Source organism: Rothia sp. 27098_8_27, assembly GCF_041432805.1.
GTDB lineage: Bacteria > Actinomycetota > Actinomycetes > Actinomycetales > Micrococcaceae > Rothia > Rothia mucilaginosa.
Window position 1 is genome coordinate 1 of the sequence record NZ_JAPWAJ010000007.1, and the last position, 115343, is coordinate 115343.

Annotated in this window: 97 protein-coding genes, 5 tRNA genes, 1 pseudogene and 1 riboswitch (1 of these 104 running past the window's edge); of the genes and pseudogenes, 30 read left to right on the plus strand and 73 right to left on the minus strand. The window is 59.1% G+C overall.

The genetic code is table 11. The annotated features are described in order from the left end of the window. Positions 1-39: 39 nt before the first annotated feature. Positions 40-1923 (minus strand): S8 family peptidase, encoded by a 1884-nt coding sequence (locus O3675_RS07810; protein ID WP_371571879.1) that lies wholly within the window; start codon positions 1921-1923, stop codon positions 40-42. A 617-nt stretch (positions 1924-2540) separates the two neighbouring features. Between O3675_RS07810 and O3675_RS07815 the strand changes: the two genes are divergently transcribed. After that, positions 2541-4250: a S8 family peptidase gene (locus tag O3675_RS07815; protein WP_371571881.1), complete on the plus strand. Its 1710-nt coding sequence runs from the start codon at positions 2541-2543 to the stop codon at positions 4248-4250. 218 nt (positions 4251-4468) lie between these two features. Here the strand turns inward: O3675_RS07815 and O3675_RS07820 are convergent, their stop codons facing one another. The 11 genes and pseudogenes from O3675_RS07820 to clpB all read right to left on the minus strand — a co-directional run bounded on the left by O3675_RS07820 (position 4469) and on the right by clpB (position 17733). Further along, positions 4469-4825 (minus strand): hypothetical protein, encoded by a 357-nt coding sequence (locus tag O3675_RS07820; protein WP_371571994.1) that lies wholly within the window; start codon positions 4823-4825, stop codon positions 4469-4471. Positions 4826-4895: 70 nt separating this feature from the next. Next, positions 4896-5129 (minus strand): annotated as a pseudogene (locus tag O3675_RS07825) (glycosyltransferase family 2 protein); the annotation flags it as partial. Further along, positions 5126-6196, minus strand: a complete 1071-nt coding sequence (locus O3675_RS07830) for a phosphodiester glycosidase family protein (protein ID WP_303937555.1) — start codon at positions 6194-6196, stop codon at positions 5126-5128. The gene O3675_RS07830 and the pseudogene O3675_RS07825, both read right to left, overlap by 4 nt. Before the next feature lie 319 nt (positions 6197-6515). Next, positions 6516-6725, minus strand: a complete 210-nt coding sequence (locus tag O3675_RS07835) for a DUF3073 domain-containing protein (RefSeq protein ID WP_005504588.1) — start codon at positions 6723-6725, stop codon at positions 6516-6518. A gap of 459 nt (positions 6726-7184) precedes the next feature. Beyond that, the gene (locus O3675_RS07840; RefSeq protein WP_371571883.1) at positions 7185-8903 is read right to left on the minus strand and encodes a carbohydrate-binding domain-containing protein; all 1719 of its coding nucleotides are present in this window, start codon (positions 8901-8903) and stop codon (positions 7185-7187) included. A gap of 248 nt (positions 8904-9151) precedes the next feature. After that, positions 9152-10072 carry a polyphosphate polymerase domain-containing protein gene (locus O3675_RS07845; RefSeq protein WP_371571885.1) on the minus strand — a complete coding sequence of 307 codons (921 nt, stop codon included), beginning with the start codon at positions 10070-10072 and terminating at the stop codon, positions 9152-9154. A 119-nt stretch (positions 10073-10191) separates the two neighbouring features. Further along, the gene (locus O3675_RS07850) at positions 10192-10920 is read right to left on the minus strand and encodes a DUF4956 domain-containing protein (RefSeq protein ID WP_371571887.1); all 729 of its coding nucleotides are present in this window, start codon (positions 10918-10920) and stop codon (positions 10192-10194) included. A gap of 314 nt (positions 10921-11234) precedes the next feature. Continuing rightward, positions 11235-12296: an excalibur calcium-binding domain-containing protein gene (locus O3675_RS07855; RefSeq protein ID WP_044145723.1), complete on the minus strand. Its 1062-nt coding sequence runs from the start codon at positions 12294-12296 to the stop codon at positions 11235-11237. A 315-nt stretch (positions 12297-12611) separates the two neighbouring features. Then, positions 12612-13835 (minus strand): excalibur calcium-binding domain-containing protein, encoded by a 1224-nt coding sequence (locus tag O3675_RS07860; RefSeq protein WP_371571888.1) that lies wholly within the window; start codon positions 13833-13835, stop codon positions 12612-12614. Between the two features lie 161 nt (positions 13836-13996). Beyond that, positions 13997-14965 carry a Sir2 family NAD-dependent protein deacetylase gene (locus O3675_RS07865; RefSeq protein ID WP_371571889.1) on the minus strand — a complete coding sequence of 323 codons (969 nt, stop codon included), beginning with the start codon at positions 14963-14965 and terminating at the stop codon, positions 13997-13999. A gap of 158 nt (positions 14966-15123) precedes the next feature. Then, positions 15124-17733, minus strand: a complete 2610-nt coding sequence (clpB, locus tag O3675_RS07870; protein WP_371571891.1) for an ATP-dependent chaperone ClpB — start codon at positions 17731-17733, stop codon at positions 15124-15126. Positions 17734-17998: 265 nt separating this feature from the next. Between clpB and O3675_RS07875 the strand changes: the two genes are divergently transcribed. The 4 genes from O3675_RS07875 (at position 17999) to O3675_RS07890 (ending at position 21720) form a co-directional block, all read left to right on the plus strand. Further along, positions 17999-18682, plus strand: a complete 684-nt coding sequence (locus tag O3675_RS07875; RefSeq protein WP_371571893.1) for an NAD(P)-dependent oxidoreductase — start codon at positions 17999-18001, stop codon at positions 18680-18682. 18 nt (positions 18683-18700) lie between these two features. Next, positions 18701-19357, plus strand: coding sequence for an HAD family phosphatase (locus tag O3675_RS07880; RefSeq protein ID WP_049340938.1), 657 nt, complete (start codon positions 18701-18703; stop codon positions 19355-19357). Positions 19358-19670: 313 nt separating this feature from the next. Further along, complete coding sequence (dps, locus tag O3675_RS07885) at positions 19671-20168, plus strand: DNA starvation/stationary phase protection protein Dps (RefSeq protein ID WP_314928851.1); 498 nt, start codon at positions 19671-19673, stop codon at positions 20166-20168. Between the two features lie 373 nt (positions 20169-20541). Beyond that, positions 20542-21720 (plus strand): VIT1/CCC1 family protein, encoded by a 1179-nt coding sequence (locus tag O3675_RS07890; protein ID WP_371571895.1) that lies wholly within the window; start codon positions 20542-20544, stop codon positions 21718-21720. A gap of 160 nt (positions 21721-21880) precedes the next feature. Here O3675_RS07890 and O3675_RS07895 read toward each other — a convergent pair whose 3' ends face one another. The 4 genes from O3675_RS07895 to O3675_RS07910 form a co-directional block, all read right to left on the minus strand. After that, positions 21881-22807: an amino acid oxidase gene (locus O3675_RS07895; protein WP_371571897.1), complete on the minus strand. Its 927-nt coding sequence runs from the start codon at positions 22805-22807 to the stop codon at positions 21881-21883. Positions 22808-23048: 241 nt separating this feature from the next. Further along, entirely contained in the window at positions 23049-23966 is a 918-nt protein-coding gene (gene sucD / locus O3675_RS07900; protein ID WP_005504562.1) for a succinate--CoA ligase subunit alpha, read from the minus strand. 29 nt (positions 23967-23995) lie between these two features. Next, positions 23996-25162: an ADP-forming succinate--CoA ligase subunit beta gene (gene sucC / locus O3675_RS07905; RefSeq protein WP_005504561.1), complete on the minus strand. Its 1167-nt coding sequence runs from the start codon at positions 25160-25162 to the stop codon at positions 23996-23998. Positions 25163-25623: 461 nt separating this feature from the next. Then, the gene (locus O3675_RS07910; RefSeq protein ID WP_371571899.1) at positions 25624-28596 is read right to left on the minus strand and encodes a UvrD-helicase domain-containing protein; all 2973 of its coding nucleotides are present in this window, start codon (positions 28594-28596) and stop codon (positions 25624-25626) included. 144 nt (positions 28597-28740) lie between these two features. Here O3675_RS07910 and O3675_RS07915 point away from each other — a divergent pair, with 144 nt between their 5' ends. Continuing rightward, on the plus strand, positions 28741-29601 hold the full coding sequence (locus O3675_RS07915; protein WP_371571901.1) for a VOC family protein: 861 nt from the start codon (positions 28741-28743) through the stop codon (positions 29599-29601). 110 nt (positions 29602-29711) lie between these two features. Here O3675_RS07915 and O3675_RS07920 read toward each other — a convergent pair. Beyond that, positions 29712-29784: transfer RNA gene (locus tag O3675_RS07920), tRNA-Arg, on the minus strand. Between the two features lie 119 nt (positions 29785-29903). On the opposite strand from O3675_RS07920, the gene O3675_RS07925 reads away from it, so the two are divergent. Then, positions 29904-30932: a DUF4031 domain-containing protein gene (locus O3675_RS07925; protein ID WP_371571903.1), complete on the plus strand. Its 1029-nt coding sequence runs from the start codon at positions 29904-29906 to the stop codon at positions 30930-30932. A 168-nt stretch (positions 30933-31100) separates the two neighbouring features. Here the strand turns inward: O3675_RS07925 and O3675_RS07930 are convergent, their stop codons facing one another. The 3 genes from O3675_RS07930 to O3675_RS07940 form a co-directional block, all read right to left on the minus strand. After that, the gene (locus O3675_RS07930; RefSeq protein ID WP_070677667.1) at positions 31101-31790 is read right to left on the minus strand and encodes a C40 family peptidase; all 690 of its coding nucleotides are present in this window, start codon (positions 31788-31790) and stop codon (positions 31101-31103) included. Next, positions 31791-31950: riboswitch (cyclic di-AMP (ydaO/yuaA leader) on the minus strand. A 607-nt stretch (positions 31951-32557) separates the two neighbouring features. Continuing rightward, a complete protein-coding gene (locus tag O3675_RS07935) occupies positions 32558-33262 on the minus strand; it encodes a metal-dependent transcriptional regulator (protein WP_005504532.1) in 705 nt (234 codons plus the stop codon). 209 nt (positions 33263-33471) lie between these two features. Beyond that, positions 33472-34236, minus strand: a complete 765-nt coding sequence (locus tag O3675_RS07940; protein ID WP_371571905.1) for a DUF3027 domain-containing protein — start codon at positions 34234-34236, stop codon at positions 33472-33474. 141 nt (positions 34237-34377) lie between these two features. Here O3675_RS07940 and O3675_RS07945 point away from each other — a divergent pair, with 141 nt between their 5' ends. The 4 genes from O3675_RS07945 to O3675_RS07960 all read left to right on the plus strand — a co-directional run bounded on the left by O3675_RS07945 (position 34378) and on the right by O3675_RS07960 (position 37556). Continuing rightward, positions 34378-34650, plus strand: a complete 273-nt coding sequence (locus O3675_RS07945) for a hypothetical protein (protein WP_005504529.1) — start codon at positions 34378-34380, stop codon at positions 34648-34650. Between the two features lie 74 nt (positions 34651-34724). Next, entirely contained in the window at positions 34725-35429 is a 705-nt protein-coding gene (locus O3675_RS07950) for a response regulator transcription factor (protein ID WP_371571907.1), read from the plus strand. 1 nt (position 35430) lies between these two features. Continuing rightward, a complete protein-coding gene (locus O3675_RS07955; protein ID WP_371571909.1) occupies positions 35431-36930 on the plus strand; it encodes an ATP-binding protein in 1500 nt (499 codons plus the stop codon). Between the two features lie 335 nt (positions 36931-37265). Beyond that, entirely contained in the window at positions 37266-37556 is a 291-nt protein-coding gene (locus O3675_RS07960; protein WP_005504526.1) for a WXG100 family type VII secretion target, read from the plus strand. 246 nt (positions 37557-37802) lie between these two features. On the opposite strand, the gene O3675_RS07965 is transcribed toward O3675_RS07960, so the two are convergent. Beyond that, on the minus strand, positions 37803-39146 hold the full coding sequence (locus O3675_RS07965; protein WP_371571911.1) for an RNase H family protein: 1344 nt from the start codon (positions 39144-39146) through the stop codon (positions 37803-37805). Positions 39147-39321: 175 nt separating this feature from the next. Here O3675_RS07965 and O3675_RS07970 point away from each other — a divergent pair, with 175 nt between their 5' ends. Next, positions 39322-40335 (plus strand): 4'-phosphopantetheinyl transferase superfamily protein, encoded by a 1014-nt coding sequence (locus O3675_RS07970; RefSeq protein ID WP_371571913.1) that lies wholly within the window; start codon positions 39322-39324, stop codon positions 40333-40335. Positions 40336-40455: 120 nt separating this feature from the next. Here the strand turns inward: O3675_RS07970 and O3675_RS07975 are convergent, their stop codons facing one another. The 4 genes from O3675_RS07975 to O3675_RS07990 all read right to left on the minus strand — a co-directional run bounded on the left by O3675_RS07975 (position 40456) and on the right by O3675_RS07990 (position 44786). Beyond that, positions 40456-41559, minus strand: coding sequence for an isochorismate synthase MenF (locus tag O3675_RS07975; protein ID WP_371571915.1), 1104 nt, complete (start codon positions 41557-41559; stop codon positions 40456-40458). Positions 41560-41622: 63 nt separating this feature from the next. Continuing rightward, a complete protein-coding gene (locus O3675_RS07980) occupies positions 41623-42390 on the minus strand; it encodes an SDR family oxidoreductase (protein ID WP_371571916.1) in 768 nt (255 codons plus the stop codon). Beyond that, positions 42387-43070 (minus strand): isochorismatase family protein, encoded by a 684-nt coding sequence (locus O3675_RS07985; RefSeq protein WP_314706385.1) that lies wholly within the window; start codon positions 43068-43070, stop codon positions 42387-42389. The genes O3675_RS07980 and O3675_RS07985 overlap by 4 nt, the downstream gene beginning before the upstream one ends. 306 nt (positions 43071-43376) lie before the next feature. Further along, positions 43377-44786 carry an FAD-dependent oxidoreductase gene (locus O3675_RS07990; protein WP_371571918.1) on the minus strand — a complete coding sequence of 470 codons (1410 nt, stop codon included), beginning with the start codon at positions 44784-44786 and terminating at the stop codon, positions 43377-43379. A gap of 245 nt (positions 44787-45031) precedes the next feature. Between O3675_RS07990 and O3675_RS07995 the strand changes: the two genes are divergently transcribed. From O3675_RS07995 to O3675_RS08005, 3 genes are all read left to right on the plus strand, one after another. Then, entirely contained in the window at positions 45032-45544 is a 513-nt protein-coding gene (locus O3675_RS07995; protein ID WP_371571920.1) for a DinB family protein, read from the plus strand. A 453-nt stretch (positions 45545-45997) separates the two neighbouring features. Then, on the plus strand, positions 45998-46858 hold the full coding sequence (locus O3675_RS08000) for a hypothetical protein (RefSeq protein WP_371571922.1): 861 nt from the start codon (positions 45998-46000) through the stop codon (positions 46856-46858). Between the two features lie 79 nt (positions 46859-46937). Beyond that, positions 46938-48395 (plus strand): Eco57I restriction-modification methylase domain-containing protein, encoded by a 1458-nt coding sequence (locus O3675_RS08005; RefSeq protein WP_371571924.1) that lies wholly within the window; start codon positions 46938-46940, stop codon positions 48393-48395. Between the two features lie 268 nt (positions 48396-48663). Here O3675_RS08005 and rlmC read toward each other — a convergent pair whose 3' ends face one another. The 4 genes from rlmC to O3675_RS08025 form a co-directional block, all read right to left on the minus strand. Beyond that, positions 48664-49797: a 23S rRNA (uracil(747)-C(5))-methyltransferase RlmC gene (rlmC, locus tag O3675_RS08010; protein ID WP_371571993.1), complete on the minus strand. Its 1134-nt coding sequence runs from the start codon at positions 49795-49797 to the stop codon at positions 48664-48666. A gap of 208 nt (positions 49798-50005) precedes the next feature. Then, positions 50006-51628 carry a chaperonin GroEL gene (gene groL / locus O3675_RS08015; RefSeq protein WP_049346117.1) on the minus strand — a complete coding sequence of 541 codons (1623 nt, stop codon included), beginning with the start codon at positions 51626-51628 and terminating at the stop codon, positions 50006-50008. A gap of 372 nt (positions 51629-52000) precedes the next feature. Then, on the minus strand, positions 52001-52573 hold the full coding sequence (locus O3675_RS08020; RefSeq protein ID WP_371571925.1) for a LytR C-terminal domain-containing protein: 573 nt from the start codon (positions 52571-52573) through the stop codon (positions 52001-52003). Between the two features lie 261 nt (positions 52574-52834). Next, positions 52835-53140 carry a DUF3263 domain-containing protein gene (locus tag O3675_RS08025; RefSeq protein WP_371571927.1) on the minus strand — a complete coding sequence of 102 codons (306 nt, stop codon included), beginning with the start codon at positions 53138-53140 and terminating at the stop codon, positions 52835-52837. A gap of 169 nt (positions 53141-53309) precedes the next feature. Here O3675_RS08025 and O3675_RS08030 point away from each other — a divergent pair, with 169 nt between their 5' ends. Next, on the plus strand, positions 53310-53981 hold the full coding sequence (locus O3675_RS08030; RefSeq protein ID WP_371571929.1) for a uracil-DNA glycosylase: 672 nt from the start codon (positions 53310-53312) through the stop codon (positions 53979-53981). Between the two features lie 138 nt (positions 53982-54119). Here O3675_RS08030 and O3675_RS08035 read toward each other — a convergent pair whose 3' ends face one another. From O3675_RS08035 to O3675_RS08070, 8 genes are all read right to left on the minus strand, one after another. Continuing rightward, on the minus strand, positions 54120-56264 hold the full coding sequence (locus O3675_RS08035) for a threonine/serine exporter ThrE family protein (protein ID WP_049338389.1): 2145 nt from the start codon (positions 56262-56264) through the stop codon (positions 54120-54122). Positions 56265-56679: 415 nt separating this feature from the next. Next, on the minus strand, positions 56680-56958 hold the full coding sequence (locus O3675_RS08040) for an HPr family phosphocarrier protein (protein ID WP_005504506.1): 279 nt from the start codon (positions 56956-56958) through the stop codon (positions 56680-56682). 233 nt (positions 56959-57191) lie between these two features. Continuing rightward, positions 57192-58886 carry a phosphoenolpyruvate--protein phosphotransferase gene (ptsP, locus tag O3675_RS08045; RefSeq protein ID WP_005504505.1) on the minus strand — a complete coding sequence of 565 codons (1695 nt, stop codon included), beginning with the start codon at positions 58884-58886 and terminating at the stop codon, positions 57192-57194. Between the two features lie 100 nt (positions 58887-58986). Continuing rightward, positions 58987-60996, minus strand: coding sequence for a fructose-specific PTS transporter subunit EIIC (locus O3675_RS08050; RefSeq protein ID WP_371571930.1), 2010 nt, complete (start codon positions 60994-60996; stop codon positions 58987-58989). A gap of 190 nt (positions 60997-61186) precedes the next feature. Next, positions 61187-62137 carry a 1-phosphofructokinase family hexose kinase gene (locus O3675_RS08055; protein WP_371571932.1) on the minus strand — a complete coding sequence of 317 codons (951 nt, stop codon included), beginning with the start codon at positions 62135-62137 and terminating at the stop codon, positions 61187-61189. Then, entirely contained in the window at positions 62137-62928 is a 792-nt protein-coding gene (locus O3675_RS08060; protein WP_005504500.1) for a DeoR/GlpR family DNA-binding transcription regulator, read from the minus strand. The genes O3675_RS08055 and O3675_RS08060 overlap by 1 nt, the downstream gene beginning before the upstream one ends. Before the next feature lie 421 nt (positions 62929-63349). Beyond that, complete coding sequence (locus O3675_RS08065) at positions 63350-63784, minus strand: VanZ family protein (RefSeq protein WP_005508166.1); 435 nt, start codon at positions 63782-63784, stop codon at positions 63350-63352. Positions 63785-63803: 19 nt separating this feature from the next. Further along, complete coding sequence (locus O3675_RS08070; RefSeq protein ID WP_371571934.1) at positions 63804-65093, minus strand: histidine phosphatase family protein; 1290 nt, start codon at positions 65091-65093, stop codon at positions 63804-63806. A gap of 228 nt (positions 65094-65321) precedes the next feature. On the opposite strand from O3675_RS08070, the gene O3675_RS08075 reads away from it, so the two are divergent. The 3 genes from O3675_RS08075 to O3675_RS08085 all read left to right on the plus strand — a co-directional run bounded on the left by O3675_RS08075 (position 65322) and on the right by O3675_RS08085 (position 68693). Further along, positions 65322-66320 (plus strand): ABC transporter ATP-binding protein, encoded by a 999-nt coding sequence (locus tag O3675_RS08075; RefSeq protein ID WP_314075011.1) that lies wholly within the window; start codon positions 65322-65324, stop codon positions 66318-66320. Beyond that, positions 66320-67738 carry an FtsX-like permease family protein gene (locus O3675_RS08080; protein ID WP_005508160.1) on the plus strand — a complete coding sequence of 473 codons (1419 nt, stop codon included), beginning with the start codon at positions 66320-66322 and terminating at the stop codon, positions 67736-67738. The genes O3675_RS08075 and O3675_RS08080 overlap by 1 nt, the downstream gene beginning before the upstream one ends. A gap of 190 nt (positions 67739-67928) precedes the next feature. After that, positions 67929-68693 (plus strand): HAD family hydrolase, encoded by a 765-nt coding sequence (locus tag O3675_RS08085; RefSeq protein WP_371571936.1) that lies wholly within the window; start codon positions 67929-67931, stop codon positions 68691-68693. Positions 68694-68847: 154 nt separating this feature from the next. Here the strand turns inward: O3675_RS08085 and O3675_RS08090 are convergent, their stop codons facing one another. From O3675_RS08090 to O3675_RS08105, 4 genes are all read right to left on the minus strand, one after another. Then, on the minus strand, positions 68848-69543 hold the full coding sequence (locus O3675_RS08090; RefSeq protein WP_012902834.1) for a methionine ABC transporter permease: 696 nt from the start codon (positions 69541-69543) through the stop codon (positions 68848-68850). After that, positions 69544-70599, minus strand: a complete 1056-nt coding sequence (locus O3675_RS08095; RefSeq protein ID WP_105360608.1) for a methionine ABC transporter ATP-binding protein — start codon at positions 70597-70599, stop codon at positions 69544-69546. 146 nt (positions 70600-70745) lie between these two features. Beyond that, on the minus strand, positions 70746-71624 hold the full coding sequence (locus O3675_RS08100) for a MetQ/NlpA family ABC transporter substrate-binding protein (RefSeq protein ID WP_070634948.1): 879 nt from the start codon (positions 71622-71624) through the stop codon (positions 70746-70748). 316 nt (positions 71625-71940) lie between these two features. Further along, on the minus strand, positions 71941-73707 hold the full coding sequence (locus tag O3675_RS08105) for a long-chain-fatty-acid--CoA ligase (RefSeq protein WP_371571939.1): 1767 nt from the start codon (positions 73705-73707) through the stop codon (positions 71941-71943). Positions 73708-73854: 147 nt separating this feature from the next. Here O3675_RS08105 and O3675_RS08110 point away from each other — a divergent pair, with 147 nt between their 5' ends. The 3 genes from O3675_RS08110 to O3675_RS08120 are packed head-to-tail and all read left to right on the plus strand — an operon-like array spanning position 73855 to position 75818. Further along, a complete protein-coding gene (locus O3675_RS08110; protein ID WP_005504480.1) occupies positions 73855-74004 on the plus strand; it encodes a hypothetical protein in 150 nt (49 codons plus the stop codon). Then, positions 74004-74666, plus strand: coding sequence for a sugar O-acetyltransferase (locus tag O3675_RS08115; protein WP_304274171.1), 663 nt, complete (start codon positions 74004-74006; stop codon positions 74664-74666). Before O3675_RS08110 ends, O3675_RS08115 begins: the two co-directional genes overlap by 1 nt. A gap of 33 nt (positions 74667-74699) precedes the next feature. Continuing rightward, complete coding sequence (locus tag O3675_RS08120; RefSeq protein WP_371571941.1) at positions 74700-75818, plus strand: hypothetical protein; 1119 nt, start codon at positions 74700-74702, stop codon at positions 75816-75818. 139 nt (positions 75819-75957) lie between these two features. On the opposite strand, the gene O3675_RS08125 is transcribed toward O3675_RS08120, so the two are convergent. The 6 genes from O3675_RS08125 to O3675_RS08150 all read right to left on the minus strand — a co-directional run bounded on the left by O3675_RS08125 (position 75958) and on the right by O3675_RS08150 (position 84327). After that, positions 75958-77433: a dihydrolipoamide acetyltransferase family protein gene (locus O3675_RS08125; RefSeq protein ID WP_371571943.1), complete on the minus strand. Its 1476-nt coding sequence runs from the start codon at positions 77431-77433 to the stop codon at positions 75958-75960. 99 nt (positions 77434-77532) lie between these two features. Then, a complete protein-coding gene (locus O3675_RS08130; RefSeq protein WP_070677686.1) occupies positions 77533-78519 on the minus strand; it encodes an alpha-ketoacid dehydrogenase subunit beta in 987 nt (328 codons plus the stop codon). Between the two features lie 2 nt (positions 78520-78521). After that, positions 78522-79688 (minus strand): thiamine pyrophosphate-dependent enzyme, encoded by a 1167-nt coding sequence (locus tag O3675_RS08135; protein WP_371571944.1) that lies wholly within the window; start codon positions 79686-79688, stop codon positions 78522-78524. 402 nt (positions 79689-80090) lie between these two features. Beyond that, positions 80091-81218 carry a histidinol-phosphate transaminase gene (locus O3675_RS08140; RefSeq protein ID WP_371571946.1) on the minus strand — a complete coding sequence of 376 codons (1128 nt, stop codon included), beginning with the start codon at positions 81216-81218 and terminating at the stop codon, positions 80091-80093. Positions 81219-81461: 243 nt separating this feature from the next. After that, positions 81462-83714, minus strand: a complete 2253-nt coding sequence (locus tag O3675_RS08145; RefSeq protein ID WP_371571948.1) for an extensin — start codon at positions 83712-83714, stop codon at positions 81462-81464. Positions 83715-83733: 19 nt separating this feature from the next. Beyond that, entirely contained in the window at positions 83734-84327 is a 594-nt protein-coding gene (locus O3675_RS08150; RefSeq protein ID WP_371571949.1) for an ABC transporter substrate-binding protein, read from the minus strand. A gap of 291 nt (positions 84328-84618) precedes the next feature. Here O3675_RS08150 and purB point away from each other — a divergent pair, with 291 nt between their 5' ends. After that, the gene (gene purB / locus O3675_RS08155) at positions 84619-86052 is read left to right on the plus strand and encodes an adenylosuccinate lyase (RefSeq protein WP_371571951.1); all 1434 of its coding nucleotides are present in this window, start codon (positions 84619-84621) and stop codon (positions 86050-86052) included. A 104-nt stretch (positions 86053-86156) separates the two neighbouring features. Here purB and O3675_RS08160 read toward each other — a convergent pair whose 3' ends face one another. Then, complete coding sequence (locus O3675_RS08160; protein WP_371571953.1) at positions 86157-87038, minus strand: di- and tripeptidase; 882 nt, start codon at positions 87036-87038, stop codon at positions 86157-86159. A 273-nt stretch (positions 87039-87311) separates the two neighbouring features. Here O3675_RS08160 and O3675_RS08165 point away from each other — a divergent pair, with 273 nt between their 5' ends. Both O3675_RS08165 and O3675_RS08170 read left to right on the plus strand, forming a co-directional pair. After that, entirely contained in the window at positions 87312-88373 is a 1062-nt protein-coding gene (locus tag O3675_RS08165) for a DMT family transporter (protein ID WP_303987928.1), read from the plus strand. Positions 88374-88712: 339 nt separating this feature from the next. After that, a complete protein-coding gene (locus tag O3675_RS08170) occupies positions 88713-88949 on the plus strand; it encodes a hypothetical protein (RefSeq protein ID WP_371571955.1) in 237 nt (78 codons plus the stop codon). Positions 88950-89060: 111 nt separating this feature from the next. Here O3675_RS08170 and O3675_RS08175 read toward each other — a convergent pair whose 3' ends face one another. Both O3675_RS08175 and O3675_RS08180 read right to left on the minus strand, forming a co-directional pair. After that, a complete protein-coding gene (locus O3675_RS08175) occupies positions 89061-89849 on the minus strand; it encodes a spermidine synthase (RefSeq protein ID WP_371571956.1) in 789 nt (262 codons plus the stop codon). After that, a complete protein-coding gene (locus O3675_RS08180) occupies positions 89849-90631 on the minus strand; it encodes a DsbA family protein (RefSeq protein ID WP_371571958.1) in 783 nt (260 codons plus the stop codon). The genes O3675_RS08175 and O3675_RS08180 overlap by 1 nt, the downstream gene beginning before the upstream one ends. Positions 90632-90923: 292 nt before the next feature. On the opposite strand from O3675_RS08180, the gene O3675_RS08185 reads away from it, so the two are divergent. Together O3675_RS08185 and O3675_RS08190 are read left to right on the plus strand one after the other, a co-directional pair. Then, positions 90924-90998, plus strand: a tRNA-Thr gene (locus O3675_RS08185). A gap of 107 nt (positions 90999-91105) precedes the next feature. Next, complete coding sequence (locus O3675_RS08190; protein WP_049327025.1) at positions 91106-91372, plus strand: hypothetical protein; 267 nt, start codon at positions 91106-91108, stop codon at positions 91370-91372. A gap of 111 nt (positions 91373-91483) precedes the next feature. Here the strand turns inward: O3675_RS08190 and O3675_RS08195 are convergent, their stop codons facing one another. From O3675_RS08195 to O3675_RS08205, 3 genes are all read right to left on the minus strand, one after another. Continuing rightward, a complete protein-coding gene (locus O3675_RS08195) occupies positions 91484-92359 on the minus strand; it encodes a CoA ester lyase (RefSeq protein WP_044150069.1) in 876 nt (291 codons plus the stop codon). Positions 92360-92577: 218 nt separating this feature from the next. Beyond that, entirely contained in the window at positions 92578-93117 is a 540-nt protein-coding gene (locus O3675_RS08200) for a dehydrogenase (RefSeq protein WP_371571960.1), read from the minus strand. A 250-nt stretch (positions 93118-93367) separates the two neighbouring features. Next, complete coding sequence (locus tag O3675_RS08205) at positions 93368-94378, minus strand: NAD(P)H-quinone oxidoreductase (RefSeq protein WP_371571962.1); 1011 nt, start codon at positions 94376-94378, stop codon at positions 93368-93370. A 125-nt stretch (positions 94379-94503) separates the two neighbouring features. On the opposite strand from O3675_RS08205, the gene O3675_RS08210 reads away from it, so the two are divergent. Continuing rightward, positions 94504-94591 (plus strand) — tRNA-Ser (locus O3675_RS08210). A 102-nt stretch (positions 94592-94693) separates the two neighbouring features. On the opposite strand, the gene O3675_RS08215 is transcribed toward O3675_RS08210, so the two are convergent. The 5 genes from O3675_RS08215 to O3675_RS08235 form a co-directional block, all read right to left on the minus strand. Then, complete coding sequence (locus O3675_RS08215; RefSeq protein WP_049357367.1) at positions 94694-95137, minus strand: hypothetical protein; 444 nt, start codon at positions 95135-95137, stop codon at positions 94694-94696. 39 nt (positions 95138-95176) lie between these two features. Further along, positions 95177-95647 (minus strand): hypothetical protein, encoded by a 471-nt coding sequence (locus O3675_RS08220; RefSeq protein WP_371571964.1) that lies wholly within the window; start codon positions 95645-95647, stop codon positions 95177-95179. A 182-nt stretch (positions 95648-95829) separates the two neighbouring features. Next, on the minus strand, positions 95830-96459 hold the full coding sequence (locus O3675_RS08225) for a DUF4190 domain-containing protein (protein ID WP_371571966.1): 630 nt from the start codon (positions 96457-96459) through the stop codon (positions 95830-95832). Positions 96460-96661: 202 nt separating this feature from the next. Then, positions 96662-97159 carry a hypothetical protein gene (locus O3675_RS08230; protein WP_049337779.1) on the minus strand — a complete coding sequence of 166 codons (498 nt, stop codon included), beginning with the start codon at positions 97157-97159 and terminating at the stop codon, positions 96662-96664. A 209-nt stretch (positions 97160-97368) separates the two neighbouring features. Next, positions 97369-97716 carry a DUF4190 domain-containing protein gene (locus O3675_RS08235; protein WP_049337778.1) on the minus strand — a complete coding sequence of 116 codons (348 nt, stop codon included), beginning with the start codon at positions 97714-97716 and terminating at the stop codon, positions 97369-97371. 253 nt (positions 97717-97969) lie between these two features. Here O3675_RS08235 and O3675_RS08240 point away from each other — a divergent pair. Beyond that, positions 97970-98061, plus strand: a tRNA-Ser gene (locus O3675_RS08240). 93 nt (positions 98062-98154) lie between these two features. Here the strand turns inward: O3675_RS08240 and O3675_RS08245 are convergent. From O3675_RS08245 to O3675_RS08285, 9 genes are all read right to left on the minus strand, one after another. Continuing rightward, positions 98155-98700 (minus strand): histidine phosphatase family protein, encoded by a 546-nt coding sequence (locus tag O3675_RS08245; RefSeq protein WP_012902807.1) that lies wholly within the window; start codon positions 98698-98700, stop codon positions 98155-98157. Positions 98701-98851: 151 nt separating this feature from the next. Continuing rightward, positions 98852-99604, minus strand: coding sequence for a winged helix-turn-helix domain-containing protein (locus O3675_RS08250; protein WP_005504418.1), 753 nt, complete (start codon positions 99602-99604; stop codon positions 98852-98854). A 577-nt stretch (positions 99605-100181) separates the two neighbouring features. Next, positions 100182-100820, minus strand: coding sequence for a uracil phosphoribosyltransferase (gene upp, locus O3675_RS08255; RefSeq protein WP_005507583.1), 639 nt, complete (start codon positions 100818-100820; stop codon positions 100182-100184). A gap of 171 nt (positions 100821-100991) precedes the next feature. Continuing rightward, positions 100992-101078: transfer RNA gene (locus O3675_RS08260), tRNA-Ser, on the minus strand. Between the two features lie 155 nt (positions 101079-101233). After that, positions 101234-101854: a TetR/AcrR family transcriptional regulator gene (locus O3675_RS08265; protein WP_005504416.1), complete on the minus strand. Its 621-nt coding sequence runs from the start codon at positions 101852-101854 to the stop codon at positions 101234-101236. Positions 101855-101934: 80 nt separating this feature from the next. Further along, complete coding sequence (locus tag O3675_RS08270) at positions 101935-104541, minus strand: YhgE/Pip family protein (RefSeq protein ID WP_371571969.1); 2607 nt, start codon at positions 104539-104541, stop codon at positions 101935-101937. Positions 104542-104543: 2 nt separating this feature from the next. Next, positions 104544-105353 (minus strand): multidrug ABC transporter ATPase, encoded by an 810-nt coding sequence (locus tag O3675_RS08275; RefSeq protein WP_371571970.1) that lies wholly within the window; start codon positions 105351-105353, stop codon positions 104544-104546. Between the two features lie 385 nt (positions 105354-105738). Next, the gene (locus tag O3675_RS08280; protein WP_371571972.1) at positions 105739-106266 is read right to left on the minus strand and encodes a nucleoside deaminase; all 528 of its coding nucleotides are present in this window, start codon (positions 106264-106266) and stop codon (positions 105739-105741) included. A 41-nt stretch (positions 106267-106307) separates the two neighbouring features. After that, complete coding sequence (locus O3675_RS08285) at positions 106308-108497, minus strand: RecQ family ATP-dependent DNA helicase (protein WP_371571974.1); 2190 nt, start codon at positions 108495-108497, stop codon at positions 106308-106310. A 338-nt stretch (positions 108498-108835) separates the two neighbouring features. On the opposite strand from O3675_RS08285, the gene O3675_RS08290 reads away from it, so the two are divergent. After that, positions 108836-109492: a DedA family protein gene (locus O3675_RS08290; RefSeq protein ID WP_044150059.1), complete on the plus strand. Its 657-nt coding sequence runs from the start codon at positions 108836-108838 to the stop codon at positions 109490-109492. 122 nt (positions 109493-109614) lie between these two features. Here the strand turns inward: O3675_RS08290 and O3675_RS08295 are convergent, their stop codons facing one another. From O3675_RS08295 to O3675_RS08320, 6 genes are all read right to left on the minus strand, one after another. After that, positions 109615-110445, minus strand: coding sequence for a hypothetical protein (locus O3675_RS08295; protein ID WP_371571976.1), 831 nt, complete (start codon positions 110443-110445; stop codon positions 109615-109617). Between the two features lie 202 nt (positions 110446-110647). Further along, the gene (locus O3675_RS08300) at positions 110648-111466 is read right to left on the minus strand and encodes a multidrug ABC transporter permease (protein ID WP_314928613.1); all 819 of its coding nucleotides are present in this window, start codon (positions 111464-111466) and stop codon (positions 110648-110650) included. 94 nt (positions 111467-111560) lie between these two features. After that, positions 111561-113069 (minus strand): ABC transporter permease, encoded by a 1509-nt coding sequence (locus O3675_RS08305; RefSeq protein ID WP_371571977.1) that lies wholly within the window; start codon positions 113067-113069, stop codon positions 111561-111563. Positions 113070-113363: 294 nt separating this feature from the next. After that, positions 113364-113957 carry a multidrug DMT transporter permease gene (locus tag O3675_RS08310; RefSeq protein WP_044141787.1) on the minus strand — a complete coding sequence of 198 codons (594 nt, stop codon included), beginning with the start codon at positions 113955-113957 and terminating at the stop codon, positions 113364-113366. A gap of 110 nt (positions 113958-114067) precedes the next feature. Next, positions 114068-114871 carry an organic solvent tolerance protein OstA gene (locus O3675_RS08315; protein ID WP_371571979.1) on the minus strand — a complete coding sequence of 268 codons (804 nt, stop codon included), beginning with the start codon at positions 114869-114871 and terminating at the stop codon, positions 114068-114070. Positions 114872-115063: 192 nt separating this feature from the next. Then, positions 115064-115343, minus strand: the 3' portion of a protein-coding gene (locus O3675_RS08320) for a hypothetical protein (RefSeq protein WP_049354016.1). 452 nt of this gene lie beyond the right edge of the window; 280 of the gene's 732 nt are visible here — the last part of the coding sequence; its start codon lies off the right edge, out of view — the gene reads right to left on this strand; the stop codon is at positions 115064-115066.

Genomic DNA, 115343 nt, shown 5'->3' on the forward strand with positions numbered 1-115343 from the left:
AAATCATCGGGGGCTTTTCGTATCTAAAAAGAGTTTCGACTAGCGGTGATTACCGGAAGCGAAACCCAAGTAACCACTGCTCGGGTAGGTGTTCGCAGAAGAACCGTACCAGGAGCGGTAACGCGGAGTGTGACCGTGACGCGGACGCGACGGGTACGAGGGGCGAGTCACCGGGCGGGACGGGCGGGTCACCGGACGGTTAGTCTTCGGAGCCGGGGTCGCCTTAGGCGCGGGAGCCTGCTGACGCTTAGCGTCCTCTTCAGCCTTCTTGCGGGCCGCTTCCTCGGCCGCCTTCTTACGTGCGGCCTCCTCCTCAGCCTTCTTACGTGCCGCCTCAGCTGCGGCGGCATCCGCAGCCTCACGGTCGGAACGGACCTGCTGAACCGCGCGCGCCGCATTCACAATGCCGGAACCGCACGCAGACTGGTCGCACTCAACACCCTGAGAGGTGGACTGCAGAACCTTCTTCGCCTGAGCGTAGGTCAGCTTCGGATCAACCGACTTCATGAGCGCCACAATACCGGCAACATGCGGTGCCGCCATGGAAGTGCCCTGGTACTCGGCGTAGTCAGCCTTACCGGGAGCGGTCTTGCCAGCGTTCAGGGTGGAGAGGATTCCGCCACCCCAGTAGCGGCGGTCGCCACCGGGGGCACTCACGTCCACGCGGGAGCCGTAGTTAGAGAAGTAGGAGCGCTTGCCGTTCTTATCGGTCGCGCCCACGGTGATGACGTCCTCGCAGTTGCCGGGGCTGGACTTCGACGCGTCAAAGTTATTGTTACCCGCAGCGACAACCACGCTGGAGCCGCGCTTATTCGCCTGGGCAATCGCCTGGCGGTACGGGGTGGTGCAGGTGCCCTCGCTACCGATGGACATGTTAATGACCTGGGCGGGGTTCTGGTTTGCGGGAACGCCGCGCACGCTACCACCGGCAGCCCAAATAATGCCGTCGGTGATGTCCGAGTCGAAGCCACCGCAGGCGCCCAGAACGCGCACGGGCACGATCTTCGCTTCGGGTGCCACGCCGGCAATGCCCTCGTTGTTATTCGCGATAGCGGCAATAGTGCCCGCCACGTGGGTGCCGTGCCAGTCGGAGGCGGTCGCCTTCGAACCGGTGAAGCACTGGTTATCTACGGTCCAGTTGCCGGCGTCGGTCGGGTCGGAGTCGCGGCCGTCGCCGTCATTGGAGAACGCCGATTCGGCAATGAAGTCGTAGCCGGGCAGCACGTTAGCGTCCAGGTCCGGGTGGGCGGTAATGCCGGAGTCCAGCACCGCCACGGTCACGCCCTTGCCGCGGGTGGTGCCCCACGCCTCCAGCGCGGAGATGCCCTTCTCGCCGGTGAGGGACCACATGCGGTTCATCTTCGGGTCGTTAATCTTGACGGGCTCAGAGGTGGTGTCCACGGTGGCGTAGCGGCGCATATCGGGCGACACGGAGGCAACCTTGGAGTTCGCGCTCAGAGCGTTCATGTACTGCTGCGCCTGGGCGGGGGTGAGCTCCGCGGAGGTGGTGACCACGCTGGCGTCCAGCGCGGTGGAGCGGACGTAGCTGGTCTTAATGTTCAGCAGCTCGTCGATGCTCTGCACGTCGGAGGTGATGCCCGCGTAGAGTGCGTCGCTCCAGGTTGCCTGCTGGGTGCCGGCGGCGGCGGACCAGTCAATCTGGTCTGCGGTGGCGTCGGTGGAGGCGGCGTTCTTCGCGTCCTCGGTGTAGGTGATGATGAAGCGGTTGTACGCCACCGGCGCGGACTGGGTAGTCTGGGCAGTGTTAGAAGCGTGTGCGGCGGTAGATGCCTGGGTAGCCTGTGCGGTGGGTACCGCCACGGCGGGGATCACGCTTGCCGAGAGCAGGCAGGTTGCGGTGACGAAGCTCAGCAGGGAACGCTGTGAGGAGCGCGCCTGCGAGGGGCGAGCAATGCGAAGCATGGACGTCCTTGAGGTGAGTGGTACCGGGTACGCACGGTTCGGCGCAGCGTTGCCGATTCGCGTTGAGGGCGCAGAGTGATGTGTGTGCTCGGTACGAGTGAATACGGAAGAGTGAGGTGTGGGTGCATAGTGCGGTTGTGAAGTAGCTTCACAATGTGCATGCACGGGTACGCACCGTGAGATACTCTAGCACCCTTTTGGGGGTTACTTTATGAATAAAATAACCTTTGTGATGCAGGTCATTTTATGCACAGATGAGTAAAACTTAAATCACTACTTTAAGTCGTGAGAATATTCCGACTAGGCATTTCTTTATCTGCATTTACATGAAAGAAAAATCTCATTATCTGCGACACATTACAGAGTTTTTGCCGCTAAACACATGGAAAAAGGTGCTAGGATAGCGATATCTCACCACATAAACTACTTCCGAAGAACTCCTCCACGGGGTTTAGAGAAAAATACACATCAATGCAGTGATGTGCATTTTCTTTTTCTATTCGCTCCTCACAAGCAAATATGCAAAAGAATGTAAATATTTTCTCAAAAGTGCATTTATGTGGGTGGATGACCAACCCACTTGCCGCTTCCGGCACTCACATACGCAAAGGACCCCGATGTCTTTTACCACTCACCCCTCAGCGCGCGGTGTCGCACGCACCGCACTGAGCCTGGGTACTGCAGCAACACTCGTCGCAACCCTGGGCGCCCCTGCATCCTTCGCGGCCCCCGCCAAGGCTAACGGAGCCGAGCGCGCCAAGGCGCACACCACCATTTCCTCCCTCAGCTCCGAGCAGCAGAAGGCAGGCTTCAACCGATTCGTTATCACCTACACCGATAGCGCGCTGAACGCCGGCGGCATCAACTGGGCAAGCCCCGCAGGCACCCAGGTCGCCACTTGGAACGACGCCCTCTACCAGGGTCTCACCTCCGAGGTAAAGAGCGTCGACGACCTCTTCAAAATCAAAACCAACTACGTACGCACCACCGCCCAGAAGGCAACCGTGGTAACTCTCTCCTCCAAGCTCACCGCAGAGCAGGCAGAGAAGTACATGGCAGCGCTGAGCTCTAACCCCTCCGTCGCGTCGGTTGAGCCCGACCTGCTGCGCCGCTCCAACGCACGCACCCGTACCGCCGCAAACTCCAAGGTCGCTCAGGTAGCCCAGGCGTCGAACCAGGTTGTGGCACCGAACGACACCCTCTACCCGCAGCAGTGGAACCTGCACGGCACCAAGGGTCTGGCTACCCCCGAAGCATGGAAGACCACCCAGGGTGCCGGCGTGACCGTTGCTGTGATTGACTCCGGCATCGTCAAGCACCCCGACCTGGACGCTAACGTCCTGCCCGGCTACGACTTCATCACCGAGCCCTCCATTGCCCGTGACGGCAACGGCCGCGACTCCGACCCGACCGACCAGGGCAACTGGGAAGAAGCGGGCGTCTGCGACGCTGATTCCGAGGCAAGCGAGTCGAACTGGCACGGCACCCACGTTGCCGGCTCCATCGCCGCAATTATGAACAATAAGCGCGGCATCGTCGGCGTGGCCCCCTCCACCAAGATCCTGCCCGTGCGTGCCCTGGGCATGTGCGGTGGCTACGACTCCGACATTGCGGATGCAATGGTTTGGGCAGCCGGCGGCACCGTTGAGGGCGTTCCCGCGAACTCCAACCCCGCCAAGATCATTAACCTCTCCCTCGGTGGCGAAGGCACCTGCCCTGCAACCTACTCCAAGGCTATTGCTGAGGTGAACAAGCGCGGCGCGATTCTCGTTGTCGCAGCTGGTAACGACGGTCAGGACGCTTCCAAGGTCGCTCCGGCTAACTGCGGCGGTTCGATCGTGGTGGGCGCTACCGACCAGGAGGGTAAGCGCAGCGACTTCTCCAACTACGGCAAGATTGTTGATGTGAGCGCCCCCGGCAGCAACATCATGTCCACCGTGGATCTGGGTACCACCGTGTCCACCGGCGCAGGCTACACCGAGTACGACGGCACCTCCATGGCAGCACCCCAGGTTGCTGGCGTGATTGCTCTAATGAAGTCCGTGGATCCCTCGCTGAACGCTGAGCGTGCAAAGCAGATTCTGAAGCAGAGCTCCAAGCCGCTCACCTGCGATGTGAACGGTTGCGGTTCCGGCATTGTGAACGCCGCGAGCGCACTGGCTATGGTGCAGGGCAAGAAGGACCCGAACCCGCAGGCAAAGCCCTGGCCGAAGCGTGCACCCAAGCACCCGACCCGTGCGGCACGTGTTGGTTACGTGACTAACCCGGCTGTTAACCACAACCCGCCGTTCCTGATTACTGCTCACGGCCTGATTCCCGGTCAGTAATCGGCATGTTGCCAGCTCGGAAGCCGGTGAGCCATTAGGCTTCTGAAGGATGCCACATACAAAAAGCCCCCGTTGAGTTTTCTCAGCGGGGGCTTTTCGTGAACAGAACGCTGCGGCTTTTGATGCTGCAGCATGCTTCTCCCACCCACCCTCACGACTGACAGGTGGGAGAAATCTTTGGGCACGCCCCTAACGAGCTGGACGCTAGGGTAGACGAGCTAGGGGCGTACCTGGGAGGCACGCACACCGGTACGGATACCGGCAGCCTCCATGCGAGTGGACTCGTAGCTCACCGCGCGCAAGCCGGAAGAGGCGGCGATTGCCTGAGTCTTTTCTCGCGTATTTTCCTGACGCTGGGTGGGTAGAAAAACCCAGCGGCGCTGGACCGCGAAGCTGATCGGGATCAGAATCAGTTCGGTCAGGATCTTGGCGACCAGCAGGGACGCACCCAGGCCGGTCAAAGCTTCCATCAGAGCCGCGTTGGCTGCGAGGATGCCCACCGCCAGCACGGTGTACCGTACCAGCGAGGAGGATGCTCCTCTGCCCTGCCGCCGCGGCGGTTTCGGTGCGCACACCCACACGGAAGATGTCCCGAGGTAGGTGCTGGCCGTCCGCGTCGGCGGTGACGATGACCTCGCCGGGGCGGTTTGCTTTCGCCCAGGCGATGCCGGTGCGCAGTGCCGCACCCTTGCCTTTGTTGGCGGGGTGGGTCTGCACGGTCACGCTGTCGATGCGCAGTTCGGTAAAGATGGGTGCGTAGGTGCTGCCGGATCCGTCGTCAATCACGAGGATTTCGGCGTCCGGGTCCTGTGCGTGCAGGGCCCGGGCAAGGCGGACCAGTGATTGGTCCGGCTTATAGGCGGGTATCAGGATAATCACGATGCGCTCCCTGCAATGTAGAGGATGTCGCTGGTGCCACGTTCCTTGGTGCCACCCTGCGGGCGGTTGACCAGCTTGTTGTTGAAGACCATGGCGGAGGAGCCACCACCGTCCAGGTTGTAGGCGCTCACGCAGCCGAGGTCCTTGAACATTTGGGCGAACTCGGGCATGGTCACGCCACGCGAGTAGTTGGTGGAGCGGCCGTCGACCACGATGAAGACCAGGTGGTTGGTGCCGAGCACGCCCACACCGGTTCGCGGCTGGTTGCCCTGGATGGAGTGGTTACCGAAGTTGGTGTCCACCTCGACGCTGTCGATGCCGTCGACAACCGCGGAGTCCTTGACCAGTGCGGGGCCGAAGGAGAGGGTGTTCCATACGCCCTCGTTGACGAGGGTCTGGGCGTTGGTTGCGGTTTCGTCGTAGAGCTTGACGGAGCCGTCGCGGTAGAAGGCGAGGCCTTCACGTGCGCCGGAGTCACGGTAGACAACACCGTTTCGGATCACGATGCCGGTGGTACGGAAGCCGTAGTAGTCGCCGTTAATCGCCCAGATGCCGTTGTGTTCGGAGGCAATGTTCGAGGGGGTGTCGATGATGTTCTGGCCGAACTTGTTGTTGGCGAAGGCGCTTCGCAGCAGGGTTGCGTTGTCGAGCTTGATGTCTGCTACGAAGGAGACGACCGCGTCCGAGCCGCTGCCGGTGGTGTTGGAGGTGATGGTGATTGAGCCTTCGTTAGCGGTGAGGCTCTGGCCGTTGACCTTCACGCCGGTCAGTTCGGTGGGATCTGCGGTGGCTGAGCCGGAGGCGCTTGCGTTTGCCTGAGCTGCTGCCGCCTCGTAGGCGGTGGTGTCTTCGATTTCGGTGTGCTCTGCCAGGTAGCGGTTGTATGCCCAGCCTGCGCCGCCGCCGACTACTGCGAGTGCGCCGAGGCTGCCGCCGATGAAAATTCGACGGGTGAGCTTCTTCTTAGCTAGCTTCTGCTCTGCAGCGGTTTGCGCTGCGTTAGCTTGTTCTGCTGCGGTCTGGGTTGCCTGGTCAATGTTCTGAGTCATGTTCTGTTCGTTGTTCATGTCTCTAGAATGCCGGGCTATTCTCTGCGCCAGGCATGACTAAGCTGTGCAGAAGCTATGTATGCTTATTCATTTCAGGCTTTTTTATTACTGCCCAGGCTTTATTACCAGATAGCACTATGCATATCTATGTATAAACATGTGTACTGGCTGTGTGTACCAAGCAGTTGAGCACCCACCGCATCCCCGCTCCCCCACGCACACGTAGCCACTCGAAGGCACGAAAAAACCGGCTGAGCACCCCGTGCGGGGCCTCAAGCCGGTTCATCATCTATGAAATACGCTCGGTCGATATGCACCGAATCATTCCGCGTATTCTTTATGCCTCATCCTCGTAGGACGCGTACTTTTCTGCGTATGCCGAGTAGTCGTCCTCGTCGTCATAGCGACGGCGGGACGAATCGGAGGACTTCGTTTTCTTCGCGCTGCTGAGCTCGCGCTCGAGTGCGCTGTAGTCGGTCTCGGGGCTGAAGTACTTCATCTCCCGAGCCTGCCTAGTTGCTTTAGCCTTCTGACGGCCGCGCCCCATGGCGTGACCCCCTCTTTCATCCTGTCCGAGGCGAACAGCACGCGCGGCGCCTCGCTCTCGGATCGTTCAACAGTCTTTACTACACTATAGAGTACCCTGTTTCAGCCCTGAATGTCTCGCTCAGCGGCACCTATTTTGCGTATCATGACACTTCTTCGCACCGGAACAACCGTTTTATTTTGCACCCGCGGCGAGCACAGCGTAGCGTCCACCCCACCGCGAGCACCTAAACCCCGCTCTTTGCCCATACTCCAGATTCCACAACACCCCAGCCGCCACACTCCCTATATAACACGTAGCCCCGCACCGGATATATCACTACATCCGATGCGGGGCGAGTGTCTCTGCCTCCGGCTCACTCACAAGACCGGATTCAGAGAGGGTACCGTGCAGGTCATGACATCCCGCACGGGGTCTAAGGGAGAGCCCCCTACCGCTGAGCCTGCGGCGAAGGAGCTGCTAGCTTGCGGTAAAGGAGCCCAGCGAGGTGGCGTTAGAAGCCAGGGTGGTGCTGGAGGCATCCACGCTATCGGTGGTGGTGTACACGGTGTAGCTCTCGCCCTTGGTGATCTTGGAGCTGGAGACCAGGACCAGTGCGGTGCTGGAGTTAGTCACCTTGTAGTTCGCCACCACGTTACCGGAGGAGTCGGTCACCTGTACGGTGGTGCCGGCGCTCAGGTTCGATACGTTGCTGATCTTCACGTAGCCGCTGGTGGAGTTGGTCGAGGGTGCCTCGAACATGTCACCGGAGTTACCCGCGGTCACGGTCGTGCCGTTGAGCAGCAGGTCGCCGTTGGTGTCCAGGGATGCGTTACCGCCGGTGAAGGGACCGTTCACGATTAGGGTGCCACCGGAGAGGGTTGCCGTACCGTTGGAGTCGATGCCGTCGCCGTTCGCGTTCACGGTGACGGTACCGCCGGTGATGTTGATGGTTGCATCGACGACCTCGAAGGTGCCGCCACCACCACCCATGCCGCCACCTGCGCCACCACCAGCCGGGGGCTGACCCATAGTGCCCGAGGGAGCCTGACCGCCACCTGCAGGTGCCTGACCTGCGCTACCGCTGGGCGCCTGGGGTGCAGAGTTCTGGCCACCCTGCGCGCTCTGCTTAGTCGAGGTTGCAGTAGTCGACTCAGTACCGGTCGAACTAGTGCTGGTCGAGTCGGTGGTAGTCGTAGTGCTGTACGAGGCGTTGATACCGTCATCGGAGCTGGTCACGTTCACGGTGCCGTCCAGGATGTTGATGTACTGCGCCTCAATACCCTCGTTCGCCTGGGTAATATTTAGGGTACCGCCGGAGATTTCAAGCACGCGCTCAGCCTTGAAACCGTCATCACCTGCAGAGATGTTCACGGTACCGCCGCTCAGGCGTACCCAGCCGCGGTTGCCGTCGGTGTCGTTAGTTGCCTTGATGCCGTCCTTGGTTGCGGTCACGGTGATGGCGCCGTCCAGGATATCGACGTAGTCCTTACCCTTAATGCCGGTGTTTGCCGCGTTCACTTCCAGGGTGCCGGAGGCAATGACCAGGCCATCAGAGGTGTGGATACCTTCTTCGTACTTACCTTCAACCTTCAGGGTGCCTTCGCCCGCCAGGGTCAGGTCGCTCTTCGAGTAGATAGCTGCGTCAGGGCTGCCGCTGGCGGTATCCGAGTAGGAGGAACCGTCAGAGACGGTGTTGGTGGTACCCGAGGCGGTGTAGATAACGACCTCGTCCGCCTCAACAACGTTGATAGCTGCACCGGTGGAATTGGTGATAGTCGCGTTGTTCAGGATCAGGCGGACCATGTCACTGTCGGCTGCCTCAACCTTAATCTGGCCCTCGTAGGTGCCGGTGAGCTTGTAGTTGCCCGCCTTGGTGATGGTGATGACGCCGTCGCTGACGGTCACGCCGTCAGTCGCGGTCGGGTTAGAAAGATCGATAGTAACTTCGCTGGAGGAATCCCAGGTGACGTCCTTTGCGGAGTAGTGGGTGTCCTCGGCGAGCTTCGCTCCGCTCTTCACGTCGGTGGAGAAGGAGTCTGCCACCTTCGACGTGGTGCCCGAAGTGCTCGAAGCGGAGGCACTGATTGCACTCGATGCGCTGGCATTCGATGCCGAGTTTGCCGAGCAGCCGGTCAACGCCAAGGCTGCCAGGAGGGTAATGGAGGTTGCGCTCTTAATCATATTGCTCTTTTTCACGGGTTTTCCTTTGTGTTTGGGTGACCACTCGCGTAGAGCCAGCGCCACAGGGGTAAGACGTATGTGAAATGTGAATATGTGTAAGAGCGGTTATTGCCTGTGTGGGGCGAATAAAGCCGATGTTGTGCTTGGTGCGGGGGGGAATATAGATGAGGGGCTGGGGGTGCGGGTAAGGTAGGTGCACTACCCTACCCGCGCATCCCAGATTGCTGCTTTAGCCAGATTGCCGTTTTAGCCGGATTGCCGTTTTAGGCGGTTGCGAAACGCTCGGTCAGCAGCTTCTGGTAATCCTCTTCGGTCATATCGCCCACGTTCAGGCGGGTGCCATCGACCGGTTCCAGGTGCATCCAGTTCTTCAGGGTTTCTTCCCACTTGTTGCTTGCCAGCTGCGGGTTCAGCGCCGCCATACCGGTTGCAAACTTGGAAATCTTCGCGGGGGTGATGCCCGCATCCCAGAGGTGCTGGTCTGCCACGGAGGGCTCCACGCCGGACTTGGTTTCGATGATGACCGCGTTCGGCAGGCCGTAGGTGGTGCCGACCAGGTTGCCGTGGAAGTTGCGGTAGTTCACGCCCGCCATGAGGATGTTCTCGGACATGGGGGTCCAGGTCAGGGCGTTATCTACGGTCATACGGGAGGCGACCGGGTTCTTCTCGCTCTGCGGCAGGAAGACCGTGGTACGGCGGTAGCCGGTGGTCAGGACCGCCTCCAGCTTGTGCACGGGACCGGCGAGAATATCGCCGAGTGCTGCGGTGATGTACTCGTGGCCTTCCGCGGTGAGCGTATCGCGGTTCTCGAAGGTGTACGGGATACGCTTCTTGACGGTCATATCCTGCTCACCGTCGGTCTTGACCTCCAGGAAGGTCAGCTCCGAGTCCAGGTAGCTACGGGTACGGATCTTGAAGGTGTCCTCGCGGCTGTAGGCTGCCGAGTGGTAGCTCTGCATCTGCGGGGTGTCGAAGTAGACCGAGTCGTAGGCGAAGTCGCGCTGGCCATCGATTTCCATGACGGAGGCGTCTGCGTCGAGCGTGGAGAGTACCTTGGCGGCGGTTTCTGCGTCGACAATGTACTTGCGGTCCATACGGGTCTGCATGGCTGCCTTCTCGTTCATGGCTTCGAGGCTGATGCTCTTCCACTCTGCGGGGATGATGTTTGCGGCTGCGTTAGTCATGGGTCTTCGTCCTTCTGGGGTGCCGCCCCTGCGTGCTGTGCGCTGGGGGGCGGCGTGTCGTGGGTATCGGAGATGTTTGTGCAGTTGGAGTGAATCGGAGGCTTTTGTACCGGCTGGTTTTACTTGCCCACCAGGGTACGCTGGAGCGGAACCATCCGGGTGTCCAGGGTGGTGTGCGCCTCGGTGGTGGATGCTACCGGCTGGCGGGTTGCGGTCATCTGCGATGCTACCGGCTGAGCCGCAATCGGTGCTGCGTTAGCCGGTGCCGCCTCCACTGCCGCGGGGGTGCCGCCCTCGGTGGTTTCCTTGGGCTGGTAGGTGACGGTGGCGCGGGTCAGGTTGTTCACCATGTCCAGCTCGGTGATCTTCGCCGAGGTGACGGTGTAACCCAGGCGAGCGCTCAGGTATGCCTTGAGCTCTTCCTCGTCGCTGATCGCACGATCGGCGGTAACGGTCTGAGTCTGATCGGTAGAGACCGGGGCGCTGCGCGAGTCGAGAATCGCGATGAGGCCGACCAGGGTAGCCATGAGGCCGAAGGCGATGTACGCCGGGCTAATGTTCACACCTGCGATCATGCCGACCGAGAGGGCTACGAAGTAGTAACCCACCTCGCGCTGGCTCAGGGCGGTGGAACGCAATCGGATAATCGACAGGACACCGAAGAGGCCCATACCCATAGCGGATGCGTTCGATCCGGCGGATACCAGCGCCACCGAGACGGTGAAGATGCCGGCGTTGATGACCGCGTAGGAAATCATCAGTTCGCGGTTGCGGTGCCGCACCATGTAGAGGGTGCAGAGAGCTGCGATGGCTATGGCATCGGCAATCGCCATGGTCAGAATAGTCATTGGGTGCTCCAGGTATCGTGTCGCGATGTTCGCTTAGCTCTAGCTGTCTGTTCTTCAGCTTCGGGCTGTGCGTTCTTTGTAGTATCTAGATTCCCGTGCAAGCCTGTGTTTACCCTGTGCTGCCCTTAACTTAGAGATAAGTGTTATATGTCTCTAATAAATACCCTTATCGTGGCGCTATTCAATCGTAATTTTTTCTCTTTTCTCGCGTCCTTGACGGAGCATCCCACAGCTTCAAAAAGCACAAAAAATGGGCTCCCTCCGATATGGAGGGAGCCCATAAAAGCAGCTAAAAACTTAGCGACTAGGCGTTATTATGCCTTCTTGCGCATGCGGGTTGCCACGATGGTCGCGCCACCAGCACCCAGAGCAATCAGACCCAGACCAGCAGCGGTCATCACATCGGATGCACCGGTCTTAGCCAGGGAAGAAGAGCTCTTAGAGGATGCGTTCGAGGAACCGGAGTCCAGGTTGTCGTTCGAGCCGGAGCTCAGCGAAACACTGTCAGACTTCTTGGAGTTCTCGTAGTTCGGCTGCTCTTCGCAACCCACACCATTGTTATTGGCATCAAACTTCTCACGGAAGTCCGGGTCATCCTTAGAGATAGAGGTACCGCGGTCTGCCCACACGTCAGCGCAGTTCTGGTACTTGTAGGCCTTCTCGTCCTTTGCGGAGGAGTCGGAAGCCTGGTCAGACTTCTGCTCTTCAGCAGGTGCGGAGGTCTCTTCAGCAGGCTTGGTTTCCTTAGCGTCCTCAACTGCGGGTGCGGAGGTCTCGTCAGCAGGCTTGGGAGCCTCAGTGGTCGGGTCCTGGGTGGGAGCCGGGGTCGAGTCCTCGGAAGGAGCCGGAGTCGGATCCTCAGAGGGAGCCGGAGTCGGGTCCTGAGAAGGAGCGGGGGTCGGGTCCTCGCTAGGTGCGGGAGCGGGCTGCTCTGCAACCTTAATGGTCACGGTAGCTGCCTTACCGCCGCGGGGAACGTCACCGTCCTTCAGGGAGCCGGACAGCAGGTAAATGTCAACGGAAACGCTGCCGTGCAGCTCTTCCTGCCAGGGGATGGTAACGGAGAAGTTGCCAGCCGCGTCAGCGTGGATTTCCAGGTAGTCCTGGCCATTAATCTTGACGGCACCCTTGTTCAGCTTCAGTGCCAGGACGGAACCGGAGGTGCCGTCAGCGGTCTTGAAGCCCTCGCCGCCAATGTTCAGACCCTGACCCTCAACCCATACATCGGGGGCGATGAACTGTGCAGAGTCTGCGTAGGTGTGGACAACCTGAGGCGCACCTTCAACAGCGAAGGTCGCGGGGACGGAAGTAGCAACGAGGCCACAGCCGATGAGGGCGGTGGCACCAATGCGTGCGATGTTGTTTCGAATATTCATGCCACCCATTCTAACGAGCGAAGCTTGGGATACCGGCTCCCAAGACGCTAATTTGCCATGACCTGACTCACAAAACATATTTTTCTTGAAGGTTTATTGAAGGCATGGTTGAACTATATAAGCCTTTTGCACCGCCGTGCACACCTAAACTCTCAACCCGACGTTGAAGAAACTAACAGGTACATACCCCATCCCATCAGCACAACCCAATAGCAAAAACCACCCCGTTAAACGCGAAAATCCCCTCCGCCCGAACGCTCGAAAGCATTCAGGAGAGGGGACTCTCACGCACCGCACCGGGCGGCGGCAATAGTTTTAGGAGTTCTTGCGGTTGCGCACAGCGGTCACGCCAGCAACACCCAGGCCCAGAGCCACCAGGCCCAGACCAGCAATGGTGAAGGCGTTAGAAGCACCGGTGTTAGCCAGGGAAGAGCGCTGAGCACGGCTCGAAGTGTAGCTGCTCGAAGAGGAGGAGTCGCCGCCCAGGTTATCCAGACCACCAGAGTTGCGGGACGAAGAACCCGAGGAGCTGTTGGAGGAGGAACCGTCGGTCACCTCACTGTTAATGACCTCGCAGCCCCAATCATTCTTGTCGTTGTCGAACTTCTGGCGGAAGTCCGGGTGGCTCTTGTGAATGGGTGCCAGGCCAGCAGCCGCAACCTCTGCGCAGTTCGCGAAGCGAGTGCTCTCAGCCGAAGCGGTCACCTGCTCGGTAGCGGAGGTGGAATCACCCAGCTGGTCCTTCGCCTCGTTCGCAATGGCTGCGTTCTGATCAGCAGTTGCCGAAGCGGAGGGGGTCGCAGAAGCAGTTGCCGAAGCGGAGGGGGTCGCCACCACAGAAGCCGATGCGGTAGCCGAGGGGCTCACCGAAGCGGTGGCGGAAGCCTTATCATCGGCGCGGTCCTTAATCTTTGCATCCACGGAGGCAACAACCTCATCAGCGGCAGTAGCCGAAGCAGAAGCCGAGGGGGTAGCAGAGGGAGCTACAGATGCGGAGGGGGTAGCTACGACAGAAGCGCTCGCGGTTGCCGAAGCAGTTGCCGAAGCGGAAGCGCTCGCAGATGCGGTAGCGGAGGGGGTTGCTTCCTGAACGGAGCGAGCCTCAATCTTCACGGTCGCAGCCTTACCGCCACGGGAGGTGTCGTTGTCCTTCAGGGAGCCGGAGAGCAGGTAGACGTCCACGGAGATGCGATCGTCCAGGTCGTTCTGCCAGGGAATGGAGACGGAGAAGTTGCCCTTCTCGTCAGCCTGAACTTCCAGGTAGTCCTTGCCGTCAATCTTGACGGAGCCCTTGTTCAGCTTAATGGCGATAACGGAACCGGAGGTGCCGTCCTGAGTCAGAAAGCCCTCACCGGTAATCTTCAGGGTTTCGCCCTTGTACCAGACCTCAGAAATGTGGGAAGCAGCCTTGTCAGAGTAAACGTGGGTGACGGACTCTTCACCGTTCTGAGCGAAAGTTGCGGGAATTGCGGTGACCGCCAGACCGCAACCGATCAGGGCGGTGGCACCGAAGCGAGTGATAGTGTGTCGAATGTCCATCCCATCATTTTATCCCCGCGTGGTGGGTGTATCCGCCTGTCCAGGGGCTATTTGCAATGACTTGCAACACAAAATAGCACTTTCATGCACTAAATCACCGGTCTGTGCACGCGCGGCAAAATTCGCCGGGTGCTAGCGCTACCTAGTCGTGCCAGCACCACCTAGTCATCAATCTCGTCGAGCATGAGTTCCAGAGCCTCACCCACGCCGCTGCGCCACAGGTAGGTTGCTTTCGCATCCGCACGACCCGGGCCGCCATTGATGACAGCGACCGGCTTGCCGGCGCGCAGAGCCTCCAGCACAATCTTGTAGCTGCTCATAACCGCCACCGAGGAGCCCACCACCAGTAGCGCCGAGCACTCGGCGAGCATGGCGTCCTTACGTGCCTTACGTTCGGCGGGTACGGACTCGCCAAAGTACACCACATCCGGCTTGAGGCGGGTCGAACCGCAGGCGATGCAGGGCACCATCTGAAAATCGCGGATATAGCGCTCGTCCAGCTCCACGTCACCGTCAGGGTTCACACGCAGGTCTTCGTCTTCAAGGCGCGCCAGGTAGCCGGGGTTCGCCGCGTCCAGGCGCGCATCCAGGCTTTCGCGGCCCTCATCCTGCCCGCAGTCCAGGCACACAATACGGGAGAGGTCACCGTGCAGTGCCAGCAGGCTGGAGCTTCCAGCGCGGGCGTGCAGCCCATCCACGTTCTGCGTAATCACGCCGCTCACGGCACCCAGCTGTTCCAGCTCGGCGAGCGCATAGTGGGCGCGGTTCGGTTCGGCGCGGCGCATGCGGCGCCAACCCACGTAGGAGCGCGCCCAGTAGCGTTGGCGGGCGGCGTCATCGTAGCGGAATTCCTGGTAGGTCATGGGGCGGTGGTCGTGCAGGGAACCGCCCGGTCCGCGGTAGTCGGGGATGCCGGATTCGGTACTCACGCCCGCGCCGGTGAGCACGAGAACCTTACCCGCCTTGAGTAGCTCGGCAATACCCGCGGAGGCGTATTCTTCGTCGTGCGGGGTGGCGTTCTCAGAGACAACGCGCTGAATCGAGCGGATTGCGGCACGGTGCACGGAGGCGATTTCTTCGCGCTGCTCACCGGCGGCGGCGAAGTTCTGGTGGTCAGTCCAGCGGTCCATTCTTCTCCTCAATGCTCTGTGTACTAGTGCGGTTCAGCGCGGTTCTAACGCGTTAAACGGCTGTGGGGCACCCCCTTTCGAGGGTACCCCACAGCCTATTTCGTATGGTTTCGAATGTGCAAACTCAGCCACGGGCTAAGTCCGCCCAGCAGACCGGTTTAGTTCTCAGCCTTCTGCTCACGCTCGGAGGTCACCGACAGACCGTCGCTGGCAACGTCCGGGTTCACATCCACGGTCACGGTGTCGCCGTCGTGGATTGCACCGGAGAGGATGCCTCGAGCCAGGCGGTCGCCAATCTCGCGCTGTACCAGGCGGCGCAGCGGGCGGGCACCGAATGCCGGGTCGTAGCCGGTCTTACCCAGCCACTCCAGGGCGGCGGGGGTGACGTTCAGGGTGAGGCGGCGGTCCTCCAGACGCTTAGCAATGCTCTTGATCTGCAGGCCCACAATCTGGCCCAGGTTCTCAGCCGACAGGGGCTGGAACATGATGATGTCGTCCAGTCGGTTGAGGAACTCGGGGCGGAATGCCTGGTGGACAACCTCCAGCGCCTTCTCGGAGCGCTCCTCGAAGGGCAGGTCCTGGTTGACCAGGTACTGCGAACCGAGGTTCGAGGTCAGAATCAGGATGACGTTGCGGAAGTCCACGGTGCGGCCCTGACCGTCGGTCAGGCGGCCGTCATCGAGTACCTGCAGCAGGATGTCGAAGACCTCGGGGTGTGCCTTCTCAACCTCGTCGAGCAGGACCACCGAGTAGGGGCGACGGCGTACAGCCTCGGTCAGCTGACCGCCCTCTTCGTGGCCGACGTATCCGGGAGGGGCACCGACCAGGCGAGAAACGGTGTGCTTCTCGGAGTACTCGCTCATGTCGATACGTACCAGGGCACGCTCGTCATCGAACTGGAACTCAGCCAGTGCCTTAGCCAGCTCGGTCTTACCGACACCGGTCGGGCCCAGGAACAGGAAGGAACCAATCGGGCGGTCCGGGTCGGAGATACCGGCGCGGGCGCGGCGCACAGCGTCAGAGACAGCGACCACTGCGGCTTCCTGACCAATCAGGCGGGCACCGATGCGCTTCTCCATTTCGAGCAGCTTCTCAGACTCACCCTGCATCATGCGACCTGCGGGAATGCCGGTCCAGGAGGAAATCACCTCGGCAATATCGTCCGCGGTGACCTCTTCGGAGACCATGGATTCGTTCTTGGCGGTGTCCTCGGCGCGCTGTGCTTCTTCCAGCTCAGCCTGCTTTGCGGGAATCTCACCGTACAGCAGGCGGGATGCCTCAGCGAGGTTGCCTTCACGCTGTGCTACCTCGGCGCGGGAGCGCAGCTCGTCAATCTCAGTCTTGAGGTCACCCACACGGTTCAGGCTAGCCTTCTCGGCCTCCCAACGAGCGTTGAGGGCGTCGAGCTGTTCTTTCTTGTCAGCCATGTCCTTGCGCAGCGCCTCCAGACGCTCAACCGATGCGGGATCGGTCTCGTCGGCAAGCGCCAGTTCCTCCATGGTGAGGCGGTCCACGGCGCGGCGCAACTGGTCGATTTCCTCCGGTGCGGAGTCAATTTCCATGCGCAGGCGGGATGCTGCCTCGTCAATCAGGTCAATTGCCTTGTCCGGCAGCTGACGGGAGGGAATGTAACGGTTAGACAGGGTTGCTGCGGCAACCAGCGCGGAGTCAGCAATCTGCACCTTGTGGTGTGCCTCGTAGCGTTCCTTCAGACCGCGCAGAATACCGATGGTGTCCTCGACGCTGGGCTCGCCCACGTACACCTGCTGGAAGCGACGCTCCAGTGCGGGGTCCTTCTCGATGTTCTCGCGGTACTCGTCCAGGGTGGTGGCACCGATCAGGCGCAACTCACCACGGGCGAGCATGGGCTTGAGCATGTTGCCTGCGTCCATGGAACCTTCGGATGCGCCAGCACCGACAACGGTGTGAATCTCGTCGATGAAGGTCACAATCTGACCCTCGGACTTCTTGATTTCTTCGAGGACTGCCTTCAGGCGTTCCTCGAATTCACCGCGGTACTTTGCGCCTGCGACCATGGAGCCCAGGTCCAGGCTAATCAGGGTCTTGCCGCGCAGGGATTCGGGCACGTCGCCGGAAACCATGCGCTGTGCCAGGCCTTCCACGACGGCGGTCTTACCGACGCCGGGCTCACCAATCAGCACGGGGTTGTTCTTGGTGCGGCGGGAAAGCACCTGCACCACGCGGCGAATCTCGGAGTCACGGCCGATGACCGGGTCAAGCTTGCCTGCGCGAGCAATGGCGGTCAGGTCGGTGCCGTACTTTTCGAGTGCCTGGAAGGTGCCTTCGGGGTCGGGGGTGTCCACGGTGCGGTCTCCTCGGACGTTGGGGATGGTCTGTGCGATGAGCTCTGCGGTAGCGCCGAGCTTGTGCATTGCGGTTGCGGTGCTATCGGTTCCGCTGGCAATGCCCAGCAGAATCATTTCGGTAGAAACGTAGGTATCTCCGAAGCCCTGGGCGCGGGTCTGTGCCGCCTGCAGAGCGGAAAGCGCGGCACGGCTGAGGGAGGCATTCTGCACGGAGGCACCGGATGCCTTGGGCAGCTTCTTGATTTCGGCGGATGCCGCCTCGGAGATAGCGTCCACATCCAGGCCAGCAGCCTTGAGGACTGCTACGGCGACGCCTTCGCGCTGGTCCATGAGGGCCTTGAGGATGTGCGCGGTTTCAATAGTGGGGTTACCGGCGGTTTGAGCATTAGTATTTGCCGCCGAGATGACTTCTTGACTCTTGGTGGTGAACTTGTTGTCCATGATGTTCCTTTCGCATTTCGAGGGGCTTATCCTATGCGCCCCTGCATTACATAACTTGAGTCTACTCCACTCAATTATGTTTCGCAAGCCTCCTGCAAAAAAATTTTCATATTTTTCACCCCACCTCACACCCCTGACCCCCAAACAAAAGCCCCAGACAAAAGCCCCAGTCAAAACCGCATTGTTATACTGACCGGACTGGGTACTTGCGAGGCTGGGCGCTTGCGGGCTCCCGCAACAATCACAGTCACGAATGGGGACCCACATGAAAATACTGGTTCTAGGTGCAACCGGCCGCACCGGTTACCTCTTCACCCGCAAAGCCCTAGAGGAGGGGCACACCGTCACCGCCTACGTGCGCAACCCCGACAAGGCGCTAACACTTTTGGGGGCGCACCAAAATCTCACTATCGTTCCGGGAGCCCTGAACGATGCCGAGCAGCTCGCCGCAGCATCCTCCGGGCAGGACGTCATGGTGAGCGTCCTGGGGCAGAAAGCCACGGTGCGAGAGTTTCTCTCCTCCACGTTCATGCAGGAGCGTCTGCCCCTCATCATGGAGGCGGTCACGGGCGCAGGCGTAAAGCATTGCGTTCTGATGAGCGCCTACGGTGTGGGCGATACGGTACGGACCGCGTCCCTGCCCATGCGCCTGGTATGCAAGGTCATCATGCGCGGCATTTTTACCGACAAGGTTAAGGCGGACGCCCTGGTTGCCGAATATCAGCCGTATATTTCGCATGCACATCCGGGCAGGCTGACCGACAAGCCAGGTAAGGGCGGGGTGAAGGTGTTTGATATGGCGAGCGTCGAGCGAACTCCGGGCATTCCGACGATTGCCCGTGAAGACGTCGCCGATGCGCTGCTCACTATCGCCAAGAACCCCCAGAACGCGGGCACAGATTTTTTGGTGACGATTGGGGACGTTGCCCTACGCTCGCGCCAGAAATAAACCGGTAGGCTTAATGACATGACGACTACGAACACCTTCCCCGCCGCCATTCTCTTCGACCACGACGGAACCCTCGTCGATACCGAACCCGTATGGGCTGCCGCAAAGGTTGCTCTCACCGCAGAATTTGGCGGCACCTGGACCGAGCAGGACACCCTCGACTGCCTGGGCCTATCCATGCAGTTCACCCTGGATCGCCTGCGCGAGCGCGGCGTGAACCTGCCGGACGAGGAGATTAACGATCGACTGGTGGCGAAGGTGCGCGAGGCCCTGGCGCAGCAGCCGGTCGAGTTCCTTCCTGGCATTGAGCGTTTCCTCTCGGAGGTTCACGATGCACAGATTCCGGCCGCCATCGTCACAAACGCAACCACCTCCGTGGCTCGCCGCACCGCAAACGCGGCACCCGAGGGCACGTTCTCGGTGGTTATTGGCAACGATGAGACCACCAACCCCAAGCCGGACCCGCAGCCCTATCTTTTGGCGGCGGAGCGTCTTGGTGTTGATCCGACTCAGTGCGTGGCTCTTGAGGACTCCCCGTCGGGCGTGCGCAGTGCGACCGCGGCGGGTATGCGTGTCATTGTTGTGCCGGGCGAGCTGGAGGTTCCGGCGGAGCTGGGCACCGCGCGCCTCAAGCATGAGGAGCTGACTCTGGAGGCGGTTCGCGCGCTGGCGTAGCCGCGTAGTTTGCAGACTGAAAGCTCTACAGAGAACTGAATACACTTCACCGTAAAGGGTGGGATGCACAAGATGAGATATCGCGCATCCCACCCTTTGTGCGCGCCTGGGCGGTGAGCCGTGGGGGGGTGAGCAGGGGCTTTTGGGCGGGGGCTTTTAAGGTTGGCGCGACACATAGATGACAATTTATTACGAATTACTCAAAATAACCTTGACAGCGGTTCCTTAAAATGATTTACTCATAATAACGATTCGGCGGGGCACGCAAACCCCACCGAACCACAAACATCACAGCATCATGAAGGAGACCATCATGGCATTCGCAAACTACACCGCACCCGGCCTGACCCTCGAAGAAGGCAAGGGTATTTCCGAGGTTCTCCAGGCACGTCTGCACGACCTGAACGACCTGCACCTGCTGCTGAAGCACGCTCACTGGAACGTGACCGGCCCCGGCTTCATCGCCGTTCACGAAATGATTGACCCCCAGGTCGACACCGTCCGCGAGTTCGTCGACGCCATCGCAGAGCGTATGGCAACCCTGGGCGCAATCCCCAACGGCCTGGCTGGCGCACTGGTCGCACAGCGCACCGTCGAGGACTACCCCGTCGGCCGCGCACGCGTTGCTGACCACCTGCACGCCCTGAACGACGTGTACACCCGTGTGATCAAGGATCACCGCAAGGCAATTGCTTTTGCCGGTGAGTCCGACCCCGTCACCGAGGATCTGCTGATTGGCCAGACCGCCGAGCTGGAGAAGTTCCAGTGGTTCATCCGCGCGTTCCTGGAAAACGGCGAAGGCAACATCTAAGCCGCAACCATCTACGTTGTAGCCTCTAAACTGCAGCCTACCTATGGCGGCACGTCATGTAGGCGTTAGCTTTTAGAGTCACAAGCCGGGCGGGTGCGCTCTCCTTATGGAGGGTGCACCCGCCCGGCTTTTTATGCTCGAAGCTGCCCCGCTTCTTCCCGGCACTTTTACCTTTCCCGCCCCTTGAATCCTCGCCCGTGCGGTATCACAAAGTACGTTGAGGCGAACATGATTATCGGGTTAGGCCGTCCTAGATTTTCTGTTCGGAGTGCTCTACAGTGGTTCACTGATCAACTCAGAACACACAGATCGAACGCATGATTGCGCGCCCGGGAGATACCCGGCGCGACCCGCATCCGGCGGAAAGAGAGATATGAGCACGCACGCCCCGAACGAGCACGGCGAAGAAACCGAGAAGCTTCAGCCGGAAAACGCCGCTACCGAAGCTTCGCAGGCCACCCGCCATAGCGCCGTCACCTCCCCCTCCCCCACGCAGATTAAGCGTTGGCGCCGCTACCTGGCTGATGAAGAGTCGGAGGCACGCATCTACCGCTACCTGGCTCGCCGCGCCGAGGGCACCGACCGCGAGATCCTTTTACAGGTTGCTGAGGCAGAGAAGCGTCACCAGCAGCATTGGCGTGACATGCTCGGCGAACACGCGGATGTTCACGTGCGCCCGTCCATGCAGTCTCTGGTGCTGCAGTTCTTGGCAAAGAACTTCGGTTCGGTATTCATTCTGGCGATGGCGCAGCGCGCCGAGTCCCGCTCCCCCTACGCTGAAGATCCGGACGCCACCGAGGAAATGGCGGCTGACGAGGCAATTCACGAGGAAATTATCCGTGCCCTGGCGACCAGTGGCAGGGAGAAGCTTTCGGGTAATTTCCGTGCGGCAGTCTTTGGCGCTAACGACGGTTTGGTGTCGAACCTGGCGTTGACTATGGGTATTACCGCCTCGGGCGCGTCCAGCTCGATGGTTCTGCTCTCGGGTATTGCTGGCCTACTGGCGGGTGCGCTGTCGATGGCGGCGGGTGAGTTTGTGTCTGTGCGTTCTCAGCGTGAACTGCTGGATGCCTCCCAGCCGACCCAGGTGACCCTGCGTGTTGCGCACGATTTGGATTTGGACTCGAACGAGTTGGAGCTCATTTACCGTGCCCGCGGCATGGAGCCGGAAGCCGCGCATCACCGTGCGATGGAGCGTTTCGGCTACATGGATTGTGACTGCGATCCGTCGCTGTCTCACCGCGAGGATGAGGATCGTGAGGAGAATGTGGCTTTGGGTACCGATATTGGTGCCGCCGCTGCTTCGTTCGCGTTCTTCGCTTCGGGTGCACTGGTTCCGATTCTGCCCTATATCTTTGGCTTGTCGGGTGTGTTCGCGATGGTGCTGTCTCTGCTGTTTGTGGGTGCGGCGCTGGGATTCACCGGCGGCGTGGTGGGTCTGCTTTCGGGCGCTTCCCCGCTCAAGCGCGGTATTCGCCAGATTCTAATTGGCTTTGGTGCGGCGTTCGTGACCTATCTGCTGGGTCTGGCGTTCGGCACGACGGTCGGCTAATTCCAATTCCTAAATACGCTTTAGACAAGCCTATATAGCCATTACGGAATGCACTTCACTCTCCCATGAGTACTGCATCCTGGGCATAGAAAACCCCGGCGGGTGAATCATCCGCCGGGGGTTTTCTATATGCTCTTAGCCCGTATGAGGGGTTGATCTATTACGGGTGAATCTCCGCGGTGGTGGCCTGACCGGAAACGCTCTCCGAGCCGGTTGCGCCGTTGCCGGAGTAGGTCAGGTTAGCGACCTGCACGCTGGACGTCTGCTTGTACGAAACCCAGCCGTCGTTTGCCGGGAAGCGCAGCTGCGCCGGCATGAAGTTAGTCTGGCTGTAGTACTTGGTGCCGGACTGCTTCATGGTGTACGCCTTGCTGGTGGTGTAGACGATACGACCCTTGAAGGTGTAGGTGCCGTCGGAGTTCTGGGTGATGGTCGGTACTTCTGCGGTCCAGGTGCCAGCGGTCTGTGCGACGGACAGGTACTTTGCCTGGCCTGCGGAGGCTACCAGTTCGGTGGTCTTACCGGTCAGCTTGCGACCGGAGGGGGCCCATGCCTGGCCGTTGATCTTACCGAACTTAAGGAGCGACTGTGCGCTGGCGGCGACGGTGTACTCAACCTCGGTCACGAAGGTTGCGCCAGCTGCGAGGGTGACGCTGCTGCCGGGGATGTAGCCGGTGCCGGTTGCGGTGTCCTTGGTCGGTACGGACCACCAGAAGCCGCTGGAGGACATGTAGGCGCCGTTTGCGCCGGTCTGGGAGTTGGTGACGGGGGTGAACTTACCTTCGCCGTTGACGTAGGTTGCGCTCTTGGGCTTGGAGGTTGCGTCGTCCCAGTTGATGTCGGAGTCGGGGGTGCCGGAGGCAGTGAAGTGCGCCTCGGGGGTTGCCGGGTTGATAGTGCCGGTGTTGTTGGAGGATGCGTAGCCGACGTAGCCGCCGTTGTTCTGCACGCTGACGTACACGCCGTACTGCACGCCGGGGGTTTCCTCGGATGCTGCGTATGCGGGTACTGCTGCGGAGGCTGCGACGACGGGTGCGGACCAGACGCCTGCCTTGGCGACAGCGCGGCGAGAGATAGGCTGGGTCATGAGTGTGGTGATCTCCTGTGAGTGGTGGTGTTTCTTGAAACCTGGTTAGAGAATCATTCTGACTAGGCTCGATGTCCTCAAGTATACAAAGGTTATGGTCGTACTTACATCTTTTTGTGGCATCGTGTGCACAAGCTTACTTTCTAGTGCAATATTTGCGGGTGCTAGCGCTAGAGGGGCGTTAAAAGCGCAGATGCCGGCAGTCTTTCGACTACCGGCATCTGCCGCAATTTTATGCTGTTTACTTCGCTGCGAAGATTTCGCGCATCAGGTTTGCAGCCTCGGAGGGGGTCTTACCGACCTTCACGCCTGCTGCTTCCAGAGCTTCCTTCTTCGCCTGAGCGGTACCGGAGGAACCGGAGACAATAGCGCCTGCGTGGCCCATGGTCTTACCCTCAGGAGCGGTGAAGCCTGCAATGTAACCAACGACGGGCTTGGTTACGTTTGCCTTGATGTACTCTGCAGCACGCTCCTCAGCGTCACCACCGATCTCACCAATCATGACGATTGCTTCGGTCTCGGGGTCAGCTTCGAAAGCTTCCAGAGCGTCGATGTGGGTGGTGCCGATGATGGGGTCGCCACCAATACCGATAGCGGTGGTGAAACCAATGTCAGACAGTTCGTACATCAGCTGGTAGGTCAGAGTACCGGACTTGGAGACCAGACCGATCTTGCCCTTGCCGGTGATGTTCGCCGGGATAATACCGACCAGGCACTCCTCGGGGGAGATGATGCCGGGGCAGTTGGGGCCGATGATGCGGGTAATCTGCTTGCCATTCTCGTCCACGGATGCCTTAGCAGCTGCCCAGAACTCTGCGGAGTCCTGAACCGGAACGCCCTCGGTGATGACGACGACGAGGCCGATCTTAGCCTCGATAGCCTCGAGAACTGCTGCCTTGGTGAAGGCCGGGGGAACGAAGACGATGGAGACGTTCGCGCCGGTCTTCTCCATAGCCTCAGCTACAGAACCGAACACGTTCAGCTCGATGTCGGAGCCGTCCTTCGCCTTGTGGGTGACGGTGGTGCCAGCCTTGCGAGCGTTCACGCCGCCCACAATGTTGGTGCCTGCTGCGAGCATGCGTGCGGTGTGCTTGGTACCCTCGCCACCGGTGATGCCCTGAACGATGACCTTGGAGTCCTTGTTCACAAAGATAGACATATTACTTCCTTGAAATCCTTTGCTGGCGATTACGCCTTGTGAGCGAGCTCTGCTGCCTTGTCAGCGCCGGAGTCCATGGTCTCAGCCAGAACAACCAGCGGGTGGTTCGCCTCGGAGAGGATGCGGCGACCCTCAGCAACGTTGTTGCCGTCCAGGCGCACAACCAGGGGCTTGGTTGCTGCGTCGCCCAGAATCTCCAGAGCCTTCACAATGCCGTCTGCCACTGCGTCACATGCGGTGATGCCGCCGAAGACGTTCACGAAAACGCTCTTGACCTGCTCGTCACCCAGAATGATTTCCAGGCCAGCAGCCATAACCTCAGCGGACGCGCCGCCACCAATATCAAGGAAGTTTGCGGGCTTGACGTTGCCGTGGTTCTCACCAGCGTATGCAACGACGTCCAGGGTGGACATAACCAGACCTGCACCGTTACCAACGATGCCGACCTCGCCGTCCAGCTTCACGTAGTTCAGGTCGAACTGCTTTGCCTTAGCTTCCAGCGGGTTCTCAGCGGACTTATCCACGAGAGCCTCGTGCTCGGGCTGGCGGAATTCTGCGTTGTCGTCCAGGGAAACCTTGCCGTCCAGGGCGAGAATGGTGCCCTCGGGGGTCAGAACGAGGGGGTTAACCTCAACCAGGGTTGCGTCTTCCTTGGTGTAGACTTCGCCCAGCTTAACGAGAACGGGAACAACCTTCTCCTGCAGTTCTGCAGAGAAACCTGCTGCCTTAGCAATTTCCTCAGCCTTAGCCTGGTCCAGGCCGACCAGCGGGTCAACCTCGATCTTTGCCAGTGCCTCGGGGCGCTCAGCAGCGAGCTGCTCAATTTCCATACCGCCTTCTACCGAGCACATTGCCAGATAGGAGCGGTTTGCACGGTCCAGCAGGAGGGAGAAGTAGTATTCTTCGGCGATGTCTGCGCCGTCAGCGACCAGCACGCGGTGAACGGTGTGGCCCTTGATGTCCATGCCGAGAATTGCCTTAGCGTGCTCGTAAGCTTCTTCGGGGGACTTTGCGAGCTTAACGCCGCCAGCCTTACCGCGGCCGCCGGTCTTAACCTGAGCCTTAATGACGGTCAGGCCGCCAATTTCCTCAGCTGCTGCCTTTGCTTCTTCAGGGGTGGTCGCAACAATGCCCTTGAGCACGGGTACACCGTGCTTTGCGAAGAGCTCGCGCGCCTGGTATTCGAAAAGGTCCACAGGTGTCCTTCTTCTTCGAAGTGGTGCCGAGTACTGGTGCACTCGGCCTGGTCTCATTAGAGGAGGTTCCCCCGTGTGGTCCGTACGGTGCGATAGGGGTCTCTCGCACCCGGCGCACACGCATCATTGACGCGGGGAATTTCTCTCGTCTCTACTCTATCGGATTCGGCGTGAGCTCGCACTCACAGAGCCCCAAATCTGAGATTTTAGCGACTCAGCTCACAAATATTTTGGGTACATTCCACCCAAAGGCTGTGCACCGGGTAACTAACCCGAACTCACGCTCCCCGATCCGCCGCGAAATACCGGCGAAAATGCGGCGTTTACCGCCGTGCTCTGCAAAGCCCCGGCCACCTTCTCAGCAGGCGGACAACACGCCCGGTACAGCACACAAAAGAGGGGCGGGCCCCTTCAGGTACCCGCCCCTCCATCGGCGTTGTCAGGTTCGCACGCCTGACGCGTTAGCTCACCTTCTCCAGCGGCGCGTAACGCAGCAGCAGACGCTTCTCTTCCGAACCAAAACGGACCTTCGCCACGGTCTTATCGCCGCTACCCTCAACGGCGAGCACGCGGCCCTCACCAAACTTGGTGTGGCGCACGGTATCGCCAACCGCCAGAGTCGGAATTTCCTTGCTCTGGTGCACGCGGGAACGGTTTGTCACCTTCGAGGTGGCCGCCGCCAGCCCGTAGCTTGCCGAACCGTTAATATCCGCCGTGGACGGCTCGGAGCGGCGTGCGGGGCGGGATTCGTAGGGGTCGTATGAGCCGCGCGAGCCACCGGAACTGTACCCGCTCGAGCCATAGCCGCCCGAGTAGCCGCCAGAACCGTAGCCGGAACGAGAACCGCCCGAATAGCCGCCACCGTACGAGTTACCGTAGGAGCTACCGCCATAGGAACCGCCGCCGCGAGCGCCATACGCACCCATACCGGAGGCGCCAAAACCCGAGAAACCGGCGGTGCGCTTCCACTCAATCAGCTCTTCCGGGATTTCCTCCAGGAAGGGCGAGGGCGGGTTGAACTGGCTCTTACCCCACATGGTGCGGGTTTCCGAGCGGGTCAGGTACAGGCGCTCCATGGCGCGGGTCAGACCCACGTACGCCAGGCGGCGTTCCTCGCTCATTTCCTTCTCATCGGTCAGGGCACGCTGATGCGGGAACAGGCCGTGCTCCATGCCGGTCAGGAACACCACGGGGAACTCCAGGCCCTTGGCGGTGTGTAGGGTCATGAGGGTGACCATGCCCTGTGCCTTTGCCTCAGCGGCTTCAGCGGCAATCTGGGCGGCGGAGGCGTTCTCGCCCTCCGCACTGGCGGGGCGGTTCGGGATCGAGTCGGCATCGGCGACCAGAGCCACGTGTTCGAGGAACTGCTCCAGGTCGGCACCGGGGTTCTCGGTCTCGAACTCGACCATGGCGTCAAGCAGCTCGGAAAGGTTTTCCACGCGCGATTCGTCCTGAATGTCCTTAGAGGCGCGCAGAGCCGCCAGGTACCCGGTCTGCTCCAGGACCGCTTCCAGGCAGGTTGCGGCGGGTTCGGTGCGGGCAATCTGCGCCAGGTCGTCCATGAGGCGCACGAACTCGGCGTACTTCTTGACCGCGGCGGCACCCAGGCCGGGGATGTCGGCTGCCTGGCGTGCGGCGGCGTAGAAGGAGATGCGGTTCGCACTCGCGTACTCCGCCACCACGGACTCAGATTTGGCACCGATACCGCGCTTGGGTTCGTTGAGGATGCGGCGCACGTTCACGTCGTCATCGGGGTTGCTCAGGGCGCGCAGGTACGCCAGGGCGTCCTTGATTTCCTTACGCTCGTAGAAGCGGGTACCACCGACCACGCGGTAGGGCAGGCCGGCACGCATGAGCATGTCCTCGAGGGTTCGGGACTGCGCGTTGGTGCGGTAGAAGATTGCGACGTCACCGGGCTGCACGCCGTGCTCATCGGCAAGGCGGTCAATTTCGCGGGTGATGTAGCGCGCCTCGGCGTGTTCGGATTCGGCAACGTAACCGATGATCTTCGCACCCGCGCCGGAGGCGGTCCACAGCTTCTTGGGGCGACGGTCGGGGTTGCGTTCAATGACCGCATTCGCCGCAGAGAGGATGTTCTGCGTGGAACGGTAGTTCTGCTCCAGCAGAATCGTGTGGGCGTTCGGGTAGTCCTTCTCGAAGTCCGTAATATTGCGAATATCCGCGCCACGGAAGGCGTAGATGGACTGGTCGGAGTCACCCACCACGGTCAGCTCGGCAGGGGGCACGGCATCCGGGTAGGGGCCGCGGTCAGCCGGTGCCTTCGTGTGGGCGCCGACCAGTTCACGCACCAGCTGGTACTGGGCGTGGTTGGTGTCCTGGTACTCGTCCACGAGGATGTGGCGGAACTTGCGGCGGTAGTAGTTCGCGATTTCGGGGAACTTCTTGAGCAAGAAGACGGTGCGGCCAATCAGGTCGTCAAAGTCGAGGGAGTTGGCGGCGCGCAGACGCTGCGTGTATACGGTGTAAATCTGCGAGATGGTCTTCTCGTACGGGTTATCGCTCGCCACGCGGGATGCGTACGCTTCGGCGCTGACCAGCTCGTTCTTCAGCGCGGAGATGCGGTTACCCACGGCCTTGGCGGTGAACTTCTTGGTGTCCAGGTTGAGCTCTTTAATAATCAGGCTCAGCAGGCGCTGCGAGTCGGTCGAATCATAAATGGTGAAGGTGGACTTCAGACCCAGGGCGGCGGCCTCACGGCGCAGCACGCGCACGCAGAAGCTGTGGAAAGTAGAAATCCACATGTGCTTGGCGCGCGGGCCGATCAGCGCCTCAATACGTTCACGCATTTCGGCGGCAGCCTTGTTGGTGAAGGTGATGGCGAGAATCTGGCCGGGGGTCGCGCGGTGGGTTGCGAGCAGGTAGGCGATGCGGTGGGTGAGCACGCGGGTCTTGCCGGAGCCGGCGCCCGCGACGATGAGCAGGGGCGAGCCGGAGTGCAGCACGGCTTCTTCCTGGCGTTCGTTGAGTCCGGCGGTGAGGGAGGTAGGGTCCACGGAGTTGAGGCTGTGGGCGCGTTCGCCGTAGGGGTCGGCGGGGTCGAAGTCCTCACCGTAGCCGCCGACTCGGTAGGCGGGCGGCATGAAGTCGCCGAGCGGGTCTGCGGCGGTGAAGGCTGCGGGTGCGCCGGGTTCAGGAACGGGCGCGCTGGTAGCAGGGGCACCGTAGGCGGGCATGCCGGTGGGCAGGGCGGCGGGTACGTCCTGGGCGGGTGCCTCCATCATCGGGGCCTCCATCACTGCGGCGTCCATGGCAGGGGCGTAGTAATCGTCCTCGGCAGGGGGTACGTCGTAGTAGGGGTCGAAGGGCGGCTCGTCATCCGCTACCGGTGCTGCGGGGGTGACGAGTTCGGCGGCGAACAGGCCGTCCTGTTCGGTGAAGGGCTGCTTCTGCTGTTCGGGCTTGTCGCTCATCATCTACCTCGCTGCCTAGAATACACGTTCGATATTCCATGCTACCGCATTTGCTCCGCGGCTCCCACCCGTTCGGTCAATCAGCCTCACAACCTATATCGGCAACGGCACACCGGTGGCGCAGAATAGTCATGCTAGGATGACCGCATGACCCAGACCTTACCTCCGAGCCTCTCAATAGCGCTATGGTGCAATGGTTCAGCCGATGAAGCCGCACAGTTCTATACCAGGGTTTTTCGCGATGCTTCCATCATGGAGCAGGTGCCCGGACTTACGACGGCTCTAAGCATCCACGGCTTCCAGCTCTCGCTCATTAATGGTGATGACCGGCATGTCCCGAACCAGTCCATCAGTTGCATCCTAAACTTTGACCCGCTCCTCTTTGGTGGTGAGGCGCAAGCGCGAGCATACCTCGATGAACTCTACGAAGAGCTAAGTACCGGCGGTGTGCTGATGGAACTGGGTGAGTATCCTTTCTCCCCACGCTACGCCTGGGTGCGTGATCGTTTCGGTATGACCTGGCAGCTGATGCTTACCAACCCTGCAGGAGACCCGCGGCCCTTCGTCGTGCCTTCTTTCATGTTTGGCGGCACGAATCACGGCAATGCAGAGGAAGCCACCAACCGTTGGATTTCCATGTTTGAGGATGCCCGCCGCGGCACCCTGTACCACTATCCGGAAGGTAGCCCCTTTGAGGCAGATGCGGTCATGTTTACCGACTTCAACCTGCACGGCACCTGGATGGCGGCTGCTGATTCCGGTACTTTCCACGATTTCACATTCACGCCGGGGGTTTCGGTAGTTCTTTCGTGCCGTACTCAGGAGGAGATTGATTACTATTGGGAGCAGCTCTCCGCTATACCTGAGGCGGAGCGTTGCGGCTGGTGTGTAGATCGCTGGGGTATTTCTTGGCAGGTTGTCCCGCACAATATTGCTGAGCTGATGGCGGATAAGGCCGCTCGCGAGAAGATCCTGCTGATGGGCAAGATTGACCTGTCTCAGCTATAACAACGTGTTTTCTTGAGTACTCGTTACGTGCAGAAACAGAGAAACCGCCCGCGCCTGCTAATGCAAGCGACGGGCGGTTTTCTCGTACCGGCATGACTACCGGTTCTGTGTGCCCCCGAGACGATTCGAACGTCCGACACCTTCTTTAGGAGAGAAGTGCTCTATCCCCTGAGCTACGAGGGCGTACCTATCCAGTATAAAGCACCCCGCACCGCGAGTCCGCACAGCCCGTGTTCACCGCCCTGTGTTCACCGCCCGAAGACACCCGCACCCGGCGGCAGAATCGCTCCTACAATGTACGAATGAGCATCTACATTGACCCGCCCACCTGGCCCGCACACAGCACCGTCTTCTCACACCTCATCTCCGATGCTTCCCTGGCGGAACTGCACGAGTTCGCCGCAGCGGCGGGCATCAGTGAGCGTGCTTTCGACCGCGACCATTACGATGTTCCGGCGCACCTCTACGACGAGCTGGTGCGGGCGGGCGCGAAGGAACTCAGCGGTGCAGAACTGACTCGCACACTCATTGCCAGCGGTCTACGGATTCCCCTGAAGGAACGCCCCGAGAAGATCCGCCCGCGTCTGCTTCGCGCCTGGGCGGCGGCGTTTGCGCCCCGTCTCAATACACCCCGCCTCAAGCATGTGGAGGCTCCTGCCATGAGCCAAGCTCAACTCACGGCGCAGGTGGCGGAGCTGGGTGAGAGCCTGCTACAGGCGTGGGAGCAGCCGCACCGCGCCTACCACCACAGCGGGCACCTTTCGCAGATGCTTGCCAATCTAGACCGCCTCTACGCACACCGCACGCAGGGTTCCACTCCCCTGGCGTTGGTTCTGGCGGCGTGGTTCCACGACGCGGTCTATGAGGGCGCGCCGGGTGAGGATGAGCGCCGTAGCGAGCAGCTGGCGAACGCCTCCCTGGAGTCGCTGGTTACCGCGGGCCTGCTCGATGGTGACGAGCTGCAGATGGTGAGCCTTCTGGTGCGTGCCACGGCAACCCACGAGCTGCCCGAGTCTGCCAACCTACCGGCGGGCTATGAGCCGGCGGATATTCAGTTTTTCCTCGATGCCGATATGGCTATCCTGGCGGCTGATTCGGCACGCTATCGCCGCTACCTGCGCGGGGTGCGTAGCGAGTATTCCCATTTTGACGATGAGGCGTTCCGTGCCGGTCGTACGACCTTTCTGCGTTCGATCCTGGGTCGCGAGCGCATCTTCCTCTCAGAGCAGGCTCTCAAGCTCTGGGAGGAGCCCGCGCAGGCTAATCTGCGTGCTGAGCTCAACGAATGGGATCAGGACCCGCAGGGGCTTCTGCAGGCTCTCGCATCCTAGCCGCATACACCTAAAACACATACCGCCGAGAATGCGCCCATACTAAGGCGCGTTCTCGGCGGTATTTTCGTGGAATCTCTCGGGTACGCAAAAGGTGCCCCCCCCCGTGCGGGGTAGGCACCTTTTGAGAAGTATGTTGGGCTAGACCCAGCTCTTATGCGCTAAGGCTTAGAGAGCGGTGTAGTAGCCGTCAACGGACATCCAGGAGGTGGGGTGCACCAGGGTACCGTTGGTGGGGTTCAGAGCGGAGATCATCTTGCCGTCGCCCAGGTAGATACCAACGTGGCTGTAGCCGTTCTGGAAGACGATGTCGCCGGGCTGGGGGTTAGCGGTCGGGCGCAGCTCGTTCTTCATTGCGTAGGTGAAAGCGGTCAGCTTGATGCCGTGCTGAGCGAAAACCCAAGAGGTGAAGCCGGAGCAGTCCCATGCACCGAAGGTCTTGCCGCCCCAAACGTATGCGCCGCCCAGGCCGCTCATTGCGGTTGCAACGATTGCGTCGCGGGATGCGTTACCGGTGGAAGCGGAGGAAGCTGCGGGTGCCGGAGCTGCAACGGGTGCAACGTAAGCCTGCTGTGCCTCAGCCTGGGGTGCTACGTAGGAGGTCTCAACTGCGGGTGCAGCGGGTGCCTCTGCTGCTGCGGGAGCAACGTAGGTCTGCTGTGCCTGAGCCTGGGGTGCAACGTAGGTGGTTGCGGGGGTGTTGTAGCTGGTGTAGTCGAACTCGTAGTTGGTGTAGTCGTAGGACAGATCAGCTGCAGCGGGGATCTGTGCGAATGCGTTCGCGGGAACGGTCGAGCCGAGCAGGATTGCGCCTGCTGCGAGGGTTGCACCTGCGGTACGTACGATCTTCTTAGCCATTGGTAATTCCTCCATTGCCTGACGAGGTGAGCTGTCGGGCTCGAGCATGGATTCGCTCGGCCACCGAAGTGACTTAGCCCCGAGGCCTCTCGATTGAGAAGCCGTATCCCAGCTTGGGGATTGGGTCCCCCGCTTCTGCCATATTGGGTAGACGTACATCGAAGCGTTGGCAGAACTCAGCGGAACCGCTTCGACGGTGCCCTCTTACGATTAGGATTTGGGCACAGAAACGAGAATACACAGAAAACTCCCAGTTGTCACTTCATTCGGGCTTAAATTTTGGACTTTCACCCTGGGGGGAAAACTTGGCACTCCAGGCATTTGACCCCCTCCCAACGGAATCCTTATCTACCTTTTAAGGCACTTGACTAGGCATTTCACAAGGATGCACATTCGCTTTTAATGCGCCATCACCCCTTAAGGACAGGGTTCAAAACTCTTAAAAATGACCCTTATCTCTTAAATGTCCATTCTCAGAGATTGCTCAAACATCGGCGTTTCCCTCAGTTTCAACCTTAGATTTAAGCGAAAAACCCGAAAAATGCACTCAAGCGCAGTTGCTAAAACCCTGAGAGAGGAGTATATGCGCCCGCGCACATGACCAAACTCTGAAATACCCCTCCCACTAGGCACCTCAGCTCCCCAAAACCTCCCCGCAAGCCCGAGCAGTCCTAACACGTGCACAAAAACGGTGGCACCGCCTCCACCAAGGAAGGCGATACCACCGTTTAGCGTGAACTGGGTTAGCAGACTCTCAGAATGAGAGCTTAGAGGTTGCCACCGCGCTTGACCACGATCGCGTTTGCCACGTCCATATCCAGGGAGAGGGTGTCCTCTTCACCGTCGGCGTGAACAATCACGTCATCGTTCTGACCGGCAACCACGGACACCGATGCGCCGTAGACAATACCTGCGTCAGCCAGCAGCTTCAGCAACTCAACGTCAGTCTGAATGGACTCGGGGAAACGAGAGATAGTGAAACGGTCCTCGGGGCCGGAGTCGCGTGCAGCCAGGGACATGGGCACGGTACGCTCGTCGTTCTTCTCGCTGGTGTGGCCCAGATCCTCCAGGCCGGGGATAGCGTTACCGTACGGGGAGAACTTGGGGTCCTTGAGCATCTCCAGGATGCGCTTCTCCACCTTGTCACTCATGACGTGCTCCCAGCGGCATGCTTCTTCGTGCACGTACTCAAGTTCCAGACCAATAATGTCGGAGAGCAGTCGCTCAGCCAGGCGGTGCTTACGCATCACCTCGACCGCTTTGTGGCGGCCTTCCTCGGTCAGTTCGAGGTGGCGGTCCGGCTCAACGGTGAGCAGGCCGTGCTTCTCCATGCGTGCCACAGTCTGGGAAACGGTCGGGCCGGAGTGCTCGAGTCGTTCAGCGATGCGCGCACGCATGGGGACAATGCCCTCTTCCTCCAGTTCGAGGATGGTGCGCAAATACATCTCTGTGGTATCGATGAGGTCTGTCATATATCTCTCCCAGCTTTCACCGCAACAGTACTTAGATAGCACTGCCTAAGTCGTTACTTAATTCAATAATCTATTATGTACTTTTTCAGCGGCTTTTGCCACGGCTTAAGTCATTGAGTCGCCCAATGAAAACTCATTGGACGACTCAAGACACCTTATATATACGCTTTTGCTAACCCACCCCTTATTAAGAGGAGTAGACGGTAGGCTTACTCTGCGGACTCAGCCTCAGCGGTTTCTTCCACGGCAGATTCGTTCTCTTCCGCTTTGTTCTCTGCAAGCTCAGCAGATTCCTCTGCCTCAGCGGTTTCAGCAGACTCTGCGTTCTCCTGCGCGGCGTTCTCCTCTAGGTCTTCCGGGCGAACGCGGTCAGCCCACGGCACCCAATCCGGCGCAATCAGTGCATCGTCGCCGGGCAGCAGACCCACCTCGCAGATCGTTGCCACGCGGGAACGAGGCGCACGCGAGAGGGTCGCGAACCAGAACCAGCCGCGGTAACCGGGCAGGGTGCACTCGAAAAGGTGAGTGCTCAGACGCTCTTCCTCGGCGCGCACGTGGTGCACCAGGCCGATAGCGTGTGCCGGAGCGATTTCCTGAACGCCCTGCAACGCCACATCCTTGGCGGCGGCAAGAATCTCATCCACCTTGGAGGTGCGACGCAGCTTGTGCGGAACACCCAGGGAGGGGGCGCCCACCTCTTCATCCAGCGGGGTGAAGGGGTCGGGGGTGGAGTCTTCGTTCTGTGCGGTTTCTTCGGCAACAGATTCCTCAGCAGCAGATTCCTCGGAGGTAGATTCCTCAGCGGGCGTATCAGCCGCCTCAGTCTCCTCAGCGTTCACGGAGGGCTGAGTCTCAGCAGGTACAGCGCTACCCTCGTCGGTGCTCTCAGGCGCGGCAGAAGGCGCAACGGACTCTGCGGGCGCGTCAGTAGCGGGCGTAGTTTCGGGGAGCAGTTCAATAACCTGTTCAGACATACCCCTATTAAAGCATCTCGCGTGCGCAAACATTGCGGCGCCCGCCCCAAGCTTCGCATACGCTGTGAATTTGAGTCTCAAACCGCTAAATCTGGGGCCTCACCCATTAACAGCTGTGTGTGAGCTGATACGGTTAAATTTATGAGTAATGAACCCGTACAGGACACGCGCAGTACCGCAGACCAGGCGCCCGCGCCCCTTCCCTACGCCGGAGCTATCCGTTGGCTCGGCGCGGCAGGTGCGCTTCTCGCCCTGATTTGCCTGCTCACCGGAGTCGCCATGCTCGTGATGAAGTGGGTTGGGGCAGCGCCGCCCGCCCTCATGAGCCAGATTCCCCTGGTCCTCCTCCCCGTCGCCTTTATCGCCCTCATGGCCGCACTCATCCTGTCGGTCATGCGCCGCAACAAGGCATAAAGATTTGAGCCGCAAGCTCACACACATCATTCACTTATCAAGTACAGCCTGCCATTCAGAGAGAAAGATAGAGTATGTCTGCTGAAGCAAAACTCCTAGTCGTCGATGACGAGTTCAACATTCTTGAATTGCTCGCCACCTCCCTGCGTTTCGCCGGTTTTGAAGTAGCTACCGCCGGCAACGGCCGCGAAGCCCTCGAAAAGGCACACGCCGAAAATCCCGACCTCATCGTCCTGGACGTCATGATGCCCGGCATGGACGGCTTCGAGGTGACCCGCCGCCTGCGCGAAAACGGCACCACCACCCCCGTGCTGTTCCTGACCGCAAAGGACGCCACCGAGGACAAGGTGACCGGTCTGGGTGCCGGTGGTGACGACTACGTCACCAAGCCCTTCTCCCTCGACGAGGTAATCGCCCGCATCCGCGCCATTCTGCGCCGTAGCCGCAGCATCCAGGAAGAGGACGACGCCGTACTGCGCGTTGACGCCCTCACCCTGAACGTGGACACCCACGAAGTGTTCCTCGGTGACGAAGAGATTGACCTCTCCCCCACCGAGTTCAACCTGCTGCACTACCTGATGCTCAACGCCAACCGCGTGCTGTCCAAGGCGCAGATCCTCGACCACGTGTGGGAGTACGACTTCAACGGCGACTCCTCCATCGTTGAGTCCTACATTTCGTACCTGCGCCGCAAGATCGACAACAACCGTGAAAACCACGAGCCGCTCATCCACACCAAGCGCGGTGTGGGCTACATGATTCGCGGTTCTCGAGGCTAACGTGGCGCTCAAACCCCTCGACCGGATCCCCCAGTCTCTTTCCCTTCGCACCCAGCTGGTGCTCATCACCTCCATGCTCATCGCCCTATCCATTGCGGTGACGAGCCTGGTGGCGATTTCCGCTCTGCGCGCCCAGATGGTGCACCAGCTGGACGAAGAGATGAAGAACAGCGCCCCCTCACTCGTGCAGCTGGCGACCGTGCGCCCCTCCGGCAATCAGGAACAATCCCTGAGCACCTACCGCCTGTACCTGCTCGACAAGGACGGCAACGTACTGTACTCGCTCAAATCCGAGGACAGCGGTCAGTTCAGCGAGCCGGCACTGCAAGGCTGGACCGAAGAGAAGGTTCGCAAGCAAAACGAAGAGGCGGTCACCGTCAACTCGGTGGGCAGCTCCTCCGATTGGCGTGTGCTCGCCGTGCCCATTGAATCGAAAGATTCTTCTGGGCTGACGGAGGCGGCATCCCTGGTTATTGCCATGCCGCTGAAACAAACGAACCAGGTGGTCGCCCTCGTGGGTGTGCTGACCTTCGCGTTTGGTTTGGCGACCCTCGCCTCCGCGATTGCGATGACCTGGGTGATTGTGACCCGCACCTTCGAGCCGCTGGCTCGCGTGGAGCAGACCGCCGCCAAGATCGCTGCCGGTGACCTCTCTCAGCGTATTGAGGACTACAACCCCAGCAACGAGATCGGTAACCTCGCGGTTTCGCTGAACACGATGCTCACCCAGATTGAAATGCTCTTCAAAGCCCGCGAGAAGAGCGAGGCGAAAATGCGCCGCTTCGTGGGTGACGCTTCGCATGAGCTGCGCACCCCTCTGGTCAGTATTCGAGGCTACTCGGAGCTGTACCGTCAGGGCGCGCTACCGACCGATGAGGCTGTCGCTACCGCGATGAGCCGCATCGAATCGGAGTCCAAGCGTATGGGTCAGCTCGTGGAAGACCTGCTGACCCTGGCGCGTATTGATGAGCGCCGTGAATCCAAGCTGGCACCCTTCGACCTGTTCAACCTGGCGGTGGACGCTAGTAACGACGCCTACGCTACGGCGCCCGATCGTGCGGTGTCCCTGGTGGGTCTGAACGAAGAGGTGGCACCGACCTCCGCAACCGTGCTCGGCGACGAATCACGCCTGCGTCAGGTCGTGGCGAACCTGCTAACCAACGCCATGCGCTACACCCCCGACGGTTCTCCCCTGGAGATTGCGGTGGGCGTGCGCGAAGAGGTTCCCGGCTTCCCGCTGTCCGTGCTGGAGGTGCGCGACCACGGCCCCGGTATTCACGGCGAGGACCGCGAGCGCGTCTTCGAGCGTTTCTACCGCACCGATGCTTCACGTTCGCGTGAGACCGGCGGTACGGGTCTGGGTCTGTCCATTGTGGCTGCGATTATCGAGCAGCATGAGGGCAGGATTCACATTGAAGAGACCGATGGTGGCGGCGCTACCTTCGTGATTTCTTTGCCGTTCTACCCGCCGCCCGTCTCGGATGATCAGCTGATGAAGTAGCACTGATGCATAAACCCCCGGATTGTGGAACTTGAGTGTTCTACGGTTCGGGGGTTTTGCTGTGCCCGGGAGGCGGGACTATAACTCACGGAGGTGCGTCATGGCGGCGTCATTTTCGGGCGGGTTTTCGATTTTTTCGAGATGCCGGAGTGAATCTGGCGGGTTTATCCACAGATTTATTTAATAATCATTTTTCAGCTCATTTGATGCATTTTGAAAGATATAGTGATAACAAGCTTCCGGTCAGGAACTCAACCCTTCCAGAGATCCAAACCCCAAGCGCCACAACGGGGCAGCCGCCCCAGCTATCTCACATATCTCAAAGGAGAAAAACCATGGCACAGTTCAATGTCGATTCCGAAGTCATCGCAGCCAAGAGCGCACAGGCACGATCCTACGTCGCATCCATCACCGCAGACGTCAACGGTATGACCGCATCCCTGCACGACCTGCAGAGCTCCTGGACCGGCTCCGCATCCGCTAACTTCCAGGGCGTACTGGACCAGTGGCACGCAACCCAGCGCCAGGTCGAAGCATCCATCACCCAGATCAACGAGGCACTCACCCGCGCAGGCGTAAACTACGCAGACACCGAGCAGGCTAACGCCTCCATGTTCGTCGGCTAAGGGGTCAGGGCTACAGATTCTAAGGCCCACCCGCAGGCAGGCGGCAGACCGGGCAGCTAAAAGGTCCCGGCCGCACGGCACACCGCCTGCCAGATTCGCCAGAAGGCGGCGAATATCTATTGAGAAAACCCCGCCGCATCCTCGAAAGTGAGGATGCGGCGGGGTTTTATTGCACGGAAATCTTTGCGCCCAAGAGCCCATTCCTTAGGAGCTGAGCTTTAGACGCTGAGCTTTAGGAGGCGGGCTTTAGGAAGCAGCGGTCTCCTGACGGAAACGCAGACGCCACAGGCCGCGCTCAGCATCGTAATGCCAGATGCTCGAACGGCTCACGCGACCACGCGCGGTCGCAACCGCCGCCATAACCAGCACGCTGGAAGAATCCAGCACCTGCACACCCTGCTTGAGCGGGGCACCCTGCTGGGTGAAGGCGCGTTCGCGGTACTGCAGCACCGAGGAGCGGGACACCGACTTGCCGGTGGCGGTCACCCACACCAGACGCTCGTGCAGCATGGACTCCAGCTGCGCCGCCTCCATGACGGAGCCGCGGCTTTCGAGCAGCTGTTCTGCGGCGGCGGCTTCCTCGGGGTTCAGAGCGGGTGCCGCAGGAGCAGACGGTGCGGGCGCCGCAGCGGGCTCTAGGGCGGGTTCTAGGGCAGGCTCTACCGCCTGCTCTTCTGCATGTTCTTCCGTCTCGCCCAGCAGTTCCGCCGGGTCAACATCGTTCGGGTCGAGCCCGGCGAACTCTTCCAGACCGGTCAGGTCATCCTCGTCTTCCGCCTGCGCGGCGTTGGATGCCTGCTGAGCGGTCTCCTGCTGGCGAGCCAGCACCTTTGCGTCACGCTCGGCGGCACGCTCCGCCGCGAGCGCCAGCTGCTCCTTGCGGGTGCGAACCGCCTCCGGATCGGGGGCGTTCACCGCGGAGGCGGGGCGCAGCAGACCGGACAGGCGCAGGCTCTCCACGCCGCGCTGGGCGTTCTCAATCTCGGCTGCGGTGAATTCCTGTACGGGCAGGTGGGCGTCCGCGGAAGACTCGGAAGGCGCCGGCTCAGAGAGGGCAACGTCAGAGAGTGCAGGTTCTGCGGACGGAGCGTTCACAATCGGTGCTTCAACAGCCGCACCGAAGCCGGGGCCGTGCGCGGGTTCGCGGCCCTCCTGGTAGGCGCGCGCAGCACCATTCGCCAGGGAATCCGCCTTCTCATTGAGCGCGTGACCCGCGTGACCCTTCACCCAAATAAACTCGTAGTCGCGGCCGGTCAGCGCCTGATCCAGCACCTCCAGAAGGTCGCGGTTGAGCACGGGTTTGCCGTCGGATTTCTTCCAGCCCTTCTTCTTCCAGCCGGGCATCCACTTGGTCAGCGAGTTAATGACGTACTGGCTATCGCAGTACACGCGCAGCTTCGCCTCTGGGCGGGATGCGGTCGCCTCGAACAGGTCCAGGACAGCCTTGAGCTCACCCATATTGTTGGTGCCGTGCGCCCAGCCTCCGCTCGCCCAGTGGTCGTCGTCGATATACCATGCCCAGCCCGCCGGTCCGGGGTTGCCCAGCGCCGAGCCGTCTGCGGCGGCAATGATCTCTTGCGTGCTGTTCACGGTGCCTTCTTTCTGTGCCGTCGCTCTATTGTGCGGGCGGCAGTCCGTAATGATGTCTGTGATGACTTTACCGCACCGGCGGCGAGGGTGCGTAGCGCGCGGTCGCAGCTGTGGACAACCTCAAGCAGCCTCGGACGCGCCCCTTGCCGTAATGCCGGGCGGGTACACTAAACCTATGAGCTATTCTGCCCCCGAAACACCCAGCGCACAGCGCCCGGAGCGCCCTACCGCCCGCCCGAGCGAGCGCGTGCAGATTTTCGCTCTTCCCACCCGCACGATGTACGGCTCCCTGCGTTTTAGCTGGTTGAGCTACCTGGGGCTTGCTGAGCAGCAGCATGCGGCGCAGTTGCCGACCTCCACGGCGGCGGTCAGCTACCTGAGCACTCAGGCGCTCATGCGCGCTATGGCGGCGGCACGTCTGGATGTGCCTTCCAGTGCCGCTTCTGAGATTGAGGTGGATCGTTCCTGCACCTTGTGCACCAGCGGTAAGAAGCACGGTAAGCCGCGTATTGCGGGCGTGAATTTCAATATGTCGCAGGTGAATCCGCTAGTCGTGGGTGCGTTTAGTCGTAATTCCTCGGCGGTGCTCGGCGTGGATGTTGAGACCCTGGATGCGCGCCTGTTCTCCGGTTTTGCGCGCCTAGCGCTCTCCAATGAAGAACGTGCATTCTACGAGCGGGTAGCGCAGGAACGCCCCGCGCCCGTACTGCATCTGCTCTCTGTGGCGCTGTGGACCGCTAAGGAGGCGGTGCTCAAGGCAACCGGCCACGGTCTAAGCGTGGTGCCCTCCCTGGTTCGGGTGCAGCTCACCGATGACCTGTTGGATGCGCTCGAACTTGCAATGAACGAGGAGGTCCCGGGGGACCTTCTGGGCAGCGACACTCCCGAGCCGACCGCCCTGCGCGTACTGACTCAGGACAGCTTGACCGCCCAAGCGACCTTTAGCGCGCCCGCGGCTCAGGGCGGCGGCGATCAGGGCGGTAATCAGGGTGGCGAGGCTGCCGAGCGAAGCTTTAGCCTGCAGTGGGTACCCGTGGCACTGCCCGACGCGGAGAACCCCGAGCACGCCCAGAAGATGCTCATCGCCCTGGCAGTGGAGAACCCTGCCGAGGGTGAGCCCGCGCAGGTTGAGGTTCAGCTTCTGCCGGTGGCTACTCCCCTGGAGCTCAAGCGCCTGCTCACCGATTAGCCGCGCTCAATCCCCTAACACCTGATACAACGACGGAACGCGCCCGCCATGCCAGCGAGCGCGTTCCGTCGTTGCATTCAGTCGTTGTATTCTGCCTCGTCAAGGCGTTCAAGGCAGAACCTAAGGGGTATCCTCGCCCAGGGTCTCCAGGCCCAGGGCGCGGCCGAAGCTACCGAGCTTCGTGCCGGTCTCCGTGTGCTCCAGCTCCGGGTCGGACTCAGCCACGATACCCGCACCCGCGTACAGCACCGCCTCGTCCGGGCTGACCTGGGCGCAACGCAGCACCAGCGCCCACTCGCCGTTACCCTCGGCGTCCATGTAGCCGACCAGACCGCCAAAGTAGCGGCGCTCGAAAGACTCCAGCTGGCGAATCAGCTCCAGCGCCTTCTCAGTGGGGGCACCGCAAATCGCGGGGGTCGGGTGGATCGCGCGGGCACCGTCCAGGCAGGTCAGCCCCTCCTTCAGCACGCCGTCGATGGGGGTCGCCAGGTGCCACAGCTGCGGGGTCTGCAGCAGCGAGGGCACCTGCGGCACGTTCAGCTCCTCGGCAATGGGTGCCAGGCGCTCGGCAATATCGTTGATGACGTAGGCATGCTCGTGGCGGTCCTTCGGCGAGGCGAACAGGCGGTCACGAATCGCCTCGTCCTCGTCGCTACCGGGCTCGGCAATGCGCGGGGCGCTACCGGCAAGCGGGTGGGTCTTGAAGGCGCGGCCCTCGGTGCGGAACACCAGCTCCGGGGAGGCACCCATCAGGTAGCTTCCGTTCATGCCGCGCTCACCCTCGGGCAGGCGCACCGCAAAGTTGAATGCGGAACGCTGCTGGGCGCGTAGGTTGTTGTACAGCGCTTCCAGGTTGAGGGCGCCGGGTGCATAGCGGGCGGTGAGCACACGTGAAAGCACGATCTTGCTCAGCTCGCCCGCCTTCATGCGCTCCACGGCGGTCGCCACGGCGGCACGGAACCGGTCGTTCTGCCGGCCGGTGACTGACACCGGCTCGGCAAGTTCTACGGTCTGCTCGGGGACCGGCACCTGCTGCTCCTCCAGGCGTTCAGGCACGAAGAGGTAGGCGGGCATATCAGGGTCAAAAGGAATCAGACCCACGACGGCGCTACCGGCACGTTTCGCCTCGTCCAGGGCATTATCGAAGGTTACAGGGGTCATCGCACCGGATGCGCGCAGGACGCGGGTGCCGGTGGCAAAGATAAAGTCGGGAAGGTTCGTCATCGTACTTCTATCAGTGGTGTGTGGGTTCGCGCCGGGCATCTAAACGCCGGACGCGGGGTGCCGTTAGAGGGTCGCGCCGCCGTCGGCGACAATCTCCTGCATGGTGATGTGGCGTGCCGCCTCAGAGATGAGGAAAGCGTTGACCGCCGCAATATCGGCGGGGTCGGCAATACGGCGCAGCGGAATGCCCAGGCGGAACGTTTGCGGGTTGCCGGCAACCGGCAGGGCGGAGCGGTCCTCACCCTCCCAGGCGTCAGTCACCATAGGGGTTCGGGTGGTGCCGGGGCATACCGAGTTCACGCGAATACCGTGCGCGGCAAGCTGCAGACCGAAGCTGGAACTCACGCGCGCCGCCGACGCCTTCGATGCGCCGTAGGCTCCAAACTCCGCGCGGGGCACACGTGCCGCGTTGGAGGCGACTGTCACCAGGGAGCGGCTGTTCGCCGGGTCGGACTCCTGCTGGTCAATCATGATGCGCGCGAATTCGCGCAGGCACAGGAACACGCCATCGGAGTTGACCGCGTGCAGGCGCTTCCAGGTGTCGAAGCTGGTTTCCAGTAGCGGCTGGCTGTGGGCGATGCCCGCGGCGAGCACCGCGCCGGTGATGGGTTCGTCGAGTGCCGCTACATCGTTGGCGAGGGCGATGACGGACTCTTCGCTCGTAACGTCTACGGCGCGGTAGCGGAAGATTGCGTCTCCGTAGGTACCGAAGGAGGCAATGGGCTGCTCCACGAGGTCAGCCGCAAACACCGAATAACCGTTCTTAATGAGCTGGTGGACGGTTGCCTCACCAATACCGCCGTTCGCGCCGGTCACAATGACCCAGCTCATGCGCGCGCCTCCTCAGCAGTCTCAGCAGCCTGCAGGTCTGCGAGCACATCGGCGGTGTTCAGCACGCGGGCGCAACGACCCGAAGCGTACTCGCACGCTATGCGGTGCTCTTCCTCCGAGAAGTCGGCGAGCGCATCCGCAACCATAAACGGCTGAATGTCACGCATGAACGCCTCCAGGGCGGTGGTCAGGCAGCCAATGTGCGCGTACACGCCGCCGATAATGAGCTGGTCGCGACCGGACTCCTTGAGCAGGTCCTCGAAGGGGCTGCGCACGAACGCAGAGTAGCGCCACTTGGTCAGCACGGTGTCGCGGTCGGTGGGTGCCAGTTCGTCGAGCACGCGGGCGGACTCGTCGTTCTGCAGGCCGTCGCCCCAGAAGTCGATGAGCAGGCGACGGTCTTCGGGGTTCTGGCGCGGCGGCTGCGCGGTGTAGTAGACCGGGATTCCGGCGGCGTGGGCGGCGTCAATGAGGCGGCGCAGGTTCCGAATGGCGATGTTGATCTGGGCGTCCGGGTTGTCGTTGCCCTCACCCAGGTTGGCCCCTTCGAAAGCCTGGACGAAGTGTACCTGCATGTCGTGCACGAGCAGTACAGCGCGGGAGGGGTCCACGGGCCAGCTCACGCGGTTGCTGTGTTCACGGTCGACGTAGGTGTAGGGCTTGATTTTGGGCAGTGCCATGATTCTCCCGGTTCGTGCCTATGGTTTTCGGTTGTATGCGCGGCGCAGGCGGTGCGCTGTGGTGGGTGTAGCAGCGAGTGGGTGCCTCCTCCGAGCCCTCTCGCGCTGACCACCCAATCGGTGAGCTTGCGCTTATCTCATAACAATCTTAGGGCATGCTTAGCTACTAGGTATATATGAGCCTTAACAAAAATGCTTCCCCACCCGCACCCCCGTTGATAGCACAACGGGAGGAACGGGCAGGGAAGCACTCGGACAAGCAGAAACGCTATACGAACCGCGAATTCAGCCGCGATTCTAGTTCAACTAGTTCACGGGCGCCGCGACGGCAAGAACCTCATTCAGACCCTCAGTGATCGAGGGGTGAGTGTAAATCTCATCGCGCAGCTGCGAAGCAGTAATGCCGTGGCGCATCGCCAGAGCCACCAGGTTAATAACCTCCATGGACTCGATTACCAGCAGCTGGGCGCCCAGAATCTGGTCGGTCTGCGCGTCAATCACGAACTTCATGATGCCGCGCGGGTTCTCCTGGGTCTTCGCACGCGGCATCGCGGCAACCGCGGCAACCGGCTTCGAAGCGACCTTCACCTTGTGGCCGGCCTCGATTGCCTCACGCTCGGTCAGGCCCACGGAAGACAGCGGCGGGTTCATGTAAATGGTCGAAGCCACTGCCTTGCGGTCCTTAGTGGAGCGGGAACCGTCACCGACCAGCTGGGAGAGCACCACGCGGTAGTCATCCATGGAGATGTAGGTGAACTGCGGGCCGCCGTTCACGTCACCGAGCGCGAAAATGTTCGGCACGGTGCTGCGCAGGTGCTCATCCACGACAATTGCGCCGCGGTCATTGGTTTCGATGCTGGTGTTCTCCAGACCCAGCCCCTCGGTGGCGGGCTTGCGGCCGGTCGCAACCATCACGTAGTCCACCTCCAGCTCCCGGGTAGCGCCCTCGGAGTCGAGGTAGGTCACGGTCACCGAGTCAGCGCCGTCCTTGAAGGACTGCACACGCACGCCGGTGTGAGCGGTAATGTCCTGGTCTGCGATAATCTCGCGGGCAACCTGGGCAACGTCCTCGTCGTAGCGGCCGAAGAGGGCGGGTGCACCGTCCAGAATGGTCACCTCGGTACCGTAGGAGGAGAAAATACCGGCAAACTCAACACCGATGGGGCCGCCACCGATAATGCCCAGACGCTTGGGGCGCGGGGTGAGCTTCTGCAACTCGGTGGAGGTGAGCACACGCTCAGATTTGCGGATACCCTCAATCGGCGGGATAACCGACACGGCACCGGTGTTGACGATGAAGTAGTCGGCGGTAACGCGCAGGGTGTCCTCGCCCGCGGTGACCTCAACCTCGGTGTCGGAGATGAAACGTGCGTGACCGTCAATGAGCTTAGCGGTCTCGTTGGACAGCAGGATCTCGCGGTTCTTGGCGCGCATCATGCCGGTCAGCTTGTCACGGAAGACCACGGCGGATTCGTAGGCGGCGTTTGCCTCTTCTAGGGTGCGCTCGCCGCTGGCGCGGAACTCATCGGCGCGGTGCACGAGCGCCTTGGTGGGTACACAACCGATGTTGATGCAGGTGCCGCCGTACATGCCGGTGGACTGTTCGATGAGGGCAACGTTCTTACCGGTCTTGGCGTATGCGCCGGCGAGGGTCTTGCCGCCCTTGCCGAAGCCGATGACGACCATGTCAAAGTGCAGCTGAGCGGGGGTGGTCATAATATTCTCCTGTGAAATTTAGATGATGATGTCTTCACAGAGTTCAACGGAAAGAAATGAGTATTATTCCCGCGCGCCACATTTTTTCTTGCCACCCCAATTCACGCCCCCACCGCTAGGACATGAGCAAAGCCCCTCTCCCCTCCTCTACAGCCACCCCTCAGCCCACGCGGGCGTAGACTAAAACTACCCGGTTCCCTACAAGAAGCTAGCCTAAAGGAAGCCAGCACAATCAGGAGGATTCCATGAAAACCCACGATATTCTGCGTGACGCCGCCAGCCGCCCCGGCATCGAAGCCGCCGTAGCCATCAAGGGGCTATCAGCTGAGGCACTCAACGCCCACCCGGGCGGGCACCCGAACTCTATCGCCTGGCTCCTTTGGCACGCCGGACGACAGATGGACATGCAGCTCTCCGCGCTGAACGGTCAGCCGCAGATCTGGGAGGCTCAGGGTTTCAGGGAACGCTTCAACCTGGGCGAGCTGGGCGACACCATGGGCTACGGCCACACCGCCGAGCAGGCACGCTCCATCGTGGTTGAAGATTCTGCCCTGCTGGTGGAGTACCTTGTGGCAACCGGCGAGGCGCTCGCGGCCTACGCGCAGACGCTGAGCGAGGCTGATTTGAGTGAGATTATTGACCGTTCGTGGACTCCGCCGGTGACTCGCGGTGTGCGTCTGGTCAGTCTGATTGACGATGCAGCTCAGCACGTGGGTCAGGCGGCGTACGTGGCGGGTATTCTCGCGGCACAGGACTAACGGCAGAGCGCTAAACCCCCGACAATAGGCACGAAAAAAGCGGTGGCGCCTCGGACACAACCATCCGAGACGCCACCGCCTACACGCCTAAAAGCCGCTACTGCTTCTGCAACAGCACCATCACCTCGTAGAGCCTTAGAAAAATTCACTATATTCTTATTCCCCCATGTAATCGCTCTCCTTGTATTAGTATTATTACTTTTTAACTACTCATCAGTTACTGGAAGCGCCTTTTCATGCCCTATCTTGCCGCAAAATTCACCTAATTAACAAGAGTATGTATCACAAAGATTTACAGAAACTTGTCAAAGTCGCCAGCACCCTTATAAAAAACTTTGATAAATGTAGGAATATTACTACTGATGCTCTTTGGAAATTGCGTCAAGCATTAGACCGCAATACAGATGATATAATTGAAATAATTTATGAGAAACAATTGAGAGGAACAGTATAATGAGCTCTAAACATGAGTTATTAAGATACTACAGAGAAAACATTGCAGAGGTAATTAATTCTGCATTAGAACTGGAAAAGGTTTCGGATAGAAGCAAAAAAGTTAATAAAAAAATGCAAGATTTACTAAATTCAAAGATAAAAATTAAGGATGCAGAGAGTATAACACTAGAGTATATTTTAATGGCACATTATACATACTACGTTGTAATGTTAGAATCCAGGAATATAGTTTGGAATTACGACTATATGTCATTCAGCCGCAGAATAGGCGAATTATGGGAGCCATTCTGTAAACTAGCATTTGAATATTCAATTAATGAGATTGATTTTTATACGCCAATGAAATATGAAGAGTACAGGTCAGACCTGTCTACTAGAGTGAATAAATTCATAGATAATCTATCTATCTCCCACGAGGAAAATATAAAATTAAAAGAATATCTCTCCACTATCTGGGGACTGTCTGAAAGTGGATCTATAAATTTGAAAGAAGATCTTCATTTTACAAAAGATTCTAAAAATTATGTTGTGGATTTCAAGAGCGGTTTTAGCTCTAATGAAAAAGGAAATGTAAACAGACTACTCCAAGTTGCAAAAATATACTCGACTATAAATCATGATTGCATGATCTTTGTGCGACAAAAAGAAGAAGATAATAATCACTACCTTCAGACATTAAAGAACTCTCCGCACTGGAAAGTATATTGCGCTGATGATGCTTATTCCAAGATACTTGATATAACCGGTGTCGATTTGAAATCCTGGATGAGTGAAAATATGTGTTGGCTTGACGACATTACTAGTGAATTCAAGAACTACCTGGAAAGCAATAATCTAAGCCAATACTTGACTTGGTAGAAATAATCGGATATATTCAAAAAAACTTAGGCTGACGCATAGCTTGGAATTTATTTTCAATTCTCAAAGGAGGCAAATTATGGATAAAATCTATCAATCGTATTACACAAACTCGGACTATATAACAAATTATATGATTTCTAAGCTAGAACTAACTAATTTTGATACAGTTTTAGAGCCCAGTGTAGGCGAGGGTGCATTTGTCGATAAAATTTTAAAGATAAACCCCAAGCAAAATCTAACTTTGTATGATATTGACGACTATGCAATTAACGTGGTGGAGCGTAAATACTCCGATAAATCAAACGTTAAAATAAACAAAGCAAACACGCTTTTCGACAAAAATCTAGATTTCCACAGAGACACTTCAAATGGGTTCACTAAAATTATCGGAAATCCTCCTTATGGAGCCCATATGCCTGAGGATGAAAAAAATAAGGCTAATTTAAAATATTCAGAAATCTACTCCAAAGATACTTATGTCTTATTTTTTTACCGCTGTTTAACTTTATTGAAAGAATCTGGAAAACTGGTATTTATAATCCCGGATACTTTTCTATATCTAAACTTACATAAAAAATTTAGGCAGTTTTTATTTTCCAACTTTTGCGTTGAAGAGATTACTATATTTTCATCAAAACTTTTCCCTGGTGTTTCATTTGCATATAGTAATTTATCTATAATCACTGTCGCAAATAATAAAAAAGCAATAAATTCGAATGTTATTAGAATATATGATTCAATAACCGAAGAGACCGACTTTACCAAAATTGAATCGCTCACCCCTAAAAAAATACGTCAAGTTGACGTACTGGTCGAACATAATTGTAACATTCATTTAAATACTGAACTTACAGCCAAGCTTTCGAACATGGATTTATTCCTTGGCGACGTAGCTGAATGCGTTACTGGAATCTATACCGGAAACAATAAAGAATTTATAAAAGTTAAATCAGCTAAAGTTCGAAATTCAAAAGGATATCAACACATAAGCACTTCGGAAATAAATTATGGTAAAGCCGACATCACTGGAATCGATGAAAGCAACCACTTTATTCCGATATTAAAGGGAAGCATTAAAAATAGATTCCACCAACCTCAGGATGAATGGTATATTAATTGGAGCAAAGAAGCTATTCATCACTACAACCACGATAAAAAAGCTCGTTTCCAAAATAGTAAATACTACTTTCAAAAGGGAATTGCTATCCCCATGCTAAAAAGTAAAACCATTAAAGCTACAATTATGGAGCATCGCGTATTTGACCAAAGCATCGTTGGCATATTTCCTAAAAACCCCGAAGACATTTATTTTATTTTAGCGCTACTCAATTCAAATATTGTAAATGATATTATCCATAACATAAATCCTACTGTTAATAATTCTGCGAATTATTTGAAACGAATTCCAATCCCTTTCTGTACAAATAACCACAAGAAAGAACTAGAAAAACTAGTTAAGGGAATTCTTTTCAATAATGAAGATAACGAATCTAGATTAAACGAAATTATTCAAGATCTATATTCTTCAAGATAGTTTAATCTTAAAAAGATTTAACCTATGTATGCTTATTGCAATAAGTGAGGGTGTATTATCATTATTCACTTTACCAATAAAAATAATTTTTATATTTAGAGTCACTACTTGTTTACAGTAATCTATGTGGGGTACTTGAAACAGCCTACGTGGCGGGGATTCTCGCCGCGCAGGGTTAGAATTTCACGCCCGCTAAAGAGGTATGAAAAGGCGGCGGCGCCTCGGATACAACCATCCGAGGCGCCACCGCCTACACATCTAAAAGCCGCTACTGCCGTTGCAACAGCACCATGACCTCGTAGTGGTCCGTATGCGGGAACATGTCCAGCACGCGGCCCTGCACCGGCGCATACGACGGCATACGCTCTAGGTCCTTCGCCAAAGTCACCGCATTACAGCTCGAATACACCACACGGTCAATACCCGAACCCTCAATCCACGCGCACAAGCTCTCACCAATACCGCGGCGCGGCGGGTTCACCACCAGCATCTGCGGCACCGTGCCCGAAGACACCGCAAACTCCGGCGCGTCCTGCGCCGAAAAGTCCACGCCCTCCAGCCCATACTCAGCCACCGTGCGCTGCGCCGAAGCGACCGCCTCCGCACTAATCTCAATACCCGTCACCGAGCCGCCGCCCATCACCGAAGCGGCATGCAGGGCAAAACCACCCACGCCACAGTACAGGTCCCACAGCGAGCGCGGAGCCACCTCACGCACCCACTCACGGCCCTGCGCGTACATCGCCTCAGCGACCTTCGTGTTCGTCTGGAAGAAGCTCTGTGGACGCAGATGCAGAGTCAGGTCATTCACCTGCATCGGCAGGGTCTGACGCTCCGAAAGGATAATCTCCTCATCCCCCTCAACACGCGCCACCGGTTCACGCAGCAGGTTCACCGACAGCACCGCCAGGTTCGGCAGCTGCTCCTGCAACCAGTCCAGCTGCCGGCGAATCGGCACCAGAAGCTTCTTCGAACGCAACACGAAACGCACCATCAGCTCACCCGCCGCCGAAGCAGTCACCAGAATATTCTTCAGCTCACCGCGACGATTCGGAATGTCATAGGGGGTCAGGTCCGCGCGCTGAATCAGTTCACGCAGCACCGGAATAGCAGCCTGAATCGGCTCCATATAGAGCGGGCATCCGCCAAGATCAGTGGATGCGCCCGTGCGGTAATCCACGATGCCGAGGGTCGGGTTCTTCGCCGAACCGCCCACCACAAGCTTCGCCTTGTTGCGGAAGCCCGCCTCCGCACTGGTCACCGGATCCAACCACTGCATCTGCGGGTGGGCGGCAAGCAGGGCGCGGGCATGCTCCTGCTTCGCCTGCACCTGCGCGGTGTAGGCGGTCTCAATGCGGGGGCAGGAGGAGCAGAGGTCATCACGAAAATAGGCGCATTCCATAAGGAGCCATTCTACCGCCTCCACCGCCGGGACAGGACGCATGGGCACAGAAAAAGCGGGGGCGGCCACCCTTCATGGGTAGCCGCCCCCGCCTCATACGGATACGTGGACCTGCGCCGGTTTGAGTACCAGCGTTAGGTCACCACCGTGTCACGCTTCGCGTGCCACGGATTCCGTAGAAATTTACCCCATCAGGGATAAATTTCTACTACATCATTCCTCCCATGGCGTCCGCACCGGGAGCAGCCGCACCAGCGGGCTCCGGCTTGTTCGCAACAACAGCCTCAGTGGTCAGGAACAGACCAGCAATCGACGCAGCGTTCTGCAGAGCCGAACGGGTCACCTTCACCGGGTCAGCAATACCAGCAGCCATCAGGTCCTCGTACTCGCCGGTCGCAGCGTTCAGGCCGGTACCAGCAGGCAGGGAACGAACGCGGTCAACCACAACGCCCGGCTCCAGGCCAGCGTTAGCAGCGATCTGCTTCAGCGGTGCGTCAATAGCCACGCGCACAATGTTCGCGCCGGTAGCCTCGTCACCGGTCAGCTCCAGCTTATCGAAGACCTTCACGCCAGCCTGAATCAGAGCAACGCCACCACCGGGGACGATACCCTCCTCAACAGCAGCCTTAGCGTTACGCACAGCATCCTCAATGCGGTGCTTGCGTTCCTTCAGCTCAACCTCGGTTGCAGCACCAGCCTTCAGCACAGCAACACCACCGGCGAGCTTAGCCAGGCGCTCCTGCAGCTTCTCACGGTCGTAATCGGAGTCAGAGTTAGCGATCTCTGCGCGGATCTGAGCAACGCGACCCTCAATAGCCGCTGCGTCGCCTGCACCCTCGATGATGGTGGTCTCGTCCTTGGTCACAACGACCTTGCGAGCGGAACCGAGCATGTCCAGGGTTGCTGCGTCCAGGGACAGGCCAACCTCTTCGGTAATGACCTGGCCACCGGTCAGGATAGCAATATCAGCCATCTGAGCCTTACGGCGGTCACCGAAGCCCGGAGCCTTCACAGCAACAGACTTGATGGAGCCGCGCATCTTGTTCAGCACCAGCAGAGCCAGAGCCTCACCCTCAACGTCCTCAGCAACAATCAGCAGCGGCTTGCCGGACTGCATGACCTTCTCCAGGACGGGGACGAGGTCCTTAACGTTCGAAATCTTCTGGTTCACAACCAGGATGTAGGGGTCCTCTAGGACTGCTTCCTGACGCTCCGGGTCGGTCACAAAGTAACCGGACAGGAAGCCCTTGTCGAAGCGCATACCCTCGGTCAGCTCCAGGTGCAGGCCGAAAGTGTTGGAGTCCTCAACGGTGATGACGCCTTCCTTGCCGACCTTCTCCATTGCCTCAGCAATGAGCTTGCCGATCTCAGCGTCGCCAGCAGAAATAGACGCGGTTGCAGCGATCTCTTCCTCGGTCTCAACTTCCTTCGCGGAGGAGAGCAGAGCCTCGGTCACAGCCTCAACAGCCTTCTCAATGCCGCGCTTGAGGCTCAGCGGGTCAGCGCCAGCAGCCACGTTGCGCAGGCCCTCGCGGACCAGTGCCTGAGCCAGAACGGTAGCGGTGGTGGTACCGTCACCTGCGATGTCGTCAGTCTTCTTAGCAACTTCCTTGACGAGCTCCGCACCAATCTTCTCGTACGGATCCTCCAGCTCGATTTCCTTCGCGATCGAGACACCGTCGTTGGTGATGGTGGGGGCGCCCCACGCCTTCTCCAGCACAACGTTGCGGCCGCGGGGGCCGAGGGTCACCTTCACTGCATCGGCGAGGGTGTTCAAACCGCGCTCAAGGCCGCGGCGTGCCTCTTCGTCAAAAGCAATGAGCTTTGCCATAAGTGTCCTCCTGGACGATCGGATTTTTTCCTTCACCCCTGCGGGTGCGGTACATCTAAAATCGGGTGGCTGCCCCTCCACAACGCCCCCGTTACGTAAGGCGCGGGCAGAGTAGGGCATAAAGCACCCGAACGCTACATCAATTGTGGCACCCGCACCGGCATGGAGCAAACGTTTAAGCCCAAGGTTGAAGGGTTAATCGCCCAGTGCTTAATCTGCGCTCATCAACCCCGCCAAAAGGGGCGTTACCGGTGTTCCCGCAGGGAGTGCGGGAGGGGTGTTAAAAGCATCAACCCCACCCGGCACATCAGTGGAATTGCGCGGATGGGGTTAATGAAAACTTGTAATTACAGAAGCAATGCGCGCTAGACCTTAGCCGGTGTAATCCGACGACAGAATCACGATGACCTCATGGTTGCCCATCTCAACGTTGGCGGTCGCCTGGCGCACCTGAGTAATGCCCAGCTTCGAGGCGATGCTCTGCGCCTGCGACTGGTAGCCCTCAGCGTAGTAGACCACGCTGGTTGCCGGTGCCACACCCGTGTAGTTTGCTGTCTCGTTGATGGTGTAGCCGGTCAGCAGAGCCGCCGCACCGGATGCACTACCCGCCGGAGCCGCCGCATTGTAGACCGCCACAGAGATGGACTCCGCCAGGCCGGTCTTCGTGGGGCTTGCCGAAGCGGAAGCCTTAGCCGGGGCAGAGGACGCCGACGCACTTGCGGGGGCGGAGCTACTCTTCGCGGTGGACGCCGAATACTGCGGGGAGGCGGTGCGCGGCGCGTACACGTACATTGCGCCGCCGATGAGCAGACCAACTACGCCTGCAGCTACCAGGGGGATAGCGCCCTTGGGGCTCTTTGCCGGGTCAGCGTTGACCGCGCGGTAGGTTCCACGGCGGGCGATGGTTTCGTCTACCTCGTCAAATTCGTCGCGGGGGTAGCTCATTTATCCTCATTTCACGGGTCTCTGTTTACCGGCTGGTACCGTACCGTCCTGCCTGGCGCGCGGGCGCGGCTGCGGAAGGTGCGGTCTTGGTGTTCTAGTACCTAGAGTACCGTCTCAACTAGCGAGAACCAACGTGAACGCCCCGCAACCGACTGTGAAAGAGACGGACACCGCACGGTATTCAATCTCTGGTTGAACTTGAAGTGCGCGGGGTTGAAAGCAGGAGTTGGAAAGCTCGCACGACTCCCCCAGTTTGAGCCCCTAGTCAGCGTCTCGGCGGGCGCGCAGAACGTCAATAATCTGCGGCGCTGCGGCGCGTACACGCTCATCATCGAGCATCACGTTAAGGCGCTGATAGTAGGCAATCGGAGTAAATCCGGCGGCGATAATCGCCTTCTCTTTGGAGCCCTGGTGCTTGAAGCGGCGGCGCTCCACCTCAAGGATGCGGCGCTCCACCGGAGTCAGGCCACCGGGTTGGCTCTCTACTTCCGGCTGGTTTTCTACTTCCGTCTGGTTTTCTACTTCCGTCTGGGTCTCAGCGGTTTCAGCGCGTTCCTGTTCTGACACGTTCCCTCCTGTCTGCAGCTCGTCTGCCGCGGCTGGCGTCTCCTAGCGCGTGTATCCGTCATCCCCTAGTCTAGAGGAGGACCTCAGTCTAGAAGAGAAACGTTCATCCCGCGCCCGGTTCCGTCACCGTCCGGGTTGCATCAGCACCAGGAGATTCCCGAGGAGATTCATGAACCAGCCCCTCAGTAGCATTATGAGCGAGGATTGGGCGGCAGCACTTGCCCCCGTCGAAGAGCAGATTCACGCCATGGGCGCTTTCCTGCGTGAGGAGCACGCGGCGGGGTACCGTACTTTCCCGCCTGCTGCCGATATTTTCAATGCGTTCCGCCGCCCGATGAGCGGGGTGAAGATCCTCATTATTGGTCAGGACCCCTACCCTACTCCGGGCAATGCGATGGGTCTGTCGTTCTCGGTGCACCGCGGTATGCCGCTGCCTCGTTCGCTGAACAATATTTACAAGGAACTTGAGGACGATCTGGGTATTGCCCCGGCTGATCACGGTGACCTGTCCTGCTGGGCTGATGAGGGTGTCATGCTGCTCAACAGGGTTTTGACGGTGCGCGAGTCTGATGCGGGTTCGCACCGCGGTAAGGGTTGGGAGGAAATCACCGAGTGCGCTATCCGTGCACTGGTGGCGCGTAACCAGCCGCTGGTTGGCCTGCTGTGGGGTGCGGATGCGCGCAAGTGCGCACCTATGTTGCAGCCGTACCCGAGCGTGGAGTCGGCACATCCCTCGCCACTGTCTGCTCGCCGTGGTTTCTTTGGTTCGCGCCCGTTCTCGACCGTAAATTCCCTGCTGGTGCAGCAGGGGGCGGAGCCGGTGGATTGGACGGTCCGCTAGGCGCAGCACATGAGCCAGTATGAGAGCTGGCGCATTGGGCGTAGTGAAAGGGCGGTAGCTTGTGAGTTGAACTCGCAAGCTACCACCCCTTCCCAACATCCAATATATGCAATATAGGCTATATAACCTTGAAAAGGGCTAAGAATCCGCCGGTTCCACGTTTCGCGGAGTCGTAAAACGCTGTAGCGCATACTGCATCGTGTAATTACCCAACGCAACACCCGAAGCCATCGCCACCACAATCGAAACCGCCGTAATCATATTCTGCATACCCAGAATCACGTCCGTCTCAACCGTCAGCAGATACATGCCGCGGAAGAACGACAGACCCGGCAGCAAGAACGTAATCGCCGGAATCGAGAAAATAGCCTGGGGCACATGCAGACGGTACGCAAAATACGTGCTCAACGCACCAATCACAACCGCCGCACACGCCGTCGGACCGCGGCCTGTACTCGGGCCAGCAAGCAGCTCATAACTGTAATACGCCGCCAGACCGCAGCCCGTAATGACCATCAGCCACCCGACCTTCACCAGCTTCGTCTGCAAGGTAATCGCAAAGGTCGCAATCGCCACCAGGAAGAAGAAAGACGCCACCAGCGGGGTCGTCGGCTCAAAACGCAGCTGCTCAATATCCAGGGTCGGGCCGTTGAAAATATTAATCGCGCTCACTGCGGTCGCAATGCCAACCACCAGGCCCAAGAAGCTCATACCCGTAGACACGAAACGACCCGCAGCCGTCACCGGGAAGCCATTAATCGCGTCCTGCACCGCACCCACCAGACGCGGAGTCGGCAAGAACATAATCATGCCCGCAGCCACCACCAGGGGCGCCGAAATCGCTTCCCCCTGACGCTGCAGCACCGAAAGAATAGATCCCTCACCGCCCAGCCAAATCGCCAAGAAGGTCATCAGACCAGCACTAGCAGCCATACGGAAGAACGCCGGAATACCAATCGAACTCAACCACTGAATCAGCAGGTACACGGGAATAAAGATAATCGCCGCACTCAACGCCGTCGCAAAGCTCGCACCCAGCGCCGCCGTTAGGGTTCCGGCACACGCCAGGTTCGCCAACCACACCACCAGAGGCGGGAACGGCTTGGGTCGGTGGGTAATCTGGTTCAGCTTCAAATCAGCCATTTCCAGGGTCATACCACCGCGAGTAATCTTGTAGATTAGGCCGTACACCTCAGAAAGCGCCTCGTAGTTCTCCGTAGAGGAACGAACCACACGCACCAGGGTGTGGGTAAAGCGCTCGTCAGCGTTCGCATTGCGCTTGGCGATGCGGGACTCCATGTAAATATCGGGGTCCGACGTGTAGTTGATGGTCACCGACTGGTTCGTAATATCGACTTCCACCGAGTCCAGCCCGTACGCCGAAGAGACCGCAATAATCGCCGAGTCCACGTCCATTGCATCCGCACCGTAGTGGAACATCGCCTCCGCCAGGCGCAGGGTGAAGTTCAGAGTATCGCGGGCGTACTCCTTCTCACGGCGGAACGCCTCACGGCGCTCATGCTCCTCAGAGCGAATCGTCGGCACGAACTGGCGCTGCGCGATGCGCTGGGCACCGCGCGGGGCGGCGGGTGCCGCCTCCTCAGTGCGCACGAAGGAGCGGAAGCGACGCGAACCCCAGCGACCACCGCTACCGCGCCCAAACAGGCCGCGAGAGCCGCCCTCAACCAGCGGTACAGAGGTGGTGGGCATCGAGACAGGCCCGGTCTTCGGCATTGCGGTAGGATCCGCGCCGAAGCGGCGGGCTGCGTGAGAGTTGGGCACCTGCGGAATCATGCCGGTCATGGGCACCGGCTGGGAGGGGCGAGTCAGCGCCGCCTCAGTTACCAAGTTGCTGGATGTGACGGGGTTAGAGTCCTCACGGTACGCATCCAGGTCGTCATCAGGCACGAGGGAGGGGTCAATGACGGTGCGCGCCCCATGATCGTGCTCGTGGGGGCACAGTTCCGGGTCACAATCAGGCTCTGCGGTCTCCTGCGGGGTAATGCCCATGTCGGCAGCAGCTTCCTGGAGCACCTCACTCACTGCTTCTGCCTTAACGGTGCCCTCGGAGTTCTTCGCGGAGGCGGCATGCTGAGCCAGCACGCGGCGCAATTTCTCGTCGGTGACCTGGTCTAGTGAAACCAGGGGAAAACCGCGTTTGCCGGCGATGTAGCCCGCTGTGGTATTCTGCTCGCTTCCTTCCGTTGCGGCAGTGTTTGCTTCGCCTGCATGCGAAGCTTCCCGCGATGTGGGGGTCGCGGGGGTGTTCCTCGATTCTGCCAATGTCCCTCCCAGATAGACAGTGCCTTTTTAGTCTAACAAGGGCACGATTCTGCGGTAGCACTGGAGAGCAGAAATATCACTTTTCTGCCCGGTGATTTTGTGAGCAAAAGCGCTCTGCGGAACTTACGGCAGAAAGGTTCATTGATATGAAGAGAAATCCAGGTCACTACTGTACAGAAGATATTTTGGGAGATATTTCTAGAGCTATTTTCGAGGAAAAATAAAGGTTATATATACATTAAGATTTGCAGAGAAATATCCCCCCTCTACCCCCACTCACACCTCAATAAAAAATGAATTATTCATAACAAAAAATATCCCGCCACCGAAGTGACGGGATATTCACGCTTTAAGGCTGTAGCCTTCACAGCATCCGAAGCGCACCGCTCGGGGTCACTTCAGAGGCGAAAGTCAATTACTCAGCGTCGTGGTCGGTCTCGAGGATCTTAACCAGCGAGTCCAGAGCCTCTTCAGCACCTTCACCCTCAGCGCGCAGGACAACAACGTCGCCGTGCTTTGCGCCCAGGGACATCAGGGACAGAATCGATGCAGCGTCCATAGCCTCATCTGCGGGCTCGCCCTTAGCTGCGATGGTGACCTCGACGGGGAGGTCGCCAGCTGCCTCAGCGAAGATAGCTGCCGGACGTGCGTGCAGGCCAACACGGCTTGCAATAGTGGCTTCGCGCTCTGCCATTATGTTTCTCCTTTGATCAAGGAACCGAAATATATCAGTACCTATTCTAAATGAACGGGGCGCTTCAGGACCCGCCCTTACTCTATAAATTGTACCGTTCAGCCATACGCTAACAAGTACAAAAAATGCCGGATGCAGAAATAAAACTCTACACCCGGCATTTTCATGGACTCAGGCACCGCCCAGCACACCCCATCAAGGAGCGGCAGGCAGCCCCGAAATCGTTTTAAGGCTTAGAGGCCCAGCTCATCCAGAATCGGCAGAGCCTTGCGTGCGCTCTCCTTCGCCTCAGCAGAAGAAATCTGCTGCAGAGCGATAGCCGCAATCTGCTGTGCCTTCTCCTTGGTCACAGACTTCAGAACCGCAGCCACAGCGGGAATAGCGCCAGCGTTCATGGACAGGGTGTCAACACCCAGACCAATCAGAACAACAGCCAGAGCCGGGTCAGCCGCAGCCTCACCACAGACGCTCACGTACTTCTTCTTACCCGCGGTGACCGATGCACGCTGAGCACCCTCAACAGTCATCTTGATCATCTTCAGCACTGCAGGCTGCCAGGGGTTGTTCAGATGCGCCAGGTCGCCCAGCAGACGGTCAGCCGCCATGGTGTACTGGGTCAGGTCGTTGGTGCCGATGGACACGAAGTCGACCTCGCCCAGGATAGCCTCAGCGTTCATCACAGCTGCGGGGGTCTCAACCATCACACCGTGAACGGGCAGGCCGATCTCCTTGAGCATGTTCGCGAAGTTGCGTGCCTCGGAAGTGGTCGAAATCATCGGAGCCATAACCCAGATGTCAGCGTCGGAGTCCTCAGAAGCAGCCTTAATAGCCTCCAGCTGGCGGGTCAGAACGCCCGGAACGGTCCAGTCAGTACGGAAGCCACGAACACCCAGTGCGGGGTTCTCTTCGGGGTTCACGTTCAGGAACGGCAGGGGCTTGTCAGCACCAGCGTCCAGGGTACGAACCACAATGTGCTTGCCGGGGAATGCGTCAAACACGGACTTGTAGGTCTTAGCCTGAGTCTCGATAGAAGGCTCAGAGTCGTGGCCCAGGAAGCCGAACTCGGTGCGCAGCAGGCCAACACCCTCAGCCTTCAGGCTTGCAGCCTTCTCAGCGGACTTGCCGTCACCAACGTTTGCGTACAGCTCAACACGGGTGCCGTCAGCCAGCACACCCTGACCGTCAAAGTCAGCGACGGGCTTACGGTTTGCGTACTTGATTGCTGCCTCACGGTCAGCGTCAGTCGGCTCGGTATCAACGATGCCTTCGTTGGATTCCACGTAGACGACGGTGCCGTCAGCAATCTCGGTCACGCCCTTAGCCGCCACAATAGCGGGCAGACCCAGGCCGCGAGCCAGAATAGCGGTGTGTGCCTGGGGGCCACCATCAGAGGTAATCAGAGCGATAACCTTCTCGGGGTCCAGAGTCGCGGTATCAGCCGGTGCCAAGTCAATAGCAGCCAGGATGAACGGCTCATCAGAAACGGGGATGCCGGGAGCCTGCTGGCCGGTCAGCTCAGCAACGATGCGGGCACGCACGTCGTGGATGTCGGTGACGCGCTCAGCCATGTAGCCACCCAGGGCAGCCATCTGGTCTGCGAAGGAGGTTGCAGCCTCCCAAATTGCGCGCTCGGGAGCCATCTCCTGAGTCTCAACCAGCTTAATAGCGCTCTTAATCAGTGCACGGTCGGTAGCCATCTGAGAGGTAGACTTCAGAACAGCCTTGCCGTCACGGCTAGCGTGCTCTGCACGAGCGAGCAGGTCTTCCTTCACGCGGACCGAAGCGTCCTTGATGCGCTGCGCTGCAGCCTCAGCGGTCTCACCGCTCAGACGCAGACCATCCTTGGGTTCCTCGATGGGCTTAGGCATCTGAAGAACGGGGCCAATAACGCGGCCGGCGTATACGCCGACGCCCTTGTAGGTAGTCATAGAGTTCATGTCCTATCTGTGGTTTGTCTACAGTGTAACGTGTTTTTTCACGCTCACGCCTGCAAACAGACGATCAAATGAAGGTGAGGTTATACGGCCTTTATGCGGATGCCTTAGAGCGGGCACCCAGGGACTTCAGCACCACGTACAGCAGCGCCGAAACGACGGTACCGGCAACAACAGCCGCCAGGAACATCAGCGGGTTCTGCGCCAGACCAATAATCCAAATACCACCGTGCGGAGCCGGGGAAGCCACGTGCGCACCCATCGAGATTGCACCGGCAATAGCGCCACCAACAATGGTCGAAGGAATCACGCGAGCCGGGTCAGCCGAAGCGAAGGGAATAGCACCCTCAGAGATGAAGGATGCACCCAGCAGCCACGCTGCCTTACCATTCTCACGCTCGTTCTCGTTGAACAGCTTGGGACGCAGGGTGGTTGCCAGAGCCATAGCCAGCGGCGGAACCATACCGGAAATAATCACGGCAGCCATGATTTCCTGGTTCACGGTCGCACCCGAGGACAAGCCAGCGGTTGCGAAGAGGTAAGCAGCCTTGTTGATGGGGCCACCCAGGTCAGAAGCCATCATGGCACCCAGGATCAGACCCAGCAGCAGAGCGGAACCACCAGACATGGAGGTCAGCCAATCCTGCAGGGTGGTCATAACCCACGCCAGGGGCGCACCGAGCAGCAGGTACATTGCCAGGCCGGCAACCAGAGAAGTCACCAGCGGGGTGATAACCACGGGCATCATCGAGCCAAGCCAGCGGGGCAGCTTCAGGGTGCCCAGAGCGTACGCAATCAGACCGGCGAGAATACCGCCAACAATACCGCCAAGGAAGCCCGCGTTCACCGCAAGAGCCACCGAACCGGCGATGAAGCCCGGAGCAATACCGGGACGCTGAGCCAAACCGTACGCAATGTACGCGGCAAGAGCCGGAACCATCAGGCTCAGACCGAAACCACCGATGGTCTGCAGAACAGCACCCAGGTACAGGGTCCAGTGCACGTCACCGAGGTTGAACAGGGTTGCCGAGTCGAGAATCGCCTTGGTGTTCACATCGCCAAGGTTCGGCACCGTAATTGCCTCGAAAACGAAGCCCAGGGCGACCAGAATACCGCCGGCAGCAACGAACGGAATCATGTAGGAGATACCGGTCATCACAGCTTTGTAGATGCGCGAGCCCCAAGCGCCTTCGGTAGCGCCTGCGCTGTCCTCACCGCTGGATGCGGCAGCTGCAACGCGTGCACCGTTGGGGTTCTCGGCCTCAGCCAGAGCCTCCGCAATCATTTCCTTAGGCTCGTCAATACCGCGCTTGACAGGAGACTCAATAAAGGGCTTACCTGCGAAGCGGTTACGCTCACGCACGTTCACGGACACCGCGAAAATTACGGCGTCTGCGGCGTCAATATCAGCCTGAGTCAGCTTCTCATTACCCGAGGAGCCCTGAGTCTCAACCTTCAGGTCGTAGCCGAGCTCTTCAGCAGCGTACTTGAGGGCGTCCGCAGCCATGTAGGTGTGAGCGATACCGGTGGGGCATGCGGTCACAGCAACAATCTTCTTCACCGGAGCCGAAGCGGCGGGGGTTTCCTGAGCGGAGGCGGCAGGTGCGGCGGCGGGCGCAGCCTCGGCGGGCTTAGCCTCTGCCTTCTTCTCGCCCACGCCGAGTGCACCGTTGACCAGCTCAACAATCTCTTCAGCCGAGGAGGCTTCGCGCAGGGACGCAGTGAAGCTCTTCTTCATCAGGGAGCGTGCCAGGGTGGAGAGCAGCTTCAGGTGGGCCTGGTCAGCGCCATCGGGTGCAGCAATGAAGAAAATCAGGTCGGCGGGGCCGTCCTTTGCACCGAAGGAAACTGCCGGGTTGGGGCGTGCCATTGCCAGGGTCGGCTCGGTGACGGCGGCGCTACGGCAGTGCGGAATCGCAATACCGCCGGGGATACCGGTGTCGGTCTTGGATTCGCGTGCCTCGGCAGCCGCGTAGAGCTGCTCGAAGTCGGTAGCGCGTCCGGCATTTACGACTGCCTGGGCGAGCTTGGCAATTACGTCGAATCGGGTCTCGCCGAGGTTCTCGTCCAGCAGGACAAGATCTGCGGTGATCAGATCAGACATATTCCCTCCTCGGGTATGTGTTGGGGCGGGGATTCGCTCAGCGGTGCCGGGCTTCTCCCCTATATGAGTTCAAAGTGTGCGCAGTGTGTGTTGAGTGTGCAGCGTGCGTATATGTGTGACATATGCGCACAGCACCCCAGCTTATATTCCCTTCTGAGAATAAAAGCTGGAGGTGCGAAAACAGCCCGAATTAGAGCTGCAGCTGACGAACAGCGACCTTCTCAGGAGTGGTCTGCTCCAGCGAAGGCATGCGAGTACCGGGCAGAGCAGCAGCAGCCGAACCGTGAGCTACCGCCTGAACCAGGCAACCGGGGGCATCCTCACCACGGGTGTGAGCAATCAAGAAACCAGACAGCGACGAGTCACCGGCACCCACAGTGCTACGAACCTGAATCGGCTCGTGCACAGCATGCCAGATACCCTGCTCAGTGACCAGCACTGCACCGCCGCCGCCGAGGGTGGCAAGCACGTACTCGATGCCGTCGCCGAGCAGCTTCTGGGCGGTGCGGGCGGTCAGCTCGGGGCTAGCCTCCAGCTCCTCCCAGTTATCGCTACCGGTCAGCTGAGCCAGCTCCTCCGAGTTGGGCTTAATCAGGGTGGGCTTGTGCTCACCGGCGACGGTCGCAATCAGCGGCGCCTCAGAGGTATCAATAGCAATCTTGCCCTCGTAGCCGGAGGCGCGCAGTGCCGCCACCAGTTCGGAGTAGTAGGTCGGTTCCAGACCCGGAGGTAGCGAACCAGCCAAAACCACCCAGTCGGCGCCCTTGGAACGCTCAACCACCAGCTCGTCCAGCTTCTGACGCAGTTCAGCATCAAAAACGGTGCCGGGGGCGTTCAGCTTGGTGGTGGTGCCGTCCGGGTCAACCACGGTGATGTTCGAGCGAATCGGCTCACCGGTGGGCAGGTTAGCGAACTCAACGTCCACAGCCTGCAGTGCGGTCAGCACCGGGTCGGTGGCTTCACCGGGCACAATGGCGAGGGTCGGCACACCGGAAACCTGCAGGGCGCGGGAAATATTCACGCCCTTGCCACCGGGATCCTGTACGGCACCGACAGCACGCTGCACGGCACCGTGGGCCAGGGGCGCGCCGAGTTCAATGGTGCGGTCCAGGCTGGGGTTTGCGGTCAGAGTAATAATCATTAGGCAATCACAATCTCAACGTTTGCGGCCTCAAGCGCCTGACGGAGGGCACCTTCGGGCTCGCGATCGGTAATGAGGGTGTCAATATCCTCAAATCCGGCGAAGCGGACCAGGGATTCCTGACCGAACTTCGCGGAGTCACAGAGCAAGACCACGCGGCGGGCCGCCTTGCAAATTGCGGTCTTGACGATGGCTTCGTTCATGCCGGGGGTGGAGATGCCGAAGTGGGCTTCAATACCGTTGGCACCAATGAAAGCAATATCGGGGCGCATGGTGCCGAAGTGCTCTGCGGCGCGTGCACCAACAGCAGCCCAGGTCATCTTGCGCAACTGACCGCCAACCAGTTCAAGGGTCACGCCTTCGGCTTCGGCGAGCTTGACTGCAATGTGCAGTGCGTGGGTGATGACGATGCGGTCATTGCCGGTCTTGAGGCTGAAGTTCTCGGCGCCGATGTGGTCGGCGAGAATTTCGATGGTGGAGCCTGCGTCCAGGACGATGGAGCCCGCCTCGGAGTCGCGCAGCATCTGGTATGCCTTGGTGGCGATGCGGCGCTTTTCGGGGGTGTTCATGCCCTGTCGGGAGGAGATGGAGGACTCCAGGGAGGTGGACTGCTCAATGGTGACAGCACCACCGTGGACACGGCGGAGCTTACCTGCCTCTTCCAGTGCGGCGAGGTCACGACGCACGGTCTCCATGGTCACATCGTAACGGCGCGCAAGGTCAGCGCCGTTGACACGACGTGCGGAGGCAACAAGCTTTGCAATTTCGGCACGGCGTTCTTCTGCGAACATAAATCTGGTGTTCCTTTGGGCTAGTGGGAGGAAATCTGTGCGTTCTTTTCTGCGTTCTGCTCGGCTTTCAGGACCGTGAGAGACATGGTTTCAGCGAACCGACAGAACGCTTTAGGGTAATACTTGATTTTATGTGGGTTTTTGTGGGTAAGTCAATATAAAACGCTGTATTTGCCGGAATATTACCCGATTGTTCCCTACCGAAACCACACCCATTTGCGAGCTGTTGCCTGTTTATGTCTGTTTGACCTAATGAACTGTTGGGTTTTCCCGCTCCCCCACCACCCACGGTGTTGATAGGCCCCGCCAGCACACCCACAGCAGGGCAAAAAGTGGAGGCGCCGGCTCCGATAAACCCTCGGAACCGGCGCCTCCACCAGCAGAGCATGTGCAATTAATACGCGCTTATTTGGGTGCTCGTTTACTTGCCCTTGCGTTCGCGACGCACGCGACGCCAACGATGCACGCCCAAAGCACCCGCCGCACCCAGCAGGGCACCCGAACCGTTCATCAGCACATCCACCGGGTCGCCGGTGCGATCAGGCATGAAACTCTGAATCGTCTCAATGCAGGCGCTGACCAAAAATCCCGAGTACAGCACATGCGGGCGAGCCTTCGGCTTGAGCAGCAGGGCGAAAAGAAAACCGCCCGGAATGAACATGATGACGTTCGAAAGCTGCTCAATGCTCGAATAGGTAATGAACGCAGGCAACCAACCCTCAGCGTGGCCGGTATCCAGCAGCTGCGCCAGGCGGCCGCCCATCTCGTTATCGTCCACGTGCACGGGGGCGAACACAATACTCGCCACCACCGCGCAGTACAGCGCCGTGACCGGCCAGAGAATCAGCCGCCACACGCGAGCGCTAGACCAACTTTTACCAAACAAGGCGACCCACCTCGTCGAACTGCTTGCTCGAGTCCCACGCGAACAGGCCCGGCACGTCAATCGTGAGCGGTTCGGCGTTCGGCACGGTCACGGTCCATTCTTCACCGGCCGCTGCGGAGAGGGCGCGGCGGATAAAGCTGCCGTGGCTGACGGCAATAATCTTCTGGTCGCCCGCGGCTTCAGAGAGTTCACGCACGATATTGCGCAGGGTACGCACCGCGCGGATGTACACGTCACGTTCGGATTCCACGTTCGGGTAGTAGCGTTCCGGGGCGCGGCGTTCGGGGGCGGGAATGTCCAGGCCCTCGCCGGCACCGTAGGCGCGTTCCACCAGTTCGGGGTAGGTCTTGTGCACCTGCAGGTCGAAGTGCTCACCGACCAGTTGCGCGGTCTCGTGGGCGCGGGACAGCGGCGAGGACACCAGCACGGTGAACTCCAGACCCATGTCGGCGAGCTTCTTGCCGGTGGTGCGTGCCTGTTCGCGGCCGGTGTCATTGAGCGGAATGTCGGTGATGCCCTGCATCAGGTTCGCCTTGTTCCAGTCGGTCTGGCCGTGACGAATCAGGGTGAGGGTTGTGTTCTTGGCACCCGCCGGGACCTCTTCGGGGCTCAGCTCGGGTTCCAGGTGCTGCACAACCAGGCGATCGATCGCGTCGTCCAGGTACTGCAGGGGCACCTCGGTCAGGGAGGCGTTCACCGGGATCGGGTAGATGCCGTCCTCGTTGAGCAGTTCGGGGTGGCGTTCAGCGACCAGGGCGGTCATGGTCATGGCAATCAGCATGCCGTGCGCGGCGACCACAACGGTCTGACCCTCGTATTCGCGGCGGACGCGGTTCAGCGCCGCGAGGGAGCGGGCGAGGAAGTCCTTCTTCGGTTCCACATTGAAAGCATTGTTGGACTGGCAGGAGGCGAGGATCAGCTCGCGGGTAGCGATCTGGCCTTCCAGGTCGCCAAAGGAACGTTCCTGGAAGCCGTCAACGGCACCGCGGTAGGGTACGCCCAGGCCTTCGGCTACGATTTCGGCGCTTTCTACGGCGCGGGAAAGGGGCGAGGAGACGATAGCGTCCACGGTGGTGCCCTCAGCTGCTGCCTGCTTCAGAGCGCTGATAGCGGTGCGGACCTGCTCTCTGCCGGTGTCGTTGAGGGGGATGTCGGTGCCGCCCTGGAAGCGGTGGTCAATGTTCCAGTCGGTCTGGCCGTGGCGCAGGAAGATGATGCGGGTTCCTGCCTCGGGGTCGGCTACCGGAGTGATGATGGGGGTGTTCTGTGCGTCGGTCATCCTTCTAGTATGGCATTGCCCCCGCGCAGTTCAAGGGGGTAAGAGGCGTATTCTCTCATGAAGCGCACTCATACCGCGGTATGAGCTGCGGGGTGGTTGAGCGCCCGGTCGGGCGAATTTTTTCAGGGTTTTCCCATATTTTTCAGCCCCCAGACGGAGGGGTGAGCCGCCAAGAAGCTGAGATGATAGAAGAGTACTTCCGTTAGTTCATACCCAATGAAGGTTGTCATGACGCAGAATCCTCAATCTCAGAACCCGCAGTTCCAGGCTCAGAACCCGTACTCAATGACCCCTCCGCAGGCGGCGCAGCCTGCCGGTCAGTATTCCGCTCAGCAGGGTCAGCCCGGCCAGCCCGGTCAGCCTAACCAGCAGAGTCAGGCGGGCTACTATCAGGGCCAGCAGGGCTACTATCAGGGCCAGCAGGGCTACCCGGCTCAGGCACCTCAGCAGATGCAGCAGGCGCCCTTCGCGCGCGGCGCGATTATTTCTGCCCGTAACCTGCACAAGTCGTACGGCAATAACCCGGTGCTGCGTAACGTGAGCCTAGATATTTTCCCCGGCGAGTCCGTGGCGATTATGGGTCCTTCCGGTTCCGGTAAGACCACCCTGTTGCACGCGCTATCGGGCATTATCAAGCTCGATGCCGGTTCTGTGCTGTTCAATGGCCCGACCGGTCAGGTGGCGGTGGAGTCTCTCAGCGAGCGTGAGCGCACCTCCCTGCGCGCTAACTCGTTTGGTTTCGTGTTCCAGCAGGGTCTGCTGGTTCCCGAGCTGACCGCGGAGGAGAACGTCTCCCTCGCCGCGATGATTGCCGGTGTTCCCCGCCAGCAGGCGCGTTCCATTTCGGCTGATCTGCTGAACCGTCTGGGTCTGGGGCAGATGCTGGACCGCCGTATGGGTGAGATGTCCGGTGGTCAGGCGCAGCGTGTGGCTATTGCCCGCTCCCAGGTAAACGGTGCCCCCGTGACTTTCGCGGATGAGCCGACCGGCGCACTGGATTCGAAGACCGCGCGTGAGGTGATGGCGCTGTTGCTGACCATGATTCCGCAGCAGGGTAAGACTCTGCTGGTGGTGACTCACGACCCGAACGTGGCGGCGGCGTGCTCCCGCGTGGTGTACCTGCAGGACGGTCAGATCGTGAGCGACCAGCGCAATAACCAGGGCGGTGTTCCCGCTTCCCAGAACCACGCTCAGAGCTTCGGCGCTCAGTCTCAGGCAGGTGCATAATGCAAATCTATGCTCTACTCGCCAAACGAACCCTATGGAGTTCGCAGGCGATTCTTCCCGTGCTGGCTTTTGCCGCCTCCTCGGCACTGTTTTTGACGGTTGCCGGTGGTGTTCAAGCGCTGAGTACGTGGCTTGAGCACGCCAATGTTGACCACGAAATGATCAACCTGATGGGCATTCAGAAGCTCTACATGGGTTTGGCGTGGGTTGCCGCTCTGGTGCTGATTGTTCCGCTCTTTACCTTGGGCGCTTCGGCTGCTCGTTTGAGTGCCCGCCGCCGTGATGAGCGTCTGGCGTCCCTGCGCCTGATTGGTGCCTCCACGACCCTGATTGTGGGTCTGTCTGTTGCGGACGCGCTGGTGTACTCTCTTGTGGGTTTCATCATCGGTCTGCTGCTTTACCTGGTGCTGATTTTCCCCTTTGGCGCTTTGCACTTCATGAACGTTCCGCTGGGTGCTGAGAATATGCTCCTGCCGGTGAGCGTGATTTTCTACTGCTTCCTGGGTTGTATGGTTTTGGCGGCTCTCAGCTCCCTCTTCGGTCTGGCGAAGGTCAGCATCAGCCCGCTGGGTGTGCGTACCCGCGCGAAGGCTGGTTCCGCCGGTTACATTGCTCTGGGTATCGGTGTTGTTCTGGTCATTGCCGTGATGATTCTGGCTTCGACCTCGAAGGGTTTTAGCATGTTCTCACCCTTCCAGGACGGCGGTGCCGATAGTGCGATTAAGAACCTAGCGATTTTCATTGCTCTGCCGGGTCTGCTGATGATGGTTGCTATCGACCTGATTGGTACCTTCCTGGTGTGGGCGTACGCAAAGATCCGTGTGCGTATGACCCAGAAGGCGTCGGTTCTGCTGGGTTATCGTGCGGTGCTGGAGTCCCCGCGCGGGGCGTGGCGTCAGGTTTCGGGTGTGGCGCTGTCGACCTTCTTGGTGACCTTCTTCGGCCCCATCCTGATTCTGGCGGGTGAGATGAACAAAACGGCGAAGGAGGTAGGCCCCGCCGCCGGCCCCTTCATGACCATCATGTCGGACATGTTCCAGGGCATGCTGCTCATGCTGTTCTTCTCGTACCTGCTGGTCACCCTCTCCGCAGTGTTGAACCAGAGCGCCGCCATTTACGAGCGTGGTTCCCTGTACTCTTCGCTGAATATGATGGGTACCCCCACGAGGATGTTGCAGGCTTCGCGCCTTACCGTGGTTTTCGGTCCGCTGGTGCTCATTAGCGTGGTTTCTGCGCTGCTGGGTCTGCCGCTGACGGCGTTGATTGCGGCGCAGGGTCTTTCGGGTGAGATTCTGACGAAGATGTTCGGTATGACCTTCGGCGCTATTGCGCTGGGTCTGGCGCTGGTCTATGTGGGCCTGTTGGCGACCATTCCGTTTATGCGTCAGGTGACTCATAAGCCGGTGTCCGCTCTCTAAGCTGTTTTAGCTTCTGCCCTCCCGTTGCGTCCGTTCTGGATGCGGCGGGAGGGTTTCTTTATGTCTGCTGATGTGCTGTGCGCTTTTGTGTTGTGTGCTTTTGTGCCCTCACCCGGTTTGCGCCCTGCATGTTTTCTCACGCACCGGGCCACCGCTTCCATAGCCTAAAACCCTGTGAGAGACTGACATTATGTTTGAACACACAGTACCCTCCGATTGGTTCCCCCGTTGCGCAATCTTCGACTGCGACGGCATCCTCCTCGACTCCGAGACCGTCTGGAACGATGTGCAGCGTGAGCTTTTCACCCGCTGGTCTGTTCCCTTCACCGAGGAGGTGGAGCATCGCCTCACCGGCCTGGCAGCAGCCGATGTCGCCGAGGAGCTTGCACTGCTCTCCTACGAGGCGCAGAACGGCCAGAAGCCGGACACCGCCTCCGCAGAGTACGCCGAACACCATGAACGCGTGATGAAGGACCTGCTCACCACCGAGCACGAGGTCATCAGCTCCGGCGTGGACCTGATTGAGGGTGCGCAGAAGTTCCTGGGCTTCCTGAGCGAGCACATGCCGGTTGCGGTGGCGTCGAACTCCACCGCGAACATTCTGACCCTGAAAATGGAAAGCTACGGTTACGCCCCGCTGGTGCGCACCTGGGTCAGCAGCAACGACGTTCCGGCCGGTAAGCCCGCCCCGGACATGTATCTGGAGGCGGCACGTCGCCTCGGCTTTGAAGGTCACGAGGCGCTGGCGTTCGAGGACTCCCCCGCGGGCGCGCAGGCGGCACGTGACGCCGGTACGAAGGTCATGATTTACGTTCCGGAAGGCACCGACCCGGCAAAGGCACCGGCCGGTTTTGGGCGCTTCGATTCGTTCAATGACCCGCAGCTCTGGGAGGCGGCACGCACCTGGATCGCCAAGCTTGAGGCAGCTCAGCAGTCTGAGGCAGCGCAGAACTAAGCACGTACCGCAGACGCCTCACCGTGCCACCGCCTCACCTGATAGGCAGTATCAAGAAAGACCCCCGGCCCGCTCCTCAAGGAGCAGACCGGGGGTCTTCTATGCTGTATCAGCCGTACCTACAGTACCTACAAGGCCTACAAGGGGCACGAGCTTATCGGCGCATAACCTTCTTCGCCAGGAAGTTACCGATGAACTGAACCAGCTGAACCAGGACGATAATAATCGCCACAACAGCCCAGGTGATCTCATCGTTGAAGCGCTGGTAGCCGTCCACAATCGCGATCTTACCCAGACCGCCAGCACCCACGTAACCGGCCATAGCGGACATATCCACCACGCCAATGACGAGGAAGGTGTAACCGAGGATCAGCGGGCCAAGCGCCTCCGGAATCATCACGGTGAAGAGGATGGTCAGCTTTGAAGCGCCCATCGCACGCGCCGCCTCAATCACGCCCGGGTCAATGGAGACCATGTTCTGCTCCACGATACGGGCAATAGCGAATGCAGCACCGAAGCTCATTGCGAAGACCGCCGCATTCACGCCCAGGCGGGTACCCACCACGGCGCTCGTCAGCGGGCCCAAAGCCGCAATCAAAATAATGAACGGAATCGGGCGAATCACGTTCACCAGAATATTCAGGATCGTGTACACGAAACGGTTCTGGAAGATGTTGCCCTCACGGGTGGTGTACAGCAGAGCACCCACAATCAGGCCGACCAGACCGGCGCACAGCATGGTGATAGACACCATGTAGAACGTATCGCCGATAGCCGGGAGCAGCTTCTCGGGCAGGAACTCGGACCAGTCCGTCTTAGACGCAGCCAGCGGAAGAGTAGTAGCAAACATTTAGCGCACCTCCTGCACGCGGGCAACGGTCTTCAGTTCGGCAACGGCGGCATCAATGCTGGTGATTTCGCCAAGGAGTTCCAGGGTGAGGGTACCGTACGCCTTACCCTGCAGGGTCTCAATACCGCCGCCCACAATGTTGAAGCGGACGTTACGGGCGCCCAGGTAGGACAGCACCTTACCGAGCTCCTGGTTACCCTCCACAATTTCAACGTTGATGAGGTAACCCTTGTGGTTTGCGCGCAGCTCAGCCGCTTCCTTGCCGGTGGGGGCGAGCTTGACGGTGGTCGCAACAAACAGCTTTGCCACGTCGGTCTGCGGGTTGGAGAAGACGTCGTAGACGTTGCCCTGCTCCACCACGCGGCCGGACTCCATGACAGCCACACGGTCAGCGATGCTGGAGACCACGTCCATCTCGTGGGTAATCACCACGACGGTCACACCCAGTTCACGGTTCACACGCTTAAGGAGCGCAAGAACTTCATGAGTGGTTTCCGGGTCCAGCGCGCTGGTGGACTCATCCGCCAGCAGCAGGGCAGGGTTGGTCGCGAGCGCACGAGCAATACCCACACGCTGCTTCTGACCACCCGAAAGCTGGTTCGGGTAATGACCTGCACGGTCGGCAAGACCCACGAACTCAAGCATTTCCAGGGCGCGGGCACGGCGGTCCTTCTTAGACCAGCCGGCAATCTTCAGCGGGAACTCAACGTTACCGAGCACGGTGCGGGAGTTCATCAGGTTGAACTGCTGGAAGATCATACCGATGTTGGTGCGTGCTTCACGCAGTTCGGAGTCGCGCTTACCGGAAATCTGGAAGCCACCGACGGTCAGGGTGCCGCTGGTAGTGGTTTCCAGGCCGTTGATGAGGCGGACCAGGGTGGACTTACCGGCGCCGGAGTAGCCGATGATTGCAAAGATTTCGCCGCGGTTAATGCTGAGGGAGACGTTGTCCACAGCAACTACTGCCTTGGGGCCGTTGCCGAAGACCTTGGAGACTCCGTCCAGAACCACCATGGGCTCGGTGCTGTCACCGAAGCTCTGTACCAGTTCACTCATAAGTTTGTATCCGTTGTATGTCGTGGTTGGGGCGCTAAAGGGCATTAACGCCGTTACGCAAAGGACGGTAAGCCTGTCGTGACCCGCATCGGGTGCTTAGACTTACCGCCTTTGCGTATGCCTAGAGGAGGCGTGTATTTAGAAGATTACTTCTTGGCGCGCAGCTTGGCTTCTTCGTTAGCCAGGGACTGACGCAGCTCGTCGGTGCTCACGTTGACCTCAACAGCGGTGCCGCGGGTCTCTTCCTGAACAACATCCATGACGGGCTTGGTGTGGAAGAGTTCAACAATCTTCTTGTAGGTCTCGTCGTCAGCCTTGTCCTTCTGAGCAACGAAGAGGTTCACGTACTTGATTGCCGAGGGGTCGGTCTTGGGGTCGTCCTGAGCCAGGGCGTCTGCGGGCTTCAGGCCTGCATCCTTGAGGAAGTCGTTGTTGACGACTGCGCCGTCAGCGGACTCCATGCCAACCACGGTCTGGGTTGCGTCGACGGGGGTGACCTTCACCTTGGAGTTAGCGGTGTCCACGTCGTCGATGGTGGGTGCGTCAACGTCAGCGTTCTTGAAGGTAACCAGACCGTTGGTCTTCAGCAGCTTCAGCGCGCGTGCTTCGTTCACGGTGTCGTTCGGGATAACGATCTCGCCGCCCTGGGGGATGTCAGCCAACTTGGAGTGCTTCTTGGAGAACAGAGCCATTGGGTAGATGACGGTCGGGCCGACAATCTGCAGGTCCTTGTTAGCGCTCACGTTGTAGTTGGACAGGTACGCGATGTGCTGGAAGCGGTTCATATCGATGTCACCGGCGTCCAGTGCGGGGTTCGGCTCGGTGTACGCGCTGAACTCCTTGAACTCAATGTCGATACCCTGCTTCTTAGCTTCTTCCTTCAGGGTCTTGTTGAACTTCTCAGAGCCAACCACACCGATGGTGACCTTCTTGGAGCTGGAGGAAGAGGAGGAGTTGGTGGAACCGCAGGCTGCCAGGCCAAAGACCATGGGGACAACTGCGAGTGCAGCAGCAAACTTCTTCACGGCTATGAATCTTTCTGTTGAATGATGATGCGTTCCACCGGGTGCTCACGTTGGTACTAGCACATCCGATGGGAATGATGATGGGACAATTACAGCACGCACAAGGGCGGGTGTGGAAGTTAATAGCTATTCATGAGACACAGAACGTCAAGGTCGTCATATTTTGTCATAATTCGTCATGCGGTGATTATTTGCCAGGTCACAAAGCGTCATTGACGGTGTATTCAGGCGCACACAAAACGCCGGCCCGGGTACAAAAACCCAAGCCGGCGTCCATAGTGCCACCCATTACGGGCGGACGGGGAATCAACCAGTACTACTGATCGAACTCGCCCGAAGCAATCAGCTGCTCACGCACCTTACGGCGCAGAACCTTACCCAGCATCGAACGGGGCAGATCATCCACCACCACGATGCGGCGCGGCACCTTATAGCGGGTCACCTTCGAATAGCAGTGCTCACGCAGAGTATGCTCCTGCACCACTCGACCCGGGGCGGGAACCACAGCGGCGACCACCATCTCGCCACCGGCGGGCAGCGGAATACCGACGACCGCCGCATCCGCGACCATGTCGTGCTGTTTGAGGGCGACCTCAACCTCCGTCGGGGAGACGTTGAAACCGCCGGTAATAATAACTTCTTTAATACGGTCGACAATCTGAATGAAGTAGTCCTCATCCAGGCGCACAATATCGCCGGTACGCAGCCAACCCTCGGGGGTGATGGTCTTCGCCGTCTCGTCCTCACGCTTCCAGTAACCAGCAAAACGCTGAGGGCCCTTCACCCACAGCTCGCCCTCTTCACCATCAGGCACGTCCTCGCCAGTTTCCGGGTCCACCACACGAATATCGGTGGAGGGGAACGGAACACCAATAAAACCGGCACGGCGAGTGTCATTGAGCGGGTTGCAGGACACCAGCGGCGCGCACTCGGTCAGGCCGTAGCCTTCCACCATGAAACCGCCGGAGGCTTCCTCCCACTCGGCAACCAGCTCAGGCGGCAGGTTCATCGCACCAGAGACCGCATAACGGATACCCTCCAGGGACACGCCGCGCTTCTTCGCCTCATCCATCAGGCGGCGATACACCGGCGGAACCGCCGGAAGAATGGTCGGGCGGGTCTTCTTCATCGCCTTCAAAATCAGGTCCATGTCCACGGTCGGGAACAGCACCAGGCGGGCACGGCACAGCGACGCAATCGTCACGCCCAGGGTCATACCGTACGCGTGGAACAGCGGCAGAACCGAGTAAATCACCTCGTCATCGCCCGGGTTAATCCATGCCTCACCCATGCGGCCGTTAGACTCCAGGTTGCGGTGCGTGAGCATCACGCCCTTCGGCAGGCTGGTCGTACCCGAGGTGTATTGCAGCAGCGCAATATCGTGCGCGGTCGGGCGGCGATGCGACGGGTCAATACGCTCGCTCTTCACCAGCTGAGCCCACGACACCGTACCCGGCGCAGGACCGGTCAGCTTCTCACGCGAAGCACGCGCGCTCTTCAACGGCAGCTTCAGCGCGGTACGCATCAGCGCGGGCATCGCCGAAATCATGTTCACCGAATAAATATGGTTCGGGCGGATATCCGCCGGAAGACCCGTAATATGCGAGGCAATCTTATCCCACACAATCGCGACCTTCGCGCCGTGATCCTCAAACATGTGGCGCAACTCCGCGCCCGTGTACAGAGGGTTATGCTCCACCACAATCGCGCCCAGGCGCAAAATCGCGTAGAACGCCGCAATATGCTGAGGGCAGTTCGGCAAAATCAGCGCCACACGGTCACCCGCCTGCACACCTGCCACACGCAGACCCTCCGCTGCACGCTCAATCTGGTCCCCCAACTCGGCGTAGGTCGTGGTCGCGCCAAAGAACTCCAGCGCCACCTTGTGGGGTACGGTGCGGACCGCCTCGTCAATGAGGTGGCTCAGCGAGGTTTCGGGCAGCTCAATATCGCGGGCAGTCCACGGAGAATAATTCTTCAACCAGGGGCGATGCGCCAACGGATGCGCACCAGCCGATACGCCAGCGGGGGATGCAGGTGCCGCCGCATCCTGCAGGTTCGTGTTCTTCTGAGCCTCAGTCATGCATTGATTGTGCCTTCCCGCACCCTCACGCTTCAACTCAGCACCGTTTCTTTCCACGCTGAAAATCACACGGTACACCCGCCCCAGATACCGCAATAAACACCGAAACACTAAGGCAGAGCCCAGCAACTCTGGGATACTTAAAGCATGAGTAAACGACAGCAAGACATCACTGACGAGCAGTTCAAGAAGCTCCTCCGCGAAATTTCCAAACGATTCGCTATCGCCGGAGGAGTCGTCATCCTGTTCGGAATGGCCATCATCGCACTTGCTTACCTTCTGGGAGGAGCCCACTAATGCACACCCCGCAGCGCCCCAACGGCGACATCTTCAACCGCATGGTCTCCGGCGCCGCTTACATGCCCGACGCCGAATGCGCCGCGCAGACTAAGCGCATCCACGCTGCAACCGTCCTCGCCGAAGAACACTACGCACGCGGTGAGCAGGCACAGGCAATGCACGTCTACCGTGAACACCTCGGCCACCTGGGCGAGCACTCGCATATCCGCCCCGGCGCACGCTTCGACTACGGCGTGAACACCTATATTGGTGACGGCTCCTTCTTCAACTTTGGCTGCGTCTTCCTGGACGTCTGCCCGATCCGCATCGGCTCCACCGTGCTCGTCGGCAACAACGTACAGTTCCTCACCCCCACCCACCCGCTCAACCCGGTCGACCGCGCCGCATACTGGGAAGGTGGCGAGCCCATCACCGTTGAAGACAACGTCTGGATTGGTGGCGGCGCCATCATCCTGGGCGGTGTGACCATCGGCAAGAACTCCGTGATTGGCGCGGGCACCGTCGTCACCAAGGACGTCCCGGCTAACTCCCTCGTGGTGGGCAACCCCGGCCGCGTCATCCGCACTCTGGACGAGAACGAACGCCCGGCATACCCGCACACCTACTCCGCAGAAGCCCTGGAAGAAGCACACGCCTTCTACGCTGACCGCAACCGCTAAATCAGCACCCAGGACTAGAATCCAAAGGATTTAATGAACGCACAAAACAACACCCCGCAGCAGCGCCCGGCCGCCGCGGCGTCCACTCCCACCGAAAGTGACCTGTGGGAGGCGGCATTCTCCTCCGACGACCCCACCGTGGTTCTGACCGATGAGGAGCTGAACGCCGCACGCCGCGCCCACGAAAAGGCGCGCGAGTCGGCCTCTTCGGCGCAGTCCTCCGCGCAGTCCTCGCAGGATGCGACCCGCCCCCTCACCGAGGCGGCTACCGCAACCCAGCCGCTCCTCTCCGCAAACAGCGCCGCTCAAAGTACAGACCCCGGTGCTGACTTGGGCGAACCCGCTACCGATAACCTCAGCTGGCTCGACAAGCCCGCAACCCCCAGCGCGGATAATGTGCGCGGCGGCGCAACCTCTGCCCCCGCTACCGCACCTGCCACAGCTGCAAGCTACGAGGTGCCCGCACCCGGCAACGCCCATGCGGCACCCAGTGCCCCGCAGGCTAATCCGGCGGATGATGACCACTTCGTCATCCCCACCCCCGCCGGTACCGCAGGCGCGGCGGGTGCAGAGCCCGTCCTCACCGCCGCAACCGCGCTGTCCATGCAGAAGAGCCGCTACTCCCGCATGCACCTGCTGCCCGGCCTGCTCGGCTGGCTGATCACCATCTCCCTCATGGACGGTGGTCTGTGGGCTATCCAGTCGTGGCTGACCCTGACCGGTCAGAGCGAGTCCATCGACTACGCCACGGTGGTCTCCCGACTCTTCAGCGGCGCGTCGAACGCCGTGCCGGTCGCGGTGGCGTTGAGTGTGCTCATTTTCTTCGCCTACCTGGTGGGCGGTTACGCGGCAGGACGCATGGCACGATTCGCCGGCGCGAAGCAGGGCATTGCCGTGTGGCTCTGGCAGATTATGGCGCTCATCCTCGGATCCCTGGCGACCTTCCTCACGCCTCAGCTGTTCCAGAACGGTGTCGCGTCCCTGTCCCTGCAGAAGCTGATTGCGGGCGATTTCGCGAACGGTCTGCTCGCGGTTCTGCTGGTTCTGGCGTTGAGCTTCCTCGGAGCTATCCTCGGCGGCCTGTGCGGACGCCTGTACCACCGCCGCGTGGACAAGTACCCGAGCGACCAGGTGGCACGCGAGGACGCCTAACTTAGGTTTCTAAGCACGCACCTCGGCGTTAGAGAATACAGAAAACCTCCGGTACCTTGCGTAAGGTACCGGAGGTTTTCTCTATCTCAACAGCATTATCTACCCAGCAATAAAACGCCGACTAGCTAAAACATGCCGCCTAGTGGTCCAGCAGCAGTGCAGGCTCCTCAAGAATTGCTGCCACATCAGCCATGAAACGAGCCGACAGGTCGCCATCCACCACACGGTGATCGAAGGAGCCACCCAGGGTCGTCACCCAGCGAGGAATAACCTCACCATCAACCACCCACGGCTTCTGCTTAATCGTACCGAAGGCAACAATCGCCACCTCACCGGGATTAATAATCGGGGTACCCGTATCAATACCCAGCGAACCAATATTCGTAATGGTCAGGGTGCCGTTCGCCATCTCAGCGGGCTGAGTCTTACCCTCACGGGCGCGAGTAGTCAGGTTGTTCAGCGCAACCGCCAGCTCACGCAGGGACAGCTCCTGAGCGTCCTTAATGTTCGGGACCATCAGGCCGCGCGGGGTTGCCGCAGCAATACCCAGGTTCACGAAGTGCTTAATCTGGATTTCGCTATCGGTCCAGGTTGCATTGACCTGCGGGTTACGCTCAGCAGCCCAAATGACCGCGGCAGCAAGCACCAGCAGCGGGGTGACCTTCACGCCCTCAAAGTGGCGAGACTTCTTCAAACGCTTCACGAACTCCATGGTGCGGGAGGCATCAACGTCCACGAAGATGGACACGTGCGGGGCGCTAAACGCTGAAGCAACCATCGCCTTCGCGGTAGCCTTACGCACGCCACGCACCGGGATGCGCTCGATGCGGTCACCGGGGGTGGTTACGGGCTGCCAGAAGGGCTGGCCGGCGCCGCTATGCTGCACATCGTTCAGGTGTGCCACATAGTTCATGAGGTCCTGCTTGGTCACCTGGCCGCGCGCACCGGTAGCGGTCACGTTCGCCAGATCAACACCCAGCTCCTTTGCGGCAAGACGCACCGGAGGCGGCGCGAGGGTCGGGCGGTGCGGAACCTGCTCGGGAGCCAAAGTCGGCGCGGGAGCCGCTGCGGGCTCGGGTGCCAGACGCTGCACCACCGAGTTCAGCGGGGTGTTCTCCACAAAGCGGGAGGCGCGCTCAGCCAGCTCGCTCAGCAGGCCCTGGTTGCGGTTCGCCGAGTCGGCGGGGGTGTGCGCCACGGGTGCCTGAACAGCCGGTGCGACCGGTGCCGCAACAGCCTGTGCGGGCTGGGCCGCGGAGGCGGGGCGCTTGCGGGCGCGACGCTTCACAGCGTCCGCTTTGGGGCCGGAGCCGACCAGTGCGGTACCGGACTCAGCCTCTGCCGCGGCGGGTGCTGCCGGGGTTGCGGGGGCGTTGTCGCCACCGGAGATGCTGATGATTGGGTTGCCCACCTCAACGGTTTCGCCTTCGGCAACGAGCAGCGCCTCGACGGTGCCGGCGAAGGGCGAGGGCAGTTCAACAACACTCTTCGCGGTTTCAATTTCGACGAGGACGTCGTTGATGGCGACCTCGGTGCCGACTGCCACCTTCCAGCTGAGGATTTCTGCTTCGGTTAGGCCTTCACCCACGTCAGGGAGCGGGAAAATCTGGGACATTTTTACCTCTCACTAGGGCATATACCCTATACGGAATATTCTGTGCGGGTTCGCAACCCGCCATAGCGCAACACGCTGATACGTCAGATCAGGGAATGCCTAGTAGTCAAAAGCGCGGTCAACCGCCTCAAGAATACGGTCAATATCGGGCACGTACTCTTCCTCAACGCGGGAAATCGGGTACGGCATGTAGTAGCCGCCCACACGAATCACCGGCGCCTGCAGGCTGTAGAAGCAACGCTCCGTAATCGCCGCAGCCAACTCACCACCCATACCACCAAAGGTCGGCGCCTCGTGCGCAACAATCAGGCGGCCAGTCTTCGCCACCGAAGCGGCAACGGTCGGCACGTCCAGCGGCGAAATCGAGCGCAGGTCAATGACCTCAATCGAGCGGCCATCCTCCACGGCAGCCTCCGCAGCAGCCAGAGCAACCGGCACCAGCGGACCGTACGCAACGATGGTCGCGTCCGTACCCTCACGCACCACCTGGGCGCTAAACGGATCAAAGGAAGTGTCGCTAAAGTCCACTTCACCCTTGAGCCAGTAGCGGCGCTTCGGCTCAAAAATAATGACCGGGTCGGGGCACTCAATCGCCTTGCGGGTCATCCAGTACGCCTCGTGCGGGGTCGAGGGGGTCACAATACGCAGACCCGCAGTGTGGGCGAACAGCGCCTCCGGGGACTCGGAGTGGTGCTCCACCGAACCAATCACGCCACCGTACGGAATGCGGATAGTCACCGGCACCGTGTACTGCTTATCGGTGCGGTTGTGAATCTTCGCCAGCTGGCTCGTGATCTGGTTGTAGGCGGGGAACACGAAGCCGTCGAACTGAATCTCCGGCACGGGACGGTAGCCACGCAGGGCCATACCGATGGAGGTGCCGATAATGCCGGACTCACCCAGGGGCGCATCCATGACGCGACGGTTGCCGAAGCGCGCCTGCAGGCCCTCGGTCACACGGTACACGCCACCAAGCTTGCCGATATCCTCACCGAGCATGACAACGGTGCGGTCGGCTTCCATGGCGTCTTCCAGGCCGCGGGTAATCGCCTTGGCGAGGGTCAAACGTTCAATTTTCTCGCTCATGCTTACTCCTCTTCAAAGCCTGCAACGTAGTTACGGTAGAACTCGCGGTCGTCTTCCACCTGCTGGTGTTCCTGCACATAGACACGGTCGAAGAAATACTCAAAGTCGGCAACCTCAGAGTTCAGCACTGCCTCACGCACGCCGGATGCGACCTGCTGCGCGGATTCTGCAACCTCTTCGAAGAAGGCATCGTCGGCGTAGCCCTGCTCGCGCAGGTGCTTCTCCAGGCGAAGCATGGGGTCGCGGCGCAGGGGGCCTTCCAGGTCGGCATCGGTGCGGTACTTGGTGGGGTCATCCGCGGTGGTGTGCGGGCCGAGGCGGTAGGTCTCAGCTTCAATCAGCACGGGGCCTTCACCGGCACGGATCTTCTCCATGGCGTAGCGGGTTGCGGCCAGTACGGCGAGAACGTCGTTGCCGTCAACGCGAATACCCTCGAAGCCGTAGCCTGCGGCGCGGGTGGACACCGGAACGCGGGACTGCACCTCGAAGGGCACGGAGATAGCCCAGCGGTTGTTCTGCACGAAGAAGAGCACCGGCGCGTTATAGGAGGCGGCGAAAACCATGGATTCGTGTGCGTCACCCTCGGTGGAGGAGCCATCACCGAAGTAGACCGCCACGGCGGGCTTCTGGGTGTCCTCGGTGGGGTCGGTTGCCTGGCCCTGACCGGTGCGGCGGGTGCCGGTTTCAGCCTCGATGTCGGCGTCGAAGTTCAGGCCCATGGCGTAGCCGACTGCGTGCAGGGTCTGGGCCGCAAGCACCTTGGTGTAGGTGTGGAAGTTGTGTGCCTTCATGTCCCAGCCGTGGGTGGTGGAGCCGCGGAAGATGGTGATCAGGTCGCGGAAGTCCACGCCACGCGTCAAGGCGACGGCGTGCTCGCGGTAGGAGGGGAAGATGTAGTCGTTGGGTGCGTAGGCGAGTGCGGAGCCGACCTGTGCGGCTTCCTGGCCTCGGCTGGGCACCCAGAGGGCGAGCTGGCCCTGGCGCTGCAGGGCGGTTGCCTCGTCGTCGAATCGGCGGGTGGTGTACATGAGGCGGTATGCCTCGCGCAGGGTGTCTGCGTTGACGTCTTCGATGTACCGGCTGTAGGTGGGGTGTTCGTGTACGGTGCCGTTTTCATCCATGAGCTGGATGCGTTCGGGCACTCCGGGGTACTTGTCGTTCTCGTGCATCTAACCTCCACACGTGACGAGGGCTTGGCCCTCAGCGGCTTGGGTTTTAGTCTCAACTTTCACCTGATGGTGCAGGGTTTGAGGTGTTCCGGTAAGCCTGTGAGGGTCTGGGCATATATAGTTACCAGTCTACTCTTTTCGGCTTTATCTCGCGGCAGTTACGCTGATAACGCAGTGTATTATGCCCTGTCATTCACTATTTGAACATTATTAAATTAAACCTCCCATATATTCTTTTTCGAGAATATATGGGAGGTTTAATTTAACTACTGAGAGCTTTTTCGGGCCATCATTTTTCCCGTGCGAGAACCATTTGAAAAGCCCAAACAAACCTCGACAAGGGAAAATAGTACATTGTTCAATTAGGGCCGAGTGGGTACCCCCACCCCTTCACAAGACGCTCTAGAGCCCCTTCGCGAAGACCTCACAGAGCGAGAGGAAACGGTCATTCGCCTCCACCTCACCAATGCTCACGCGAACACCCTCGGTGCCGAACGCACGAACCGACAGCGCATGCTCAGACATCAGCTGCACAAACCCACCCGTGCGCTCCCCCAGGGGTAGCCACACAAAGTTTGCGTAAGTGCTCGGGAAATCGTAGCCCAGCTCCCGCAGTCGAGCGGTCACGCGCTCACGCTCAGCGACCAGGTGGCTCACACGCTCCATCACCGCATCCTCATGCTCGATGGAGGCGATAGCCGCCGCCTCAGCCAGCGCTGTCACGGCGAACGGGGTTGCCGCCACGCGCAGGTGCTGCGTAATCTGCGGGTGCGAAATCGAATAGCCCACGCGCAGACCCGCCAGGCCCTGCGCCTTGGAGAAGGTGCGCAGAATAATGACGTTCTCATAGTCGCGGTAGATGTCCATGCCGTTCAGCGGGGCTTCTTCACCCTCCGGCACGGTGGAGGCGGCGCAGAACTCGAAGTACGCCTCATCAATGACCACGGGGATGTGGGCGGGCACCTTCGCCAGGAACGCACGGATCTGGCTTTCGGTGACGGCGGGGCCGGTCGGGTTGTTGGGGGTGCAGACCAGGATCAGGCGGGTGCGGTCGGTGATGGCTGCCGCCATGGCGTCCAGGTCGTGTGAGCCGTCGGGCAGGTTCGGCACCTGCACGCTGCGAGCGCCCATAATGCCGACGAGGATCGGGTATGCCTCGAAGGAGCGCCAGGCGTAGATGACTTCGTCCTGCACGCCGTCGGCGTTTACGCCGGCGAAGGTTTTGAGGATTTGGTTGAGCGCACCGAGGCTTCCGGCACCGGTGACGATGTCGTCAGCGTCCACGCCGAGCCGTGCGGAGAGCTTGTGTCGCAGGGCGGTGGAGAGCGGGTCGGGGTAGCGGTGCGCGGTCGCAAATTCTGCGAGGACGCGTGCGACCTCGGGTACGGGGCCCAGCGGGTTCTCGTTCGAGGAGAGCTTGTACTGGGTGAGGCCTTCAACGGGTGCGGGCGGCTTGCCTGCCGCGTAGCTGGGCAGGGTGTTGAAGACGGGGCGGACCGGGATGTTGGCGTGTTCAGCTGACTGGCTCATGGTTCCAGTATGTGCCTGCGGGCGGCTCGGAGGCTAACGCTTCTCACCTGGAGAGCAGGTCGCAGCTGCAGCCGTGCAGGCAGCAGATACTAGCCGCGAGCGCTGTACGCAAAGGCTGTACGCAAAGATGGAGGAGCGCCGCCGGGGTTGTTCCCGGTGGCGCCCCTCCTTTTCTCTTCTCTACTCTACTCGCCCCTCCACCCTCCACCGAGTCCTTGAGATTGGTACTTTTAGACTCGGTGTTTAGACCATCAGGGGTTCACGCTCCTCGATGGGAGTCAGGTCCTCGGGAGGGCCTGGGGCGCGGAACCCGGGGTCGATGTTCTCGGGCGGGAACATTGGCATGCGCACAGGTTTCAGGTCCGGCAGAGTGGGGACGAGCGACTCACTGCCGTCGTAGTCTCCGCCTTGCCCGGCTCCGAAGATTGGAGGATTCTTGAGCGCGGAACCAACTGTAGGGAGCTGTAGCTGATCGATGATTGGCCGAGTAACAGCCTTTTCGATGTGCGTCTGCAGATCTGCAGGTTTGGGCAGAATGTTCGGCGGGATCAGACTTGCAGGGGGTAGCTGCCCCTCTGCCTCGATTCGAGCGGGCATCTTGATGGGGGCAGGCTCGGGGCGGCTCAGGTCGCCCGGCATCTTGATGGCGGGCGGAATATTCTGCGGGTTATATCCCTGCAGGAGGGGCACTTTGGGCATCTGCGGCACAGGGGTTTCGGGCCATGCAGGCTTCGGGCTATGAGGCTTTTCCTGCGGAGTCGGCTCGGGGTAAGGGAGACGAGGCTTGCCTGCCTCCCATGCGTCTTTAGTCCCTTGTTTGATTTTTTCCGCCTTATTTTTGGCGTCCTGAACGCCCCTAACCTTACCGTCTGTTGCTTGTACAATCATTTCGTCTAGGCCCTGCTCATCAATATTAACTCCCGACATGTAGGCTTGACCTGTGTAAGCTCCGATACGTGCGATCGTTACTTTAGTTCGTTCAGCCGAGCTGTACCCGTCTGGCATAGCAGAGCCCGAGGTAACCTTCTGTTCCCCCAGTACATAGTCTTTACCGTCCAATGCGGCACGCATACCACCAAAAACCGCGTTACTATACCCCGCGCGGTCTAGGGCTTCTCGGTATTTTTCGCCACTATGTTTAGGGTTCTGGACGGTAATTGCTGTATCACGTTCATCAGGACGCCAGCCTCCCTCTTCCCTCCGTGCACTATCCGGAACAATATCGCCTTCACCTTCTACATAATCCACGGCGAAACCACGGCGTTTGGCAGGCAAGCCTCGTAGCGGAGTACCTTGAGCATAGATACCCACGATATTGATTTCCTTGGCAACCTCGAGACTATTAGCCATGTTGTAGGCAATCATGGCTCCCTGACTGAAACCCTCCATGTACACACGGGCACCCTGCGGTGCTCCAGCATCACGGAGAGCCTGCAAAACCATCTGGTAAGCAGAGTTCTTCGTGGTATCTTCACCTAAGGTTTCACGTACGGCACCTGCCGGGTCCATGGGAGAACCACCCCAGGAATTAAAGTTAGTACCCGGGATACTCACGACGTATAGAGCATGGGCGGGGTCGCCTTCGTGTCCTACTTCGTACATGACGGTGACGAGCACGGCACCGCGTTCACCCTTAGTCGGGTCCTGCTGGGAACGTTCAAACTCCTGGTCCTGCGCCTGAGCCGCCGCAAGCAGGCGATCCGAGCTGGCACCTACAGAGAGCTTGTTTTTCTCCCCCTGCTGCGCCGCTACACCGTATTGATCAGCTGAGGTAGTGCGCACATTATGAGCTTTTTTCCCAGTAGCCTTGATGAGGCTGGTTCCAGAAAGTCCGAACGCACCACCTCCCAGTGCCTTTCGAGCAAGTCCTCGCGGAATACCCAACATGTCTGCAACGCGGTCAATTGTTCGCTGACGCGCAATTTCGGGATTCAATTTGGCATCCATGTAGGCGGTGGCGCCGAAGAGAATACCCGCAATGATAGGCGAATACGGTAGCGTCCGAGATGCCGAGAAGTACCCGAGCTCGGGAATGGTGAGCTTCAAGAGGTAGTTAGCTTCGCCGGGTTCTCCGGCGATGAGTCCGCGCAGGTGGTCTCGGGTGCTGCGTCCGTCGGGTAGCTTGCCGTCCTTTGCGATGCCCATGGAGTCGAACCAGCCTGCGACGATATTTTCGGTCTGCAGGTAGGAGCTGTGGGCGACTCGGACAACGGCTGCGGTGGCGCCGAACTTTGCGGCACTAATACCGAGCTCTGCAGCGAGGCCATCGCAGAGGGCGGCAGCCTGCTGGGCGCGTCCGTTGATGCCGAGGAAGAACCGGGTTTCGGCGGCAATACCAAGAATCGGCATGGTGCGGTCGGCGCAGGTGCGGCTGACAATATCGAGCCCGTCAGCGATGGCGGGCATTTCTTCAAGGGCGACGCTAATAGTACCTGAGGTGGGCCCTGCGGAGTTGCTGAGGTCACCGATGGGCGCAACGGTGGGTCCGGTAATCATGGTGTCTCCTAGGGTGAGGCTAGTGGGTTCGGATGAGCGAGCTCAGCCCGTCGGGGAGGCTCACGTGCATGAGCGAATCGAGCGTTGACTGGGCTTTTTGCACGCCTGAGCGGGCGATGATTTCGCCGGGGTTGAGTTTTTCGAGGGCGTCGGCGGCACCGTCGGCGAGTTTTCCGAGTAGGTTATCTACGGCGGAGGCGGCGGCTTTGATAGCCTGCGCTTTGGCGGTGAGGTCATTGGCGAGTTCTTCACCGGCGGCGGCGATCATGGCGGCGGTGCCTTCGGCTTGTTCGGCTTGGTGGCGGATTTTTTCGCGGTGCTCTTCGAGTTGTCGCCGGTAGGCGCGTCCGGCTTCGGATGCCCAGTGTTCGCCGTTGAGTTCGTTGGCGCGTTGGTGTGCGGTGCGGATTTCTTGGGCTTCGGTGCGCATCCTGTGGGAGAGTTCTGCGCCTTTGGCGCGGGCGAGGGTGGCGGCTGCCATGAGCTGCTCGGCGAGGGCGTGGCCGGCGGCGGTGCCGATGCCCATGTGTCCTGCTGCGCGGAGGATATCGGTTGGTTCGATGCGGGGCAGCTGGGGTGCGGGAGGCGGTGCGGTGTCGACGATCGTGTTCACGGGGCGTCCTTTCGGTGGTTGGACTGGTTGTTTGTGTGCCTATTTCTGTCCTGTGTTCGGGTTTGTTTTAGGCTAAATCTGCCGCGGTGACCGTGCAGGCTGAGTACGCCAACCTGTGGATAACTCAGGCTTGTTTCGAAAAATTCGCACGTTTTGCGTCCTCAAAACCTAAAAAATGCCCCCTCCGCGCCCCCTCGTTTTGTCATATTTCTGTAACTAACCAAGCCGCCCGTCACGTCCATATGCTCTTCCCGCCTCTTTTTTTCAGCGAATTCATGCAAAAATAGAGCTATGTCTCACACCAATAACACCTTCTTGCCTTCTGGCCGTATTGACCTGGGCACCGGCGAACTTGCGCTGGGCCCCCTCGACGGACGCTACGCATCCGTGACCGCACCCCTGACCAACTACCTTTCTGAGGCGGCTCTGAACCGCGACCGCATCCACGTTGAGGTTGAGTGGTTCATTTACCTGTGCGAGCACGAGGTGCTGCCGGGTCTGTCCCCGCTGAGCGAGGAACAGAAGAAGGGCCTGCGCGCCATCGTGACCGATTTCAACGCTGATTCTGTGGCGGAGCTGGCTGAGATTGAGGCTGTCACCGTTCACGATGTGAAGGCGGTCGAGTACTACATTGGTCGCCGCCTGGAGGGCCTGGGCCTGGGTCACCTGGTGCCGCTGGTTCACTTCGGCTGCACTTCTGAGGACATTAACAACCTCTCCTACGCACTGGGTATCAAGGACGCCGTTGAGAACGTGTGGATCCCCGCCGCGGAGGAGCTGATTGATGTTCTGCTGAAGCTGGCTGAGGACGGCCGCGACGTGCCGATGCTGTGCCGCACTCACGGCCAGCCGGCGACCCCCTCCACCCTGGGCAAGGAGATGGGCGTGCTCGCCTATCGCCTGAAGCGCCAGGTCAAGCACGTGAAGGCGACCGAGTTCCTCGGCAAGATTAATGGTGCGACCGGTACTTACGCCGCGCACTACGCCTCGGTGCCGAGCGCTGATTGGCAGAAGATTTCTCGTGGTTTTGTGGAGCACCTGGGTCTGACTTGGAACCCGCTGACCACTCAGATTGAGTCGCACGACTGGCAGGCTGAGCTGTACTCGGATATCGCTCATTTCAACCGCGTGCTGCACAACCTCTGCACCGATGTGTGGAGCTACATTTCGATTGGTTTCTTCCGTCAGATTCCGGTGGCTGGTGCGACCGGTTCGTCGACTATGCCGCACAAGGTGAACCCGATTCGTTTTGAGAATGCGGAGGCTAACCTGGAGCTGTCGAACGCTCTGCTGGATTCGCTGGGTTCGACCCTGGTGACTTCTCGTTGGCAGCGTGACCTGACTGACTCGTCGGCGCAGCGCAATATTGGTGTGGCGTTCGGTCACTCGGTGCTGGCTATCTCCAATGTGGTGAAGGGTCTGCAGCGTCTGGATATTGCGACCGACGTTATTTCTGCTGATCTGGATTCCAACTGGGAGGTTCTGGCTGAGGCAATCCAGATGGTGATGCGTGCGGAGGCTATCGCGGGTGTTCCGGGCATGGAGAACCCGTATGAGCGTCTGAAGGAGCTGACTCGCGGTCACCGCGTGGATGCCGCTCGTCTGAAGGAGTTTGTGGCTACTCTGGGCCTCTCCCCCGAGGCTGAGGAGCGTCTGTCGGCTCTGACTCCGCACACCTACAACGGTATTGCGGCTCAGCTGCTGGATCACGCGAAGAACGCTTAGTCCGTAGCGAAAGCTTAAATAGAAGACCCCGGGTCCCTGTGTTTAGGGATCCGGGGTCTTTAGTGTGTTGGGTCTTTGCTATGTTCTGTTAGCTGGCGAGGATTCTAGCGGCCGAGCATGCGGCGGTGGCCGGTTTCGGTGTCGTGGCCCTTGCCGCGGGTGAAGACCTTGCCTACAGCCTTACCTGCGTCCTTGACGCCCTTGAGCAGGGAGCCAGCCACGCCGGAGGAGCCGTCCGAACCTTCGCCGCCCTGTACGCGCGGTGCACGCGGGGTAATCATGAGCTCTGCGGGGAAGTAGGCGGGCGCGTCGCCGAAGGCTCGGCGGGTGTTGCGCACGACGTCCTTGCCGAGGGTCAGGTTCGCGCCACCGCCAACGACTGCGCCCACGCCGAAGGGCAGGGCACGGCCGAGCAGTGCACCGGTCTGGCGGGTGAGGAAGCGGCGGATGAACATGTTTCGGATGGTACGTTCGACGCTGAACATCTTGCCGCTGGAGGAGTTGCCGAGCAGCATGCCCCACTTGTTGGAGACGCCGCCTGCCTTGCCGGTCTGCAACAGCACGGTGTTCATGAGCTGGGAGCCTTCTTCGCCGAGCATGATTGCCATGACCATGGAGCGGGCGGTTTCGGCGTCGTGTACGTGCACGCCGTGCAGTTCTGCGACTGCCTGGGCGTAGAGTGCGGTGCGTTCGAGGTAGCCGCCGACTGCGAGCGCGGACAGGCTCATGGAGGTGACGGTACCGACGCCGGGCACGAATGCGGATGCGCCGGTGACGCCGCCGATGGCGGTGATGTCGCGCAGGTAGGTGCGGTCAAGGCGCTTATGGATTTGTTCGGGGGTTTCGTCGGGGTGCGCTTCACGGAGTTTTTTGACGATGGACAGCGCGAGCGGTCGTTGCATGCGCAATACGTTGTCGAGGGTGGTGGTTAGCGCGGGACGGGGGTTGCCGTCTTCATCGAATAGAGACTTCTTCGGGTCAAGCATGCTCTCAGTAAATCATGGCTTGGTGAATATTTCCTGGATATAGGGGGTTGGGGTGGGGTGTGGGGGTGAAATTTCACCGAGGGCGTGGAGGTTTTTGAGGGGTTGTTAGGGTGTTTTGGTCTCTATTTGCGCCCAATTTTAAAGCGCGTAAAATTGTCCTAGATTACACACTATTCATTGTTTGCATAGTGCGTGACCTGTTTCACGACGATTCGGGGTCGCGCCTGATGACAGATAGCGGCTGACACCTCTTCTGGACTAATAAGGATTGCTATGACTTCTTCCACCCATACGCCCAATGCTGCGCGTTCTCCCCTGGCGACTCAGGGGCTGGGTGTTGCGTACGCGACCGGCGCGATTATTTCGGCGCAGTTCGGTGCGGCTCTTGCTAAGCAGCTGATGGGCGATTTGGGCCCTTGGGGCGTGGTGACTCTGCGCCTGTTGACTTCTTCTGTCCTGCTGTGGGCGTTCTTCCGTCCGCAGATTCGTTCGTGGACCCGTCAACAATGGATGACGGTCATTGTCCTTGGTATCGCCCTGACCGGTGCGAATGCGTTCTTCTATGTGGCGATTGAGCAGGTTCCACTAGCGATTGCGGTGGCGATTGAGTTTATGGGTCCGCTGGTGCTGGCGACGGTTATGTCGCGCCGCAAGCTGGATCTGGTGTGGATTGCGCTGTCCTTTACGGGCATGGCGATTCTAACGGCTGAGTCCCAGGCGAAGCCTGAAGATTTCGCCCTGATGGGTGTGATTTTCTCGGTCCTGACCGCTGTTTCTCGTGCCGCCTACATTCTGGCGACTGAGAAGGTGGGCGCACTCATCCCGGGCATGGGCGGCATGGTCATGGGTAACGTTGTCTCTACCCTGCTGGTTCTGCCGTTCCCGTTCCTTATTAGCGGCAACAACCTGCTGAAGGTCACTCAGGATGTGAACCTGCTGGCTATTGGCTGCCTGATGGGTCTGCTGGCTTCTGCTCTGCCGGCACTGGGTGAGGTTTCTTCGCTGCGTCTGTTGCCCGCGCATATTTATAGCGTGGTGCTGTCCCTGGAGCCTGCGATTGCGGCGGCTGTGGGTATTGTGATGCTTGGTGAGGCTACCGGCCTGGTCCGCTGGGTTGCTATTGCTCTGCTGGTGGCTGCGAGTATCGGCATTTCAATTTCTCACGCTCGCGCACAGAAGAAGGCGCAGGAAGACGGCACCTTGGAGGATCCCGATCGCTACTTGCCCGGTGCGGTGGATGCGCACGCAGTAGATATTGCACAGATGGCAACCAGTTCCATTACGCTTCCGTCGGCTGCGCAGATTAAGGCTGACCGTGAGGCGAAGGGCCTCTAATCTGCTGAACTGTAGCCGTGTCAACGGTTTCTAGCACCCCCGGGTGACGAGTAGGATAGTATCTCGTGTTGCCCGGGGGTGCGCTCTTTAACTGCCTTTAACTGCGCGGGTCAGGTTCTTGCCTCCCCCCCCCCCGAATCGATACGTCACCTGTACACCGTGAGAGATGCACCTCCTCCTTGTGAGGCGCAGGAAGGAGAATCATGCCGCATACTTCATCTCAACGTCCCGCACTGGGCATTATGTTTGTGCTGATATCCTGCTCGTCGTTGCAGTTCGGTGCCGCGTTCGCGGTGACGCTCTTCCCGCTGTTTGGTGATTCCCTATAGCGCGGAGCTGATGGCTCTGCGGAACCTGCCGGAGCGCGTATTTAGTGTGCTGATGAGCATGGAGCCCGCCATCGCGGCGATTGCCGGTTGGGCGCTGCTGAATCAGGAGACCGGCCCGATTCGTTGGGTGGCGATTTTCCTGCTGATGACTGCGAGTGTGGGTATTACGCTGACCACCACCAAGGGTAATTCCCACAAGCAGAAGGATGACGGCGAGGGCCCCGTTCCCGTGCCGCTACCTGAGTAAAAACTAAAATTCTGCCGGCGTACGGCGCGCGGCGTATAGAAAAACCCATATAGAAAACCGTTGAGGTGGATACCTGGTTGGTACCCGCCTCAACGGTTTTGTATGTCAGGTTTAGCTCTCAGCCAGCTCGTCCAGCAGGTTGCGCAGCTCATCGGTGGTGAGCACCTCCGCCGGATGCGGGCCCAGGGCGTACAGCCAGTCCTGGGTGTCCTCGTCCAGCTCACGGGCGGTACCAACCAGCACGAGGTTGCCCTCGTTCTGCCCGCTAATCATGGAACTTTCGCACAGGCACCACACGTGGTCGAAGACTTCCAGCATGGCGGCTGCCTGCAGCTGGAAGAAGGGCAGACCCGCGTCGTCACCCACGTTGATGGCGACCATGCCGCGTTCACTCAGGGCGTCCTTGAGTTCGTGGTAGAAATCGCGGTTCGCCAAGTGGGCGGGCGCATCCATGCCGGTGAAGATGTCGAGAATGATCGCGTCGAAGCCGGGCACGCCCAGCAGTTTGGGCAGGTTCGCCAGCTGCTCGCGGGCGTCACCGACCACCAGCTGGCAGTCGGTTCCGGCGGGTAGCGGCAGGCGGTCCGTTACGAAGCCCATGAGCTCGGGTTCAATATCCACGGCAACCTGGCGGGAGCCGGGGCGGGTTGCCTGAATATAGCGCACGAGGGTGAGCGCACCGGCGCCCAGGTGTGCGGCGGTGATGGGTTCGCCGGCGGGTGCGAGCGCATCCACCGCGTTTGCGATGCGGCGCAGGTACTCGTAGAACACGTAGTCGGGGTTCTGTACGTCCACGTGGGACTGCTCGGCGCCACCGATTTCGAGGACGTGGCCGTGGTCGCTGAACCCGTCGGGGTGAATTTCGGCGCGCTGCCCGCCGGAGAGCTGAATGTGTGCCACTACTTCACGCCAGCTTCACGCTTGAAGGTGCTGACCAGGTCATCCACCGAGGAGGAAGAATCCAGACCCTCAACGACCTTGTCGTTCACGACGAAAGTGGGGGTGCCCTTCACACCGATCTTCACGGCGTGCTCGTAGTCGCGCTGGATGGGCTTGACGGTGTCGGAGGCGAGGAGGACCTTGTCGAATTCTTCGACGTTCAGGCCCAGTTCCTTGGCGTAGTCGTTGAAGAGGGTGCGCAGCTTGTCGCGTTCTTTGATGTTCTTCCAGTCGTTCTGGGTGTTGAAGAGCTTGTTCGCCATTTCGAGGTGCTTACCCTGAGCTGTTGCGGCTTCTACGGCGAGGGCGGCGGGTACGGCGTTGGCGTGCATGTTCAGCGGCATGTGGCGCACGGTCACGTTCATGATGCCGTCAAGCTTCTTGGCGGCTTCTTCGAACTTGGGTTCTGCCTTGGCGCAGTAGGGGCACTGGTAGTCGGTGTACAGGGTTGCGGTGCCTGCACCGGGTACTTCGCGGTTGAGGCGGTAGCCGACGTAGCCGTCATCGGCGGTTGCCGAGCCGCTCACAGAAGCCGAGGGGTCCGCGGATGCCGAAGCGCTCGCGGTAGCACTTGCGGATGCGCTTGCCGAGGTAGCGGCGGTGCTTGCAGATGCGCTCGCCGAACCGCTCGCAGATGCCGATGGGGAGGGCTGGGAGGAGCTGGAACCGCATGCGCTCAGTCCCAGGGCTGCGACGGGCACTACGCCCAGCAGCAGGGTGCGGCGGTTGAGGGGTGAAGTCATGGTGGTTCCTCTCTCTATGGGTGGCGGGCTGGCCTGTGGTTGATGTGCACTGTGAGGTGCTATCAGCCGCCGTGGGTATAGGGTTTATTGTATGCCTCTGCCCTGAACATTCCCTATCTTCGGGCGGGTTTGCGGGGTGAATGCAGTGCACACCATAGCCGCCCTGTCGCATGCTCCCAGCTGCGGGGCCGGTGTTGAAAGTAATTAGCCTCTCCCCCGCCTTTTTGGTACTATTGCGGGGTATGCACTGTTCGTCGGCTGCTTTCGGGCGGTTGGGAACGAACGCATATGTGCCTCTATAGCTCAGGGGTAGAGCATTTCCCTCGTAAAGAAAAGGTCGTGGGTTCGAATCCCACTGGGGGCTCCACATCCGCCGTAACGCGTGCCGGTTTCCGGTGTGTTGCGGCGGTTTTTAGCATCTGAGAGATGTCACGTATCTCGCAGGATGTCACCGTCGATTTTTAGGAGATTCTCGTGTCTTCTCATTCCTCAAATACTCAGCGTCTGCAGAACCGTTCGCAGGGTGGTCGCGCCTCTGCGGACCCTGCACGCCCGATGAGCCCCACGATGCGTTTTGCTCTGGTGTACGTGCTGGCGCTGGTGGTTTCCCTGGCGGTGTGGTTCTTCTACCGTTCCGTGTATGAGGATGACACCTCGTTCCTGGTGCCGATTGTGATTTCTTTGGTGACTTCATACGTGTGCGCTCATGCGCTGACGGGCGGCAAGTCGCCCCGCAACTAGTAGCTAAGTTGTAGCGCGCCAGAGGTTTCAGGCAGACAAAAGCCGCACATCCTGTTCCCCGTTCAGGGGTCGGATGCGCGGCTTTTTACGTGTGTACTTTAGACCAGCGCCTTACTTGGATGCGCGCTGGAAGTCGCTGTCGGTCTTGCCCCACAGGCCGTAGACCTTGGCGAGTTCCTTGACCTTCTTTGCACGCAGGTAGCGCGGCAGGTAGGAGCCGTCGCGGGGGCCGTCGAGGGGCACGTCGAGCATCTGGTGTGCTTCTTCGATTTCGAGCTCGCTCGGGGAGAATGCCGCGTTGATGGTCTCAGCCTGGCGAATGTCGAGGGTGATCTTACCGGTCATGCCGTGGTCGTTCGCGTAGCCGCATGCCTTGGAGAGGTCAGCGCCGTATGCGCCGAGGGTCGGGCCGTCGATGGGGCCGGGCAGACCGCCCAGGGTGGAGGCAATCACCAGTTGCGAACGCACGTAGGCGAGCGCCATGGGGGTTGCGGAGGAGCCGGTGTCGCGGCGGTAGTCGCCTGCGCCGAATGCGAGGCGGAAAGTGCCGATTGCGCGCGCAATTTCGATGGAGTGGTGCACGCCGAGTGCGGACTCAATCAGCGCGATGATGGGGGTTCCGGGGGGCAGCTCGGCTGCGGTGCGGTCAATGTCGGTGGCGTGCTCTGCGGTAGCGAGCATGACGCCTCGCAGGCCCTTCACGTTCTTGAGGGCCTTGACGTCCTTCCACCAGTGTTCGGTGGTGATGGCGTTGATTCGCACCCATGCGACGACGCCGGAGTTGAGCATACGGACGACCTGTTCGCGAGCGGCGTCCTTCTCTTCGGCGGGGCAGCCGTCTTCGAGGTCGATAATGATGGAGTCGGCCTCGGATTCGAAGGCCTCTTCAAAGACTTCTTCGGAGGAGTTGGCGCGCACGAGGAGCCAGGAGCGTGAGAGGCTGGGGCGCAGCTGACGCGCACGCTCATTGCGGTGGAATTCAAACATGGTGTGTGACTTCTTCCGTGAATTGTATATGCATTGGGTTGTGCCGTAGAGGGGCAGGAAAAAGCCTGCGGTTCTTCCGCGCGTACCATCGCATTGTGTCGTCACCTCCATTGTGACGGAACCGCATAAGAAGTGTCCTACACCTCTTCTTTAAGCGTATCGCCTGTTGAGGTGCACATCAAACTAACCCGCCTGTTGACCGCAATTTAGGCCCTGTGTTATGCCTCAATCAGCTGGGTGCGGCCCACGGGGATTCCATCGTCGAAGGTCAGCTCGCCGGCGGCTTCCTTCTGGGCGCGCTGAATCAGACGTTCGGCGTCTTCAATGTGCTGGATGACGGTTTCCACGCGACGGTGCACGCTCACCTGGCGGTCGCATCCGGTGGCACAATTGCCGAAGCAGCGTGCCATGGCGAGCGCTTCGGCGCAGAGTGCCACGGCGTTACCTGCCTTGGAGAGGGCGCGGTTCAGGTCGGAGTAGGTGCCGAACGGGGAGGCGGGAATATCGCCGTCGCTGGGGGCGAGGCGGTGCGCTTCCATAGCGACTGCACGCACGCGCGGAATCAGGTCGGCGAGCGCGTTTGCGTCCGGCACGATGAGCTCAATCATGGAGGTGGACGAATCGGTTGCCGCTAGGCGTTCGAGGACCTGGTGGAAGCGGTCAATGCCGCGAATAAACCGGTCGTGGGATCGGCGCCAGATGCCTTTGCCGAGTTCGGCGTCGTCGCGGCGCGATTGCAGGTAGCTTTTAAGTCCCATATGCCCTCCTCTGCGTGGTGTGTGTGCCGTGTTTGTTGGTCGGTGGAGGCTGCCGGTGATGGGCTCTGCGGCGACCCGCAAACCTCCCTATGCTTAGGTTACCCTAAATTTCTTTTAGTGACGAGATGTCAGCAGTCAGCTGTTTATTTCAAGCCCAGATTTTCTTCACGCCGCTCACGCGCAACACTCCCCGCGGCACCTGCCTAAAATGGCACCGGCCTAAAATAGCACCGCGAGGGCGCAGCGATTTCTAGACCATGCGCAGCACAATCTTGCCGCGATGCTGACCGGAGTCGAAGTACTCGTGAGCGGCAGCTGCCTCCTCCATGTCGAAGATACGGTCCAGACCCACGCCAATCCTGCCGGATTCAATCAGCGGCAGCACGTGCTCACGTACACCGCGCAGAATCTCAGCCTTCTGCTGATCCGAACGGGTGCGCAGGCTCGTGGCGTGCACCGACAGGCGGCGGGAGAGCATATACCCCAGGCTCACTTCTGCTTTGGCGCCGCCCATCAGACCGATAATGCACAGGTGACCGCCGTCGGCGAGGGCGTGCAGGTTGTCGTCCAGGTACTTTCCGCCCACGACGTCGAGGATGTAGTCGGCGCCGCGCCCACCAGTTTCAGCCAGCAGAACTTCACGGAACGAATGTTCGGTATAAATAATGGGTTCCGCACCTAGTGAGCGTACATATTCTGCTTTTTCCTCGGTTCCCACGGTCGCAAACACGCGGGTACCTACAGCGAGCGCCAGCTGGATGGCGTGCACACCGATACCGCCGGTACCACCGTGCACGAGCACCACCGCGGGTTCGCCGTCTTCCTTGAGGTTTTCGGCGGGGTTCATGCTCATGCCGCAGGTGAGCACCAGGTTCGAGTAGACGGTTGCCGCGACTTCGGGAATGCCGGCGGCTTCGGCAAAACTCAGCTGTTCGGGTACGGGTAGCACGTGGTCGACAGGTACGGTCACGTAGTCGGCGTAGCCGCCTCCAGCGAGGAGCGCCATGACGGGGGTGCCGCGGTTCTCCACGGAGGCGCCTTCACCGACCGCTTCGATAACGCCGGCTACTTCGAGGCCGTAGATGGCGCTCGCGCCGGCGGGCGGCGGGTAGAATCCGCGGCGCTGCAGGGCGTCGGCGCGGTTGATTCCGGCGGCGTGAACACGGATGAGAACTTCGTGGGATCGGGGTACGGGGGCGGGGACTTCGCTGATTGTCAGAGCCTCAGGTCCACCGTGACTGTTCTCAATAATTGCTCTCATGAGTCCTCCTCATTGCCGGAAGCACCATCGTTGGTGCGCGATTTACAGAAAGCTTATCGCATGAGATAATCTCGTAGTGCCCTGCGGCACGGTATTGCCATAAAATGCCGGTCTCTGGTGCGTATGGATGGTTGTCCGAGCGGCCGAAGGAGCTGGTCTTGAAAACCAGTAGGCGGTAACCCCGTCTCAAGGGTTCAAATCCCTTACCATCCGCGTTTTAGCTTCTGCTCCACGTGTGGAGCGCAAAGAGCCCCGTTCCTCGTATTGAGGAACGGGGCTCTTCACATATGCCGTTTCGAGTTACCGGGGGCGTCGTTAGTGTATGCCTGACAAGGCGTTTAGAAGCGACGTGACGAGGACTACGATACCGATGAAGATGCATAGCTCCAGCCCGTTAAGAATCAGACCACCGATGGCACGCGTACCACGCCGCCTTGCCGCGAACCCCAGCCAGATACCCAGGACATTCAGCACCGGCGCAACGAACACTACCCGCAGACCGCTTTCTCCAAGATCATGGAAAATCAACCAGCACCCTAGAAAGAACGTCAGCGGGCCGAGAGCGCCGAAAAGCAGGGAGAAGGTCGCTACCCTTTTACCGTCTTGTGCCCCTTGCACGTCAGGAGGTTGCTCGCTCGCATGTTGCTCCCAGTCGTCCGTATCGTCAGCACTGGGTTGCACGCTGTTGTTCGCCTGGTAGAGCTTGGCGTACTCGGGGTTGTCATCGAAAGCTTCGTTGTTTTGGGGTAGCTGCGACATCGCATCCACAACCTTTCAATACCGGGTGTTACGTGTCTATCAAAGTGAGAGAGCGTTCAGGCTCGTCGACGGGCCTGCATCATTGAAGCCGTACAGAGCAAACCCAATCATTATGATGAAGCCGACGATGGCGATGACAATGACCATTCCTATCCCGCTGAGAAACAAACCCACGTTGGCGTCCTCACCGTGCTGTCTTGCCACTTGTGCTTGCCAGAGACCCAAGAGGTTCAGTAACGGCGCAGCAATGATTATTGGCATGCCGATACCAAAGCCATGGGAAACCCACCAAAACGCTAGGGCGAGAGCAAGTATACCGAAGACACCGAAAATCAGGGAGAGGTTTGCGGCTTTTTCGCCAGGGCCCATCTTCCACACGCTCGAAGAGAACTCACTCGCGGGTAGCGGCGGGTCGTCCGTACCAGACTGCATGCTACCGCTCCCCCGGTGGAGCTTGGCGTATTCCGGGGCATTACCGAAGGCTTCATTGTTTTGGGGTAGCTGCGACATCGCATCCACAACCTTTCACATTCCGCACGAGGGGGGTGTTAAGCCCACCCTAGGCCTTCCCCCGCACTGGAACAAGCATGTCGAGCCGATTCCACAAAACATACGGCGTATACACAGCAAAGCCCCGATCCTCGCATTGAGGAACGGGGCTTATGCGTACCCTCCAGTGAGGGCGAAAGTGTTTAGAAAAGTGCCAGCATCTGCGCAACATCCACCAGTCTGGAATTAGCTGCGGAATCAGAAAGAGCCAGCATAATCGCCAGTAGCATACTGCCACCTAAAAGCACCAGGAACATGCCACCAATAACTACGGTAATCCAGTTCAGAATGCGACCAGCCGAAGCCGCCACACCGAAACGCTCAGCCTCATTAGCTTTCATAATGCCGATAACGCCCAGAATCAGAGAGGGCAGACCCAGCAAGAACCAGCCAAACGTCAGAGCACAAATCAAGCCAATAATACCGAGCACCGTAGAAGTCTGAGCAGCCTTCTCACCAGCAATCTGTTCAGGGGTCTTCTGCAAAAAGCCCACAGGAACCATCATGGGCTGACCGTACTGGTCGGGCTGCTGGTACTGCTGACCGTACGAGTCGTACTGATTCTGGTCATACTGGTCATACGAATTCTGACCGTACTGGTCGTAGGAATACTGATCGTAGGAGCTCTGCCCGTACTGGCCGTAAGAACCCTGACCGTACTGACCGTACTGAGTGTTCTGCCCGTACTGACCGTTCTGGTTGTACTGCTCGTTCAGACGGTTGTAGTCCGGGTTGTAGTCGTAGGGGTCTGAACCTCGAGGATTCTGAGACATGGCATCTCACTTTCGTACGGCTGGTGTGCGTTAAACCTAATTCACCCTAACCCATGATTGGAACGGGTACAACTACATCTGTTGCGCAAACCCGCGCAATACATTTTAAGAGGGCAGTAGAGTGCCAGCTGGTACGCGAAAGCCCCGCTCCTCACATTGAGAAGCGGGGCTTTTACGCACCCTCAGGGAGGGGCAAGAGCTCTTAGAAGAGTGCCAGGGTGCTGACCAGCTCAGTAAAGTGGTTGGAAGAGGAAGAAGCAGCACCTGCCGCGCCGATAAGACCCAGCAGCAGGAAACCACCGATTACAACCAAGAACAGGCCACCAAAAGCTGCGTTAATCCAGCCCATGATGCGACCGCCCGAAGCTGCAGTGCCAAAACGCTCAGCCTCATTAGCCTTCATAATGCCGATAACACCCATGATCAGCGAGGGCAGACCGAACAGCCACCAGCTAACAAAGAAGTTGCAGATCAGACCAATAATACCGAGCACCATGGAGGTCTGGCCGGCCTTCTCACCGGCAAGCTGCTCGGGGGTCTTCTGAACGATGCCGACGGGCACCATCATGGGCTGACCGTACTGAGCAGGCTGCTGGTACTGCTGCTGGCCATACTGGCCGTTCTGAGCGTTCTGCTCGTTCAGGTTACCGTATTCCGGGTTGTAGTCGTAGGAGTTAGAGTCCTGCGGGTTCTGAGACATATGGCCCCTCTTTCGTGTGAATGGTGTGCATTAAACATTACCCACCCTAACCCATCACTGAGGTGGACACAAACGAATTCGTCATTCTGGAGCTATACGCACCATATATGCACTAATTAGAAAACTAATTAGGCACGCAAAAGCCCGCGTGCACACGGAGTACACGCGGGCTTCCTCAAATCATGAGGCTACTGCAGGTAGATTCAATCTTACTGCTTTACAAAAATCTTCAGAGCGACCAGCAAAATAATACTGACGACACCCAGAACAGTACCGGCAATAGCCATACCGCGGTTCTTCAGCTCGGGGTTATTCATAGCCAGGCGGCCGGTCGCAATAGCTACAGCACCAAGGATGAAACCGAGGACAAAGAAGCTCACAATACCGCTCACCAGAGAGACAATCGACAGGGTCTTTGCCTTCTTCGCCTGAGCCTGCTGCTCAGGGGTCTGAACGGGCACACCGTAAGGAGCCTGCTGACCATACTGGGGTGCCTGCTGGCTGAACTGGGGGTCCTGGTTGAACTGGGGCTGGGGGTTGTTGGGGTTTTCAGACATGATTTCTCATTTCGTTGAGTAAATAAGACAACTCTGGCAACACCGTATGGAAAAATCACACGCCAGAGACGCCCTCTATTTATCGGTCGGACGGTAGCAGTTTATCGAAAATGCTTATAAGCCTCAAAGCCTACAAGCCATAGTCCGCCCTATAGAGCAACACACGCTCAGAGATATCCCCCGAGCATGGGTCGAATTGACCAAGCGCAAAACAGCCTATATTCTTATAGGGATGCGCTCACGAGCGCACCGTGGAGACGTGCCAGAGCGGCCGAATGGACTTCACTGCTAATGAAGGGTCGGGGTTAAACTCGACCGGGGGTTCAAATCCCCCCGTCTCCGCCACAAAAAGCCCCGTACCGGTTGGTACGGGGCTTTTGCTTTACCCATTTCATTCAGGCACGAAGCCTAGAAGCTCTTGGGCTAGAAGTTTCAGGACTAGAAGCTCTTGAAATCCACGAGGCGCGCATCCGCACCATCCAGCAGAGCCCACTCCCCCGGCACCTCAAACACCGCAATAGAAGAGGGCGGGAAACCGTAATACACATCCATGGACGCATTCGGGTCAGAATCAGGGCTCATCAGGCGCTGCGCGGCATCCTGTACACCGGGCAGATGCGACACTACCATCAGAGAATGAACATTCTCCGAAACGCTGTTGATGCGCGCAATAATGCGGGACGCAGACACCTCGTACAGCCCCTCATCCAGATGAGCGGTAGGCGCCTTCGCCCCCAAACCATCCGAAACCCAAGTCGTCGTCTGACGAGTACGCAAAGCCGATGACGACATAATCTGCTCCGGAATATAACCGCGAGCCGCCAGCCAAGCGCCAGCAGCGGCAGCCTGCTCATGACCACGCTTCGTCAGCGGACGATCAAAATCATTCAGACCCCAATCAGCCTCCGCATGGCGCATAATAATCAGACGCTTGACCCCGCTGCGGTACGAGCCAGATGCAGTGTTGGAAGAATTTTCAGCCATACACCCATTCTATCTAGAGGGCGCCGGAACATGCCGCACACCGCCACAGCACGCACACTAACACCCCCAGGCGGGCACAAGTAAACCCCGGCGCACCGGCATCACGCCAGCACACCGGGGTGCACTCTACAGAAGCTAAATTCTGTACACGCTAAATCGAGTATTCCGGAGCAGCCCAGACAACAACCTCGGGGTGCTCAAAGAAGCGGTAACCCTGACCGCGCACCGTACGCACGGTACCCGACAGGCGGCCCAGCTTCGAACGCAGACGACGAATATGCACGTCAATCGTACGCTCATGCGGATGCTCGTCACCGGAGCTCCACAGCGCCTTCAGCAGCTCCTCACGACCCACGGTGCGGGAAGAGTTCTCCACCAGGTGTGCCAGCAGCTCGAATTCCTTGAAGGTCAGCATGAGCGGCTCACCATCCAGGAACACCTCGCGGCGCGCCAGGTCAATCAGCACACCCGAAGAGTGGCTATTCGTGGTCTCTGCTTCGCGGGCGACATGCGCCTCCGGGTGCATATACATTGCGGTCGGATCGCCGAGTGCATTACGTACTACCTCAAGGTCGCTACCCTCAGCGTTCACCGGAGCCAACGCCACAGCGGCGTACGACTCCGACTCGGGAGCCAGGTGGTGTGCATAAGTGCGCAGATCCTGAACGATACGCACCAGGGAGGTACCGTTCGCTGCAGCAAGTTCCTCATTCAAACCCACATAGAGCACAAAGCCGCGTGCCTCATTTTCCTGAGCCTGTTTATGGGCAGGGTCACCGGCTGAGAAAGTCATCGGACGCAACGTTGCGGCCTGCGCAACGGGACGCTGAGGCTGCACGACCTGGCGCTTAGCGGCGCGGCCGCGCTGGGAGATGTGGACATATCCAGGTACAGCGCCTGACATGGTTCAACCTTCTCTCAAAGTCTGTGTACGGGATCCCTGTCGTACGTAGTGTGGGGTGCGCCGGAAGTGACGCCGAGTCAAACAGTCCCCAATACCTGTTCGAGCTTCAATCCTCTTACTTAATATTTCTCCTATTTGACGGATAAATCAAGCGGATTCAGCATAGTGGATTCATCTTTATGGGCGAGAGGAGTACAATGCCCCCTCTCATGTTTTAGGGTTTCAGGGACTGCCTGAAGCTTTCAGTATTTTTCCCTTATAAATATTCATAGCTTCTTTTATTTACTGGTTTCACCCTGTATTTTCATGTGAAGCTGTGAATATGCTCAATATATTTTGAGTCCCTCAAAGCACTATAGTGTTCCTTATCACATATTATCAAGGGTGTTTCATAAACCCACACAAGCGCCCAACAACACCATAAACACCCAAGACAGCAGACCGTTAGACACACATCCCCCAACACCACACCATATGACCTGCACACAGCCTCCAGCAGACACAACAAAGCGCCCCCGCACATGCATAAACATATGCAGAGGCGCCCCACTCACATCACGTGAATAACGCTGAAAAACTACTCAGCCAGACCGTACAGGCGGTCACCAGCATCGCCCAGACCCGGAATAATGTACGCCTTCTCGTTCAGACGCTCATCACGAGCAGCCAGGAACAGGTCAACATTCTCCATACCCTCAATGCCCTTCTCCAGAGCAGCAATGCCCTCAGGAGCAGCAATCAGGCACACGCAAGTCACAGACTCAGCACCACGCTCACGCAGGAACTTAATGGCCTCAATCAGGGTGCCACCGGTAGCCAGCATCGGATCCAGCAGGTACACCTGACGACCAGTCAGATCCTCCGGCAGACGCTCAGCATAAGTCACAATATCCAGGGTCTCCTCATTACGAGCCATACCCAGGAAGCCCACCTCAGCGGTCGGAACCAGACGAGTCATGCCCTCCAGCATGCCCAGACCAGCACGCAGAATCGGAACAACCAGCGGCTTAGGATCAGCAATACGAACACCGGTAGTAGTCGCCACCGGAGTCACAACCTCAACCTCTTCCACACGAATCTCGCGAGTCGCCTCATAGGCAAGAAGGGTCACCAGCTCATCAACCAGCTGACGGAAAATCGGGGACGGGGTGTTCTTATCACGCAGAACACTAATCTTGTGAGAGACCAGCGGGTGGTCAAGAATCTTAATACGCATAATACGATTTTACCTACCCCCGAATCAGCAAGCACCGGCAAAGCCCCGGAAGTGGCACACACCCTATAAACGAGGCGAAGTACCCCGCACAAACACCCGCCAGCAGCACCCCAGAACAATCCGGGCATGCAAAAACCCGCCGAGACGAATCTCGACGGGTTTTCGTTGGTGCGGTGGTGGAGGGATTTGAACCCCCGTTGGCTTTTACACCAAACATCATTTCGAGTGATGCACCTTCGGCCGCTCGGACACACCACCAACAGTGGAAAACTATAGCACACCCCCAACAGGAGAGCAAGAAAAACCACGTGCGGCAGCCGGGTGTCGCCCTCTTCACGGCCCCTTTTCACCGTGCCCTTTTCGACACCCGACACCGAAGTCCCGGCTACGTCTACAGACCCCAACAGGTCCGCCTAATGACGGATATACCCATCTACAACCAGCATGACAGCACGCGTTGCATCCTCAGCATTGCGCTCCGCCTGATGCACTTCACGATCCATAGCAAACATGTAAATCGCGCCGAACATAGAGATCGCAATCGCACGAGGATTCTGAGCGGTATCAACCGTATAGCGGCGAGCCACAGCCTCCGTCATCTCCTCCAAAAAATCCAGAAGATTCAGACGGTTATCGCTCATCGCCTCAGTCCAACCATCCGCACCCTTCCACGCCTCCGAAAGCCACATCCGAGTAAAACCCGGACGGTCCTCAAGATACTGGAACGCGGCGCGAACAGCACTCCGCAACGCCTCACGCGGATCAGAATGAACCGACGCCGCGCGACGCGCATCGCTCAGCAGCAACTGCGTGCCGTACTGAACCAGCTGATCCACCATGGTCTTCTTAGAACCGAAGTTGTAATACACGGTTCCCTTAGAAACACCCGCCCGGGCAGCCACCTCTTCAACAGTGGCGTACTCAAGCCCCTTTTCGGTCATGATTTCCATAGCAGCGTTGAACAACTTCAACTGAGTTCTACCTGTACGGCCGGGACGACGACTTGAAGCTTCAGCGACTGGGCGCTGCAACATCAGCAGTCCTCCCTCCCTTTTTGCAGATATATCTCTATTTTATTAGACAGTTTTCCCCCGGTGCGACTAAACAGGGTTTGTTACACCGTAATCTCCGGAGCCAGCTTCTTCAGCGACCACGTACGATCACGACGCGTGCCAATGTAACCCAACATCAGACCAGCCAGACCCCACAGAGTCAAAACCAGCATGATGCCCCACAGGCTCGACTCATTAATGCCATACGCCAAACGACGCGTACCCGCCACCGCATAACCCATCGGGAAGAAATCATGCATCCAACGAATCGACTCAGGCAAAGTCTCATACGGCATCGTGCCGCCCGCAGTAATCAGCTGCAGAATCAGAATGACCAAAGCAACAAGCTTGCCCGGCGCACCCAAAATCACCGTCAGACCGTGAATGAAGCCGGTAAAGACCAAAGCCACATAGCAGAGGAACAGCCACACCAGCCACGGATGAGCCATCTCAAAGCCCAAACCAAACTTAATCGCGGCAAACATCAAAGTCGCCTGAGCAATACCCACCAGGCCGAACGGCATCCAGCTACCGAGCATCACACGAATCGACGGAGCATGCGAAGCCAACGCACGGTTATTCATCACGCGCAACGTCTGAACCAGCATCAAGCCGCCAATCCACAACGCCAAGCACATGAAGAACGGGCCCATGCCCTCACCATAGTTACGGCCCGACGCCAAGGAATCATGCGACAAAGTCACCGGGTTCGACATCGTATCCGCAACCTTCGCCTGATCAGTCGGAGCAAGGCTCGGAACCTGCTTAACACCAGAAGCCAGGCCGCTCTCCAACGACGAAGTACCATCCTTCAACTCGGAAGCACCATCATTCAGCTGAGTAGAACCATCAGACAGCTTCGCCGTACCGTCAGAAAGCTGCGACGCACCATCCTTCAGCTCATTCGCACCATCAGCCAACTTCTGCTGACCCTCAACCGCAGACTGCTCTTTCTCCGCCAGAGTACCGCTACCATCCTTCAGCTCGGCAGTACCGCTCTTCAAAGAATCGGTACCCTCCTTCAGCTCAGAAGCACCACCCGACAGAGTCGCAGAACCACTCGCAAGGCTCGAAGCACCCGAAGCAATCTTAGAATTACCATCAGCCAGGCTCGCCGAACCTGACGCCAACGAGGACGCGCCAGCATCCACACGAGCGGCGCCATCAGCTACCGACGAAGCGCCCTTGGCAAGCGAAGACGCACCGGAATCCAGCGAATCCACGCCAGCAACCAAAGTCTGAATCTTCACCGCAGTCGACGACGAACCATCAGAAATACAATGGCTCGACTTCAATGCGCTCAGCTTCGACAGGGCATCAGCAGCGGCAGCATCACGAGTAGCCAGGTGCGACTGCAGAGCCTTCTGATTCAGCTCAGCAACCTCATTCTTCGTCTCCTCAGAATCAACAGCAGCCACCAGCTGATCAGCCTGCTCCTGAGTCAACGTACCCGCCTCAACCAACGGCGCCAACTGAGCACGCATCTTCTGTGCAGTCGCAGACACCACAGTATTCGACAAGTCACGACCAAAATCACCACTACCAGCAGACGTATCCGTCTCATGCAGGCGCGTGCACATCGCATTCAGCTCAGCCGGCAACTCACGAATACCCGCCTGATCCATGCCAGTACGCATCTGATGAATACCCGACGCCAAATCATTAGCGCCCTTCGCAACCGCCGCCGAACCACTCTTCAAGCTCGCGGTACCCTCAGCCAGAGTCGCCGAACCGTCCTTCAACTTCGCCGCACCATCAGAAGCAGACGCCGCAGCCGAAGCCAAAGTCGACGAACCATCCTTCAAGCTCAAAGCACCATCGGCAAGCTTCGCGGCACCAGAATCCAGCTTCGCGGCGCCCGAATCCAAAGTCGAAACACCATCAGCAAGCTTCGCAGCGCCCTCCGCCAACTGCTTCTGACCATCCAACAACTGAGACTGACCATCAGCCAAGGAGGAGGTGCCGTCCTTCAGCTTCAGGGCACCATCATTCACCGTGGCAGTGCCGTCCTTCAGCTGAGTGATAGCATCCGCCAGCTTCACCGTGCCGTTATTCACCTTCGACGCACCATCAGCAGCCTCACCCATCTTCGAATGAATAGTCGTGAAGCTAGCCAACAGCGAATTCGCCGTAGAATTACCGACCTTCTCCGCCACCGAATCACGCACCGAAGTGCCCGCCTTCGTGACGATATTCGTCAGCACATAGTTGTTCGCGTCATTCGTAATGACCTCAATGCCCGCCGAACGCGCATCAATAGTACCCGTCTTGCCGTCAGCATCAGGCTTAAACGAACCGGCACTCTGCAAATTACGGGAAAAATCCTTCGGAATCACCATCGCAAAGTCATAGGTGCCGGTCTCCACACCCTCAACAGCCTCAGCGCGGGTCTGCACCTGACGCCAATCAAACGTGCCAGCATCCAGCAGAGACTGGCGCACATCAGCACCGGTGTTCACCTGCTTACCTTCAGAATCCTCCGCGCCCTCATCCTCAACCACCAGGGCACCCACAATGCCATTCACATGGCCGTAAGCATCCCAGTTACCGTACAGGTACAGGGCGCCGTACAGCAGCGGAATGCAGGACATCGCAAGCAGCACCAGAACCGGCAGAACACCGCTGGTCAGGCGCTTAAGCTCAACAAGAGCCACACGCAGAACAGTCATTCTTACTCCTTCTCAGCGGTCTTCTGGGCAACAGTTTTCTGGTTGCCAGTCTTCTGGTTATCAGTCTTAGATTCAGCGGTCTGAACGGCTCCGGAAGTGCCGGATGCCGCCAGGGTGAGGGGAATCGAAGAGGTCAAGGGGATTTCCTCCACCTCACGCACCTCAATCACATCAATCACGGGTTCAGTCTCAGTTAACTCTTCCGTCTCGGGCTGCTCTTCCACGGACTCCTCCGCCAACTCGAGCTCACCGTCCTGATCCATGTGAACACTACCCACCACAGCACGCGCACCATGCCACGATTCAGAAATATGCGGAACAACAGCCACCACCGTGCGCGGGTGGTCCTCATCGGCGGCAAGCTCCTCCAGGTACGGAAGCCACATGTACGTGTGGTTCAGGTGTCGGGAAGGAGTATCAAAAACCAGCAAATCAGAGGGGCTATGCTGCGCCAAAGCAGCCATCAGCTCAACATTCATCTCGCCGCTAATCTCATCCATCCACAGGCCGTCCAGCTCCTCAAGACCGCGCTCGGCCAACCAGCGACTCGCACGGGAACGACCAAAAATCGGCAGGTTATAGGAGAGCATCTCCGACACGTAATCGTGCACGCGCATATGCTGCTCAGGAGCGGTCACATCAGGAGAGTCCACCACGCTGCTGAGAGCACGCAGACGCCTCATCGAAATACGGCGAGGCTCATCATCGCCTTCGCTCCAGCTAATCGTGCCGCCGGACAGGGGAAGGCGACCAGTCAGCGCCAACGCGAGAGAGGTACGCTCCAACTGGCTATCCGCCTGAACAATAATCACTTCACCCTCGCCCACTGAGAAGGTGGTGCGGTCAAAAAGCGGAGTGTGGCGCCCTTTTGCCCAAATATTGTCAACGCTTAACACGGTTAGATCCCCTCAGAGAATGGATGGTTCGGGTGAGTTTCTGGGAGTTATCCGCGGGCACCGCGCGGGGTGTTGAACGTCAGGCGCGGGCAGGCGGAGGCTCCAATGCCTATATATGGTAGACCCGGTTATGTGTGATGTGGTGGGCTTTTCATGAAAAAACAGGGGTCATTTTTGAAATTCTTGAAGTATTTTTCAAATAAATGGGGTTTTTCGTACAAATAACGCGAAAAGCCACGCAATCTCTGCGCGGCTTTTCGCGTTATACAAACCATCTTTTAGGGGTGAGGCCTAGGGGAGGTCAGGGGCGGCGTTCCCTAAAGAAGTCCACCATCAGCTGTGCACACTCATCAGCACGCACCCCCGCATACACCTCGGGAACCGGAGCAACCCTGCCGTCACGCAGTACATCGTAACGACTGCCAGCAGCCCCCGTCTTCTCCTCCCAGGCCCCAAAAACCACCGTCGAAACACGCGACGCCAGGATCGTGCCGGCACACATCAGGCACGGCTCAACCGTCACCACGAGCGTGCACCCGTCCAGGCGCCACTGACCACGATGCGCCGCCGCCTGACGAATCGCATTCACCTCCGCATGGGCACTGGGGTCATGCTCCCGCTCGCGGGTATTGCCTGCCGAACCAATAATGACACCCTGCTCATCCACCACCACAGCACCGATAGGGATCTCGCCACGCTCACCTGCGGCGGCACCCTCGGCGAGGGCGCGGACCATCCACTCGCTGTGTTCGGGGCGAGCGGGAATATCGCTGAGCACAGCGGAGCAACCGTCTGTGACCGTCAATTTTGAATATTCCGAATATGACATACAACCTCGTCAGGGGAATAAATAAACACTAATGGGCGCAACTAGTGGGTGGCGGCCAAAGAGAAAGGATACACCGCAGAAGCACCCGCCAGCCGTAGCTCACGCGCCACAGCCGTGAACGCCCACCGCGAATCCACCACGTCAGAAACCAGCAGAACAGGGCACCGATGCTCACGCACATAGTCCAGAACTTCTGCAGGCACCCGGTACGAGCGCAGCACATCCGCACAACGGAACGCGCTATTACCGCCAAAGAAACGCGGCTCCCCCACCAGAGACACCTGACCCAAATCCACCAGACGACCCACCGATGCCAATCCCCTACCCAGGGACTGAGCCAAACGGGGACGCACCGGCGAAGGCAGAGTCAACACCGCCACCGGACGACCCACCTCAGCCCACTCCCAAGCGGCAAGCACCTTCACGCAGGCGCGACCCAGCTCGGCAGGAACCTCAGAATCAACCGGCTCACCCAGTTCATTCGTCGCCAGAAGCTCACGCAGACGAGTACCGTACCCCATGTCGCTCAGACGCGCCAAAGCGTAACCGGATTCAGCCTGCTCGTCCTTAGACAAACGACCGCACGGCGCATCCGCACCCATCAGCTGGTCCAGCCCGCTCGGCCACATACGGCGCGGTTGCAGGGGCACGCCCACCGTATTGAAGCTGCTCTGCGCCGCCTGCTGCGCCTCAGCGGGAACTTCAACCGGGTACCAGGGGCCCGCGCACACATCGCAACGGCCGCAAGCAGTCGCGGAAGCATCATCAAGCTGCTGAGCTAGGAAAAGCATACGGCACTGACTAGTACGTTCATACTCGAGCATGGCGTTCTGCTCCACCACACGCGCCTGCGCCACCGCCGCATAACGGGCGCTATCGTACTGCCACGGCGAAGAGGTTCGACGCCAATAGTTGCCTTCCTTCACGGCGGCACCCTCAACGTCCAGGACCTTCAGCAGAAGCTCCAGGGTGGAGCGGCGCAACTGAACGCGCGCCTCCAACGCGGTAATGCTCAACCCCTCCGGGGACTGGGCGAGGGCATCCAGCACCGCCAGCGCCTGCTCCTCATTGGGCATGGAGGCGGTCGCAAAATACTCCCAAATGGCGCGGTCTTCACGACCGGGCAGGAGCAGAACATCAGCGTTGACGGCACCTCGTCCGGCGCGACCAATCTGCTGGTAGTAGCTCACCGCAGACGACGGCGCGCCCAGGTGCACAACAAAACCCAAATCAGGCTTATCAAAACCCATACCGAGGGCACTCGTCGCAACAAGGGCCTTCACCCTGTTTTCCTTGAGTGCCTGCTCTGCAACCAGCCGCTCATCCGGGTCAGTTTTACCGGTGTAGGCGAGCACCTCGTAGCCACTGGCACGCAGAGCATTTGCGGTATCTTCTGCCGCGGAGACAGTCAACGTGTAGATAATGCCCGAACCGGGCAGGCTGTTCAGGTGCGTGAGCAACCAGCCGATGCGTTGCGCCTCATGAGGCAGGGTCAGAACACCCAGGCGCAGGGACTCGCGGGACAGCGGACCGCGCAACACATGCACGGGTGCGGTGGTATCAGTGCTGAGTTGTTCGGCGATATCGCGGCTAACACGGTCATTCGCGGTTGCGGTAGTCGCCAGCACCGGTACACCCACCGGCAGAGACTTAATGAGCGAACCAATACGGCGGTAATCGGGGCGGAAATCATGGCCCCAGTCAGAAATACAGTGCGCCTCATCAATAACGAGTAGCCCCAGGCGCGGCAGCAGGTACGGCAGCCACTGCTCACGGAACGCCGGGTTATTGAGGCGTTCGGGGCCCACCAGGAGCACGTCGAGCTCGTTAGCTTCGAGGCGGGTGCGGATTTCATCCCATGCGGTGACGTTCGCGGAGTTCACCATGGCGGCGCGCACTCCCGCGCGGGATGCCGCCTCAACCTGATCACGCATGAGGGAAAGCAACGGGGAGACAATAAGCGCCGGGCCCATACCGCGGGCACGCAACAGCAGGGAAGAAATGAAGTAGACCGCAGATTTACCCCAGCCGGTACGCTGCACGACGAGGGTGCGGGCGCGGTCGGCTACGAGGGCGCGAATCGCCTCGTACTGGCCGTCGTGGAACTCAGCGTCAGGAACGCCGGTGAGGCGACGCAACACTTCACGGGCTTCAGCATGCAGGGGATCCGTGTGCAGGGAATCAGCATGCAGGAGATCGGCGGGGCTGGAAGCTGGCTGTTCGGGGTTCATGGTTCTCTCCAACGGTGGGTGGTTGGGGCAATCGCTACGCCGCGACGCGCCGTGCTCTCTTTCCATCATGTCACACCCCGGTATCGCCCGGCTCTGCGGATAGTCATTTCTTGAGGAAGCGTGCGAGCGCCGCGTCACCTCCGGCTGTTTAGCCGCGATGGTGGGGAGATTTACGCCTCGCTCACCCGTGCGTCCGGTGTAAATGCCGGTAGAATTGTGCCAGTAATACACAGCCTCCGCATAGTTTTGCACAATGTTCACCATAGGTACGCTTTCTATGCTAGTGTTACTCCGCCGCCGATCCGTGCGTGCGGTCCACTCACAGTTCAGGATTTTTTATGACTTTTCTTGCCACCGCTTTGGCGCATCTTCCGGTTGCGCTCTTGGGTCTCGACCTTGAGCAGTTCCTGCTCAATACCGGCCCCTGGGTTCTGGTAGTTTCGGCAATTATCGTATTTATTGAGTCCGGTGTTCTTTTCCCGGTTCTTCCGGGTGACTCCCTGATTTTTGCTCTGGGTATGCTTCATGAGCAGATGGGCCTGTCCCTGTGGGTTGCTTTCCCGGTCCTGGTGCTGGTTGCTATTGCTGGCGCTGAGGTTGGCTACCAGATTGGTGCCCGTTACGGCCGTAAGATCTTCAAGGATGACGCGAAGATTCTGAGCACTAAGAACCTGCACACTACTGAGGAGTTCTTCCAGAAGCGCGGTAGCTTGGCTCTGGTTCTGGGTCGTTTCGTGCCGATTGTTCGTACTTTTGTGTCTCTTGCGGCTGGTATTTCTTCGTACGACCGTAAGAAGTTCCACCTGTGGAATGTTGTTGGCGCGGTTGCGTGGATTGGTTCGATTGGTCTGGCGGGTGTGCTGCTGGGCGGTATTCCGTTCGTGCACAACAACATTGAGTACATTGCTGTGATTATTGTGGCGGTTTCTGTGGTGCCGGTTATTATCGAGTACCTGCGTGGCCGTTCGAAGGCGAAGCAGGAATCTGCTGAGTAATACGTGAGTCCTTCTCGGCTGCTGAGCCGGGGATGAGAAAGGGTGGGGATACCGTTTGGTATCCCCACCCTTTTCACGCTCTGAGCCCTTTGGTGATAGTGGCGCCGTTTGAGGCAAACATCCTAGTTGAGGCTGTTCCCGCCTTCATTGGAGTTCGTGTTAGATGCCTGTGGATTCTGATTGACCACTTGGTTATTCAGTGCACTGTTGCCGGCAGTCGTGTACGTCCACACAGGGGGACGGGTCAGCAACACAATGTTCCGGATGTAGAGGATAGTAATGACAACACCAACCGCGGTACGTATGAGAAAAGCGACCGCAAAATCTGCAGAGTCGGAGGATTGCAACTCATCCATCAACAAGGTGATATAGCGGGAGTCCACGAGGAAATCTTGCGCAAACCAATACATGCGACTCAAGACCTCGTAGGCGCTGTACATGAGGGTAAGTATGTGCGCCCACCTGTGTCCTTTCCAGGTCATCCAGAAGAGCAAAATCTGGATAAGAACAAAGATGAGAGGGTACCCTAGCATACGCAGGACAAGGTCAGGTAGCGTCTCCACACCGGCGATTGGTTTACCGAAGAGCAGGAAGAGCTGGATAGTGGTGAAAAGCGACAGAATAATAATCGCGGTGGTGCACCGCTTGGCGCTGCGCAGAGCCTTCGGACGTACCCAACCCGCATGCTCGGAGGCGGTAGGGGCACTGTAGCCGACAGTCGCCTCCCGGTAGCCGGTGATGGCGTGCGCGGGGGTGCTGTCGCCGGGCGCGTTATCCTCTGCCGCGTTATTGCCTACCGCGCCGCTGGGGGCGCCGCTGGGGGCGCTGGTTTCGGGGGCGGCATCGCCCTCTGCCGTGGTGTTTTTAGCCTCCTCGGAGGGCAACAGCACACTGTATTCGGGAACCGTGTACTCCGGGTCATTCAACGGTTGCTTCGGGGTACGTTCTGACATCGTCGTTCCTTTCTCCCCTGGCACCCACCCCGCGCTACAGTGCCACGGAGCGGATGTTAAAGAGTCTTACCCTAAGGATATAAGGAGGCGCGCCGCACCCTAGGAAGGCAGTGCCCTTTCTCAGCGTATTCAGAGGTATCCGAGTAACCACGTGCACCATTCCGAGGGTTAGCCACGGGACTCCTGATGTTGTTGCGCCTTTCTACGTGCCCCATCCCGCGCTACGGTGTGGCGGGCGAGGGTTGTTTTCCTTTGATGAGGTGCGTTCGTCATCCTCATCGTCAGCGAAAATCTCTCGAAGTTCTGCCGGTACCTGACCGGCAGCCTGTCTCGTCTCAGACATCATCTGCTGATGTTCTAGTGCACGTGCCCCGCTAACGATTTGTGTGTACGTCCTAATAGGAGCACGAGTCAGCAGCACAATCATCAGGATATGAAGGACAAACATAAGAGTGCCGCTAACGGTATCTACCAGGTAAGAGGCTGAATACGAAGACCCGCCTATCGCCCTGGAGAAATACCTTGAGTCCATGAAATTATTCGCAAAAATAAGCACACCGTTAGCCACTGCAAAAGCATTGCCGATGATGGTAAGAATGCGCGCCCACTCACGGCCATCCCAGACTTTCCAGAGGATAAAAATCGGGATGATGGAGGCGAAGAGGGTAAACGCCAGCATAGAGAAGAGAGTTCTCACCACCATCTCAAAATCGATATACGACTGGCTTGGGAGCAGGATCCGAAGAGAACTGCTAAGAACCATCAACGCAATCATGGCGACTGCACACCACATGACGTTGCGCATAGCCTGCGGGCGCTTCGGAATTACCTGCTCGGAGGCGACAGGCGCGGTGTAGCCGGTAGTGGTTTGCTCGGGGGCGCTGTCGCCGGGCGCGTTATCCTCTGTCGCGCTACTCTCCACCGTGCTATTTTCAGCCTCGTCGGAGGGCAACAGCACGCTGTACTCGGGAACCGTGTACTCCGGGTCATTCAACGGTTGCTTTGGGGTGCGTTCTGACATCATTGTTCCTTTCTGCTCTTCGCGCCCCGCCCCGCACGCTATAGCGCAGGGCGGGTGCAGAAGAGAGTTTCCCCATGAGGAGGGGCATCTTGCCCTAGTTGAGGCGGTAGCCTTCTTCGGTGTACACGGAAGTATCCTTATAGCCGCGCTGTTCGCTGCGGGAGTTCCTCCGCGCATCCGTGCGGCGGGTTGTCTTGTACTGCTGCGCGGCCGCTTCTTCAGCCCGTCGGTTAGCTTCCTTCTCTTCCCAACGCGTCTGCTCTTCTTCTAGGTGAGCACGCGTTTCTGCGTCCTGATGCACAACAATCCAACCGTCACCAGCGTTCACCTGTTCACGTGCGTTCAAGCGCGCCAACCGCGCAGCAGCCACGTACATCCTGGTAGAACGGCTAAGGAGCAACACAACAATCAGGGTGGAGAGGAGCGTAATCAAGGTGTCGGCAACATTCCTAGACAGCACGTATGTAGCGTATTGCTGAGAACTCCATGTCTGCGTGCCATCCATCAACCGGGAAAGATAGCCCGTCGTGAGGAAGGTGTTCACAAAATCTATCAGGCCCTTGATAGCAATGAAGGCAAAGCCGATGAAGATTACGACATACGCCCAGGTGCGGCCCCGCCAAAGCCGCCAGAGAACAAACATCGGTATGGCATGGACAACGAGAATAAACAACGTCTCAGAGAGAATATATCCAGCCCATAAACCAACGTCGTCAAGCGAGCGCTCATAAATCATGCTTTGGAAGATGCCGTGAGATGCTTCCACAACCATCAGGGCAATAAAGCAGCGCACGACGCCACGTAGCGCCTTCGGCCGCGGCGGGAGCACCACCTTAGGCGCGGCAGGCGCGGTAGATCCAGCAGTAGCCTTCTCATCCCCGTGTGCTTGCTCGTGGAGCTTACCCGCCTCACCAGTGGAGGCGCCACCAAGATTAGGCTTCACACCCGCCTTCTGGGCGCGCTGAACCTGCTGTATCTCATCCAGCAGGCGGTTCTTCTCCACCGGATCATTCGAGAGCGCATAATCGGCAGAAAGCTCACGCAACAGCTGCTCGGTAGAGTCCTTGACCGGGCCTTCTTCTTTCTCAAGCTGATGAAGAACATCCTCACGAGTCAGCTCTTCTTCATCCTCAGCACCCGACATGCTTTCCTCGATGGCCCACATCTGTTTCCGAATTACCGCACGGCTCGGAACCATACCCACGGCAGGGCGAGTCAGAAGAAACATCAGAACAGCGCTACCCGCCATAATGACCGCAACCAGAGCCTGCGTCACGATAGACGAAGCGGCGGCAGGATGCGAAGCCGGATCCAGAGCAGTAAACGCAGGGAAAAGTACCTGAGCCATACCGAAAACACCGGCGAAAGAAAGCACGCCGCTCACACAGCACAGCAGCAGGTACAGCATCGTCAGGCGGCGCGGATTAATGTACCCGTCTTTGACCCACCCCAGAACAATCCAGAGGAACGGCACCACCACGATGGCGTCAGACAGAACCTTCGGCAGGGCATAACTAAGGAACGAGCCGATGTTCACACTACGACCCGCAGTAACAAGAATCTGGTACGCATCCAGGAGGAAATACACCAGAATGAGCGTCATACCGATGGAATAGGCTTTACCGAGAATCTTCAGTCCCCGGTTAAATTCCTGTTCCCTATCGCCAACTATGCCAAGGTTTCTTTTCGCCTCTTCAAACGCCGCCCGCTCATCATATGTGCGCTTGACGGCGCCGGGGCTAGTCTGCGATGAGGATTCGTGCGCAGGTTCGGAAGTAGGGTGCACGAGTCATCCTAACTGTGGTTGGTGAATAGTGGTTGGGTGAATAAAATTATCGGTGAGCCGCAGACCCGGGCCCCGCAGGACCTGCAGGATCCGCGGCAAGAATCTATGAGGCTAAATCAGGTAATCCTCGCTGCGGCGCAAACGCCAATCACGGCGCGCCTGCATGTACGAACGCGACTGACGCGACCACACCAACGCCAACGCTACCACGCACACCAGCATGTACGGGCCAGCAATATACACCGGAGTGTACAGCGGCGAAGCGCTACTGAGCAGCAACTCAACATCCTGGCTCGGCGCACCATTCAACGTGCCCAGAAGAGCCGCCACAGTCAGCATAATCAGCAAAGAAGCCAAAACGCCCAACGCCAACGCCACCGACAGCACCAGCGCCGCCCAACGGTAGCCACGCAGGTACGCCACCGTGCAGAAAGCATGCAGGGTCACGTTACCGAACGCGCTGACCAGCAAGAACATCACCGGGTAGTACGCCTGCGCCTCCACCAGCGACTGGGCGCGCCAGGTCGAAAAATGCGACAAATGGGTAGTCGCATAGGAGACGCCGGTGTACGCAATCAGCGCCAGCCAGCCCACAGCAATAACAAGCAGAACCCAACCCGCCACAGACACGAGAGTGGGGGTGGCGGGCTTCGTAGGATGCGTGGTGTTCGGAGCGGATGGCGGAGAGGACTCGACGGCGGACATAGCTGAATCTTTCGGATATCGGCTGATAGTGTGCGGAAAACGTATGAGCGAGTGTGTGATGTGAGTGTGGGCGGCGGCGCGGCGTTCGTCTACCGCGCCGCCTCAAAACTTTAGGCAGAAGTGGACGGATCAACCGTCGCAGAAATACTTTCAGGTAGCAACGGAGAATCTGCCCGATTCGCCATCGCAATTCGCAAGTTGTTGAAGCGGTAAATGGTCAGCAACGATAAACCGACCTCGCTCAACCAGATCAAGCCCAAGACAACAAGTATCAGCAGGGGGTCAAGCCCCATCGAAACCCCAGCCCAGTCGAGCATCAGCAGCAGGAACGTAATCGGTGAAAGCACCAGCCCCACGGCAACATACCCAATCAGGGAGCATATAGCCCAAACGCTATATACGGAGGCATCCGCCGAGTCTTTGGGCGGGCGCATCAGCGGCCACATCTGAACCACCAGGTAAAGCGCCGCCACAAAACCAAAGCAAATCGCCAACGGCTGCGTGTACTGGGAGATAATGAGGCCTTCAACCAGAGTCAAAATACACAGGATAACCGCGCGGACCAGCAGGTTCTTCTTGAGCTTCTGCTTGCGCTCCTTCACCTCATCAGCGGTGTAAGTGCGCAGAAAAGCGGGCAACTGACCCTGCCCCGGGAACGGCGGTAGAGGACCCGTCGGATGCGTACGCACCACAATCGGCGGGTTCGTACCGTCCTGAATGATGACGGTAGAAGTCGCCGAAATAACCGGATGCGAACCAGTCACCACCGGCGGCACGTTCAGCGGAACAGACACCTCCGGCGTGGCAGGAGTCGCGTGGCGGATAGGCGCCTGATAGCGAGTCTGCACACTGATATCTTCATCCGGGTGTTCTGCGGATGAAGCAGCATCTGTGTTCAGATGTGTAGCGCCCATGGGTGACCTCCTGACAGGTGCTGGTCGTGTTTCTGTCTCTACCGTATCACGCGTACTTTAAGGGAATCTGAGCAGTGGCTGGGCATCACTGAGAGCGTGTCACACCGCCGCTTATCGCCCCGTCAACACCCCGTCAGGCATCACCCGGCAAAGGTGCGGATGCGCAGGAAAATCCCTGCCCGTCGGTGCGCGTTAGCTCTGCTCCGCAGCACGCGAAGCCTCAGCGGGCTCCTCAGTATTCGGAGCCTCGGTATTCGGCTCTGCGGGATTCGGTTCCTCTGCCTTCTGCTCTTCTGCTTTCTGCTCTTCTGCGCTCTGCTGCTCCGATGATTGTTGCTTCTGCCGCGTCAAACGCAAGCTCCTACGAACCGCCAAACTATAGAACAGCGAGAACAGAACCTCCAATGCGAACGACGCCATGACCGTCAGCAGGCTCACCGTATAGACCACGCCCACACGGTCCAGCAGCGTC

Bases quoted from the DNA above. Each gene is read 5' to 3' on its own strand.
- O3675_RS07810 (WP_371571879.1), bottom strand. From the start codon at position 1,923: ATGCTTCGCATTGCTCGCCCCTCGCAGGCGCGCTCCTCACAGCGTTCC.
- O3675_RS07815 (WP_371571881.1), top strand. From the start codon at position 2,541: ATGTCTTTTACCACTCACCCCTCAGCGCGCGGTGTCGCACGCACCGCA.
- O3675_RS07830 (WP_303937555.1), bottom strand. From the start codon at position 6,196: ATGAACAACGAACAGAACATGACTCAGAACATTGACCAGGCAACCCAG.
- O3675_RS07835 (WP_005504588.1), bottom strand. From the start codon at position 6,725: ATGGGGCGCGGCCGTCAGAAGGCTAAAGCAACTAGGCAGGCTCGGGAG.
- O3675_RS07845 (WP_371571885.1), bottom strand. From the start codon at position 10,072: ATGACTAACGCAGCCGCAAACATCATCCCCGCAGAGTGGAAGAGCATC.
- O3675_RS07850 (WP_371571887.1), bottom strand. From the start codon at position 10,920: ATGACTATTCTGACCATGGCGATTGCCGATGCCATAGCCATCGCAGCT.
- O3675_RS07855 (WP_044145723.1), bottom strand. From the start codon at position 12,296: ATGAATATTCGAAACAACATCGCACGCATTGGTGCCACCGCCCTCATC.
- O3675_RS07860 (WP_371571888.1), bottom strand. From the start codon at position 13,835: ATGGACATTCGACACACTATCACTCGCTTCGGTGCCACCGCCCTGATC.
- O3675_RS07865 (WP_371571889.1), bottom strand. From the start codon at position 14,965: ATGGACCGCTGGACTGACCACCAGAACTTCGCCGCCGCCGGTGAGCAG.
- clpB (WP_371571891.1), bottom strand. From the start codon at position 17,733: ATGGACAACAAGTTCACCACCAAGAGTCAAGAAGTCATCTCGGCGGCA.
- O3675_RS07875 (WP_371571893.1), top strand. From the start codon at position 17,999: ATGAAAATACTGGTTCTAGGTGCAACCGGCCGCACCGGTTACCTCTTC.
- O3675_RS07880 (WP_049340938.1), top strand. From the start codon at position 18,701: ATGACGACTACGAACACCTTCCCCGCCGCCATTCTCTTCGACCACGAC.
- dps (WP_314928851.1), top strand. From the start codon at position 19,671: ATGGCATTCGCAAACTACACCGCACCCGGCCTGACCCTCGAAGAAGGC.
- O3675_RS07890 (WP_371571895.1), top strand. From the start codon at position 20,542: ATGAGCACGCACGCCCCGAACGAGCACGGCGAAGAAACCGAGAAGCTT.
- O3675_RS07895 (WP_371571897.1), bottom strand. From the start codon at position 22,807: ATGACCCAGCCTATCTCTCGCCGCGCTGTCGCCAAGGCAGGCGTCTGG.
- sucD (WP_005504562.1), bottom strand. From the start codon at position 23,966: ATGTCTATCTTTGTGAACAAGGACTCCAAGGTCATCGTTCAGGGCATC.
- O3675_RS07910 (WP_371571899.1), bottom strand. From the start codon at position 28,596: ATGATGAGCGACAAGCCCGAACAGCAGAAGCAGCCCTTCACCGAACAG.
- O3675_RS07915 (WP_371571901.1), top strand. From the start codon at position 28,741: ATGACCCAGACCTTACCTCCGAGCCTCTCAATAGCGCTATGGTGCAAT.
- O3675_RS07925 (WP_371571903.1), top strand. From the start codon at position 29,904: ATGAGCATCTACATTGACCCGCCCACCTGGCCCGCACACAGCACCGTC.
- O3675_RS07930 (WP_070677667.1), bottom strand. From the start codon at position 31,790: ATGGCTAAGAAGATCGTACGTACCGCAGGTGCAACCCTCGCAGCAGGC.
- O3675_RS07935 (WP_005504532.1), bottom strand. From the start codon at position 33,262: ATGACAGACCTCATCGATACCACAGAGATGTATTTGCGCACCATCCTC.
- O3675_RS07940 (WP_371571905.1), bottom strand. From the start codon at position 34,236: ATGTCTGAACAGGTTATTGAACTGCTCCCCGAAACTACGCCCGCTACT.
- O3675_RS07945 (WP_005504529.1), top strand. From the start codon at position 34,378: ATGAGTAATGAACCCGTACAGGACACGCGCAGTACCGCAGACCAGGCG.
- O3675_RS07950 (WP_371571907.1), top strand. From the start codon at position 34,725: ATGTCTGCTGAAGCAAAACTCCTAGTCGTCGATGACGAGTTCAACATT.
- O3675_RS07960 (WP_005504526.1), top strand. From the start codon at position 37,266: ATGGCACAGTTCAATGTCGATTCCGAAGTCATCGCAGCCAAGAGCGCA.
- O3675_RS07970 (WP_371571913.1), top strand. From the start codon at position 39,322: ATGAGCTATTCTGCCCCCGAAACACCCAGCGCACAGCGCCCGGAGCGC.
- O3675_RS07975 (WP_371571915.1), bottom strand. From the start codon at position 41,559: ATGACGAACCTTCCCGACTTTATCTTTGCCACCGGCACCCGCGTCCTG.
- O3675_RS07980 (WP_371571916.1), bottom strand. From the start codon at position 42,390: ATGAGCTGGGTCATTGTGACCGGCGCGAACGGCGGTATTGGTGAGGCA.
- O3675_RS07985 (WP_314706385.1), bottom strand. From the start codon at position 43,070: ATGGCACTGCCCAAAATCAAGCCCTACACCTACGTCGACCGTGAACAC.
- O3675_RS07990 (WP_371571918.1), bottom strand. From the start codon at position 44,786: ATGACCACCCCCGCTCAGCTGCACTTTGACATGGTCGTCATCGGCTTC.
- O3675_RS07995 (WP_371571920.1), top strand. From the start codon at position 45,032: ATGAAAACCCACGATATTCTGCGTGACGCCGCCAGCCGCCCCGGCATC.
- O3675_RS08000 (WP_371571922.1), top strand. From the start codon at position 45,998: ATGAGCTCTAAACATGAGTTATTAAGATACTACAGAGAAAACATTGCA.
- O3675_RS08005 (WP_371571924.1), top strand. From the start codon at position 46,938: ATGGATAAAATCTATCAATCGTATTACACAAACTCGGACTATATAACA.
- rlmC (WP_371571993.1), bottom strand. From the start codon at position 49,797: ATGGAATGCGCCTATTTTCGTGATGACCTCTGCTCCTCCTGCCCCCGC.
- groL (WP_049346117.1), bottom strand. From the start codon at position 51,628: ATGGCAAAGCTCATTGCTTTTGACGAAGAGGCACGCCGCGGCCTTGAG.
- O3675_RS08020 (WP_371571925.1), bottom strand. From the start codon at position 52,573: ATGAGCTACCCCCGCGACGAATTTGACGAGGTAGACGAAACCATCGCC.
- O3675_RS08030 (WP_371571929.1), top strand. From the start codon at position 53,310: ATGAACCAGCCCCTCAGTAGCATTATGAGCGAGGATTGGGCGGCAGCA.
- O3675_RS08040 (WP_005504506.1), bottom strand. From the start codon at position 56,958: ATGGCAGAGCGCGAAGCCACTATTGCAAGCCGTGTTGGCCTGCACGCA.
- ptsP (WP_005504505.1), bottom strand. From the start codon at position 58,886: ATGACTACCTACAAGGGCGTCGGCGTATACGCCGGCCGCGTTATTGGC.
- O3675_RS08050 (WP_371571930.1), bottom strand. From the start codon at position 60,996: ATGTCTGATCTGATCACCGCAGATCTTGTCCTGCTGGACGAGAACCTC.
- O3675_RS08055 (WP_371571932.1), bottom strand. From the start codon at position 62,137: ATGATTATTACTCTGACCGCAAACCCCAGCCTGGACCGCACCATTGAA.
- O3675_RS08060 (WP_005504500.1), bottom strand. From the start codon at position 62,928: ATGTTCGCAGAAGAACGCCGTGCCGAAATTGCAAAGCTTGTTGCCTCC.
- O3675_RS08070 (WP_371571934.1), bottom strand. From the start codon at position 65,093: ATGACCGACGCACAGAACACCCCCATCATCACTCCGGTAGCCGACCCC.
- O3675_RS08075 (WP_314075011.1), top strand. From the start codon at position 65,322: ATGACGCAGAATCCTCAATCTCAGAACCCGCAGTTCCAGGCTCAGAAC.
- O3675_RS08080 (WP_005508160.1), top strand. From the start codon at position 66,320: ATGCAAATCTATGCTCTACTCGCCAAACGAACCCTATGGAGTTCGCAG.
- O3675_RS08085 (WP_371571936.1), top strand. From the start codon at position 67,929: ATGTTTGAACACACAGTACCCTCCGATTGGTTCCCCCGTTGCGCAATC.
- O3675_RS08090 (WP_012902834.1), bottom strand. From the start codon at position 69,543: ATGTTTGCTACTACTCTTCCGCTGGCTGCGTCTAAGACGGACTGGTCC.
- O3675_RS08095 (WP_105360608.1), bottom strand. From the start codon at position 70,599: ATGAGTGAACTGGTACAGAGCTTCGGTGACAGCACCGAGCCCATGGTG.
- O3675_RS08105 (WP_371571939.1), bottom strand. From the start codon at position 73,707: ATGACTGAGGCTCAGAAGAACACGAACCTGCAGGATGCGGCGGCACCT.
- O3675_RS08110 (WP_005504480.1), top strand. From the start codon at position 73,855: ATGAGTAAACGACAGCAAGACATCACTGACGAGCAGTTCAAGAAGCTC.
- O3675_RS08115 (WP_304274171.1), top strand. From the start codon at position 74,004: ATGCACACCCCGCAGCGCCCCAACGGCGACATCTTCAACCGCATGGTC.
- O3675_RS08120 (WP_371571941.1), top strand. From the start codon at position 74,700: ATGAACGCACAAAACAACACCCCGCAGCAGCGCCCGGCCGCCGCGGCG.
- O3675_RS08125 (WP_371571943.1), bottom strand. From the start codon at position 77,433: ATGTCCCAGATTTTCCCGCTCCCTGACGTGGGTGAAGGCCTAACCGAA.
- O3675_RS08130 (WP_070677686.1), bottom strand. From the start codon at position 78,519: ATGAGCGAGAAAATTGAACGTTTGACCCTCGCCAAGGCGATTACCCGC.
- O3675_RS08135 (WP_371571944.1), bottom strand. From the start codon at position 79,688: ATGCACGAGAACGACAAGTACCCCGGAGTGCCCGAACGCATCCAGCTC.
- O3675_RS08140 (WP_371571946.1), bottom strand. From the start codon at position 81,218: ATGAGCCAGTCAGCTGAACACGCCAACATCCCGGTCCGCCCCGTCTTC.
- O3675_RS08145 (WP_371571948.1), bottom strand. From the start codon at position 83,714: ATGATTACCGGACCCACCGTTGCGCCCATCGGTGACCTCAGCAACTCC.
- purB (WP_371571951.1), top strand. From the start codon at position 84,619: ATGTCTCACACCAATAACACCTTCTTGCCTTCTGGCCGTATTGACCTG.
- O3675_RS08160 (WP_371571953.1), bottom strand. From the start codon at position 87,038: ATGCTTGACCCGAAGAAGTCTCTATTCGATGAAGACGGCAACCCCCGT.
- O3675_RS08165 (WP_303987928.1), top strand. From the start codon at position 87,312: ATGACTTCTTCCACCCATACGCCCAATGCTGCGCGTTCTCCCCTGGCG.
- O3675_RS08170 (WP_371571955.1), top strand. From the start codon at position 88,713: ATGGCTCTGCGGAACCTGCCGGAGCGCGTATTTAGTGTGCTGATGAGC.
- O3675_RS08180 (WP_371571958.1), bottom strand. From the start codon at position 90,631: ATGACTTCACCCCTCAACCGCCGCACCCTGCTGCTGGGCGTAGTGCCC.
- O3675_RS08195 (WP_044150069.1), bottom strand. From the start codon at position 92,359: ATGTTTGAATTCCACCGCAATGAGCGTGCGCGTCAGCTGCGCCCCAGC.
- O3675_RS08200 (WP_371571960.1), bottom strand. From the start codon at position 93,117: ATGGGACTTAAAAGCTACCTGCAATCGCGCCGCGACGACGCCGAACTC.
- O3675_RS08205 (WP_371571962.1), bottom strand. From the start codon at position 94,378: ATGAGAGCAATTATTGAGAACAGTCACGGTGGACCTGAGGCTCTGACA.
- O3675_RS08215 (WP_049357367.1), bottom strand. From the start codon at position 95,137: ATGTCGCAGCTACCCCAAAACAACGAAGCTTTCGATGACAACCCCGAG.
- O3675_RS08220 (WP_371571964.1), bottom strand. From the start codon at position 95,647: ATGTCGCAGCTACCCCAAAACAATGAAGCCTTCGGTAATGCCCCGGAA.
- O3675_RS08225 (WP_371571966.1), bottom strand. From the start codon at position 96,459: ATGTCTCAGAATCCTCGAGGTTCAGACCCCTACGACTACAACCCGGAC.
- O3675_RS08230 (WP_049337779.1), bottom strand. From the start codon at position 97,159: ATGTCTCAGAACCCGCAGGACTCTAACTCCTACGACTACAACCCGGAA.
- O3675_RS08235 (WP_049337778.1), bottom strand. From the start codon at position 97,716: ATGTCTGAAAACCCCAACAACCCCCAGCCCCAGTTCAACCAGGACCCC.
- O3675_RS08245 (WP_012902807.1), bottom strand. From the start codon at position 98,700: ATGGCTGAAAATTCTTCCAACACTGCATCTGGCTCGTACCGCAGCGGG.
- O3675_RS08250 (WP_005504418.1), bottom strand. From the start codon at position 99,604: ATGTCAGGCGCTGTACCTGGATATGTCCACATCTCCCAGCGCGGCCGC.
- upp (WP_005507583.1), bottom strand. From the start codon at position 100,820: ATGCGTATTAAGATTCTTGACCACCCGCTGGTCTCTCACAAGATTAGT.
- O3675_RS08265 (WP_005504416.1), bottom strand. From the start codon at position 101,854: ATGTTGCAGCGCCCAGTCGCTGAAGCTTCAAGTCGTCGTCCCGGCCGT.
- O3675_RS08270 (WP_371571969.1), bottom strand. From the start codon at position 104,541: ATGACTGTTCTGCGTGTGGCTCTTGTTGAGCTTAAGCGCCTGACCAGC.
- O3675_RS08280 (WP_371571972.1), bottom strand. From the start codon at position 106,266: ATGTCATATTCGGAATATTCAAAATTGACGGTCACAGACGGTTGCTCC.
- O3675_RS08285 (WP_371571974.1), bottom strand. From the start codon at position 108,497: ATGAACCCCGAACAGCCAGCTTCCAGCCCCGCCGATCTCCTGCATGCT.
- O3675_RS08290 (WP_044150059.1), top strand. From the start codon at position 108,836: ATGACTTTTCTTGCCACCGCTTTGGCGCATCTTCCGGTTGCGCTCTTG.
- O3675_RS08295 (WP_371571976.1), bottom strand. From the start codon at position 110,445: ATGTCAGAACGTACCCCGAAGCAACCGTTGAATGACCCGGAGTACACG.
- O3675_RS08300 (WP_314928613.1), bottom strand. From the start codon at position 111,466: ATGTCAGAACGCACCCCAAAGCAACCGTTGAATGACCCGGAGTACACG.
- O3675_RS08305 (WP_371571977.1), bottom strand. From the start codon at position 113,069: ATGACGCTCATTCTGGTGTATTTCCTCCTGGATGCGTACCAGATTCTT.
- O3675_RS08310 (WP_044141787.1), bottom strand. From the start codon at position 113,957: ATGTCCGCCGTCGAGTCCTCTCCGCCATCCGCTCCGAACACCACGCAT.
- O3675_RS08315 (WP_371571979.1), bottom strand. From the start codon at position 114,871: ATGGGCGCTACACATCTGAACACAGATGCTGCTTCATCCGCAGAACAC.